A 115,343-nucleotide genomic window follows, 5' to 3' on the forward strand; every position below is an offset into this window, starting at 1 on the left:
AACAAGCGCAAGGACAAGCGAATAATGCAGTCCGATAATCAAGTACCATATATAAATAAATACAAAATCGAAGAGCAGCACAATCATCTGTCCCTGTATGTATCCGCTCAACGTTGCATCCATATCGGTCAAAATTTCACGCGCTTTTTCTTGATGCTCGTCAGGAATAAATTTCATCAATCCCCGGAACATTCGGTCGCTGTCTTTTAAAAAGTAAAACAAAATAAATGGTATGGTCGCAATGATCAATACCGTGCCCGTAATCGATTGAATAATCGTTAATACATTATTACCAATTGAAGTCGCAATGGTGGATAATGAACGAGAAAACCGGTTGGCAAAATCAAGGTATGGAATTTGATCTAAGTGCAATTTAAAAAATGTATCGCTCTTCTGAAAGTTTACCAGTTGTTCACTCAGTTGCTGGACCAATGCCGGCATACTTGTTATCAATGACAAAAATTGATTATATAAGAGCGGTCCAAAATAGAGAACAAGAAGTGTAATCAATCCAATACCGGCTAAATAAATGATTAGGATGGCGATAACTTTCGGTATTTTTAGACGAACCAATCCACGTACAAGTGGACGGAGCAGATAATAAAGAAGTCCCGAAATAATCAGCGGTGTAGCAAGTGAAGTAAACAGCACCCCTAACGGTTGTAAAATAAAGGTTAACTTTGAACCAACCATTAAGATTACTAGAGTGATCAGAACCCATACGGCAAAACGAAAGTATTTTGAGTTTGGCATTAAAATTCCCCTATCTTCTCTTCCAAAAAATATAGATGCTACGCTCACATTGTACCCTACTTTTCACATTATTATCCAATATAAATCGATTTCATAGGGATAATTACTTTGATGCGGGGTTTCCCATTAACCTGCTCCGTTTCCTTTATGCTGGCATTCACCGCGGCACAGACCATGACACATCCCGTCGCTGATCCCCCAGGAGTCTTGCACCTCGTACTTGGTTCATCATTTATACCTGTAAGAGGGTGTCTCAAAGTCCGTTTCAACTTTGAGACACCCTCTTGATTGATTAATCTTAAGTTTCTCATAAAACGAGTTTAAAAGGCGCTTGCAAATTTGCTTTTACCGTTGCAAGGAATGCTGCTGCTGGCGCACCGTCAACGGCACGGTGGTCAAAGGTGAGGCTGAGCGGCATGACCCTGCGCTTTTGCAGTTCATCATCAACATAGACCGGCTGCTGAGTGATCGTTCCGACTCCGAGAATCCCTACTTCCGGAGGATTAATCACCGGAGTAAAGAAACCGACACCGTAAGTGCCCAACGAAGTTATCGTAAAGGTTGAACCGCTCAACTGGAGTTGATTCAATTCGCTGCCGCGTGCAGCCTTACTTGCTTTTCTAATCTCTCGTGAAATCGTACTCAATGATTTTTGATCAGCCCCATGAATCACCGGAACGACAAGACCTTCATCGAGTGCAACCGCAATACCAAGATGTACATGATCAAAGGTTGTAATCGTATCGCCTTCATAGAGACTATTCATGTATTTGTGTTCAAGCAACGCATTGATCGCTGCTTTTGCAATAAAATCGGTGATCGTTAACCGTACCTCATCATTGATTGGATAAGCTTCTCGCGCTTTCTTTTGGAAAGCAATCAAATCAGTGACATCAACAGTGGCCTGTAAGGTGAGCTGCGCGGTCTGTTGAAGACTATTAAACATCCGATCCGAAATGACTTTCCTCATACCCGTCACTTTTTTGGCTGTCCCTGCGGATTGCGCTGCCGGTGGTGTCGGGGTATTTACTGGGGCAGCCTCCGTTTGTACACCAGGTTCTTGTTCTTTCTTAATTTGAGCCGCTGCAACATCCGCTTTTGTGATTCTTCCCATCGGGCCAGTGCCTTGAACGGTTGCCAAATCAACCCCTGCTGATTTCGCTAATCGACGGGCAGCTGGCGATACGCGCAGCCGCGGTTCTGTTGCGCCATCCGGCACTTGTGGGGACGGCACAGGGGTTGCGACAGCTGGAACGTCCTTTTCTTGTTCAGCAGGCTGAGGCGCGTTTGCTTGACTTGTTTGAACGGTTTCGCCCGGGGCACCAATATAGCCCACAGGATGTCCGATAGGTACAATATCATCCGCCTCGGCCTCAATATCAATGAGCACACCGTCTTCGGGTGCTTCAAGATCTTTTTCAATTTTATCTGAACTAATTGAAACGACAGGCTCTCCTTTTTTGACTGAATCGCCTTTTTGTTTCAGCCATTCAACCACTGTTCCTTCTTCCATACCCATGCCCATTTTAGGCATGATGATTTCTACCGCCATTTTCACTCGCTCCTTTCAGATGAAAGTCAGGATATGTGACACTTTTGCAGCACATGCTCCCAATCCTATCGTTCGAAAATTTTACAAAGCTGAGAATACATGTTCACCGACCATTTCTCGGAATGCTTCGATGATCTTCTCAGGTGTCGGCATATACAGCTTTTCGAGTGGTGGCGAAAATGGAACCGGAGCATGAGGCGCGGTTACCCGTTTAATCGGTGCATCCAGATAATCGAATGCTTTGTCACCAACAATTGCCGCGATATCGGTAGCCGCACTGCAGCGCGGATAGGCTTCATCGACAATAATTAGACGGCCCGTCTTCTGCACCGATTTAATAATGGTGTCTTCATCAAGCGGAGACAACGTTCTTGGATCAATCACTTCCGTTTCAAAACCTTTTTTCGCCAATTGATCGGCTGCCTTCAAGGCGGTATAAACCTGCTTTCCAAGTCCGACAATGGTTAAATCCTTACCGGAACGTTTGATTTCCGCCTTTCCAAATGGAAGGGTATAGAAGCCTTCGCCAACTTCTCCTTTCATTCCATAAAGTGTTTTATCTTCAAAAACAATAACCGGATCATCATCAAAAATCGCACTGAGGAGCAGGCCTTTCATGTCGTAAGGGTTTGAAGGGATCACAACTTTCAACCCCGGAATATGAGTGAAAAGTGCATAAAGGCTTTGTGAGTGCTGCGCTGCAGCGTTGAATCCAGCGCCGTCGATTGTTCGGATCGTCAGCGGAACCTTTGCTTTGCCGCCAAACATGTAGTGGAACTTGGCTGCCTGATTCATCACTTCATCCAAACAGCTACCGATAAAGTCGTTAAACATTAATTCCGAAATCGGACGCAAACCGGTTACCGCAGCCGAAACGGCAGCACCCATATAACCGGATTCAGCAATCGGTGTATCGATCACACGGTCACGACCAAATTCTTCAACAATTCCCTTTGTTACACCAAAAACGCCGCCCCAGGCCCCTTCATCCTGAAGATGATCAACCTCGGCTCCGCCGGCAACGTCTTCACCAATCAAGACAACGCTTTCATCTTTTCGCATCGCAAAGCGAATCGCATCATTAATTGCATCTGAATAACTCATCTTTACTGCCATTGCAAGCACCTCCAGATTGATCCAATTAGATTAGTATGAGACATAAACATCGGTGGTCACTTCGTGATCATCAGGAAACGGACTTTCTTCACTGAATTTTATCGCGTGTTCCACCGCTTTTTTTACGGAGTTATCGATCGTTTTTATCTCTCCCTCAGTCAACAGATCATTTTCCTTTGCAAAGGTTTGAAATCGAACAATGGCATCATCTTCAGTCATCGCTTTTTTTTGCTGGTCGGCATCTTTATACGTTTGCGTATCGCCTTCGAAATGTCCGAAATCGCGATAGGTCATGCATTCAAGAATTGTCGGCCCTTCCCCATTACGTGCACGTTCCACTGCTTTGCCTGCGGCTTCATATACAGCCGACAAATCTTTTCCATCCACAGTTTCGCCCGCAATTCGATAGACGTTCGCAAAGTCCGAAATCCGTTCCGCTGCTGCCGCATAGTCGAAGGTCGACGCCTCTCCAAACCCGTTATTTTCACAAACGAAGAGTACTGGAAGCTTCCAAATAGCAGCCATATTCACAGCCTCATGGAATGTACCGTGATTGCTGGCGCCATCACCAAAAAAGCACACCGCAACATTCTTCGTTTTTTTCACTTTAGCAGTAAGTCCAGCACCAATCGCTAAAGGCAGTCCGGCACCAACAATGCCGTTTGCCCCAAGCATTCCTTTAGAAACGTCGGCAATGTGCATGGAACCGCCTTTCCCTTTGCACAGACCTGTCGATCGTCCATAGATTTCTGCCATCATTCCATCTAAGTCACAGCCTTTTGCAATACAATGCCCGTGACCGCGGTGTGTGCTTGTAATACTGTCGCTATCCGTTAGATGCGCACACACGCCGACCGCTACCGCTTCTTCGCCGGCGTACAAATGAACGAAACCAGGAATTTCACCTTTCGCAAAAATATCATGTACTGCTGTTTCAAATTGACGGATCTCTTGCATTTTCGTATAAATCCATTTCGCCTTTTCAACGGTCATGTCTTTTGCGGATGCCTCAGTTTGCATTCTGACTCCTCCCGTCATATAGCACTTACAGCAATGATGTAAGCGTTTTCTTACTATATAATCATACTCTATTTTTGCTTCCGATGCAAAATATTTATATGCGACTGCTTGCCGCTTTTTCACTTCATTCGTAAAAAAGGGCCGCACACCTTTTCGAAAACTGCAGGAACGCATTGATATACCTTTGAGCCAATCCCCATATACCACGGAAGATTTAATGTCCGTTTATTTTTGCCTACAGCATGCAAAATACGTTCGGCTGTGTGGCGCGGATCAAGCATGAATCGGTCGACGCGCTTCCGATAATTACCCGTTGGATCCGCATTGTTCATGAACGGTGTACGGATTGGTCCAGGATTTACAACCGTTACATGAACACCCGCTTCTTCAAGTTCCATACGTACGCCGTTCGCAAAACCGATCACGGCGTGCTTCGTTGCACCATAAACAACAGACTTCGGTGTCGTTATAATCCCCGCCTGAGAAGCAATCATAACGATGGAGCCGCATTTTTGCGCTTCCATCGCTTGAGCAGCCTCATGTGTGCAATAAATAAGCCCGCGTACATTGACTGCAATCATTTGATCAATTTCCTCCGTATTCATTTCAGTAAGCGGCTGAAAATAGCCGACGCCCGCACAATTGATCAGCAGATCGATGCGCTTAAATTTTTCCATGATTGCCTGAAACGTTAAATGAACCTGTTTTGCATCAGTAATGTCTAATGATTCATAAACCGCACGGCCGCCTGATTGTTCGATTTTATCTTTTAAGGTTTTCAATTTTGCTGTGCTGCGGGCAAGCATAATGATATGCGCACCATTGGCGGCACACAGAATGGACAGTTCCCTGCCAAGTCCGCTGGATGCCCCGGTGATGACAACCATTTTATTCGTTAATTTCATAAAGTTCCACCTCAGAGTAAGTACGCATTGTACCGTTTTACCATTTCTATTATTATAGAGAGTTTATAACAATGCAAAACAATTTAGCAATGAGCAGTGTCCGAAAAAGAAATCTTCTGATTTGGACAGATCCAAGGCAGACTTTTTAATCGTGACAAAATTGTAGCTTATGTAAGGGCTTTCAAAAATAATGGAATATTTTTAATATTTTGTTGTAACATTTACTGACACCGTATGTTATAATTACTACATCATAAAGAAGGGGGCATTCATTTAATGAAAGCAACAGATGCAATTACATTTAGTTTGGATTCATTATGGGTAATGGTTGCAGCAATCTTAGTTCTCCTTATGCAAGCTGGTTTTGCATTTCTTGAAGCAGGATCACTGCAAAGCAAAAATGCGGGCCATATTACCGGTAAGCAAATTATTACGCTTGCACTTTCTTCAATTGTTTATTGGGCGGTTGGTTACGGCATCGCTTTCGGTGATGGTAATGCATTCATTGGAACTTCTAAATTTTTCTTAAGCGGTGTTCCAAGCGGCTATGATTCTATTTTCTTCTTGTTCCAACTCGCATTTGCCGCTGTATCTCTTGCGATTGCATGGGGCGGCTTTGCAGAACGTGCAAAACTGGCTGTTTACTTTGTCTTTGGCACAGTCTTTGTTGCCATTATTTATCCAGTCGTCGGACACTGGGTATGGGGCGGCGGCTGGTTGAGCACGCTCGGCATGCAGGATTTTGCTGGATCAACAGTCGTTCACCTTCAAGGTGCGACTGCTGCGCTAATCGGTACACTTCTCCTTGGACCGAGAATCGGAAAATTTGTTGATGGAAAAGCAAAAACAATCCCGGCTCACAACATTCCTTTTGTTTTCCTTGGTACATTCATCCTTTGGATCGGCTGGTTTGGATTTAATGCCGGAAGCACGGTATCCACGGGTGTCGCAACTTCTGGATACGGTCAGTTCTTCGGCTATGTTGCTTTAACAACGAACTTGGCAGCAGCAGCCGGTGCACTTGGTGCTTTGTTTGCAGCAATGATCCTATCGAAGAAAGCAGATATCGGTGCAATGTGTAACGGCGTGCTTGCAGCGCTCGTAGCGATCACTGCTTCCTGTGCGTTCGTTGAACCATGGGCAGCAATCGTAATCGGAGCTGTTGCCGGTGCCTTTACTTACTGGACTTCAATCTTCCTTGAAAGCAAAGGACTCGATGATCCGATTTACGCATTCTCTGTTCATGGTATTTCGGGTGTTATCGGTACACTTTCTACCGGATTCTTTGCAGCACCGAAGCTTGTTGAACTGGCCGGAGTCGGCAAACCGGGTCTCTTCTACGGCGGCGGTCTCTATCAATTAGGCGTTCAAGCACTTGGTGTAATCGCAGCATTCGCTTTCGTAGCTGTCGCTTCCTTGATTGTGCTCTCAATCATCAAAGCAACCATCGGTCTTCGTGTATCCGCGGAAGCTGAAAAAGCGGGTCTTGATATCAGCGAACACGGTGCTTACGGCTATGGCGAAACTGAAGGAAAATAACTAAAAATACTTAATAAATTATTAGATACACAAAAAAAGATTCCCTTATGTGGGAATCTTTTTTTGTGTATCATCAATTGAAAGCTAAGGTTCGGCGATTATTTCCGATCCTAATCTCGTTCTATTGATTAAGATCGTTGCTGATAAGGCAACTCAAAAGTCCAGAAATCATGCGCTAAATAGGTCTGCTTAAAAACAGATTTAGCTTCTTTTAATAGTGCATGCTGTTCTTTTTTCTGGTATCTGGAACTTAAATGAGCCAAAATCAGCTGCTTCACCTCAGCTTTTTGCGCCATTTCCGCTGCTTGAATTGATGTTGAATGATGATAATCATGCGCCAAACGAGCACTTTGACCATTAAAGGTTGCTTCATGAACGAGCACATCCGCATGTTCGGCGAGATTAAGTGCAGCTTGACATGGCCGCGTATCGCCTAAAACCACCACATGGCGTCCCTTCTTTTTTTTGCCGATAAAAGGAGCGGTCTCTAGTGTTCGTCCATCAGGCAAGATCACTTGACTCTGTTCCTTAATTTTTTTGTAGATAGGACCCGGTCGAATACCAAGATCCATCAACTTATCAACAAGCAGTTCTCCAGGTTGGTCCTTCTCGGTAATCCTGTAACCAAGACTTTGAATCCCATGATCCAGTTCACATGCATGAACAATGAAATGTTCATTTTCATAAACCTTTCCCTTTGACTCAATCTCGTGAATCGCCAAGGGATAATGCAGATGTGTCCCTGAAACCTGAAGCGAAGTCTCAACAAAAGCTTTTAATCCCTTTGGTCCAATAAGTTCCAATGGATGTTCAGCACCTTGAAACGACCGGCTGCCTAGTATGCCTGGAAGGCCAAATAAATGATCTCCATGCAGATGCGTTACAAAAACAGCCGTTAATTTCGTTAATTTCACTGCCGTGTAGAGAATTTGCCGTTGCGTTCCCTCACCACAATCAAAGAGCCAGAGGTCACCATCGTATTCCGGGAAACTGAGTGCCATAGAAGTTACGTTTCTTTCCTTCGCCGGCATTCCCGCTCCGGTGCCTAAAAAAGTAAATTTCATTCTATCCATCCTTTGTCACGCGAACCTTCTTTATGTAGAGATCAACAACCGGAATCCGGAGACTCGGAACGTTTTTTATTCAGAAGACGTGTAGCAGGAAGCAGCGTATTTTCACCAAATTGATCATTGATTCGATCAATTAAGTCAACCAGCTCCTCGGTCTGAATGTCATTCTGATAAGAAAAAAGATCGAGCTGTTTTGTTGATTCACTAATCGCTTGAAACGATGCGAGCGTGATCCCAAGAAGCCGCACAGCCTCACCGCTCCAGTTGGCTTGGAAGACAGAAAAAGCCAGATTCAAGATCTCCTGCCTAGAACGCAAAGGCTGCATGGTGGACTTGTGCCGCGTAATTGTCTTCCAATCATGATAACGGATCATGACAACCAATTCGTAGCTTGCCACATGCTCCCGTTTTAATTTCATCTCAAGCTTGCCCGCTAATTGCTGCATTGTCTCATAAATCATTTTAAGATCAACGGTGTCATGAGATAAAGTCATTGAATGACCAATACTTTTATAACGGTCCCATGAATCCGGGTCAACCGGACGCACGTCCCATCCATTTGCAAAGTCATGCAGACGCCTGCCGTTTATTCCATATTTTCTTTCAATAGCATCAGGATTTCTTGCAGCCAGATCGCCGATCGTCTTGATTCCCGCTAAACTGAATTTCTCTTCAGTCTTTGGACCAACGCCATGCATTTTTCCAATAGGCAACGGCCATAGCGTTTGTGGGAGATCACGCTTACGTATCACGGTGATCCCCATTGGCTTTTTCCGATTAGATGCCATTTTTGCAAGAAATTTATTGGGGGCAATCCCTATGCTGCATGGCAAATGAAGTTCCTCTCGAATGCGGCTCTGGATCTCATTTGCCAAGTTCAGAGGATGCCTGCGATGAATCCAGTGGCTGACGTCAAGATACCCTTCATCAATGGAGGCTTTCTCTACAAGGTTCGTATAGTCTTTCAACATTGTAAATAGTTGCTCCGATGTCCTTCTATAGAGCGAGAAATCAGGATGACGAACAATGAGCTGCGGGCATTTTTGCTTCGCTTCGCGAACCGTCATGGTCGTTCGCACACCCATTTTTCTTGCTTCGTAACTGCTGGTTACGACGATCCCGTGCCGTTCCTCCGCTTTTCCGGCAATCGCCAACGGCTTGCCTCTCAATTCAGGATGATTTGCAATTTCCACTGATGCATAGAAGCTGTTCATATCAACATGAAAAATGACTCGTGCATTCGCCATCATCATTCTCCGTCCTTAGATATGATTTACCCTTCGTTCGTTGCCTGATCGATCAACGCAAGAACTAACTCACCTGTTTTCACAAGTTCTTCAATTGCAATTTTTTCCTTAACCGTATGAATTTCTTCATAGCCAACACCAAGGTTTACGGTTGGAAGTCCCTGACCGGAAATAACATTTGCATCACTGCCACCGCCGCTCTGAAGCAGTCTCGGCGTTCTTCCGATTGCATTGATTGCTCTTGTTGCGAGTTGAACAACACGGTCCTCACGGCCAAATCGGTAGCCCGGATACATGTATTCAGTATGCACGTCTGCCTTCCCGCCGTATTCGTTTGCAGCATCTTCAAAAGCGCGAGTCATGATCTCCGCTTGTTTTTCCATTTTTGACTGATTTAGTGAACGCGTTTCTGCGAGGACTTTTACATAATCACAGACAATATTAGTGGCTTGTCCACCTTCAAAACGACCAATGTTTGCAGTCGTTTCTCGGTCGATACGCCCGAGCGGCATGCGTGCAATCGCTTTTGCAGCAATGGAAATAGCCGAGATTCCTTTTTCAGGTTCAATGCCGGCATGTGCCGTCTTTCCATAGACTTCTGCCAACAGCTTCGTCTGAAAAGGAGCGGCGACAACAATATCGCCAACAGGTCCGTCACTGTCTAAAGCAAAACCATACTGCGCATGGACGAGCGATCGATCAAGCGCTTTTGCCCCGCGTAACCCGGACTCCTCGCCGACTGTAATAATGATTTGAACCTCGGCGTGATCTTTTTGATTTTCTTTAATGACTTGAATCGCTTCCAGAATCGCGGATACTCCTGCTTTATCGTCTGAACCAAGAATTGTCGTTCCATCAGAAGCAATGAACCCGTCTGCAATGACGGGCTTAATCCCTTTTCCGGGAACAACCGTATCCATATGTGTACTCAGTGCGATCGGTGTTCCTTTTATCGTACCGGGGAGTGTCGCGATTAAGTTGCTGGCACCATGTCCGGTTTTCTGTTGTGCCTGGTCTTCTTTTACATCTAAGCCCAAAGCCAACAATTTGTTTTTAAGGACTTTAAAAATCTGTCCTTCATTTCCTGTTTCCGAATCGACTTGAACGAGTTCACAAAAATTAGTAACCAAACGTTCTTGATTGATCAATCCATTCACCCACCTAGAAAACTTTTAAGAACCGATACGAGGTGCATCGGTTCGATCTCAATAGCCACTCTTATCATACCATACCTTTTTTAACCAAACGCGTTTAACTATTGAAAGCTTGGCGGATTATCTACTATAATAGTTAGGAAAAAGCAATGAAGGGAATTTAGGACATGCATAAGAAACTGTTTAAATTTATTGTTTACCTGATGATTGCTGCACTTGTACTTTCCTCAATATCCGCCTTCATTATTGCGATTGTCAGCAATTAAGCTTTATCCACTCTTATTGAGCAGTATTGTAAAACGCGTCCCCTTCTGATATTCACTTTGTACATGAATTTCTCCGTGATGCACATCGATAATTTTTTTCACAATGGACAAACCAAGTCCATTGCCTTCTTGACGCTTTGTCCGCGAGCGGTCCGCTTTATAGAATCGTTCAAATAAATGAACGAAATCTTCTTTTTTAATCCCAATCCCTGTGTCGGATAGACAGAACATAATTCGCCCATCGCGAATGCTCAATTCTACCTGTAGCTTCCCATGTTCCGGTGTAAATTTAATACTGTTGTGGATTAAGTTCATCCATACCTGGTTCATTAAATCAATATCCGCATCAATCGTAATCGGATCGAGCTCGATAGTCATATCTAGTGCTTTCTTTGTCCACTGCGGCTCAAGCGCAAGCAGGCAAGAACGAATTTGACGATCCAGTCGGTAGTTGGATAAACGAATCGGATGTTTAGTGTTTTCAAGTGCCGTTAATTTCATTAAGTTATCACTTAACTTCGATAAGCGATCCGCCTCTTTTTGAATGATATTTAAATAGTGCATCCGCTTATTCTCTGGCAAGCGATCATTCTCTAATGCACGGGCGAATCCTTTAATTGACGTCAACGGCGATTGAATTTCGTGAGAGACGTTTGAAATAAACTCCTGGCGCACTCGCTCCAATTGGCCAAGTTCCTTCGCCATATAATGCACGCTGTCAACCAACTGTACAAATGGATTATGCCGGCTTTTCTGATCCGTCGGCAGAGGAATGTCGAGATTGATTTCAAAATTTCCCTTTGCCATCTGCCTTATCGCTTGAATGATCGTTTGAAAGTAGCTGATTCGTTTCGGCTTCATATATTTTCCGACCTGAGCCATCACAAAAGCAAAAAGGGCCAATCCAAGCAATGCACTTGCAACATGCAAAAGGATTGGGTGAATGGCAACCCTAAGCCAAGAAAAAAACAGTTCAAGCAAGAAGTAAAACAAAACCCAGTAGACAACGATCGAAAGTAATAAAAGAATTGCCAGACTGTGTACCTTCAGTTTCGATGAGCATTGATTTTTCATTTACTTTCTTCCAATCGATAGCCCAAACCGCGGACTGTTTTAATTTCGAACCCGCTGGAAGCTGTACTGAATCGCTCGCGAAGTCGCTTAACATGCACATCAACCGTACGTTCATCGCCTTCATAATCGTAGCCCCAAATATTCTCGATCAAGTCATCACGGGTGAATGTGCGTCCGGGCGAACCGGCGAGCATAAAGAGAAGCTCGAATTCCTTTAAAGGGATCATAATGGATGCATCACCTTTGAAAATCGTGTAGGATTTTCGGTCTAAGATCAGACGCCCGACTTCAACGGTTTGCGATACGGAAACCTGATACCGTTTCAATAATGCTTTGACACGCATGACAAGTTCGATTGGTTCAAACGGTTTTACGAGATAATCATCTGCCCCCAGTTCAAAACCTTTCACTTTCTGCATTGTCTCTCCCTTTGCTGTCAGCATTAGAATCGGAATCTGCCATCGTTTGCGAACGCGCCTGCAAAACGTCCAGCCATCCATCTCCGGCATCATAATATCTAAGATGATCAAGCCCGCATTTTCCTGCTCAAGACGTTCAAGTCCCTGTTCTCCGTTTTCTGCTTCAATGCATGAAAAGTCCTCATTTTCAAGGAACACCGTGACAAGTTCACGGATATGAGGATCATCATCAACGACCAGAATTTTTTTCAAGGTCAACTGCAACTCCTTTACAACAACGATGTTCTTATTTTGAAACAAGACTATGAACAGAACATGAATCTGAACGATTCAGGGGTGCGTTTCATCCAAATCCGTCAAATCTTCGCAACAAAACGAGAAAATTTCGTTTTTATCTGCATGATCCGTGCACGGAACCCCCTTTTAATATGTTGAAAAAATCGCGGCTTGAGTTCCATAATGACAAGGCTGGCCAACACAAGAACGGCACCGACGTATTCATGGAATGACATATGCTCACCGTCTGCAAGAAACGCAAAGAAAACAGCAAAGATCGGTTCCAGCGTGAAAATAAGTCCCGCATGAAGCGATGTTGTATATCTTTGTGCAGCCGCCTGAAGCAAATAGCCTGCTGCACTGCAAAGCAGTCCAAGACCAAGTACAGAAATCCATACCGATGCAGAATCCGGCAAATGCGGCCGCTCAAAAGCAGCAGAAAAGACAAATGCGACCGCCGCTACAAACCCCATCTGATACATACTAAAAGGAATAATCTTTACGCGATGAATGATTCGACCGGTAATTTCGATATAAATTGCATTTAACAGCGCAGCGATGATCAGGAACAGCGAACCTGCATTTAAGCCAATTGAAGCGGCGCCGGTCAGCACATAAATCCCTAAAAGCGCGATCAGTGTACCACATAGAGCGCGTATTCCCGGAAGCTTTTTCACAATGCATGCATGAACAAGCGGTACAAAAACAACGGTCAAACTGACAAGAAAACCCGCTTTTGATGTAGAAACAGTTTTCATTCCATACATAATAAAGCTAAATACCCCGAGTAAAAGCACACTCTGGATCATGCTGAACAACACGGTCACCCAATCGATTTTTCCCAACATGCGAAAAAATAGAATGGCGGTCACTACAAATGCTACAAGAAAACGAAGTGCGATCAGATTAAATACCGCTAAACTTTCCATTCCTATTTTCATAAAAATATAGGAAGAACCCCAAAACATCGTCACAAGTACCAGAATAAGATCTGCTTTATGCTGACTCATCGCCCATCCCTCAACCGTCACATTTATTTATAAATTTAGTATACAAAGCATATTGTCATTAATAAACCTGAATTATTCATAGCCTAATTTGCTAACTGGCCAAAACGCTTTCCCCACAAGGAGATAACCCTTTTCGTTTTTTCACCGATTAGGTGAAAAAAGTTAATGAAAAAGGAACCATTCCTTTGTATGATAATAGGTGACTAAACCAAAAACATACAAGGAGGTTCCTCATATGCTCAGTGTAGAGGAAAAGTCGTGTCAATTCAACAGGAAGATCAAAATCAATTTTACCGGTGGCGAACTTTCTTCCGACAGCGGTCATCTGATTTTTAAAGAATTTGATGAAAAACTCGGTTTCTCAAAAACGCTGACTCACCATCTGGTGCTGAACGATTCGCGCAAAAGTCCGGATTATTCCAATGAGCAACTTTTGCGCCAGAAGATCTATCAGCTGCTGGCTGGTTATTCTGAAGATGATGCAGCGGATTCATTGATTCACGATCCCGTGTTCACTCAGGTTGTTGAATCACCAACACTTGCGTCACAGCCGACACTCTCCCGTTTTTATGATCGCTTTGATCCTAATGCTCTGGATCAGCTTGGCATGGCCAACCAAAAATTACTCGACAAAGTTCACCGCTATCGCAAGAATCCAGCACTGATCCTTGACTTGGATTCCACCCATGTTGATACGTATGGAAAGCAAGAATCCTCGGACTATAACGCGCATTACGGTACGATCGGCTTCCATCCCTTGGTGGCGTTTGATGGGGCAACGGGTGATTTTTTGAAAGCGAAACTGCGTCCTGGAAATCGCTATACATCGCATGGCGTTGTGGACTTTGTCCGGCCGATTCTCGAACACTACAACGAGCACTTTCCAGAAACCACGCCGCTCGTTCGCGCTGACAGCGGTTTTGCCACACCGGACCTCTACGAGGCGTGCGAAACAGAATCCGTCTACTACGTGATTCGGCTGAAGACCAACGCCGTGCTTCAACGGATGGCCGAAGAACTTCACCCGAATGATTCACCAACCGGTAAAACTCAGTGTTACTATGAAGAATTTGATTATCAGGCGAAGTCCTGGGGTAAGCCAAGACGGGTTGCCGTTCAATCCATTCGCCCGGCCAATGAACTTTTCTTTACGCATACCTTTATCGTGACCAATCTGGTTGAATGCTTCTCCCCGAAACAGGTCTTTCAGACTTATCAGAAACGAGGGACGATGGAAAACTACATCAAGGAAGCCAAATCCGGATTCAGTCTGGATCAACTGTCTAGTCACAAATTCGAAATTAACGAAGTCCGATTGATGCTCAGTCTGCTCGCCTACAATTTAACGAACTGGATGCGGACGATGGCATTCCCAAAAAGACAGAAGGCCATGCGAATCGAAACCATCCGAACGCGGATCGTCAAAGTGGCCAGTAAGCTCGTCCGGTCAGGACGATCCCTTTATTTCAAGCTGTCTTCCAGTTTTGTCTATCAGGCATTCTTCTGGAACGTGCTCAACCGGATTCAACAACTTCACATCGAGTAACAAAAAAACACTCAGCTCAAAATTCAAAACGGGTTCATCAGATCAACGGGGGAAGTCTGTCTCAAAATGGCCTTCTTTTACGTGAATGTTCAGAAATTGATCTTCAAGGTCATTTTTCCATTCAAAAAATCAAGTGAAATCAGGTTGGCTGCATCCTGGTGAGCAAAATCCCGAAAAAACGGCAAGCGGTGAATAATTCAGGATAAAATGAATGTTTATAATATTCATCATTAATTTATTTCATTAGGTTGGGGTTGCGATGAGTCTGATTAAATATCAAATCTTTTCTACGGTCATGATGTTAAAAAGTTTTACGAAAGCTGCAGGTCAGCTTGGGTTGACTCAATCGGCGGTAAGTCATGCTGTATCCAGTTTGGAACATGACCTAGGCTTTGCACTCATCAACAGAGATCGATCAGGAATAACCGTAACTCGGGAAGGTCGCATTCTTCTGCCCTCAATCAATGCTGTACTGCAAATGGATAAAAATGTCCATCAAGAAGCTTCAGCGATTTTAGGCATAAAAAAGGGAGTTGTGACGGTTGGCGTCTTTAACAGCATCTCCCGCCATCTGCTTCCGAAAATCATTCACGAAATGGATCAACGTTATCCACTTGTCCAAGTTCGTCTGTACGAAGGTAATTATGAAACAATCGAGCAGCGGTTGACACGCGGTGAATTGGATTGCGGTTTTGTTAATAAACTTGAAATAAAATCATTCCAGATTACTTCGTTGAAGAAAGACCGTATCCTTTGTATCGTCTCACCGCAGAGTAAACTTTATCATCAAAAAACCGTTTCTTTTGACCAATTGAGAAAACAGCCATTTATTATGCCCGCCTTTGGAGGAAACCATGAAGTAAAACAGCTTTTGGCGGCACACCACTGTAAGCCCGAGATCCGCTTTGAACTTATGGAAGAAAATGCGATCCTCGCCATGGTCCGCAATCATCTCGGAATTAGTATATTACCTGAATTGGTGCTTCCTGATCACATTGCACCGCTTAAAGCCATTCCATTCTCTGAAGAAAGCTTTCGTACGATCGGTCTTGCAACGCGAATTCCTCCTTCACCGGCTGCTAAATGTTTTGCTGAGATAACCAAGGAATTAATCACTAAGCTTTCCTAAGGAAAGAACAGCAACACGAAATCGAAAGGATCGGAGTACTGCTCATGACCCAATTACAAGCATACAGAAAAGAAATCGATGCCATTGATGAACAGCTCATCCGCCTGTTCAACAAGCGAATGGACATCGCTCGTTCGATCGCATTATTCAAATTGAAAAACGATCATAAAATTCTAGATGGAAAGCGCGAGCAAGACATCATTAGAAAAGCACGTGACCAAAGCGCACGTGCAGAACTTAAGCCTTATCAAGAATCCCTTTTCAAACATCTCGTAGCCCTCAGCCGGGATTATCAGAAACTGCTGATTAATAAGAGCAAATGAAAAGCAACCTCCATTTCGATGAGTCGAGACGGAGGTTGCTTTTATCTTCTCAGATTCGCTTGAATCATTAATATATCGGTGTGTTCTCAGGATTAACATTTTCAAGCAGTTCTTTGATTCGCGCAAGAAAACGCCCCGTAATCAATCCATCGAGTACACGATGATCGATGGAGATACAGAGATTGACCATATCCCGAATTGCAATCATGTTATTAACCACTACAGGCCGTTTGACAATCGATTCGATTGACAGAATAGCAGCTTGAGGATGGTTGATAATCGGCTGTGATTGAATTGAACCAAATGAGCCGGTGTTGTTTACTGTAAACGTTCCTCCTTGCATATCATCGGGCGACATCCGATTTTCGCGAACACGAGCGGCAAGGTCGTCGACGGCAAAGGCAAGTCCTTTGATGCTCCGTTCATCCGCATTCTTAATGACCGGAACATAGAGCGCATCTTCTGAAGCAACGGCGAGTGATAGATTAACTGCTCGCTTTTCAATGATTTTATCGCCGGCCCAAGTACTGTTCATGCGCGGAAATTCTTTCAAGGCGGCGACAATCGCTTTCATAAAAAAGGGAAGATAGGTTAATTTATGACCTTCTTTTTTCAAAAATGCATTTTTTACTTGGTTCCGATAGTTCACTAAATTGGTCACGTCAACTTCAATCATTGTCCATGCATGAGGAATTTCATGTTTGCTGCGCAGCATGTTAGCAGCGATCGCGCGACGTACTCCAGTCAACGGGATAACACGATCACCCGCTTCACTCTTTATGGCAGCATGTTTTGCTTCAGGTGCCGCCGCTTGTCCGGCGACAGCGCCTGAGTAACACACGGCACCGGCGGACGCAGCTGGTTGCATGCTTGCAGCCGGCTTTGAATTTCCAGAAGCTTGTGCAGGTTCAGCCGCCAGAAAACGCACGACATCCTTCCTTGTAATCCGCCCGTCTCTTCCACTGCCGGGAATCTGCTCAAGTTCAAGGTCATGTTCTTGAGCAAGACGTAATACGGCCGGCGAATAGCGTTTTTTCATTGACTGCTTCGTTTTTTGACTCGACTCAGCTGCCGCTGGAGTTGGCTCGGTCTCACCTGTCGCTTCGTTATCGGCAACTTCAATCGTACATATCGGCTCGCCAACAGGCAAGGTATCGCCTTCGTTCACATGCATTTTTATAATCTTCCCTTCGAAACTCGAAGGTATTTCTGCGTTCACTTTATCGGTTGTTACTTCAGCAATCGGATCGTATTTTTTCACGGTGTCGCCTGCTGAAACCAGCCATTGACTGATCGTTCCTTCAGTCACACTTTCTCCTAATTGCGGCATCGTCATTTGCTTTTCACTCATCATACTGCCCCCTTCCTTTAAAATTCGGCTAGGTCTTGGATTGCGTGTTCAATTTGTTCTGGTTTCACCATAAATGCCTTTTCCAGCGGGCCGGCATAAGGCATTGCCGGCGCATCCGGTGCCGCAACACGTTTGATCGGCGCATCCAGATCAAAAAGACAGTTCTCGGCAATAATCGCTGCGACTTCGCTCATCACGCTGCCTTCTTTCGTGTCTTCTGTAACTAGCAAAATTTTTCCCGTTTTTTGTGCTGCGCTGATTATCGATTCTTTATCAAGTGGATAAATCGTTCTCAAGTCAAGCACATGAGTTGAAATGCCCTGCTCCGCAAGCTGTTCCGCCGCATTGAGGACATGGTGAACCATTAGTCCATAGGTAATTACGGTTACATCGGTACCCTCGCGTTTAACGTCGGCTTTTCCAAGCGGAACAACATAGTCGGTTTCCGGAACTTCGCCTTTCAATAGTCGATACGCACGCTTATGTTCAAAGAAGAGAACCGGATCATTGTCACGTATCGAAGCTTTTAACAGTCCTTTTGCGTCATATGGCGTTGAAGGAATAACAATTTTCAATCCAGGGACATTAGCAAAGATCGCTTCCATCGATTGAGAATGGTAGAGTCCCCCATGAACGCCTCCGCCAAACGGAGCGCGAATCGTTAATGGAACCGACCAGTCATTATTCGAGCGGTAGCGCATTTTCGCCGCTTCAGAGATAATCTGATTAGCCGCTGGAAGCATAAAGTCTGAGAATTGCATTTCAGCTACCGGACGCAACCCATATAGAGAAGCGCCAATGCCGACACCTGCGATTGCAGACTCAGCAAGTGGTGTATCCATCACGCGAAGCTCGCCGTATTTTTCATATAATCCCTTTGTCGCTTGAAAGACGCCCCCGCGTTTGCCGACATCTTCGCCTAATACAAAGACGTTTTCGTCCCGAGCCATTTCTTCATCTAAAGCCATGGTGATTGCTTCAATATATGAGCGTACTGACATTCGTTCATCCCCCTTAATTCTTTTCCTCATAAACATAATGAAGAACAGAATCGGGCTCAGCGAATGGTGCTTTTTCTGCATCATTAGTCGCCGCATCAATTTCTTTGCGAATCCGTTCTTCCATTGCTCTTTCGCCATCCTCGGTCAAAACATGAACAGCGCGCAGGTATTCGGCAAACGTCAGGACACCGTCATGTTTTTTCGCTTCATTGACTTCCTCTTTGGTTCGATAGGTCATATCATTATCGTCACTCGTGTGCGGCATTAACCGGTAACCATTCGCTTCAAGAAGTGTTGGGCCTTCGCCGCGATGTGCTCGATCAGCTGCTTTCTTAACCGCAGCATAAGCAGCAAGAGGATCGTTGCCGTCGAAAGACTCCCCATACATCCCGTAGCCAATTGCACGATCTGATATATGTGCACAGGCTACTTGATTTTTTAAAGAAACCGAAATCGCATAATGGTTGTTTTCACACATGAAGATAACAGGAAGTTTGTGAACAGCTGCAAAATTTGCTGCTTCATGAAAATCGCCCTGGTTTGACGAGCCTTCGCCAAAAGTAACAAAGCTGACAATATCGTCACCTTTGATTTTTGCTGCAAGTGCGATTCCGACAGCATGTGGATTTTGCGTCGTAACCGGTGATGAATGACTAAGCATGCGCAGCTTTCGATAACCGAAGTGGCCCGGCATCTGTCTTCCGCCTGAATTCGGATCTTCTGCTTTTGCAAAATTATTCAGCATCATTTCCCTTATCGTCATGCCCCATGCAAAAACAAAACCATAGTCGCGGTAATAGGGCGCAACATAATCTTTATCGCGATTTAAGCCAAATGCAGCGCCGACTTGTGCTGCTTCCTGACCTTGACATGACACAACAAAGGGGATTTTACCCGCGCGATTGAGCAACCAAAGTCGCTCATCAACCCTTCTCGCCTTCAGCATATTCTCATACATTGACAGAACATCTTGATCAGTCAAACCCAGCGCTTTGTGACGGTTAGCCACTTGAACAGTCTGATTAATTTTTTGAATCATAGATGAATCGCCCTCCCATCGGCCGCCAATGCAGCTTCACCGATAATTTCAGATAGTGTTGGATGCGGATGAATGACTTCTGACAGTTCCCACGGCGTCGCGTCGAGCAGCTTTGCAGCTGCTGCCTCGCCGATCAAATCGGTTGCATGCGGTCCATATAGGTGGATACCAAGCACGTCATTGGTTGATTTATCTGCAATCACTTTTGCAAAGCCTTCAGAGTCGCCATACACGAGTGCCTTGCCGATTGCCCCAAACGGAACCTTTCCTACTTTCACGAGATGATCTTTTTTAGCCTGCGCTTCTGTTAAACCAATGGATGCGATTTCCGGATGCGTGTAGATGCAGCGGGGAACCCGTTCCGGCTGCAGCGGTTCAACAGGCAAACCTGCAATATGTTCCACCGCATGGATTCCCTCATGTGAGGCAACATGTGCCAGCTGCAATCCACCGGTTATATCGCCAATTGCATAAATATGCGTTTCCTTGGTTTGACCGAAAGCATTTGTTTTGATATAACCGTGATCTGTTTCGATTGATGTATTGGCAAGGCCAATGTCCTCGGTATTCGGCATCCGCCCAACCGATACAAGTATTTTCTCTGCAGAAAAAGTTTCTGTTCGACCATCAACTTCTGCACTGATCGAAAGCTGGTTTTCTTTTTGCAAGGTTTCCGGAAGCAGCTTTGCCGAGGTGACCATTTGAATGCCGCGTTTTTTAAAACTGCGCGCAAGCGATAGCGATAACGTTCGATCCTCGCTTGGGATGATGCGGTCACTATACTCCAAAATGGTCACTTTCGAACCGAAATCCGCCAGCATCGATGCCCATTCCACGCCGATCACACCACCGCCGACAATGACGATTGAGGCGGGCACCTCTTGTAATTGCAATGCTTCATCGGAGGTCAGGACATGTTCTCCATCAACCGCTAAACCGTTTAAAGAACGAGGTCTTGACCCAGTTGCTAGGATCACATTTTTAGAAGTCAGGATCTCATTTTCACGACCATCGGCAAATTCAACCGATATTGAACCGGGTATCGGTGAGAAGATTGATGGACCAAGGAGACGTCCGAAACCGTTGATCATGTCAATTTTTCCTTTTTTCATTAATTGCTGAATGCCATGATGCAATTGGTTCACAATCGCTTGCTTTCGTTCCTGAATTTTGTTGAAACGGAGTGCAACTTGAGCAACTTCAATTCCGAAGTCTTGACTCTTTTTTATTTCACTAAAAACTTCTGCGCTTCGAAGCAGTGCTTTCGTCGGGATACATCCTTTATGAAGACATGTCCCCCCTAGCGAGTCTTTCTCAACGATAGCCGTCTTTAGCCCGAGTTGGCTGGCGCGAATGGCTGCTACATAGCCACCTGTTCCACCACCTAATAGGACCAGGTCATAATTTTTGACCATAAAAAAGTCACTCCTTATCGTTCGTGCATGGCTTATTTACGTTTTGGGTGCAGAAAGGTTTCATACCGAAGAAAAAAATCATTTGGTCAGCGCAAAGCCGCTGCGATTCTTTCCATATTTTTTTCGATTAGTTGCCGTGTATCCATAAACGCTGTAATCCGTGCTGCATCACTTTAGTCATGTGATCTTCTTCTCTTATCGTACCCTATTCATAACCGATAGGCAAAGCGCATGTATCGGTTTGCTCCAACAATCCGCTAAACGATTGCGGCGTTTTGCGTTTTCTTCATGATTATACGAAGGAGGCAGATTTCTCAGCACGCTCTTCATATAAGCAATCCTTATCTTCGGGAAACCATAAGAAATGTTTTTTTGAATAATCAATGACATCGGCCGTTGAAAAACGTACAATTAAGAATTGAGGAAGTCATTTTCCAGATGATTCGAATCAGAATCACTGTTATCTCTTAATGCGTAAGCCAATGCGATGACCTAACCCTACTTTTCGGAGTGAATAATTTGGAACAATTTAACTGGATCTTCACGATTACTTGGCAGGAAGCACTTATCTCATTAGCCATATTTCTGATTTTCTTCATAGCAAGAAAACTGTTTTCTAAATTTTTTCTAAAGCTGATCGCCCGGCTATCTAAATTAAGTAAAACCCAGATGGACGATGCGATTGCTGAGGCCTTTTACAAGCCGGTTACGTTTATCCTACTCTTTGCAGGCATCTATTTTGCGCTTCTCTATTTACCGCTTCCGCATACATGGAAGTCAATCGTTTCATTGATTTTTAAATCGTTGACTGTATTTTCAATGGGTTGGGGATTCTATATCTTCTCTGGTGCAATTGGAATTTTCTTTAATCGAATGGGCAATCGCTATGAGCTGCAATTCAATACAATCGTGATTCCATTTCTTTCTAAAATCGTGAAATTTATCATCGCAGTCTTTACCATTTCGATAATCTTAGAACAGTGGAATTTTCACGTCACCGGATTGATTACCGGGCTGGGCATTGGCGGACTAGCAGTGGCAATGGCAGCAAAGGATACTTTAAGCAACCTGTTTGGTGGCCTGGTGATTATTACCGATGCCCCCTTTACAATCGGTGACATCATTCAGATGGGGTCAATTCAAGGCGTTGTTGAAGACATTAACTTTCGCTCCACACGCATTCGAACGACTGATCTTGCACTGGTAACGGTCCCCAACTCAACGCTTGCCAACTCGCCCATCACAAATATATCGAGGATGGACAGACGACGAATTTATTTCAATCTATCCTTGGATGTTGAGACAACAAATGAACAGATCAAACGGAGCCTTGGCCGCATCCGGCAAACACTAGCAGCAGATACTGAAGTCTATCCTGATAAAAAATATGTTTATCTGGATAAAATTACTTCAAGCAGTAAAAACTTGATGATTGATTTTTTCATCAAAACCACGGATCTTGAGGAATGGTTAAAAGCAAAAGAACACTATAATTATGTTGTTCTCGATATTCTTCAAAAAGAACAGGTTAAATTAGCTGCAACGCGCTCGGTCATAGTTACAACAAATGACGATGGAAAAAATATCGAGGACAATCAGGCCGCGGCCACGGAAGAACGCTCACCGTCTCGTGACTCATTATAGGTTTGTAGATGAAGGGTGTCTCAAAAGTCTGTTGACGATGGGACACCCTTTAAAAAACGTACGTTTTAGGATTAAGCACGAGAGTTCGAGACTCATTCAATGGTGTTTGTTGACCGCTTACTGCTTGGTCAGGATTGAATTTGAATTTTTTGCGAGCATGATCATCCCTGTGCAAATCAGCAGCCCAGCAACTGGAAGACCCGTCCCATATAAGATCAAACAGTTAAGGCTCCCGGCAACTAGAAACAGTAGCCCGCAAACCACAGCAAACCCTTTTCTTATGAATAGATACAACCCGATTCCAGCCATGGCTGCACTGATTCCTCCGGCCATGAATGCATGACTTCCAAAGGCGAGCAAGCTGCTTAACGCCCCGGATGCAGAGAGCGGATCATGCTTGATAAACTGAGTCACACGCATTGAAGGCGTCCATAAAGCCGCGAGAACTGTAAGGCCTCCAAAAAGTGTATATTGCCATCGCAAAAGCCCAGTTATGCCATGTTTTTGGGACACTTAGGACATAAACGAGGGACATGTGTGCCATGCGAGGGACAGGCAGAGCTAAAAATGCAGAGGGATCATCCGTAGATGATGCCTCTGCGACCCATTTTTCTTATTCTTTTAATCCGTGTCTTTCTCTCATGGACACTTCTCCATCAATTAAGATGGTGTATGAATCGTGAATGATACGATCGAGAATGGCATCGGCGAGGGTTGCCTGGCCAATATTTTCATACCATCCTTGTGCATCAAATTGAGAACAGAAAATCGTTGAGGACACTTGATGTCGAGTCTCGATAATTTCCAGTAAATCACGTGCTTCGTTTTCTCTCAATGGGGTGAGTAGCCATTCATCCAGGATAAGAAGATCGACTTTGCGATATAACTTCATGACTTTTTGGAAAATCCCTTCTCCTCTGGCAACGGCTAGCTCATCGAGTAAATCAGGCAGACGAGTATATTTCACTGTATAAAACTGTCGACAGGCCGCCATGCCAAAAGCACAAGAGAGATAGGATTTTCCGTTCCCAGAAGCCCCTTGAATGATCAAGTTATGCTTGTCCTGAATGTATTGTCCGGAGGCTAATCGTAGAATCTGAGTTTTGTCCAGTTTGCGATCAGGATGATATTCAATGTCTTCAATACAGGCTTGATTATATCGAAATCCTGCCTTCTTAATCAGGCGATCCAGTTTGTTGTTCTTTCTTCGATCCCACTCACGATCCACTAAGAGACTGAATCGATCTTCGAATGATAAATCATTGTATTGGCTATCGCGTAATTGCTCGCTATATTGTTCAGCCATAGCGGTCAATCTCATATCATATAATTTTGATAAGGTATTTTCGCTCGTCATTTTTCTTTCCTCCCATAGTAGGCTGCACCTCTAACGAAACCGTGAGTATCGCTTTGATTTGTATTTGATTTTGGTGGATTGATAGAGTCTAGTTGTTGTTTATCCTGACCTGTTTTTAAAATGGTCTTAATACTGTTCAGATTGGGTCTTGGCGAATAGTCTAAGGCACGTCCACATGCCCGTTCGAGGCGTTCTACAGAGTATTTATCTGCTAGTTTTGTGAGTGATGAACATGATTTAAGTGCCTGTTTTTCTACTTTGTATGAAGCGAGAATCGCTTTTACAGTAATGAGTGTATGAACCCCGACTTCCTTAGCCCAGGACATAAAATAATCTCGGTTCATCGATAAATAATCCTTATGTTTATCGGGCATATGCTCGGGATTGGTAGATAGCTGACCTTTCTTCCCATAAAGTCTGATATGCGAAGCAACGCGGAAGTGATTAAAATAGATTTCGATCATGTTTCGGGTCACTCGAACATCCACCTGGTGTTTCATGTATTCATAGGGAACGGAATAGTACATTTTTTCTACAGATATGTGATAATCAAAGGGTACGGTAGCTTTTTTCCATGTCGCTAATTCGTATGAGGAAGCAGGTAAAGGGAGAAGGGCAAACTTCTCCTCCTCCGCAAAAGCGGATTGCCTGCTTCCATCTTTTTTCTGAAAGGGCTTCTCATTATATTCCGTTAATTTCTCTCTTATCGCTTGATTCAGCTCGGAAATCGAAAAGTATTGACCGTTTCTCAGGGAGGCAATAATCCAAGTTGATATGATTCGAACACCCCCTTCTACATTGGGTTTGTCCTTCGGGTGGCGAACCCTGGCAGGAACAATCGCTGTTTGATAATGCTCAGCCATTTCCTGATACGAGCGATTGATCACCGGGTCTGTTGAGGATGATCGTTCAACACCAGTCTTTAAATTGTCAGGAATAATCATTCGGGGAACCCCACCGAAAAACTGCAGGGCATGGATATGAGCGGTTATCCAGCTTGGTGTATCCATGGATAGAAATGCCTCGACGTAAGCATATTGACTACAAGGTAACACAGATATGAAGACGTAAGCAGGAATGGTCTGTCCGGTGATAGAATCCTGAATTGAAGCAGTTTGACCTGCCCAATCCACTTCCATTGCTTCACCAGGCTTTCTTTTAATTCTCATGGTTGCTTTGGTCTTTATCACATAGCTGTTGTAAAAACGACAGAATTGCCGATAACTGTAAGGGATCTCCTTGTTTTGTCTACACGTTTCTACATATTCATGCCAAAGCAATGACAGGGTCACTCCGCTTCGAGCCATTTCCTGGTGGAGATAGCTACAATCCGGTGGACGTCTCATCTCAGATCGATGCTTTTCAGGAAAAAGAATATTCTGGAGTTCAGGATTATCCATGTCCTTATCCAGTGGCCATGAGACTCCTTTCTCTCCAGCCCGCCTCAGGACATTGCCAATGGTATTCTTCGAACATCCGCAGCTCGAAGCAATATGCCGATGGCTAAATCCCTGAGCATGAAGCCGCAAAATTTCACGGTATTTGATCATTAAAAAAACCTCCTGTAATGGATTTACACCACTAGGTGCAAGCTCATTATACAGGAGGTGTCCCTCACATGTCCTAACTGTCCCAATTTGATGTCTTTACTGTCCCAAAAACTTGGCACAGCTGTCCCTATTCAATGGCAATATACAAAAAGCGATTGAATCAATGCTGACAGTACAGATAAAGAAGCGATGATACACGCTGCAACGTGACGATTCATGGTGAACACTCCTTAATCAATCTCTAACAAGAAACTTGTCTGCTCAATCATATGCTTAATGCTCCGCCTTGATTCCCAATCTGTTTTCGATTTTCCAGTCTTGCTGATTGTAAAAAGCAGGTTGATCCTTATTGATGATCCCCCTGCTTTACGCTTCGCTTATTTGCGTTTCATCGATACATTGCCCAATCAGAACAACCATTTTGGTTAGCTGTTTCTGTAACGCCCGGGATTTTCACGAGCATTTTCCTCAGCCAGCTGTATCTCTTCCAATAATCTCTGATGCAGAACCTGTGCTTCTTCTCCTTCAAGCACAAGTAATAATTCTTTTTTATGGATTGAAGAAAGATAGGCCATCGTTTGTGGAAGACTTTTTATTGGGAAGGTTGAGCCGCTTTCGGAAAAATAAGCACGGCAACGACTTTTTTTTAACACCTCAAATAATCGGATAATCCGCCGTAAATTGATACCTCCAGGTGAAGTGAGCGGTATTTTGATCGATGCGAATTTCTTTGCCATGTTTTCAAATCACCTCTTGCTCTATTTCTTAGACACCTTCGGCTATCTTTATTATAGAGCATCTCGCCATGCATGCAAAAGTTGACACCGTGAGAAAAACCGGGCAAAATACGCCCGGTTTTTAATCTCCAGCCATGTGTGATCGGTTCGTGTCTTTTCGGTGCTGAATCGTCGCTTCGGTTGCTCGCTTGCCGCGGGCGCACCGCGAGCCTCCTCTTATCGTCATCCATCGAAAATCTTAGGGTGATACCGAGGCAGTCTCGTCACTGCCCTTCCCATGCTGCAGCTGATACATCGTGAAATACAGCCCGCCTTTTTGCAGCAACTCTTGATGTTTTCCGCGTTCAACAATTTCTCCACGGTGCAGCACGAGGATCTGATCCGCATCCTGTATGGTCGACAGACGATGCGCAATTGCAATCGTTGTACGTCCCTTGCGCATTTTTGCCAGTGCGGTTTGAATCGCTTCCTCTGTTTCAGTATCGACGCTGGCTGTTGCTTCATCCAAAACAAGTACTTTGGGATTCAGTGCCATCGTTCTTGCAAAAGAAAGAAGCTGTCTTTGTCCGCTTGAGAACGTTGAACCGCGTTCGCCGACAGGTTCTTGGTATTGACCAGGCAGTTTCTTAATGAAGCGGTCAGCTTGAACAAATTCTGCCGCAGCTTGTACTTGGTCATCCGTAATCTCATGGTGGCTCAAACGGATATTGTCGGTTACATCGCCAACAAACATAAATGAATCTTGAAGCACCAGCCCAATCCGTTTGCGCAGTTCTTCATCAGAGAACGCAGTGAGCGGTTGACCATCAATAAAAATACCCCCGTGATGAATTGGATAAAACCGCATTAACAGGTTAATGATCGAACTCTTTCCACTCCCCGTATGCCCGACAAGCGCTACCGTTTCTCCAGGATTTGCGGTAAAGCTAATGTGCTTCAATACATCTGTTTTCCCATCATAGGAAAAGGTTACGTCACGGAATTCGATACGGCCATCGGATACTTCAGGATTTGTATCACTCTCTTGAACCGGAGCCAGACGTTGATCATCAAGCAAACCAAAGACGCGTTCAGCCGAAACCATTGCCTGTTGAAAAATGGTCAATTGCTGCATGATCTGATTAATTGGGTCAAAAAAACGATCAAGATAATTGATGAACGCATACAGAACACCGATTTTTACCACGTTATCAAACGACTGAACACCAAAGTAACTGAGAATCATGATTAAGCCAATTATATAAACGGAGTAAACGGCCGGCCTCAGCATCAAACTGTTTAGTCGAACACTTTTCAAGAGCGCTTTTTTATGATCATTGTTTATCTCACCAAATTCATTACGCAGCCTTTTTTGCTGCCGCATCGCTTGAATCATTGCCATGCCCTGAAGCGACTCATTCAGCTTTGCATTGAGCTGACTCAGTTTCACACGTGTCACACGGTAAACCTTGGAGCTTAGCGTACGGTACGCCCACATTAACAGGAGAAGAAAAGGCATCAGAATGAAACAGATTAACGCCAAGCGTACATCAAGGAAGAACATTCCGGCAAAGATACCGATCATCATAATCGTGCTGTTCACAATCGTCGACAATACGGTCACGTATAAATCCTTTATTGTTTCCGTATCATTGGTGAGACGTGAGACAAGACTGCCACCTGGAGTCTGATCAAAGAAACGGAGGCCCAGATGCTGCACTTTTGCAAACACTTGGACACGCATCATTTGAATAATATTCAAGGCAATCTTTTGAAAAGAAATGACTTGAATATAATGAAACGTTGCCGATACGGCATAAATCCCAACGAATGAAATGCCTAATAAGACAAGCGCTTCTGTTGGAAAGCGGCGCGGTGTTAAATAATCGTCGATAAAGATTTTCATGATAATCGGTCCGAGTACATCAGCACCTGTTGCAATAATTAATGCGAGAAACGCTGCCGCCACTTTCCACTTAAAGTACTTAAGATAGGACAGAAGCCGTTTCATCACGCCGCGTCCGGAAATTTTTGTATGTGTTTCCTCATTCATCCTTTCTCTCCCCCCTTCGAAACTAAGCTTTCGAGTTGCTGATGGGCGTACATCTCTGCATACCAGCCATTCTTTTTGATAAGCGCCTCATGGGTCCCGTGTTCGATAATCTTGCCTTCATCAAGAACGACAATTTGATCGGCATGTTCGACTGCACTCAAGCGGTGTGCTGAAATCAATGTCGTTTTATTGATACGTTCATGTTTCAGTGCATGAAGAATTGATACCTCAGTACGTGCATCAACCGCAGATAGAGAATCATCAAAGATTAGAATTTCCGGATCGGCAAGCAATGCCCGAGCGATCGAAATTCGCTGCTTTTGTCCTCCGGAAAGCGTAACACCGCGTTCACCAACAATGGTTTCATATCCTTCCTTAAAATGAAGAATATCTTCATGAATACTTGCCAGTTTAGCGACACGCTCAATCGCTTCGCGTGATGCATCCGGTTTTGCAAACGCGATATTTTCTGCGATTGTTGCTGAAAACAAAATATGATCCTGCGGAACATAGCCGATTGCGCTGCGCAATGCGTCCAGCTTTACAGAACGAATTGGCATCGCCCCGATGCTGATTTGACCGTCGATAACATCGAATTCACGGAGCAGCAGCCTCAGCATCGTTGTTTTTCCAGCACCAGTTTTCCCTACAATCCCCAACGTCTGCCCCTGTTCTACGGTGATGTGAATATCGGAGAGTACCTTCGCCTGATTGCCCGGGTAAGAATATTCCTTAATAGCATAAGCAATGGCGCCGCTCGGTACGTCTTCTGATGCACCTTTTTGATCCGTGATCTCCGGCTTTATCGCCAGGAGCTTATGGATTCGATCATAGGACGCGCTCCCGCGTTCAACAATATTAAACAAGAAGCCGAAAGCAAGCATCGGCCAGACCAATTGACCTAGATACAGGGTAAAGCTGGTCAAACTGCCAAGGGTCATCGAACCTTGCATGACAAACACCGAGCCGAAAATCAATGCAAGAAAATAACAGAAAGCGACAATAAACGTAATCGTTGGATCGAACAAAGAATCGACTTTAGCAACAGCAATATTTTTATCAACCACATCACGAGACGCCTTGCGAAATAACTGAATTTGCGCCTCTTCTTCACCGAATGCTTTAATCACCCGGACGCCCGACACGTTTTCTTGAACTTTATCATTGAGGTCGGAAAACGCTGCCTGCGCTTTACCAAATCGCTGATGCAGTAAATTTCCATAATGCATCGTCAAGATAACCATAATCGGCATCGGCAACAATGTAATGAGTGTTAGCTTCCAATTGATCAGAACCGACATGGTTACAATGACCATACCACCCATGGTGATTGAATCGATTAAGGTCAGAATTCCTTCGCCTGCTGCATTTTGAACAGCATTGATGTCATTGGTTGCATGGGCCATTAAATCGCCAATACGCCGTTTTTGAAAGAAATTTGGCGAAAGCTTCGTAAAGTGCTTATACAAGCTGTTCCTCAATTGATTCGCAAGGATGATTGAAGAACCAAAGATCCATTGGCGCCAAATATAACCGCAAGCATAATAGATAATACCAATAATGATAAGAAACAAGATCCAACTGATTAGCGTCGTTGGGGTTAAACTTCTTGTTCGGATGTCGTCAACCAAGACGCCGACAACATAAGGCGGGATCATTGAAAGAAAACTGGAAAGCATAAGAAAAATAATTCCGAAACCGTATTTCATGCGTTCTTGCTTGAAAAACCACCATAAATCAAAAAATATGTGCACACCGTCAACCTCCTTGTCAAACCAACCGTTTCGTGAGCAATTCGCACAAAAAAAGCCACAGGAGAATTAAAATTCTTTCTCCCATGGCTTTATCGAGACAGCAAAGCGCTTTAATCTGCCGTTTTGGTCTTCATTCGTGCCGAGGGAAAGAGTTGAACGTCAAAACATCAGGATAATTCATTCCATGAAGTCCTTTAATCATTAAATGTCTATTCATGACGTTCCCCTCCTTCTCGTTTAAAAAATGAATGATTATATTATATAATTAATTAAAATTGAAGTAAATAGCGAGTTGAATGAATTTTAAACAAATAAAAATAAAGCGCAAATTTTGCTGCTCATGTACGAAAACATAAAAGGAGAAGAACATCATCGTTCTTCTCCTTTTATGTTTTAATTTATGTTAATTTCTTTACGATTTGACTTTTTAGTTTCTTTTTTCGGGAGTGTGATGCCGAGCACGCCATCGCTAAACTCAGCTTTAATCGCGTCTTCATTAACATCATCAAACCTAAACCGCCTCGTATAAGAACCTGTAGCACGTTCTTTACGAATGAAGCTACCGTCCTCTGCTTTTTCATCTGACCGCTGCTCACGTGACGCGTCGACGGTGAGTATGCCTTGACTAAAACCAATATGGATGTTCTCTTTGTTGAATCCCGGAAGATCCATTTTCACATCATAAGCGTCAGGACGTTCCTGAACGTCCGCTGCAAATGGTTGAAGACTGTTATTCCGAGAGAAGTTATGCCCCCATTCATCAAACCAGGAAGGTAAAAAGTCAAAGAATCCGTCATGATCTTTTCTTGTTGGGTATAATGTTGCCATGATCAATTCCTCCTTAATTGTTTCAAAGTTCTCTTGATCTCAAAACGATTCTTTTGTCTCATTTGATGCATCTTTCGATCACATCGCTTACCGCCCCTTTGCGTACGGGTTGAATCTAAGCACCGGGGATTAGAACATGATCACGTTCAACCCTTACAGCTTTATTATAGCATTTGGTCAATAAAGGTCAACTATAAATTTGATCTTCACTGACCTTTTATTCCACTGAAATTATACGCGTCGTCCGTTATAATAATACATATTGATGGGAGCCAAAGCGGTGAGACTCCTGCAGGAACAGCGACCAGATTCGCAGTCGCCCGCGGAAAGAGAGGCTATGAAGCGGAAATCAACAGACTCATTTTACAAAGCATAACAGGAAAGGAATTAAATCTATGTCTAAAGCTTTAGTACTGGCTGAAAAACCTAGTGTAGGAAGAGAAATTGCTCGTGTACTGGGCTGTAAAAAAAAAGAACGGCATTATATCGAAGGCGATCGTTATCTCGTTACTTGGGCACTAGGTCATCTTATTGAATTAAAAATGCCGGAAGAATATGATCAAAAATACAAAACATGGCGCATTGAAGACCTGCCGATTATACCCAATAAAATGGAAACGCGGCCGATCAAACAAACCCGCGCTCAGTTCCAGGCAATCAGCAAATTGGCCAAGCGCAAGGATCTGGACAGCTTGATCATCGCAACGGATGCCGGAAGAGAAGGCGAGCTCGTCGCCCGCTGGATTATTAAGACGATTCGCTGGCACAAGCCGATCAAAAGGCTTTGGATCTCGTCCCAAACTGATAAAGCGATTCAAGATGGCTTTCAACACCTGAAACCCGCCAAAGATTACGACCAGCTTTATCAATCGGCTGTTTGCAGATCTGAAGCCGACTGGCTGATCGGCCTGAATGTTTCTCGTGCCCTAACCGTCAAATATAATGATTCCTTGTCGGCAGGTCGTGTTCAAACACCTACGCTGTCTATGCTCCTTGAACGCGAAAATGCGATCCGCACGTTTAAGCCCAAGCCTTATTGGGTACTTGGCGTTGATGTTGGTGGATATACAGCGACGTGGCAATGTGCAGATCAAAATCGCATCTTATCAAAGGAGCATGTAGATAAGCTAAAAGCTAAAATTTCCGGACATCCCGCCATTGTCCGACGAGTAACGGTTAAAAACAAACATGAGCGCCAGCCGCTCCCGTATGACTTAACCGAATTGCAGCGTGACGCAAACCGTAAGTTTGGCTTTTCAGCCAAAAAAACATTGAATGTTCTGCAGAACCTTTACGAACACCATAAGATCGTGACCTATCCAAGAACAGATTCTCGCTATTTGACTCCCGATATTGCTTCAACAATGCCTGAGCGCTTAAAAGCTGTCTCATCGATGTATGGAGGCGAAATACGTTCGATTCTGCATAAACAAAAAGGAAAAGCCCTTGCTAAATTTGTATATAATGAATCAAAGGTCAGCGATCATCATGCATTGATCCCTACAGAACAGCCCGTATTTATTAGTGATCTGTCGGACGATGAACGCCGTCTCTTCGACTTAGTTGTACGTCGCTTCCTTGCACTGTTTTATCCGCAGTATCAGTATCGCAGCATCCATGCCGAACTTGATATCAACGGTGAGTCGTTCATATTAAACGTCTCTGAACAGACCGATCTTGGATTTAAGCAGCTGAACGCTCCATCAGAGGCGCCACAGCCACAAGCGAAGCTGCGCTTAACCCAAGCACAGCAACTGCAGGTTCGTCACATTCGCGTTGAAGATAAAATGACAGAGCCCCCGGCAAGATTTTCAGAAGCCGATCTCTTAACAAAAATGGAAAAGTATGGACTGGGCACACCTGCGACACGCGCCGATATTATCGAAAAGCTGCTTCAGGCTGAATCCGTTCAACGAATGAATGGACGACTTTGTCCTACAGCAAAAGGAAAACAATTGATTGATCTCGTTAATAACGATCTAAAGTCGGCAGCACTGACTGCAGAATGGGAACACCAGCTGGAGCACATCGCTAAGGGCAAGGGAAATCCACAGCATTTCATGACAAAAATACGTAAAAAAACGCAACAACTCATTAATGAAGTGAAAGATAGCGAAAAAACATATAAAATTCAAAATTTAACGGGTTCAAAATGTCCTGAATGCGGCTCATTAATGAAAGAGGTTCACGACCGCGATGGGGCACGCATTCTTGTATGTATTAACCGCGAGTGCGGTTATCGCAAGCGCAAGGACCCCAAGCTTTCAAACAAACGCTGTCCAACATGTCATAAACGAATGGAAATGCATCACGGTAAAGCTGGTCTCTATTTTCAATGTCGCTCATGTGGAATCATTGTAAAGGCAGACGAGTTGAAGCAAAAGGCAAACAAAAAAGAAACGCGGCGCCTGCTCCATCAAATGAACAAAGAAAGCGAACCGATCGGAAATCGTTTGGCCGATGCATTAAAAGCTGCAATGAAAGAGAAAAACGAGTAAGAAAAAAGCCGAAAGGCTTTTTTTCTTACTCGTTTAAAAGGCATCCGAGCACATTCCTGCACTCGATTCTTTCTCTCACATGTTAATTTAACAGGCGCATCTTGCACCATGATTTTTTCAGATCAGGAATATACGAGGATACAATTTCGGCCATAACCTGATAGCCTTTTGCGGTAGGATGTAGTCCATCCTCGTTAATTAAATCACTAAAGCTTCCTTTTTTCTTGAACGCAGAGCGAACATCAATCAGTTTTACTCCCGATTTATCACAAAAATCCTTAAGTGCGCGGTTGTACATTCCATGCCAATGCTCGATTCCGCCGCACAATCCGATCCAATGACCGATTGAATGGCTGTAGTGCTTCATCAATGTCGCGTAGTATCGCGCAGGATCTAACGGTAATAGGCTCAGCACAACCGGCAGCGCACCGGACTCTGATATCCGTTGAATCATCACGGAAAGATTCGAAAGATAGCGTTCTAGCGGCACAATCGGTACATGTTCCGAATCCGGAAGCTTCGCCACTTGATCCCAATGAAAATTACAATCGTTCCCGCCGATATTAATGAGCACAAGATCCGGGTGTTCATCGAGCACATCAGCGTCCAGCCTCTTGATCAAAAGGTCGGAGTTATCGTTAAATACACCCTTATTCACAACTTCATCTTCTTCGCCTAAAGAGCGTTGCAGAAGTGCAGGGTAATTATTACGAATGATTTTAAAACGACCACGTATAAACGTAATTCCACGCGTCACACTGTCACCAAAACAAATCAATTTCATGACTGCTACCCTCCTTGCGGCTGGCTTCCCTGTATTCCAGTCTTCTATTATTGCCTACATAGTAACAAATAGAAAGGAGAATGAACAGTTCTATTGAGAAATAATTTACTTTTTTGAAAGAAATATCCGTTTGCCTGTTTTTTGGGGAACCATTTCCTTAATTTTTTGTACAAGTTGATAGATCACTTCTGCAAGCACCAGCCCCATTGCAATGGCTCCAGATAAAACAAATACTTTTTCTGCAAAATAAATCGCAATATCGTAATTATTATCAACGGCACGACTCATGACCGAATAAGACAGTCCCCCCGGAACCAAGGGGATAATCCCCGATACACTATATAGGGTAACCGGATTCTTCCAAAGCCGAGCAGCAACCTGACTCATCATTGCGATCACCAATGAAGCTGCAAAAGTCGCGAGCAAATCACTGCCTGTATTTTGGAACAGAAAAAAGTAGATCAGCCAACCGATCATTCCGATCAATCCACCATGCAGAAGCGGTTTAAAGGGAATATTAAAAATGATTCCGAAGGCACAAGTGGCAAGATAACTGGCAATCGACTGGACACAAATCACTGTAAACAGTTGCACGCAAGTCACCTCAATTAAAGACAAGCGCTGCAGTTACACCTATGCCAATTGCAAAGGCAGTAAGTCCTGCTTCCGCACTTTTCGATAGTCCGGCGACTAAATCGCCAGCCATAATATCTTTCACAGCATTCGCAATCGGCACCCCTGGAACAAGTGGCATCACTGCGCCAATAATAATCTTGTCAATCTGAAACCCGAAACCTGTCTTGATACTGACGAGAGCGATCCCGCCAATGATCACTGAAGACATAAATTCTGAAAAGAACTTCGCCTTCGATAGCTTGTGAAAATAAATCATACCGGCTTGGCCAGCCCCGCCGGCAATAAATGCAGGCAGCACATCATGCCATTGTCCTAAGAACATCAGTAAAAAGCTGCTGCTGGCAACGGCTGCTGCGAAAATCTGCAACGGCACTGAGTAGGCGACAGTCGATCGATTTACACGCGATAATTCACGATGAAGTGTTCTTAAATTGATTTCGCCTTGAGCGACCTGCCTTGATAAGGTATTGACTTCAGTCACCTTACGCAAATTCGTAGCACGATCTCTTATGCGGACAAGCTGAGTAACATCGTGATTCTCAATTGAGAAAATAATTCCTGTTGGCGTGACGAAACTTTGTGCTTCGTGAACCGCGAAGCTGTTTGCTATACGGTTCATCGTATCTTCCACACGAAATGTTTCAGCTCCATTTTGCAATAAAATCTTTCCTGCCAACACACACACCGTTGCAACTTCATGTAAAAAAACTTCTCTGCTGTTCATCATTTGATGATCGTTTAAGAAACCATCCATAGTCTCGACTTCTCTCTCTATATTTTTGAGTATGCCCATTATAATATGAGCCTTAACGGTTAACAAGACTTTCACATTGTTTTAAAGGATGATAAATGTAAAAGAGCTAAAAGCATGGTATAATGATTGATGAAAAAATCACTGATTCGTCATTCTATGCCGCTTGACGCGAGTGATTTGAGTAAAATGGCTTCATCACGTCGATACTTTATATGCATGCTTGATGGCAATGATTGGTGACCCCATCTTCATTCGTTGCGCCTCGCTGTATGGCTTATCGATTGTTAAAATTTGAGAGGAGTGTTTTCCACTAATGATCAAACTCGTATTGATCAGGCACGGACAAAGTGCTTGGAACCTTGAAAACCGTTTTACCGGTTGGACAGATGTTGATTTAACAGAAAAAGGCGAACAAGAAGCAACTGAAGCAGGAGAAATTCTGAAGAAAAATGGCTACACATTTGACCAAGCATATACTTCCGTACTTACAAGAGCAAACCACACGTTATGGAATGTACTTCATGCATTGAATTTAACTTGGATTCCTGTTGAACATTCTTGGCGCTTGAACGAACGTCATTACGGCGCACTTCAGGGTCTGAACAAAGCTAAAACAGCTGAAAAGTACGGCGCAGATCAGGTACATATCTGGAGACGTTCTGCCGACGTTAAGCCGCCGGCACTTGAAAAAGATGACGAACGTTTTGTTGCACAGTTAAACGATCCTCGCTATGCGGATCTTTCTGAAGCAGAACAACCACTGACTGAAGATCTTCTGGATACGGTTGACCGTGTACTCGTTTACTGGAATAAAGAAATTGCTCCACAAATCGAAGCAGGCAAAAAAATCATCATTGCCGCTCACGGCAACTCGCTGCGTGCACTTGTGAAACACCTTGACAATGTTGATGCCGATACGATTGTCGGCTTGAACATCCCTACAGGCACTCCACTGGTTTACGAATTGGATGATAATCTCAAACCGCTCAATCGCTATTACCTGACTGCTGATGGACCGAGCGATAAAGAAGTTCTGCCGTCTGCAGAAACAAAATAACGATCGCTTGCTTCGCACCCCGAACTGGTTCGGGGTGTTTTTTCATTCGTAAAATAAAAAAATCCCCTGATAAGAATCAGGGGAAAATCGGGATGTCGGTAAACGAAAGATACAAATTTCACCGTGATGGGCTTCCGGTGAATGTACCGCCGCCTATCCCAAAAATAACTGGGTAACCATGCAAGGTGCAAAGTATTATGATGGGCATTAATCGCTCATAACAATGATATTGTAAACCCTTTCTTATAAAATGTAAAGGCTATCATTTCTTTTTCAGGATAATTTGTTTAAAGGCTACGGTGCCCGCTCTGAGGCAAGAAATCCACCTTCAATACGGTGTACCCTGCTTTGGCAACAGCACCGCATAGCAACGACTCAGGCAATGGTCTTTTCATACGTACTAGAGCTTCTTTCTGATCCAAACGAACCGTGGCACACACACCTTCTATGGAACACAATCCATTTTCGATCTTCCGCGCACAATTTTGACAGGTCATCCCATCAATGTGCAACAGCGATCTGTATGGATAGTCTCTGCACTTATCGCCCTTTATTTTAACCTTCTTCAACCGCTGGATGTCATTGCCGCAACAACCGTTGCGCTGCCTTTTCCACGCACTTCGACAAGCAAACAAAACGAAAACGAATAATAAGGCACTAATAATGACCGTCGCCAATCCGCCCAGATCCTTTCTTTATTGATTCTTCTTACTCCTTTTCCCTATCGGCGAATCATTCCTCTTAGCTCAGATCGTTTCAATTTTTGAATTTGAACCGGCTTGCATTGATTTAATGCTGCGTTCCGGCGCAAATCTTTAATGGGACAGTTGCCGCTTAATCCACAATCCGTACACGATCCTTTGCTCTTTATTGCATGGCGAATGGCCAGAGCAAATAATACAAGTAATAAAATAAAAACGATTAAGGTTTGACTATTCATAAATGCCGCTTCCTTTCATCGTGATTTAGCGCGTTGTCCAGGGGTTCATCACTTGCCGTCTAACTCATTTAAGCACCGGCATGCTGCCCTCTGTCCAAAATCATTTTATTCGCTGCAGGGACCGGCCGTACGAGCAAATAAATGGCAATACCAATAATGACCAGCGCGAGCACAGCGCCAAAACCAAAGGAATGACCCAGGAATAGGACACTGCCAAGCTGATAGGTGACAAAGCCGAGCGCATAGCCAAGCAGCACCTGATAACCCAGTGCGATCATCGTCCATTTTATCCCGCCCATTTCTCTGCTTGTTGCACCAATTGCCGCAAAACACGGCGGATTGAAGAGGTTGAACAGCATAAATGAGAGCGCACTGACGCCTGTAAACATCGAACCGATTCCAGCAATAACTGCTCGTGTATTTTCTTCGTCTGCTACTCCGTTCAGCACTGCGAGGGTACCAATCGCATTTTCTTTGGCAACTAGAGCACTTATCGTTGCGACAGTCCCCTTCCAAGAACCGAATCCAAGCGGGGCGAATACCCAGCTAATTGTATTGCCGAGTCCGGCTAGAATACTATGATCCACATCTTCAACCATTCGCAAATTCCAACCAAATGAGGAAAGGAACCAAATTAATCCGCAGGCAATAAAGATGATCGTACCGGCCTTAACAATAAAATGTTTGCTGCGTTCCCACATATGAATCAAAACACCTTTTAGCGACGGTAAATGATAGGCAGGCAATTCCATGACAAAAGGTGCCGGTTCTCCGGCAAACATTTTGGTCTTTTTCAAAATGATTCCGGAAAAGGCAATCATGGCGATACCCAATAGATACATCGTTGGTGCAACCCATGAGGAATGATGGAAGAACGTCGCGACAAACATGGTTATAATTACCATTTTAGCTCCACAAGGGATAAACGTAGTCAGCATAATCGTCATTCTGCGATCATGATCGTTTTCAATTGTTCTTGTAGCCATGATTCCAGGTACGCCGCATCCTGAACTGATTAAAATAGGGATAAACGACTTTCCAGATAAGCCAAAGCGGCGGAACAGCCGATCCATGATGAAGGCAACTCGCGCCATATACCCGGAATCCTCCAAAAGAGAAAGAAAGAAAAACAGAATCATCATTTGCGGGACAAAGCCCAACACCGTCCCTACTCCGCCGATAATTCCATCAACAATTAGACCGTTCAGCCAGTCAGCCGTCCCAATAGAATTCAGCAGATGCGTTGCACCCTCAGTCACCCATGTACCAAACAAAGTATCGTTTGTCCAATCGGTGACAATTGATCCAAGCGTAGTCACCGAAACATAATAAACAAACCAAATCATTGCGATAAATATAGGGAGTGAAAGGAAACGATTGGTAACAACCCGGTCAATTCGGTCTGAAATAGTCAGCTTTTTTTCGAACCTATGTACTGAATGACGCACAATTTGTTCAATATATTCATAACGCTCGTTCGTTATGATGGATTCACCGTCGTCTTCCATACGGTCTTCAACTTCTCTTATTGTCGTTTCCACATTTTCCAACCTATCGTCAGGTAACGGATGAGCAGCGAGTACTTTTTCGTCGCGTTCAAAATATTTAATGGCGTACCAGCGCAGTCGAGTCGGATCAACTTGTTTACTAATCGATGCAGAGATCGTTTCAAGCGTATCTTCAACAGGCTTGCTAAAGATCGGTTTAGGCACAAGCACCTTCCCTTTTTTAGCAAGTTCAATCGCTTTAAATGCCGCTTCTTTGGAGCCGACGCCTTTAACCGCAGACGTTTGAACAACTGGACAGCCGAACGCTTTCTCGAGTTGCTGAACATTGATTCGATCGCCATTCTTTTTCACAACATCCATCATATTAATGGCAAGCACGACCGGAATACCCAGTTCAATGATCTGGGTGGTCAGATACAGATTACGTTCTAAATTGGTTCCATCGATAAGATTAATGATCGCGTCCGGATGGTCATTGAGCAGATAATTTCGACTAACCACCTCTTCAAGCGTATAGGGAGACAGAGAATAAATGCCCGGTAAATCAGTGATTACAATATCTTTGCGCCCTTTTAATTTTCCCTCTTTTTTTTCGACCGTTACCCCTGGCCAGTTGCCGACATACTGACTGCTGCCGGTGAGATCATTAAACAGCGTTGTTTTTCCACAATTGGGATTCCCGGCTAAAGCAATTTTCAACATCAATTCAAATGCCTCCTTTAGATGCTTCATAAGATTGAGCAGACCAATATGTCCGCAGCTCAGACAAGCTCAATGCTTTCTGCTTCCACTTTACGAATGGACAGTTCATATCCGCGCACATTAATTTCGACAGGATCGCCCAGCGGAGCAATTTTTCGAATAAATAATTGCGTTCCTTTGGTGATCCCCATGTCCATGATCCGTCGACGTAGCGCTCCTTTTCCATGCACCCGTGCAACAACGACGGTCTCACCCGGTTTTGCTTCTTTTAATGTTTTCATGATCAATGCCTCCAATTTTCTATCAAGCAGTCATCACACGTCTTGCCATGACCCTGCTCACCGCAAGACGTGTTCCTTTCAAAGAAACAATGACATTTCCATCTGTCTCTGTGATTACAGTGACTTCAGCATTTTCGACAAATCCAAGATTTATCAGGAAACGACGTGTTTCATCTTTGCCGCAAACACATTTCACCCGAACGCTTTCGCCTTTGTGAATAAGACTCAATGGAACTGCATGGGTACATCTCGGTTGTGAAATGGGTTGATGACAATTCAATCCATCAAATGCACGCGAACTATTCTGATCCAAAATCAATCACTTCCTCATCAAATGGGGTTCATCCATTACTAAAGGTTATTAAATAAAAACGAAAATCGAGAAATACCTATGTTCACTGAATTCGCAAAATCTTGATAATGATAATTGTTATCAATTAAATAGTAATGGATGAAAAGCGTGATAACAATCAATAGTCGTGAACAATTTTTGACGATTCTTTATCTCCTATCCTTATCTTTCTTTTTTTCGACGCATTATAAACTTTTTTCCCAAATTCAAACAAAATAATAGAAATAATTCAAGAAAGTGTGACATACATATTTACAAATATGACCAATAAACCTATCATTTTCTTAGGAGGCATATCTATGTCGGGAAACAGAAATTCGATTGATTTAAATTTTAAAAAAATGATCGATCAAATCGCGGATGCAATTCTCGTCCTTAGTGATGAGACCATTGTCTATTCAAATCGATCTGCTAATCAAATACTCTCGTTTGACGAACGAACACCGCTGAGCGGCATATCCATTGGTATGTTTGTGAACCCCGAGGATATGCCTTTGCTGCGCGATGCGCTCACCAAGATCACTACCTGTCAATCAGAGAAGCATTCGCTTCAGCTAACCATCCATTCCAGTAATAATTTTAAACTCCCTGCGCTCATTAATGTTCAGCTTCTTCAAGCGTGTGACTCCTTAGTCCAGCTGTCAATTCATGACATCAGTGCCCGCAAAGCTGCAGAAGAGAGCATGATTCAATCAGAAAAACTATCGGTGATCGGTGAATTGTCGGCAGGGATCATCCATGAGATTCGAAATCCGCTAACTTCAATTAAAGGATTTTTGCAATTAATGCAAACGAGCGAAAAACTCAATAAAGACTACTTAGAAATAATTATGCGTGAAATTGAACAAATAGAAAAGATTACAACTGAATTACTCTATTTCACCAAACCGAAAAGCGATCGCTTTACAAAGATTAATCTGACAACCATAGCACAGGAAAGTGTGCGCTTATTTGAAACGCAAACACTGAAACGAAACATTAAAATGTGTTTGGAAGCAGATAATGCCGACGACGGACACTGCTTGTATGGCGATAAAACGCAGTTGAAACAAGTATTCGTCAACCTGATCAAAAATGCTCTTGAAGCAACACCCAAAGGCGGAACGATTTCAATACTGCTTTCTTCAACAGCAAATACCGAGGAGATCTCGATTCAGGATACAGGCTCCGGCATACCTGAGCCATTAATTCATAACCTTGGCAGATCGTTTTTCACAACAAAAGCAACAGGAACCGGTCTTGGCTTGATGGTGACCTATACCATCGTAAAAAATCATAATGGCTCTGTCCACGTTCAAAGCGAAGAAAATAAGGGAACAACCTTTCAACTAAGTTTTCCTAAATGGAAACAACAAGACGATTGATTCATCATTCCGGGACATGTTCCTTCAAAACAAGGAAGACTCTCAAACCTGTATCTGCATGCCTCGCTTCTCTTAGCAGCTAAACAATAGGGTAAAAGATGGATACGGACCGGACGTGGTGTGAGACTCTTGAAGAATCGTACACTGTTGATTCGAGAAACCGTCATTCACCATACATTGGATGTCTTCTTGAGACCCCCCCTCACAAAAAATGTCCCAACTCATAAAATGAGTTGGGACATTTGCGTTCACCGTTTTCATTTAGCTTTTGTATTGAGCAATAATTCCCTGCTCTTCATCCAATTCTAAACGCAACGATCCATATGGATCCACGTGCCTTTCAGTATCCAGCCAAAAGCGCAACGCTTCAATAATATTTGATTCAACAAGGATCTGCTTTCGAGCACCGACATATGCCTCAGCAGAAAAACCATAATCATCATCATAAAGAAGCTCAACTTGAATCGATTCTGGGGTCCTATCCTTTTTATTTGCTAAATAAAGGCATAGACTATTTACGATGTCCTGCTCAGAGATTGTCATCGTGTCCATCGGTTTGAATCCTCAGATCGTTTCTTTCTAAAACTTGTAATAATGTAACGAAATAAAGCGATGATCACAAGAATTGCAATTAAATTAATTAAAAATCCTGCCATCATGCCAAATCCGCCCATGTGTGAAAGAAGACTGCCAAATAAAAATCCAGACAAACCGCCGAAAATCATCCCGCGCATAAAACCGCCGCCCGTGAAACTTCTTGCCGAAGTTCCTGTTTTAGCCTTCTGCGTCCGGTTGCTTTTAAAGAATGAAGTCGTTCCGCTGCCGCGGTTTGAATTAAAGCTTTTTACTCCAGAACGGTATCCTTTTGCGCTCACTTGCTGATCATGACTTTGGAAAACCAGATCACCAGCCGGGCTAAAAATCAAAGCCAAAGCTAAAAAGGCAGCCATAAGTTTTTTCATCAGTAAGAACCATCCTCCTATTTGCATATCATCTGCTGATAATACTAATACGTTTTCTCTTGAAAAAGGTTTCACAATTAAAGCTATAGAGGCAATCGTTACCTCTCTATCATAACACCGGCATGCAGGATAAAAAAACATTTTAATTCGGCTATTGATCAGCCGCTATGTGTAAAATGTTTCTCGGGGGATAAATTTGATGTGGGCGTAAGAGGATGCGATGGCATGCAGTTCTTTCTTTATTTCTTTTTAGTCCAATTTTGACTGGACGAAAAGGAGAAGGCTCCTTATTCTAAATGTATACCGACCAAGGTGAATACATCAGGAATAGAGGCCTTCTCTCAATGGATAGTATAAAAGATTTATTAGAAATTTGGAAGAACCAAACGAGCCTTTTGGCGTTTGAGGAAGAGGCAACCGCCTATATGTACCAATTTATGAGGCGCAGTGTTGAACAGGTATTTTCTTTGCTTGATCAAGCAATCACTCGGGAGAAACAAGCTGAGGGATGGAAAGTAGACAGCCATAAAGATCAACGTATTCTCCAATTTTTATTTGGACCTGTGACGCTGTATCATACGCGTATGATTAACCCGGAGGGTCATGCCTGTTATCCGTTGGATAACCTTCTGAGGTTGAGAAAGCACATGCGGTATTCGCCAAATGTTGAGTATGAAACAGCAACTTTAGCCAGCCGTATGACTTGTCGGGAGGTCGTGAAGACTTTAGCAACGTGGACTCAGGTTCAAATGAGTCACACTACCGTCATGCGCTGCGTTCGAGCCGTCGGCGAAGCTCAAGAAAAGCAGGATCAGGAGCTTGTCATCCAAGCAGAGAATGGAGAATTAGATGGAAAAAGGCAGCCGAATTTTCTCTTTGCGGAGGCTGATGGAACCTTTGTCCGGGGATTGAAAAAGCGCCAACATATTGAAATCAAGCATTTCATTTTATATGAGGGTTGGGTGAAGAATGGAAAACGGCGGCTCCTGAAAGAGCCTTACGCGGTCATGACAAGCAAGGGACTGGATACTTTTTGGGAACAGGTTGGAGCCGCAGTCGAACAGCGCTATCGCTTATGGCAGACACAAGTTGTCGCTAATAGTGACGGAGGAGTAGGCTATGACGAAGCTCATTTTAAAGATGCTTTTTGTGGGTCACACAAACGTATTTGGGTTCAACTTGATGCGTTTCATGTTGCCCAATCCCTTATTCGTTCACTACACGGTGATAAGGCATGGATCACCCGTATACAACAGGCGATTCAGAGAAAAGACCGTACAGAGGTCATCCTGTTACTGGATACGTATGAAAGTAATTTAGACGAGGATGAGCGTATTAAGCAAGTCGAAAAGGTAAAGCAATATCTGATAGGACACTGGGATCGTCTGTTTGACTGGCGAGAAATTATGGCGAAAGAAACGCTTCCCGAAAATGCGGGGAGATTGGGTGCTATGGAATCCAATCAACGGCATTTGACGTTCCGCATGAAAAAGCGTGGCATGCACTGGGGTGAGTCGGAAGAAGGCATGGTTAAGGTTATTCAAGGTATACGTAACGGGACGTTAAAAGCGGCGTATCTTTCTTCGTTCATTCCGACCAAACGCGACGAACGAATCATAAAAAAAATGATACGAATTGCATCCTTGTTGAAGGAACCTACGGTTCCGTCTATTGGTGCCCATCGCGGTCGAATTGGAACCAACGCGTCCTCTTCGAGTGCAGTAGGCAAACTGAACAAAGTGCTTACGTTTGCCTAAAAAATATGATTTTATACCTAAGGTGTACAAATTTAGAATTAAGAAGCTCTTTCCCAATAAAGAGTTCCGAGAAAAGCTTGACACATACGATCAGCCGTTCATTCTTGACTTCCCATCAAAGTCTGAATATAATTAATACAAATTAATGATACTGTGCGTTGACAGGGACTAGTAAATAATTGAAGGTGTGCTAGAGAACAGCATCCATCGGCTGGAAGATGCTCCGCTCCGTTCTTATTGAACCTGCCCTTGAGCTATTCGGACAAAAACCGAATCGTTTTCTTCACGTTACGAAGCGATTAAGTGAATACGCGTTCGTCGTATTAACAAAGGTGGTACCGCGGGCAAAGCCTCTCCCCGTCCTTTTTTAAGGATTGGGAGAGGCTTTTTCATTGAAAGGAAAGGATTAGATCATGAAAACAAAACGAGTGGTTATAAAAATCGGAAGCAGCTCGCTGACGAATATTCATGGACAGTTGGATTCTGAAAAGCTTGAGGATCATGTTGCCGCAATCGCGAGGCTTGCTTCAAGTGGCTATCAAATCGTCCTCGTATCATCCGGTGCAATCGCAGCTGGATACTCCGGTCTTGGTTATCCGGCTCGTCCGGTAACCATTGCCGGCAAACAAGCTGCTGCGGCTGTTGGACAGGTCATGCTGCTCAATCACTATACACGAGCTTTTCATAAATACGGAATCACCATTGCCCAGCTCTTACTCGCCAGACAGGACTTTGAACGACGTGAACAGATGAGTCATGCCTATTCTGCATTGTCCGAACTTTTGAAGCGATCAGTGATCCCAATCATTAACGAAAATGATTCTGTTTCTCTAGAAGAGCTGACGTTTGGTGATAACGATATGTTGTCTGCACTCGTCAGCGGCTTGATTCATGCCGATTTTCTTGCCATTCTTACTGATGTTAACGGGCTTTATGATAAGAATCCAAACGAATATGACGATGCGGTCCGCTATCACTATCTTGATCAACTTCCCGACCATCTGCTGAACGAAACAAGCGCTGCTTCTGGCTCTAAGGTAGGCACAGGCGGTATGAAATCAAAATTATCTGCTGCTCGTACCGCTCTGTCGCTCGGTGTCCGTACCTTCATTGGCACAGGAAAAGGGACGGGCAAACTCGTCGCGATTATAAAAGGCGAAGGCGATGGAACCTATATCGGTTCAAGAGAGTTAAAACCTTCGCTCAAGGTGTCAAAACAGTGGATTGCGCTTCATTCACCGGTATCTGGAAAAATAGAAATTGACGACGGTGCCGTTCGCGCATTAATGGAAAAGGGTAAAAGTTTATTGCCCGCCGGCATACGGAAAATCAATGGTCATTTTCATGCCGGAGAAGTGATTCAAATTGTGGACCGAAAAAACCATGTACTGGGTAAAGGTCAAGTGAATTACTCGTCCGAACAGCTTGAGGAAATCAAACGAATGAACAGTACGCATGCTATGGATTTAATTGACGGTGGACACGCTGAGGTCGTTCATCGCGACAATTGGGTACCGTGGACCGCAACACTTCGTCCTGAAAAAAAGAAGGGAGCACGAACCAATGGCCTTAGTAAAGAAAAATGAATTAATCGAAAAAGCAAAATCAGCGCGCACCGCATCACAGTTCCTTTCCGTGCAATCAAGTGCTGAAAAAGATCAAGCATTGCATGCCATCGCCGTTCAGCTGCATACAGACAGAAACATCATCATTGAAGCAAACCGCTTGGATCAGGAACGCGCAAAACAAAATCAAATGACCCCCTCCCTGCTTGACCGGCTCATGCTCAACGAAGCTCGTATTGATGCGATGGCAGCAGCAGTTGAAACCCTTGCCAAACTCCCAGATCCGATCGGTGATACGCTTGACCAATGGGACCGGCCCAACGGACTGCATATCCAAAAAATTCGAGTACCGATTGGCGTCATTGGTATGGTCTATGAAGCACGGCCAAACGTAACGATTGATGCCGCTTGCCTTTGTCTCAAAACAGGAAATGCCGTTTATCTCCGTGGCAGTGCGTCAGCACTCGAAACGAATAAAGCGCTTGTTTCAACCATTAAGCGAGCACTTCGGCAAACAAACATCCCTGAGGAAGCGGTTCAATTGCTGGAGGATACACGTCATGAGACCGCCAATCAGTTCTTTCGTTTAAACGGTATGATTGATGTACTGATTCCACGCGGCAGCAGTCGCTTGATACAGACGGTAATCAAACAGGCAAGCATCCCTGTCATCGAAACCGGAGCCGGGAATTGCCATGTATATATCGATGAATCCGCAAATCCTGAAATGGCAACCCGCATTGTTTTAAATGCGAAGACTCAGCGGCCTTCCGTATGCAATGCTATTGAAACCGTCATTGTTTCCAGAAAATGGTTCGATCAATTTGGCGACTCCTTAATCGATGCGCTTCTAACAGCCGGTGTTTCCTGCCACATTGACCCAAGTGCCGCCGATAAATTTCCTCAATTACCAACTGCTTCTGAGGAAGATTGGGCAACTGAATATCTAGATAAAATTATTGCAGTCAAACTCGTTGATACGCTTCAAGAAGCCATTGATCATATTAACCGCTACGGTACGAAGCATTCTGAATCAATTATCAGCGAAGATCCTGCACATGTTGCGGCTTTTTTCAAAGCTGTAGACGCCTCGACGTTATATCATAACGCATCAACACGCTTCACCGATGGCGAACAATTTGGGTTTGGTGCAGAAATCGGCATCAGCACACAAAAATTGCATGCACGTGGCCCAATGGGATTAAATGCATTGACCAGTATTAAATACCTCATCGAAGGAAACGGACAAATCCGTGAATGATCTCCATAAAAAATAAGCAAAAGCAAAAAAAACGAGGGTGTCTCAAAAGTCAATTGACTTTTGAGACACCCTTAAAAAACGTCTATTTTGAGATTAAGCGCGAAGATGCGAGACTCCTGTGGAGCGTTCCCGTTGATCGCGAACCAAAGGAGGCCTCGTAGGCTTTACAGGATCAGCCGAGGATGCTCCTGAATCGCCCGCGGTCGCGCTCTCTGTTGATGCGAGCAATCGGCGCGCAGTATAAATCCAACACCCTTTTGAAACTGCCCCGTTTTTCATTATTAAGCGCAGTCTATTTAAATGCTGCCGATGCGAAAGAGAATCAACGATCAGAAACGACCAAATAGGCAACTTTGACCGGACCATGTACGCCGACAACCAATCTCATTTCAATATCAGCACTGTTACTTGGTCCAGAAATGAAATTAATATACGAGGAAATCGTTTCTCCTTTTTGTACACGCTCTTCAACTCGCTGCATCGCTTGCGTCATTCGTGGAACAATACTGCTTCTCGGAACAATTACGATTGATGTCACAGGAAGCAAGCTGACGCTTCTCGCTTTGTCTTTATCATTAAACAAACCTGCTGTTGCGGATTCAGCCAACATTACATCGCAAATTGATAATCCGATATTAGCATGTGCCGCCTTTTCAATAGTCTTATGCCCTTCTTTATAATCCCAAACAGCAACATTGTTCTTTTTCAAAATCTCGTCTAAACCAAATGCATGAAAGCGCAAATCATTAGTGGCGATAATCGATCCCCCGCCATAGTCGGCAATTAATTGATCCAATTGAACACCAAGTTGTTCTGAATTTGTCTCAAATAGTTTTGTATGAATCGGCGCGCAAGCTTCTTTCATCATCGCCAGCAATTGATCTTCCGAGTAATTTTGATAAACCTTATTTTGAGGCGTGTACTTCCAGATTGGTTTATCTGGCACTTCACCCGGTATCCGATTCAATTTACCGGCAATTTTTTCTAGAAATGCATCGCGGTTTTCTATAGTACCTTTCATAGTGATTCACCTGTTCCTTTATCTTGAATCGCTGTGCCTTGCTGTTTATGATTCTTAAACCATTTTCTGAAGTTGTCCTTGCTCGGTGCCGGAAGATCCCTGCCATGGGTCCATGGCTTCAATGGGCCCGGTCCTTTGGTTATCGATCCATGGTGGACAAGCGGTTTAAGCATGATTGGAGCAGATTTTACGCCAACCTTGAAAAGCGCAGGAGAAGAAGCGCCAATGCCAAATCCTTTCATCGCAACCTTTTCCATAACTGGCGGATGACCGCCGCCTTCAACATACTTCTGACGGTGGCGAATCAGCAGCTTATGCAGTGGAATTTTAACCGGACATGCTTCCGTACAAGCTGCGCAGAGACTTGATGCATAAGGCAATTTTCCGTATTGTTCATACCCCCCTAAGATCGGAGATAATACCGCTCCAATCGGTCCTGGGTAAATCGAACCATACGCATGTCCGCCGATATGGCGGTATACTGGACAAACATTAATGCATGCCGCGCAGCGAATACAGTGCAATGCAGACTGAAATTCTGTTCCCAATGCATTAGAACGTCCTGCATCGACAATCACTAGATGATAATCTTTAGGACTGTCTACCGCCTCTTGATTCCCATCCGGTGTAATATCCGTAACATAAGTCGTTAACTTCTGGCCAACTGAACTTCTGCAAAGTAGTGAGACAACGACGTCCAGTTCTTTCCATGAGGGAACAAGTCGTTCCATACCCATGACTGTTATTTGAGTTTCCGGAAATGTGGTGACCATATTTGCATTTCCTTCATTGGTTACAAGGCAAACACTTCCGCTGTCAGCAATGGCAAAATTACATCCGGTAATGCCAACGTCAGCCTCTAAGAATTTCTTACGCAGTGTCTTCCGAGCAAAGCCAGCCAGCTCCTTCGCATCATCGCTGCCTTCATAGCCAAGCTTCTTAAATGCATCACGAATTTGCTGACGGTTCTTATGCACTGAAGGGACAACAATATGTGAAGGCTGATCATGATCTACCTGAAGAATAAATTCTGCCAAGTCTGTTTCAAGGACTTCGCATCCTTCGTCCTCCAATGCTTCATTTAGACTGATTTCCTCAGTAACCATTGACTTAGCTTTCACGACATGCTTGGCATTTTTTTCTTTACATACCTTTTTAATATAATTACGTGCTTCTTCTGCAGTTTCCGCAAAATAAACATGTCCGCCCCGCGCAGCAAAGTTATCACTTAATTGTTTTAAATAGTAATCCAGATTGTTTAGCGTATGGGATCTGATTTCTTCACCAGCACTGCGCCAATCTTCCCAATCCCCTAGTGCTTTATCGCCTACCGTAGCACTAATCTTTCGGCCTCGCAGTCCATCCTGGGCAGAGGAGACGGCATTAACCATAAATGAGTCATGAATCGCCTCATCAACACCTTCAAAGAATGGTAGATTTCCGACTTTCATCGGCATCTCGCTCATCTCCTTTGCCTTGATGACTGTTTAAAATTTGTGCAATATGTAACACTTTAATCGGTCTGCCTAAGCGTTTCATTCTTCCTCCAATATTCATCAAACAGCTGGCATCTGCACCAACAAGTACATCTGCTTTTGTTTCCTCAATATGACGGATCTTTTCATCAACCATTTGTTCAGAGATCGGAAACATTTTTACAGAAAATGTACCGCCAAATCCGCAGCAATCATAATTATTTGGTAACGGTACTAACTCAAGCCCTTTTACGTGTTTCAGAAGCGTATAATGCGACTCGCGTTCGCCTAATAAACGTGTCATATGGCAGGAGGTGTGGAGTGTAACACGCGCATGATACTCAGCACCTACATCAACAACACCAAGAACACGCACAATGAACTGTGTGAATTCATAGGTTTTTGCAGCAACTTGTTTTGCACGTGCTTCCCATTCCGGCTCATCAGCAAAAAAGTTAGGATATTCATGGAACATCGTTGCACAGGATCCTGATGGGCATACAATGTAATCAGAATGCTCGAAAGCCTCAATCATCTGTTTCGCGGGTCCTTTTGTATCCTTTGCATAGCCGCTATTATACGCCGGCTGACCACAGCAGATCTGTCCTTCTGGAACATCCACTTCGCAACCTAATCGTTCAAGTATTTCGGTTACATCTTTTAAGACATCGACGTAGAAAAGTTCACCCAAACACGTCGTAAAAAGAGAAACTCTCAATCAACTCAACTTCTTTCCTTGGCATGTGACTTCTCATACAAACTTATTCATATGCAAGTTTTTTCATCGTAATGATTGTCACAAAATCATCACTCTTCACTCACATTTTATACATATTATTATAAAGTTCAAGTCAATTATAATAATTATTATTACTAATTTATTATAATTTGCATTCATTTTTTCTATCCCGCTGCTTTAACTAATCACATTCACATGGCACGTTGCAGGTTCTCTAGCAAGCACTTAAGAAAAACTAAGCTGTGCTTGGTCCTTTATCTTCAGCCATGTGTGATGGGATTCGTGTCTTTTCAGTGCTGAATCGTCGCTTCGGTTACTCGCTTGCCGCGGGCGCACCGCGAGCCTCCTCAAACAGACAGGAGAATCTGCGGGCTCTCGGCACGCTGGTCCCGCAGGCGCCAAAGTACCTCTGCTTTGATTCATAGGCAAGACACGGGTCTATTGGTTTGAAGATGGGGCAAGATCTTATACTTTCTTTTCCTGCAAAAAAACACGCGTCTCTCAATTTCTGAGAAACGCGTGTTTCGCTTTGCCTGGCAGTGACCTACTCTCACAGGGGGACAGCCCCCAATTACCATCGGCACAGAAGAGCTTAACGACCGTGTTCGGGATGGGAACGGGTGTGACCTCTTCGCTATAACCGCCAGACTTAAACCGGCTCTCACGAGCCTTCAAAACCGGTAACGAAAACTTCAAAGTCATTCATCCAATTGTTTGTTTTGGGTTAAGTCCTCGACCGATTAGTATCTGTCCGCTTCACACGTCACCGTGCTTCCACTCCAGACCTATCAACCTCATCATCTCTAAGGGGTCTTACTGATTAAAATCATGGGAAATCTCATCTTGAAGGGGGCTTCATGCTTAGATGCTTTCAGCACTTATCCCGTCCACACATAGCTACCCAGCGTATGCTCCTGGCGGAACAACTGGTACACCAGCGGTGTGTCCATCCCGGTCCTCTCGTACTAAGGACAGCTCTTCTCAAATTTCCTACGCCCGCGACGGATAGGGACCGAACTGTCTCACGACGTTCTGAACCCAGCTCGCGTACCGCTTTAATGGGCGAACAGCCCAACCCTTGGGACCTACTTCAGCCCCAGGATGCGATGAGCCGACATCGAGGTGCCAAACCTCCCCGTCGATGTGAACTCTTGGGGGAGATAAGCCTGTTATCCCCAGGGTAGCTTTTATCCGTTGAGCGATGGCCCTTCCATGCGGTGCCACCGGATCACTAAGCCCGACTTTCGTCCCTGCTCGACTTGTAGGTCTCGCAGTCAAGCTCCCTTGTGCCTTTACACTCTGCGAATGATTTCCAACCATTCTGAGGGAACCTTTGGGCGCCTCCGTTACCTTTTAGGAGGCGACCGCCCCAGTCAAACTGCCCGCCTGACACTGTCTCCGAACCGGATCACGGTTCAGGGTTAGAATGTCGATATCGTCAGGGCAGTATCCCACCGATGCCTCCACCGAACCTAGCGGTCCGGCTTCCAAGGCTCCTGCCTATCCTGTACAAACGATACCCACATCCAATATCAAGCTGCAGTAAAGCTCCATGGGGTCTTTCCGTCCTGTCGCGGGTAACCTGCATCTTCACAGGTACTATAATTTCACCGGGTCTCTCGTTGAGACAGTATCCAAATCGTTACACCTTTCGTGCGGGTCGGAACTTACCCGACAAGGAATTTCGCTACCTTAGGACCGTTATAGTTACGGCCGCCGTTTACTGGGGCTTCAATTCAAAGCTTCTCCCCGAAGGGATAACCTCTCCTTTTAACCTTCCAGCACCGGGCAGGTGTCAGCCCCTATACATCACCTTACGGTTTAGCAGAAACCTGTGTTTTTGGTAAACAGTCGCTTGGATCTTTTCACTGCGGCTCTCCGGACCCGAAGGTCCTTCGAGCACCCCTTCTCCCTAAGTTACGGGGTGATTTTGCCGAGTTCCTTAACGAGAGTTCTCCCGAGCGTCTTAGAATTCTCTTCTTGCCCACCTGTGTCGGTTTGGGTACGGGCACCGTTTCACTCGCTAGAGGCTTTTCTTGGCAGTGTAGGATCAGGCGCTTCGGTACTTAAGTTCCCTCCTCATCACCGCTTGGCCACAAGCAGCGGGATTTGCCTCGCTGCAAGCCTCACGGCTTGAACGCACGCTTCCATCCGTGCGCTCGCCTTACCTTCCTGCGTCCCCCCATCACTCAAACGTGAAACGCTGGTACAGGAATATCAACCTGTTGTCCATCGCCTACGCCTTTCGGCCTCGGCTTAGGCCCCGACTAACCCTGAGCGGACGAACCTTCCTCAGGAACCCTTAGGCTTTCGACGGAGAAGATTCTCACTTCTCTTTTCGTTACTCATACCGGCATTCTCACTTCCAAACGCTCCAACATGCCTCACGGCACATCTTCAATGCCCTTGGAACGCTCCCCTACCATGACCTGACGGTCATCCGCGACTTCGGTGCTGTGCTTAGCCCCGTTACATTTTCGGCGCGACGCCACTCGACCAGTGAGCTATTACGCACTCTTTAAATGGTGGCTGCTTCTGAGCCAACATCCTGGTTGTCTGGGCAACGTCACATCCTTTCCCACTTAGCACAAACTTAGGGACCTTAGTCGGCGGTCTGGGCTGTTTCCCTTTCGACGACGGATCTTATCACTCGCCGTCTGACTCCCGGACGTAAGGGCTTGGCATTCGGAGTTTGACTGAACTCGGTAATCCTGTGGGGACCCCTTATTCAATCAGTGCTCTACCTCCAAGTCTCACTCATCCGAGGCTAGCCCTAAAGCTATTTCGGGGAGAACCAGCTATCTCCGTGTTCGATTGGCATTTCACCCCTACCCACACCTCATCCCCGCATTTTTCAACATGCGTGGGTTCGGGCCTCCATTCAGTGTTACCTGAACTTCACCCTGGACATGGGTAGATCACACGGTTTCGGGTCGACAACCCTAAACTCATTCGCCCTATTCAGACTCGCTTTCGCTGCGGCTCCGCCTCTTCAGCTTAACCTTGCTTAGAATCGTCACTCGCCGGTCCATTCTACAAAAGGTACGCTGTCACCCCCGAAGGGGGCTCCAACTACTTGTAAGCACACGGTTTCAGGATCTCTTTCACTCCCCTTCCGGGGTGCTTTTCACCTTTCCCTCACGGTACTGGTTCACTATCGGTCACTGGGGAGTATTTAGCCTTGGGAGACGGTCCTCCCGGATTCCGACGGGGTTTCTCGTGTCCCGCCGTACTCAGGATCCACTCCGGAGTGTACGTTCCGTCGGCTACAGGGCGTTTGCCTTCTCTGGCCGACCCTTCCAGGTCGTTCGCCTGAAACGTACATTTGTAACTCCATGCGGAGTGTCCTACAACCCCAAAGGGCAAGCCCTTTGGTTTGGGCTGTTTCCCTTTCGCTCGCCACTACTCAGGAAATCGCATTTGCTTTCTCTTCCTCCGGGTACTGAGATGTTTCAGTTCCCCGGGTCTGCCTTACTCTGCCTATGGATTCAGCAGAGCATGCTATCCGTTCAGGATAGCGGGTTCCCCCATTCGGAAATCTTCGGATCAAAGCTTACTTACAGCTCCCCGAAGCGTATCGGCGTTCGTTCCGTCCTTCATCGGCTCCCAGTGCCAAGGCATCCACCGTGCGCTCTTTATAACTTAACCACTGCATGCGCGATGAGCGGCGAATCTCTTCGTCAGCTTGTTCCCTGTGATCCTCATGTAATTAAGGAACTTCTGCTAAAAACGTGTACGTCCTGTACACAACGCAGAAGTCACCACTTCCTGTGGAAGTTACATTCCGGTTCTCGGAAACGACGCTTCCTCGATCTTCTTGCTCCTAGCACATGCCATTTATGATTCGTCGCTTGATCGAAAGATCAATTGAATAATCATTTTGGATGTTTCTTGACTTTGTTGCTTGTTTTCGTTATCCAGTTTTCAAGGTTCATGGCTGCCTTTCGGCTCGCCGGTGAAGGAATGCTTCCTTCAAAACCAAACAAAAGACCAAGCGTTCGCTATTGATCGTTTCCTTAGAAAGGAGGTGATCCAGCCGCACCTTCCGATACGGCTACCTTGTTACGACTTCACCCCAATCATTTGTCCCACCTTCGGCGGCTGGGTCCATAAAGGTTCCCACACCGACTTCGGGTGTTACAAACTCTCGTGGTGTGACGGGCGGTGTGTACAAGGCCCGGGAACGGATTCACCGCGGCATGCTGATCCGCGATTACTAGCAATTCCGGCTTCATGCAGGCGAGTTGCAGCCTGCAATCCGAACTGGGGGCGGCTTTATGGGATTCGCTTGACCTTGCGGTTTCGCTGCCCTTTGTACCGCCCATTGTAGCACGTGTGTAGCCCAGATCATAAGGGGCATGATGATTTGACGTCATCCCCACCTTCCTCCGGTTTGTCACCGGCAGTCACCTTAGAGTGCCCAACTTAATGCTGGCAACTAAGATCAAGGGTTGCGCTCGTTGCGGGACTTAACCCAACATCTCACGACACGAGCTGACGACAACCATGCACCACCTGTCACTCTGTCCCCCGAAGGGGAACGGCCTATCTCTAGACTTGTCAGAGGATGTCAAGACCTGGTAAGGTTCTTCGCGTTGCTTCGAATTAAACCACATGCTCCACTGCTTGTGCGGGCCCCCGTCAATTCCTTTGAGTTTCAACCTTGCGGTCGTACTCCCCAGGCGGAATGCTTAATGTGTTAACTTCAGCACTAAGGGGTTGGACCCCCCTAACACCTAGCATTCATCGTTTACGGCATGGACTACCAGGGTATCTAATCCTGTTTGCTCCCCATGCTTTCGCACCTCAGCGTCAGTAACAGACCAGAGAGCCGCCTTCGCCACTGGTATTCCTCCACATCTCTACGCATTTCACCGCTACACGTGGAATTCTACTCTCCTCTTCTGCACTCAAGCTCCCCAGTTTCCAATGACCTTTTGCGGTTGAGCCGCAAGATTTCACATCAGACTTAAGAAGCCGCCTGCGCGCGCTTTACGCCCAATAATTCCGGACAACGCTTGCCACCTACGTATTACCGCGGCTGCTGGCACGTAGTTAGCCGTGGCTTTCTGGCCGGATACCGTCACAGCACCAGCATTTCCTCTGGCACTCGTTCTTCTCCGGCAACAGAGCTTTACGATCCGAAAACCTTCTTCGCTCACGCGGCGTTGCTCCATCAGACTTTCGTCCATTGTGGAAGATTCCCTACTGCTGCCTCCCGTAGGAGTTTGGGCCGTGTCTCAGTCCCAATGTGGCCGATCACCCTCTCAGGTCGGCTATGCATCGCGGTCTTGGTGGGCCGTTACCCCGCCAACTAACTAATGCACCGCGGGCCCATCTGTAAGTGATGGCCGAAACCATCTTTCAACCTCGCACCATGCGGTGCGAGGGATTATCCGGTATTAGCTCCGGTTTCCCGAAGTTATCCCCGTCTTACAGGCAGGTTGCCCACGTGTTACTCACCCATCCGCCGCTCACGTCCAGGAGCAAGCTCCCTTCTGTGCGCTCGACTTGCATGTATTAGGCACGCCGCCAGCGTTCGTCCTGAGCCAGGATCAAACTCTCCAAAAAGTTTATTGTTTACTTACTATTGTACTTCTTGTCGTACTCCCAAGGAAAGGAACTTCTGCTAAGGGCGTGCACGTCCTGTGCACAACGCAGAAGTCACCACATCCTGTGGAAGCTATGATCCATAGCAAATTGAATTGATTATGGGGTTTAAAAACCCTTTATTCACGCTTGGCTTTTGTTTAGTTTTCAAGGAACATTCTTGGTCGCCAAAAACGACAACTTAAACAGTTTAACAAACTATCAATAAAGTGTCAAGACTTTTTTTCACTAGAATCACTCACAAGTAATTCTAGTCGTTTTACCATTAACTCGTTAACAAAAAGCATTCATCAATGGAGCAACTTTATTAATATACCAGTATGGACAAATAGTGTCAACTGTTTTATTAATTCACATGATATTCTTTCAACAGCATCCGCGTTTTGGCTACCCAAGTCCTTGCCGCGTAAGATAGATAATGATTTCTTTCCCAGATCATGGACAGTCGCCAGTTCAATTCAGAGTTTTCAATCGGAAGCGTTACTATAGCGTCTATTTCTTTTTCAGCTTTTTTCAAGATACTTTCCGGCAGCAAGGCCACTCCAAATTTCTCAGAAACCATTTTCACCATAAACTCCCATTGAGAACTCTCAAAAACAATATGCGGTTGATAGCCCGCCTTCTCGCAGCAAGCAATAATCATACCATGTAATGAAAATTCTTCTGGAAACAAGATGAAATGTTCATTTCGAAGATCGAATAAATTCACATGTGTCTTTTTCGCAAGCGGGCTCGACTTATGAGCAACAAGCCGCAGCTTATCTTCAAAAAACACAAAGGAATGAAACAATTCATCATTGAATTCACCAACCGTTACGCCGACTTCCAACAATCCTTCAGCAACCGAATCAGCCACCTTTTTTGCACCGTACTCCGCAATATTAAGATCGATACCTGGATACTCATTACGAAATTGGCTAAGTATATTAGGAAAAAATTTAAATCCAATCATCGGTGGCAAACCAATGGTTAATTTTCCTCTTTTTGCATGCGTTAAGTTACCGAGTTCATCGGAAAGATGAGCAAACGACTGAACAATTTTCTGTGATTGTTCAAAAACAATTCGTCCAGCATCCGTTAATTCGATTTCTTTTCCCGTTCGATCAAGCAATACCATCCCTAACTCATCTTCTATGTCTCTCACCATCTTACTTATTGTTGGCTGCGTGACATACAGATGATGTGCTGCCTTGGTAAAGCTCTTTCGCACAGCCACTTCAATAAAATAGTGTAGATGTTTAATGTCCACCTTCATCCCCCCAGCTCTTCAAATCATCTCTATAAGTTAAAGGAATACATGTATTCCCGAAATCTATTGTACCTGCAAATTTGTATTTTGTATAATTAATTGTGATGTTCGTCATAGACGACTGTTAATTAAATAAGGAAGTGTTATTAATTTGTCAAAAGCGTTGCGAATAATTACGCAGGTTCTTTTCTTGTATCTGTTTGCATTACTTGGGAACTTTCTCGTTAAGCAGCTGCACTTACCCATTTCAGGAAGTATCCTCGGGTTGTTCATCGTCCTGGGACTCCTCCATTTTAAAGTGTTAAAGCTTTCAATGGTTGAATTGGGTGCAAGTTTTCTGACCTCTGAAATGCTGCTCTTTTTTATCCCATCCGCAGTTGCAATCATCCAGTACAAAACAGAGATCTTGCAGCACGGTTCCCAGTTTTTAATTGTTATTTTATTGAGTACTGTTACAGTTATGGCCGTTACTGGTCTTGTCGCCCAATTTGCACTACGCAGGCTGGCAAATAAAAAAGGAGAGATTGGCCAATGATTGCATTTATTTGCATCCTGCTTACTATTGCCGTTTATGTTTTATCGAAATGCGTGTACAAAAGAATGAGGTTCGCTCTATTGTCACCACTTCTCATCGCACCCTGCATTCTCTCACTGATGTTGGTTGGAGTTCATATCGATTATTCGGATTATGACAAAGGAGGCCGCTGGCTGAGCAATCTTTTACAGCCTGCGGTAGTCGGCTTTGCTGTCCCCCTGTATAAATTTCGCAAGGTGATGAAGAAATACGCAAAAATCATTGCGATCAGCATGTCTACCGGCGTATTTATAGCAATCCTCAGCTCAGGTGTGTTCAGCCACATCGTTCATTTAAATGATAGCTACTTGCTGAGCTTACTGCCACGATCGATTACCACGCCGATCGCAATGGCTGTATCTGTCGATATTGGCGGCATGCCGACAATGACAGCAATTTTCGTTATTGTAACAGGTATTACCGGCTTAATTCTGGGACCCGCAATTATCCGTTCAATGCATATTCAAGAAAAATTAGCCAAAGGACTTTTATTGGGCATGGGCGCGCATGGAGCGGGCACATCAAAAGCGCTTGAATTTGGCAGCGAAGAAGGTGCAGCAGCAAGTCTTGCCATGGTATTGGCGGCTATCATCACTCTGGTGTTTGCCCCAATATTAACACCACTCATTCTCTTATAAATTTACTATAAGCGAAAGTAAGGTCTCCGATAAATCTTCGGGGACCTTTTGTCTCAATCAATCCTTTAGTCATGGGGAGATTCCGATAGCGCATTGACTAAGCGAACTTATTTCTCAGCGTGAGTACTCCTTATCCGCTTAATGTGCTATGATTTGCGTAGCATCTTCGGAAAGGCAGGTGACCGCAATCCTTGATCTTTGTATTTATTTATTAAATGACCCCACGTTTCCTACTCTGCTTATCATTTTTGAGTTGTCCCTTTGCCTAAGCAGGCAGGCATTTGCCCAGCAGTATGCTTCGTTCAAAAATGATTTTAGCGATCAGACTGTTCGGTCACACCTCCATGCGAAACCGGAACGGCTCAATCGTGCTCAGTGGCAACATCAATTGATTAGCTGCTTAGTGCGATCAATCATGCGACGAGATGCTGCGTCAACTGATTCAGAGAGTGATTGCTCACTCTTAGCTCATTAACCGATACACCAACAGCTAGGAGGAAACGCGAAATGAAAATGCTCATTGAACCTTTCACAATCATGATCCAAGGTACAGCATCGCTTTTTAATCATAATTACGGTATGGCGATTATTATTTTGACACTGTTGATTCGCTTTTTGCTTGCGCCGCTCATGGTTCGACAGTCCGTTCGGCAATTTGATACGAAACAAAAGATGGACAAACTAAAGCCTGAGTTGAGTCAAATTCAGAAAAGAATGGCCGATGCTGCAAGCCCTGAAGAAAAACAAAAACTTCAGATGGAAATGATGGCGCTCTACAAAAAGCATGGCATCAACCCTCTGTCTGCAGTAGGGTGCTTGCCTATACTCATTCAAATGCCAATCTTGATGGGCTTTTACTACGCAATCCGCAGTTCGAAGGAGATTGCCGCACATCACTTCCTGTGGTTTAGCTTAGGACATACAGATCTCACACTGACGATCATTGCCGGCATTGTCTATTTTGTTCAATTTAAGGTCAGTCAAAAACTGCTTATTCCAGCAGCCGGCTCTGAGACGCCAAACAATTCAATGCAGTGGATCGGATTAATTTCGCCGATTATGATTGTATTCGCTTCACTGTCCACATCTGCTGCTCTACCTTTATATTGGGTTGTAGGCGGGGTGTTTCTAATCGTGCAAACATGCATTACTTCGGCATTACTGCATCAGCGGATGAAAAATGCATCAGTGGTGCAGCAATCCTAAAAGCGACTTGTCCTTTTCATCAATCACATAACAAAAAGCGGTGGATTTGAGAAATCTCAAATCCACCGCTTTTTATGATTCCAAACAATTAGTTTTCTTTGCCGATACCTTGAGCTGAGATTACATTGCTGATTGCAGCTGCTGCTTCATCAGCGTCTGAACCTTCAGTTACAACCTTAAATTCAGCACCTTGCATAATGCCAAGAGCCATGACACCCATGATACTCTTCAAATTTGCTTTCTTGCCGTTATATTCGATATTAATGTTCGATTCGAATTTGCTTGCTTCGCTTACAAGCACAGTAGCCGGACGTGCATGGATACCTGTTTCATCAGTGACAACATACGTTTTTTCCATTTTCTACTCGCTCCATTCATTTGCATAAAATTTAAGTTTCTGCAGAATTTCACAGGAGTGAACTCTGCTCTATCTTCAAAGAACCGTTTTCATCTTAAGAGACGACAAGATCCTTCAAATAGCTTATTTATATTTTAGCATTCATTTCCGCAGATGTCATGACCTAACATTGAAAAAAATGAAAAGTCTTTGATCCACATGGATTATTTCTTCGTCATTCCCAACAATATTCCGCCAACAATGATCAAAGCGCAGCCGATGAAAAGCATCACCATTTGATGTTTCGACTTTTTCTCACCTAGAATAAAAATTCCGCCAAGCGTCGACAGCACCGTCCCGATTTGTGACATAGAGAAACTAATCGCGACACCTTCCATTTTTGTTGCAATCAATAACGCAAGATTGCCACCTGCCCACATCAACCCGGAAAGGGTGTTAAAGAATGTGTGCCGGTCATACAAGGACTTAACCTGTTTCCCAGACAATAAAAGAGCACCGATGAGCATGCCAATAGACTGGGGAAGCACCGCCGACCAGCCATTAATATCGAAAATTCTCAAGATGACCAGATAAGACATATAACCTAGTGTCGACACAATAAGCAGAAAAATTCCCTGAATCAGTGAATTATTGTTCGACTCTTTCGCGTTCTGCTCTCTTGATGTAAACAATACACCAATAATAATACATACAACCGCACTGATGCCCAGAACCATTCGCAGAGCCGTATTCCATTCATGAAACAGAAAAATACCAAACAACGCAGCACCTGCAAGCTGCATCCCGGTGGAAAGCGGCATTGTCTTCGAAACGCCAAGCAGCTTCATTGCAGCGAATTGATGGAACTGTCCAACTGCCCAGCACAATCCGGAGATCAAACTGATCACAAAAATTGCAGCATTGATCTCTGGGCTGAAAAACAGAAACACCATCATTGAAAAACAAAACGCACCGATTGTCATCCCAAATACCTGGTGATGCGGCGTTCCGCCCACCTTCGCGCTAACTAATGGAAGTGTTCCCCACAAGAGCGCCGGGATAAGTGCAATCAACAAACCAGTCAAATCTTCAACACCTTCCAAAGCTACACCATCATCAGTAAATAAGCATGAAACAAACTTTTTACTTTTATGTTTGCACCAATTGACTTTATGTATGACATAAAAATGAAAACGGTTAGCAGTTTTTTAGACAAGATAAACTATATCATATAATTGCTTTTTCGTGGCAATTTTTTCGAAATGGCTTTCCAAAAATAGTATTGAATAAAAAATATATTTCATTCCACCGATTTAACAAAAATCATCAGTATGATGTCATATATAACTCGTGACATACGGTGCAGACAACAATCATTCAGAACCATAAAAATGTGGTCACGGTTTTAGAATTCCCTTAGAAAATCATCCAGCTTTCCGACCAAGACTCATCTGGTTCCTTAAAGACGTCGGCTATTTGATCAAACTTACCCAATTAGTCTTTCCCATCTTGACCTCCAATTCACTCTGCGTTTTACGCGAAAATTTTTCGAGAAATATATAAAAAAAAGAAGCTTTCTCATTTCGATAACGCTTGTTATTTTCACAACAACTTTAAAATGGAAATTTAATCCTCCGAACTGATAACTGTAGCGTTCAGTTCACACATCATATTAGGAGGCTTTATCAATGATTCGCAAAATGTACATTATTCAGTATCTCGATCAATCCACCGCATGGTTTGTGCGCGCAACCGTGGAAATTCAAGCGGCGCATTCAAAATATCAGAAAGGGGACATTATCAAAGTTAATCATCAAAATTACCTTGTCATTGAGGATTTTGGACGTTTAAGGGTTAAGCGCTTTGATAATGAAATAAACCCATTCATTCCATTTACTGATCAAATTCCAAATAAATAAGAAAAAAAAGCCGGTCATTGACCGGCTTTTAAATATCTTTGATAATATTTTCTTTGTTACTAGACCACATCGTCTACCGTTGTAAACTTTGAATTTGCATTGTCCGATCACCTTTAACATCTCTGTGATGAGTTCCTCGTATTCATAAGCAGCGTCTTCATCATCAAGGCGCTTCATTCAAAATGATATATCTTGTCCTGTCATTCTTAATCAGAAATATATGTTCACTAGATCTGCGCTTTAATCCACGATAACAGTTCTTATTTCCCTTTCCGCAGTACAAAGTATCACCGGTACTCTTTTCTTGATGTAGATATACTTAGTACACACAAATCCTCTCCCAATCTTTATATCAGGAAGAATGATTTTGTCAAAGGTCATTATAAAATTGAAATTTTATTATATGTTTTATAATCCTGAATTATTCATAGCCTAATTTGCTAACTGGCCAAAACGCTTTCCCCACAAGGAGATAACCCTTTTCGTTTTTTCACCGATTAGGTGAAAAAAGTTAATGAAAAAGGAACCATTCCTTTGTATGATAATAGGTGACTAAACCAAAAACATACAAGGAGGTTCCTCATATGCTCAGTGTAGAGGAAAAGTCGTGTCAATTCAACAGGAAGATCAAAATCAATTTTACCGGTGGCGAACTTTCTTCCGAAAGCGGTCATCTGATTTTTAAAGAATTTGATGAAAAACTCGGTTTCTCAAAAACGCTGACTCACCATCTGGTGCTGAACGATTCGCGCAAAAGTCCGGATTATTCCAATGAGCAACTTTTGCGCCAGAAGATCTATCAGCTGCTGGCTGGTTATTCTGAAGATGATGCAGCGGATTCATTGATTCACGATCCCGTGTTCACTCAGGTTGTTGAATCACCAACACTTGCGTCACAGCCGACACTCTCCCGTTTTTATGATCGCTTTGATCCTAATGCTCTGGATCAGCTTGGCATGGCCAACCAAAAATTACTCGACAAAGTTCACCGCTATCGCAAGAATCCAGCACTGATCCTTGACTTGGATTCCACCCATGTTGATACGTATGGAAAGCAAGAATCCTCGGACTATAACGCGCATTACGGTACGATCGGCTTCCATCCCTTGGTGGCGTTTGATGGGGCAACGGGTGATTTTTTGAAAGCGAAACTGCGTCCTGGAAATCGGTATACATCGCATGGCGTTGTGGACTTTGTCCGGCCGATTCTCGAACACTACAACGAGCACTTTCCAGAAACCACGCCGCTCGTTCGCGCTGACAGCGGTTTTGCCACACCGGACCTCTACGAGGCGTGCGAAACAGAATCCGTCTACTACGTGATTCGGCTGAAGACCAACGCCGTGCTTCAACGGATGGCCGAAGAACTTCACCCGAATGATTCACCAACCGGTAAAACTCAGTGTTACTATGAAGAATTTGATTATCAGGCGAAGTCCTGGGGTAAGCCAAGACGGGTTGCCGTTCAATCCATTCGCCCGGCCAATGAACTTTTCTTTACGCATACCTTTATCGTGACCAATCTGGTTGAATGCTTCTCCCCGAAACAGGTCTTTCAGACTTATCAGAAACGAGGGACGATGGAAAACTACATCAAGGAAGCCAAATCCGGATTCAGTCTGGATCAACTGTCTAGTCACAAATTCGAAATTAACGAAGTCCGATTGATGCTCAGTCTGCTCGCCTACAATTTAACGAACTGGATGCGGACGATGGCATTCCCAAAAAGACAGAAGGCCATGCGAATCGAAACCATCCGAACGCGGATCGTCAAAGTGGCCAGTAAGCTCGTCCGGTCAGGACGATCCCTTTATTTCAAGCTGTCTTCCAGTTTTGTCTATCAGGCATTCTTCTGGAACGTGCTCAACCGGATTCAACAACTTCACATCGAGTAACAAAAAAACACTCAGCTCAAAATTCAAAACGGGTTCATCAGATCAACGGGGGAAGTCTGTCTCAAAATGGCCTTCTTTTACGTGAATGTTCAGAAATTGATCTTCAAGGTCATTTTTCCATTCAAAAAATCAAGTGAAATCAGGTTGGCTGCATCCTGGTGAGCAAAATCCCGAAAAAACGGCAAGCGGTGAATAATTCAGGATAATATATGTATTAAACACTGATCTTTTAGCTTTGTAAGTGTTTGATTGTAGGAGCATCGTCATCTAAATTTGTTAAGTTGTTATTCTTCCACTTCGTTAGAATTGTTTTGTAAACGTTCTTATGTTTCAGCATCATTTTGTCGATAGAAACCGCAGACGGCAACCAGTCAATTCTCTTTTTAGTTATCTCGGTCTTATTGCTGCGATTAGTAAAGATGCTTTCAGTTTATCCACTTAATACATTCCCCTTTTCTTATACATTGTATATCAAATGGAATTTTTTGCAAAAAGAAATCATTTCCAATTTCCGTCTAACTATTGATTAAGAAAATCTTCTTAATTAATCTTGTTAAATCAGACTTTTTACTTTTTAAAAATATTGTTTCTCCATCCTTACCAACAAGGATATGATCCAGCAAATCTATCCCGATTGACAATAAATAAGAAAATTTTCTAATAGAATTCAAATTTTGTTACTTTCATGATTCGACCTCTCAGCCCAAAATAAAAAGTCCCAATGAACTAAAAAATTCATCGGCACTTTTGAAAGAGTTTATTGGTTTTAAATCCATGTTTGCTGGCTTATTCGTCCAACATCCACTATTTTACAATCCCTAAAAATCCCTTTATATCACAAAATCCGCATTGATTCTTCGGCGCGATTCTCGATTCGGAGCTTGTCGGCGACCATGGCGATGAACTCTGAATTTGTTGGTTTTGCTTTTGACATGGATACTGTGTAGCCGAACAGCTGCGAGATGGATTCAACGTTTCCTCTGCTCCAAGCAACTTCGATCGCATGGCGGATCGCACGTTCGACGCGGCTGGGCGTCGTTTTGTATTTTTTGGCGATATCCGGATACAGGACCTTGGTAATCGAACCGAGCAATTCAATATCATGATAGACCATCGAGATGGCTTCCCGCAGATACATATACCCTTTGATGTGTGCAGGCACGCCAATCTCATGAATAATATCAGTGATACTTGCGTTTAAGTCGTGATTTTTTTCCAATGTTGTCTGCTTCTTCAGTGTATGTGAGGTAAACACAGGATTTGCCGCTTTTTTCCCGGCGACCTGACGAATATGATTCGCTAAGTTAGGCATATCAAAAGGCTTTAGAATAAAATAAGAAGCGCCAAGTTCTACAGCTTTTTTCGTCACATCCTCTTGCCCGAAAGCAGTCAGCATAATAATTCCGGGTTTGGGTAGTTCTGGGTTCGAATGAATTTGTTCCAACACCCCTAGCCCGTCAAGATGTGGCATAATAATATCCAATAAAAGTACATCGGGCGTCATGTTTTTCAGCATTTCTAAGCAATCTTGACCATTGCTCGCTGTACCGATTACTTCGATATCATCTTGAGACTTCAAATACTCGTTAATTAGCATAATCAGTTCTTGGTTATCGTCGGTCATGCAGACCTTTATTGTTTGCAACACAAAATCCCCCTTGTCGATGATTCTACATTAATGATTTCGACAAGAGGGTAAGGTATCCTTTTTATTCTTATTCACTTCAATCCATTTTTTTCTTCCTAATCCTTCTTTTTAACAGGTAATCCGTTTCGATTATCGTTTATTCGACAAGGATCAGCACGAACTTGTCGAATTATTTTGCACTTGTGATCAGCTTGCTATTTGTTTTTGCAAGGACGAGTGCTGCGTGTCCTGTAATCCTGCTTCATTGATCATCCATTCTATATGCACGCCATATCCGCTGGTCGGATCATTAACAAATACATGAGTGACCGCTCCAACCAGCCTGCCGTTTTGGATGATCGGACTTCCGCTCATTCCTTGTACGATTCCTCCGGTTGCTTTCAGCAGCTTTGGATCTGTAATTTTAAGAACCAAACCTTTTGTTGCAGCATGTTTTTGCGGTATTGAATTCAGGATGCGAATATCAAATGCCTCGACTTTATTGCCATTGAGAACCGTTAAGATTTGTGCCGGGCCTTCCTGCACTTGGCTTGCTGTAGCAATTGGCAGGGCTTTTTGAAGCATATCCGAACGAGTCAAATAATTTTTTTGCATCTTTCCATAAATGCCGAAGGGGGTATTTTTTGCTACCGAGCCAATACTTAGGGCATTTTCTGGAAAAAAGGCTATTTTTTCTCCAGGTTTCCCCTCCTGACCGCGATCAATTGCCTGCACAATTGATCGTACAATGCGTCCGTTTTTAACCATGATAGGCTGGCCGGTGTCACGATCGGCAATGACATGTCCCAGCGCTCCGTAGGAACCGGAAATTGGGTCGTAGAAAGTCATCGTTCCAATTCCAGAAGCAGAGTCTCGAATAAACAATCCCAGTTGGCAACGCTGATTTGCTACATCCAGGATCGGCGTTAATTTTTTCTCCATCGTTGATCTTTGACGAATCAATGTTACGTGAAGTGGCTTTTCTTGATTCATATGGGTCATAAATTTGCGCACATCATTAATTGAACCCATTTGCCGTCCATTAATTTTTGTAATCACATCACCGACTCGAATGCCGGCGGACTCACCTGGCGATGATTCCCCTTTTGAAGTCGTAACCAGATGATAGCCGACAACCAGTACGCCTTTTGTATTAAGCTGAACGCCAATGGACTGGCCGCCCGGAATCAGCCGAAGATCTTTTTTAGGCAATAGTACAGGCAGTGAAACAGAACCAGCGACTGTGTCATTTTGTTCCGCTTCTTTCCATTTATGGACCGCTTCGAGCTTTTTCTTCTTGGTTAACATAGCGATTGGCGAACCACTTGTTAATTCTGCCCGTAATTGAAAACGCTCTGCATGTATCATCTCTGTATGCTTACTCAGTTGCGAAACAAACAGGTTTGCCTTTATTCCGGTAACGAATCCGATCATTAGGAAACCGAGTAAAACCCAACCAAACACGACTCCCAGCTTATTTTTTTTGTTCATAACTCACTCTCCTCGCTCCAAAACCGCACCTTGTCGTGCAGTGCATTTATTAAAATTGCCTGAGCAGAGGAGAATTATGAGTGAAGCGATTCAGGGATTAATTCCAGTATAGGGTGACGATACCAATAGTGATTACTGTTTGATTTTTTCCGCCAATTGAATAAGTTCTTTTGCGTGTTCCCGAGCAAGATCAGTCATCAACGGACCCGAAATCATTCTGCTAATTTCTTGTACTTTTTCAGCGTCATCCAACGTTTTGACATGCGTATGGGTACGTTCATCTTTAGTCACGTATTTTTCAATAGAGATATGCTGGTCGGCCATGGCTGCAACTTGAGGGAGATGGGTAATACAAAATACTTGCGCGTTTTGAGAAAGCGAACTGATTTTCTCCGCCATGGCTTGTGCTGCTTGGCCGCTGACCCCAGTGTCCACCTCATCAAAGACAATGGTTACCGGACCAATCACTTTTCTGAACACCGTCTTCATTGCAAGCATAACTCGTGAAAGCTCGCCACCTGAGGCAACCTTTGCCAGCGGTTTGAATGGTTCACCAGGATTGGTGGTTATATAAAAGGAAACATGATCAATGCCTTCTGAACTGAATCCGGAAAATGACTCAAGATTACCATTCATCTTCACGTGAAGATCAATCAAAGCATGCTCCATACACAGATCTTTAAACTCATGATTAATGGCACGCGCCAGTTTCCCGCTTGTTTGTTTTCGCGCTCTGGATAATTGAACGGCACAGTCTCTCAATACGCCAATTTCAGCTTTCAATGCTTCATGCAGGGCATCGAAATTTTGGTCGCGTGAATTCAAGTCATCGAGTTCTTTTTTTATTTGCACATAATAAGTTAAAATTTCGTCCACATTATTTCCGTATTTCCTTTTCAAAAGCTGAATTTCATTTAAGCGTGCTTCAATTTCATTCAGCCGTTCCGGATTATATTCCATCTGCTCCAAATAATTGCGGATCGATGAGGCTTGCTCTTCAAGCAGATAGAAACAATTCGAGACAGACTCAGAAAAATGATTCAGCTCAGGGTCGAGATCGCGAATCGAGTCAAGGCCGGAAGCGGTTTGACGAAGCAGATCCAAGGCCGCATGTTCACCATCAAGTGCGCCATAGCTGGATTTAAGCGTTTGAAATACTTTTTCATAATTCAACAGCTTTCTTTTTTCCTCGAGCAGCTGTTCCTCTTCATCTTTCTGCAGATGACCGGCTTCAATATCCTTTATCTGGTAGTGAAGCAAATCGACTCGCTGTGCTACTTCTTTTTCGTCCTGATTATAGCGGCTGCATTGAGCGGCAAGCTTCGTTGCTTTTTGATATTCTTCTGTATAAGCCTGCTTCAGCTTTTCAATAGTCGACCCTCCAAATCGATCAACAAAGTCGAGATGTTTCGAAGGATCGAGAAGGCGCTGATGTTCGTGCTGCCCATGAATGTCGATCAGAAGCGTACCGAACTGCTGCAGAACGGACTGAGTCACGAGCTTGCCGTTGACACGACAGACACTTTTCCCAGTATGTGCGATATCGCGCCTGAGGATTAACTGGTCATCGGTGTGATCTAAACCTAACTGATCAAGCAATTGAATGACCCGCTCATTATTTTCGATATCAAATAACGCCTCAAGCTCAGCCTTTTTTGCACCATGCCGGACATAATCAGCTGAGCCGCGTGCCCCGCCAAGCAAGGCAATGGCATCAATAATGATTGACTTTCCCGCACCGGTTTCACCAGTAAATACAGTCAGTCCGTCTTCAAAAGACACATTCAGTTTGTCTATAATTGCAAAATTTATAATTTGAAGTTCTGTTAGCACATGGAAACACCTCTTCGATTCGAACATTCGTTCCCTTCTATTTTCCACTGTTTCCCTAAATTCGTCAATAAAAAAATAAGGAACAAACCTTTATTTCGGTTTATTCCTTATTTTCTTCTGTTTAAAATTAGTATGTGCCAAGCGAACAACATCGTCAGGCATGACTTGTAGTAAATTCTGAGCCTGATCCTTTTCCGAGCGTAAATGGGCAAGAAATTCTATATTTCCATCTCCGCCTGTAATTGGTGAAAAGTCAAGATCTAACAGCGTATACCCGCAGCCCAGTGCAAATTCCAGAATATCATTGATCACCGCCAAATGAGTTTTCGGATCGTGAACGATTCCCTTCTTTCCGACCTCATCGCGGCCGGCTTCAAATTGAGGCTTAATTAAACAGACAACCTCGCCTTTGTCCTTTAAAATGCCAATCAATGTCGGCAGAATCTTTTTCAAAGATATGAACGAAACATCAATGGACGCAAAATCAGGAGGCCCTGCTTGAAAATCATCAAGCCTGCAGTAGCGAAAATTCGTTTTCTCCATGACAATGACCCTCGGATCACTGCGCAGCTTCCAAGCAAGCTGATTGAATCCCACGTCAAGTGCATAAACTTTTGCGGCTCCGTTTTGCAATGCACAGTCGGTAAAACCGCCGGTTGACGCACCGATATCAAGCATTAACAAACCATTTAAGTTAAGATGAAAGACATCTAATGCTTTCTCGAGCTTCAAGCCGCCTCTGCCGACATAAGGCAGTGGATTTCCTTTAATCGTAAATTTAAGCGCACGGTCAACCTTGCTCCCTGGTTTATCGACACGCTGCTCATCATGATAAACCATTCCCGCCATGACCGCTCGCTGCGCTTTCTCACGCGAGTCAAATAATCCTTGTCTCACGAGGAGAACGTCGACCCTTTCTTTATCTCTCATGATGTAATAACCTTTCTAACCTGATTTCGATGCGCTTGCTCATGGATCATCTTTTTCACCCGACGAGCGATTTGCTCAGCCGTTAAGCCAAGCTCGTTTAACAGTTCCTTTACGGTGCCGTGTTCTACGAAGCGATCTTCAATCCCCATGCGTTCGATGACCAAATCATGAACACCATGATCGTGGTAATATTCGAGCACGCCTGAGCCAAAACCGCCGGCAAGCATTCCCTCTTCAACCGTTAAAATCGGCGTCTGCTGTTTCGCAATTTGGTCGAGCATTCGCCCATCCATCGGTTTAATAAAGCGTGCATTAACAATGCTTAGGCGGAATCCTTCAGATTCAAGCTGCTTTGCGGCAGCAACTGCAATCTGCAGCATTGGTCCAAAGGCGAGCACCGTTGCATCCGTTCCGTCACGAAGCACTTCCCATGAACCGATGGTCAATGCTTCAGCTTTACCTTTCATTGGGACACCAATACCATTTCCGCGCGGATAGCGAACGGCAATCGGTCCTTTATTATAGTGAATGGCTGTATAGACCATATTTCTTAATTCATTTTCATCTTTGCCCATCATCACGACAAGGTTAGGCAGGGCCCGCAGGAATCCGATATCGAAAACACCTTGATGTGTTTCTCCATCGGCACCAACGAGACCTGCACGGTCGACTGCAAGAACCACATTAAGATTCTGTCTGCACAGATCATGGACCAATTGATCATAAGCGCGCTGCATAAATGTTGAGTAGATCGACAATACGGGTTTCATATTCTGGGTTGCAAGTCCTGCAGCAAAGGTAGCGGCATGCTGTTCTGCAATGCCGACATCAAACAAGCGCTCTGGGAACTCCTTGGCAAAACCTTCGAGCTTTGAACCGACAACCATTGCCGGCGAAACAACGACGATCCGTTCATCATGACGCGCAAGTTCCTGCAATTCATCGTTGACCACTTGGCTGTACGCCGGTGCGACAGCAGCGGGCTTAATAAAGGCACCGGATTCTATTTTATAGGGGCCGGTTCCATGCCATGTACCGATCTCATCCATTTCAGCGGGCCGATACCCTTTCCCTTTTTGGGTCAGCACATGAATCAGAACCGGTCCCTTCCGCTTCTGTGCGTAGTTTAAATTATCAATCAGTGCGTTTAGATTATGACCATCGACAGGACCAAGATAAGTGATTCCCAGTTCTTCGAAAAACACACCGGAGACGAGTAAATATTTTAATCGATCTTTTAATCGTTCTGCAACGGAAGCCAGTTTTCCGCCAAATGCAGGAATCTTCTTCATCAAGTATTCAAGATCTTCTTTTGCGCGATTATATTTATTTGCCGAACGAATTCGATTCAGCATATTATGAAGAGCACCAACATTCGGCGCAATCGACATCTCATTATCATTTAAAACAATAATCATATTTCTGTTTTGGTGCCCGATATCGTTCAATGCTTCAAGTGCCATTCCGCCTGTCAGCGCCCCATCGCCGATAACTGCGACCACATCAAAGTGTTCATGCTTGAGATCGCGGGCTACAGCCATTCCCAGCGCTGCTGACAGTGACGTCGAACTGTGTCCGGTTTCCCATACATCGTGCTTGCTCTCGCTTCTCTTTGGAAATCCGCACAGCCCTTTGTATTGTCTCAGCGTGTCGAATTGACCGCCGCGTCCGGTCAGAATTTTATGCACATAGGACTGGTGACCGACATCCCAGATCAGTTTATCCGCCGGGCTATTAAAAATTTTATGCAGTGCAAGCGTCAATTCAACAACACCCAAATTGGGTGCCAGGTGTCCGCCGGTTTTGGAAAGCTTCTGAATTAAAAATGAGCGGATATCATCGGCAAGCTCAGTCATTTGATCAACGGACAGTTTCTTAAGAAACTTAGGATTCTTTATTGTCGATACATCCATGATTTATCACACGTCCCTCTTTGCCGTTTTTTTCTTCTTCCCCTTCTTTTTTTTCTTCTTATCAAGAAGCTTTAAGATGGGAATATGAAGATGATCTTCTGTGAAGTACATGACGTAGCCCACTCGATAAATAATTTTCGTTGCATTTTTAATGGCGAAGCCTTTTCCCAACGCTTTGACAAAAACAGTAAATGCTGCAACACAACTCGTCACAATCACAGAAATGATATACTCGGCAACACCACTCTTATTGTAAACGAGGAGCGCCATCAATTCTACTACAACGACTGAAGCTGCCGTACCACTGATAATTGCTGCTGCGTCACCGATTACATCGGTACAAAATGTGTTCACTCGGTCCGCATTTTTGGTAAGCCAGACCGAAAATTTCGCACCCTTCATTCCCTTAGAAGCGATGGCATGAAAAGGCGCTTCACTTGAAGCTGTGGCAGCAACACCAATAATATCGAAGAAAAGGGCGATCAGGATGATGACCATGACAACGATCGTACCGCTGAATACATTTGCATTGCTGAGCACGGCTGTCGATGCAATTGAAAAAATAGCCGCTAGCACAAATGTGATAACAGCTAATGGCAATGCCCATCTTAAAGCTTTTTTTAAATCGTTTTTCATGCGTATTTCGATCATCTTTTTATCTTGACCGAAATTCTCACATCCTTAAATAAATTATAAGATACTCATTAAAGAAAATTATGTATATGAGGTCGTTCGAAAAGTAAACATTGCGGCTTAGGTCCAGTAGGTTTTCCCGTCAAATTGCCTGTTGTCGCCAAGCAGGTAGTTTCCTATTAAAATTTGACCGATGTTGTCGCCATACATCGAACTGGAACGCCACTTAGACCGCACCATAATCCTTTTCGAACGCTGCGGTGATGCAGACAGTCTAGGAGATTTCCTCAAGCACTCTTGAAGCTTTGCTCTAGCCTCTTTTGCAGAATTGATTTCAGGAAGACGTCCCTTTTCCCACTGGCCAAGCAGGTCAAAGTTATTCGCCATCCATCCCCTCTTTCCCACTCAAGGCAGGCTACGCTGTTCGCTTTTCCTTAATTGTTCAAGTACTGACGAAACAGGTTTTCCACATAGTTATTGCACAAAGCAAACAACGTACGTGTCTCCACGGGCGCAGGGTCTTCGCCCACATGCCGTTGCGGATCGCCCTACGCCCTTTACTCCCAGCACCAGCCCAAAGCTGGGCGCCTTAAGCCGACACCAGGAACTTCATCGATGTGCCCTTTGACGGATTTTTAGCCCCGTCTTCAAGCAAAGTAGAGTGACTAGAATACTGCACCTTCATTGACAATGCAATTAAGTTTATCACAAAAGATGCAAACGCTCAAATCCATTTAACGATTTTAATGCGTTCGTTTTTCCAGGTAGCGTGCAAGATCACCAAGCAGGCCGTCTTCAAAACCTAATTCCTTTAAATTGGCAAGTGCTTGCTCAACTTCCTGTGCAAGTTTTTCTTTTGCACCGTCAACACGCAGCAAACTTACATACGTGTTTTTATTGTTGGCAAGATCGCTGCCAATCGTTTTCCCTAATGCTTGCTCGTTGCCAATCACGTCGAGAATATCGTCTCCAATCTGAAACGCCAGTCCCAAATGCTCCGAATAGCGAATGAGTGCTTCTGTTTGCACCTCGGTTGCCTCTGCAATGACGGCTGCTGCCTCGACAGGAAATCGGATCAAGGCTCCGGTCTTTCTTTTGTGAATTGACATCAGTTCTTCTAAATGTAGCACTTTCCCCTCAGCTTCAAGATCATCTTCCTGACCGCCTACCATACCCTCGGGACCTGCTGATTTTGCCAACCTACCAATTAGTGCTACTCTAACTGCTGCATCTAGGCTTTGATCATCAGCGATCATTTGAAAAGCCGCGGTCAGTAATCCGTCACCGGCGAGTATAGCAGTACCATCGCCATATACCACATGGTTTGTCGGTTGTCCGCGTCTCAATGTATCATTATCCATTGCGGGAAGGTCATCATGGATGAGTGAGTACGTATGTATCATTTCAAGTCCCAGTGCAGTCTTTAACCCAATTTTTTCATCCCTGCCAAAGGAATGAAGCGTCGCAAAAAGCAAGATCGGTCGAATACGTTTTCCGCCTGCTTTTATCGAATAAAGCATTGCATTCTTTAACTTTTGGGTGATGGATAGGTGCTTAAACAGCTTCGGGAGCTGATCGTCAAACCATTCCTTCTTCTCAGCTAAATAAGCATTCAGCGCTTCGCTCATTATTCGTCATCTCCCTGGACAGAAAAAGGGCGCGTTTCCCCATCCGGAGTTAGCAGTTGATCCATTTTCTTTTCGACAGACTCCAGCTTATCATGACAAATCTTAGATAAAGCCATACCTTCTTGAAACAGCCCAATCGCTTTCTCTAAAGGAACATCGTTTTCTTCCAATTGTTTGACAATCTGATCAAGCTGATCCATCGCATCCTCAAAAGCCGGCGCTTTCGATTGATCTTGTTCAAAAGATTCACTCATTCGTCTTCGCCTCCTCAATACCCCATACTTGGCAGTCAATTGTTCCATCGTGCAGCCTCAAATTAATCATATCACCCGGATCAACTGTACGCACCGATTTAATCAGATGATCGTCTTTATCAAACGCGAGCCCGTAGCCGCGTCCCATAATTTTAAGCGGACTCAAATGGTTCAACTGATCAATCCTTCGCTCAAAAAGTGCCTGCTTCTGGTTGAATTGAGCAGAAAAAGAACGGGTTAATTGACGTTCCCGATCATTGAGCCGCTCTTTGGCACGCGCAACAAGCTGGTTGGGCTTGCTTTGACTGAGCAGACGTTCCACCATGCCCAGCCGGTCACGCTTCCGTTGGATACCCATTTGAAACGCCCCGCGCAACCGTTCAATAAGCCGGTCACATTCTTGTTCTTTCTGCAGCACAAGCTGAGCAGGATAGCGAAAGGCATAGGATTGTTGCAGATGCTCCAGTTGCTTCTTCGCCTCGCGAATTTTGCCGCGAACGGCTTGTCCGAGTTGAGATTCTGTCTGTGCGAGTCTTCGTTGAAGGTCAATACGACTTGGAACCGCAAATTCACCAGCTGCCGTTGGCGTAGGCGCCCTTTTATCAGCAACAAAGTCGGCAATTGTAAAGTCGGTTTCATGTCCCACAGCAGAAATAACAGGTATCCGCGACTGAAAAATAGCATGAGCAACCATTTCTTCATTGAAAGCCCACAGATCTTCAATGGATCCGCCGCCGCGCCCAACAATTAGAACATCGAAGCGATTGTACCGATTGGCCTGATCAATTGCTGCAGCGATTGAGGATGCAGCTCCCGCTCCTTGAACAAGCACTGGAAAAACGGTCAAGCGTGCCGCTGGAAATCTGCGCTTAATCGTTGTAAACAAGTCACGTATGGCTGCACCTGTGGGTGAGGTTATAATCGCAATTTCATGAGCTGCTTTTGGAAGTGGCTTTTTGAGCGTCTCATCAAACATGCCCTGCGCCTGAAGTTTCTTCTTCAGTGCTTCATAAGCGAGATAAAGCCTGCCTAACCCATCCTGCTCCATTTCTCGGATATAGATCTGGTATTCACCATAAGGTTCATATAAAGCGACCGATCCTTGGACGAGCACTTTCATTCCATCTTCAGGTTCAAAGGTCAATCGGCGTGCATTTCCAGCAAACATGACGGCGCGAATCCGTGCATTTTTATCTTTAATTGTCAAATACAAATGGCCACGCGAATGCCGTTTATAATTAGAAATTTCCCCTCGCAACCAAACATTTTGAAGCTGTCCATTGGTTTCAAGAAGCTGTTTGATATAGCGCGTCAATTTGGTAACACTTACATAGCGTTCGTTTTCCATGAGCAATCAGAGTCCCTTTTCCATTTGTCTCATTGCAGCGGTCAATGTATTTTCCAATAGCATGACCCGCGTCATCGGGCCGACTCCGCCGGGCACCGGCGTAAGATAACCCGCCTTTTCCTTCACCTCATCAAATGCCACATCACCAACCAATTTTCCTCTTGCATTTCGATTCATGCCAACATCGATTACAACAGCCCCAGGTTTAATATCATCAGCATGAATCAGTGATGCTTTGCCTGCTGCAACAATCAATATATCTGCTTGCTTCGTATACAATGATAACGGTTTTGACTTAGAATGACAGACTGTGACGGTCGCATCGCGATTTAGAAAAAGCAGTGAAACCGGCTTGCCGACGATATTACTTCGACCAACGATGACGACATGCTTGCCGGCAATCGGTAAATGAATGGTTCTCAGCATCTCTAAAATTCCCGCGGGTGTACATGAAACAAACCCGGGCTGTCCCGTCACGATTCGCCCAATATTAACTGGGTGAAAGCCATCAACATCTTTTTCAGGACGGATCGCTTGAACCACTTTTTGTTCTGAAATATGACTTGGCAACGGCAATTGAACAAGAATGGCGTGAATCCTGCGATCAACATTAAGCTTGGTAATTTGATTCAGAAGTTCAGCTTCAGCAACGTCTCCCGGTAAACGAATTAATTGTGAATGAATGCCCACTTCCTGACAATCGCTTACTTTCCCCTTCACATAGGAGACGGATGCAGGATGATTACCAATAAGAAGGACAGCCAGCCCAGGTGTCGTTCCTTTTTGTTTCATTAATTCAACCTGAGCGATCATTGCTTTTCTTTTTTCTGCAGCAATTGCTTTGCCGTTTATGAGTTGTGCACTCATACTCTATCATCCTTTTCATCAGCAATTTGTTTCTATTTCTTTAGAAATGCCGGAAAGAACGCCATTAACAAATTTTCTTGTCTGTTCATCACTATAAATTTTGCAAAGTTCAACCGCTTCATTGACAGAGACCGTCAATGGAATGTCATCAAAATACATGATTTCACAAACAGCTAGACGCAGAATGGTTTTATCAATATTCCCAACACGATCAAGAGACCAGTTTTTTAAATGCTTGCTGATCAGTTGATCGATGGCTTCTTCGTGATCTAAGGTTTGATCCAGCAGCCGAGTAACAAAAGGGTCAACAGGTTCTCCTTCATCTTTTACGGCATCGATGGCCGACTTTCTGTCAATATCGCTGAGTGTCATTTGAAATAAGGCTTGCAATGCCAGCTGACGTGCTTCTCTTCGATTCATTACGTACTCCCTTTCATCTTACATTTCACATGATTCATTGTCTTGAACATTCATAAGCTGTCAACGGTTTCACATCATAACTGCTGAGGACTACACGGAAAGAAGCAAAGAGGACAACCTCCCGCCCCTTTGCTTCTTAATCGATTGCATCATTGTCATTTTCTTTATGCTCGAAACGCACACCGACAACATGAATATTGATTTCACTAACATCAAGTGCAGTCATCCGCTTAAGCTTTTGAACAATATTATCCTGCACTTTCTCGGCAACTTCGGGAATCGAAACACCATAGTTCATGATCAATTGAACATCAATCGTAATCCCTTCATCAGTCAGATCAACTTTAACACCTTTTCGATTGTTGTGACCGCCTAGTTTCTCTACCATTCCGGCAGCAAATCCTCCATACATTTCACCGACCCCGACAACTTCGATAGCGGCAAGGCTGGCGATCACTTCAATCACTTCCGGTGAAATTTCAATTCTGCCTAAATCCTCCTGATGTTCTTCAACCTCAATGGTTTGTTTTTCATTTTCAGGCATGAGCATCACACCTCCACGATTAGCTTTGCTCGTTCAACGGGTATTTTTCCAAGAATTTCGTATTAAATTGTCCACTTTGAAAAACCGGATGCTTGAGCAGACGTGTGTGAAAGGGAATCGTCGTTTTGATCCCTTCAATAACATATTCGTCAAGTGCGCGTTTCATTGTCGCAATAGCATCTTCTCTTGTTTTCCCATACGCAATGACCTTTGATACCATGGAGTCATAGTATGGAGGAATGAAATAGCCTTGATAGACAGCTGAATCGATTCGAACCCCAGGACCTCCGGGGGCAAGATAAGTCTCAACACGTCCGCAGGAAGGCATGAAATTCTTCTCTGAGTCTTCAGCATTGATCCGGCATTCTATCGCGTGTCCGGTCAACTGAATATCCTCTTGGCTGATCGAAAGCGGCTCACCGGCAGCGATACGAAGCTGTTCCTTGACCAAGTCCACACCGGTAACTTCCTCAGTAACGCCGTGTTCCACCTGGATGCGCGTGTTCATTTCCATGAAGTAAAACGATCCGTCCGGTTCATAAATGAATTCAATCGTTCCAGCACCGCGGTAACGGACAGCACGTGCGGCACGAACCGCGGCTGCACCCATTTCCCGGCGTTTCGCTTCATTGAGTGCCGGTGAGGGAGACTCTTCTAATAACTTCTGAAGGCGCCTCTGAATCGTACAGTCACGCTCGCCAAGATGAACGACGTGCCCGTGCTCGTCCGCCAGTACTTGAATCTCAACATGTCTGAAATTTTCGATATACTTCTCGATGTATACCCCGGAATTTCCGAAAGAAGTATCGGCCTCTTGCTGAGTAATAGCAATCCCGTGACGCAGTTCTTCTTCATTCTTGGCAACGCGAATCCCCTTGCCTCCGCCGCCTGCGGTCGCTTTAATAAGAACCGGGTAGCCGATATCTTTTGCAATCTTCACTCCGTCCTCAACATTGTCAATGATACCATTGGAACCTGGGACAACCGGTACGTCAGCGTCTTTCATTGTTTGCTTTGCTACGTCTTTGATCCCCATTTTACTAATGGCTTCTGATGTCGGACCGATGAATTTGATGTTGCATTCTTCACACATCTCAGCAAAATCAGCATTCTCAGAAAGGAATCCATACCCCGGATGAATCGCATCGCAGCCAGTCAATGCAGCGACACTGATCATGTTGGTATAGCTGAGGTAACTGTCCTTAGGGGCATTGGGTCCAATACAGTAGGCTTCATCAGCAAGCTGTACATGAAGCGCATCCTTATCGGCTTGAGAATAAACCGCTACCGTTGCTATGTTCAATTCTTTACAAGCGCGAATAATTCTAACCGCAATTTCTCCTCGATTGGCTATTAATACTTTTTTTATCATTTAAACTAAACTCCTTAATCTTCCTTAACCAAGAATAATGGCTGACCATACTCAACAAGCTGACCATCTTCCACAAGAACGTCAACAATCGTCCCTTTGCAATCGGCTTCTATTTCATTGAATAGTTTCATTGCTTCAACAATACAAACGACCGACTTCTTGTCTACTTTTGATCCTTTAGAAACAAACGCATCTGCGTCAGGTGAGGAGGACGAATAAAAAGTTCCAACCATCGGTGCCGTAATTTTGTGGAGGGACGGGTCAGCATCTGTATTTGCTTCCGCAGCCGCAGGTTCAGCACTTGTATTTGATTGTGGCTCAAGCTGAGCAGAAGGTGCCTGAACAGCCGTCGTCTGAGGTGCTGCCTCAACGATTGTTTTTACTTTTCCAGCAAATGCATCCGCTTTTCTTAAGGTGATTTTTCCATCTTCTGCCTCAAGTTTCAGTTCGCTTAATGAAGATGAATCCAGTTCTTTAATTAAAGTCTTAATGTCTTCAATAGTTAGCAAATCCAGCACTCCTTTATCCCGTCCGCTTTAAACTCAATTATAACATATCATCATTCACTTGTTTGATACTCATAATTCCTTCAAGCGTTGTTCGTTGGGCATTTATTTTGTTTGTCTACTCGTCCAGAAAACGATAACCCTATAGGATTACGAATCAATGGACAAAAATGTTTCGACTTGATTAAAAATACTCGGCTAGTCCCGTTCCTAACTTTCGCAGGACGCGCAACCAAGTGATTGTTTTTTCGGTTTGAATACATTGACGACGTCTGATACTTTCTTACCTTACCAAAAAAACTGCTGCGAAAAAATCGCAACAGCTTTTATTCTACCTTATTTTATCTAAAAAATCTTTAAGCGGCATTGATTTATTAAATTACTTTTGATTTAACGCGTAGGTAACACTGACAACGCGGCCGGTCCCCAAATATTCATTTGTTAATTGAATAATTTCATTGGCTTGCTTATTCGTCAATTTATCAGCGCTGACATAAACTTGAACTTGGTTGCCGCTTGTTTTGACAACACTTTTATCATAGCCTTTCGATTCGATGACGTCTTCAAGCATTGTTTCATTATTCGCAGTTGTTTTAAGATCTGACATTGCGTCGTAGGCAGCACTAATCTCTTTGGCTGTACTATTTTTTGAAGCAACAACGCTCTCATACTTGTTTTCCAAGCTCTTGCGTTCGTCATCTTTAGTCAACTCAATATTGGCGAGCTTTTCTTCAGTTGCACTGGCTGCAACTGTTTTTGCTGTCTTTGCCGTTTTTGATCCTGCGCTTGTCTGAGCCGCTTTCTCACCGGATTGCGCCGTTTGCCCATGGTTTCCTGGAGCAGAGAGCGCGTACACGGAGAGAACAACAATTAAGCTGAGCATTGTGAGTAACCAAACCGTTTGTTTTTTGATCATGTTTTTTCTCCTCCTCAGTCATTCTTCTCAAGAACCGTTACTTTGTAAGACGGTAGATCCAAAACGGTAGAAACTGCATCCATGATTGCGACTTTCGTCGATGATTGCTCGGCACCTCTGGCGACAACGATAACGCCGCGTACTGTTGGCTGCTCATTGCCGATCACAACGGGCACTTTGTTGCCATCCTGATCAATCATGACTACTTCACTATCTTCGTTGCGCTCAGTAACCTGGCGTTTGCCGCCTTTTGGATCGGTCTCACTCGTTTGATTATCCTGTACCTTTGTGTTGTTTTGATAAATCTTCTTTTCTGTAGAAGCAAAAGTCACCATAACCGAGACATCCGATACGCCGCGTATTTGTTCCAATATATTTTTTAAATTCTGATTCACATAAGACTCATACTTTTCAATCGAAGTCATCGTGCCCGTCTTTGTTCCTGCTTTAATCTCTGAGAGGTTCTTCGAATCCTTGGTGCTGAAGGCAGGTTCAGCAGTTGATGGCTCAGACCCTTTTTCGGAAAAGAAATGACTGGCAGCCAAAAGCGCCATACCGACCAGCGCTAGCGCAACCAATTTAACCAATGCGCTTTTTGTACTTTTTGCCGGTTTTCCGTCCTTATCCTTGCCCCCAAGCATCCGGCTCAGCTTTTCAATCCATCGCATCATACCTTCACTCTCCCCCTTCCATGTTTACTGAGATGAGGCGCTCATTGAGTTCCCATCGTTTCGCAAGGAAGGCTCGGACATCTTTCATCTCATTGGATTCATGTACCGACTTCTCAGTTGTCGACTGCTTATCTAGGTCGACCGATACACTTTGAACGGGTTGAATGCTCCGAATTCCGGATTCTTGACGACGATGGCTTGCTTCCGCTTTTTCAACCGTAACTTTAACGTTTCGCACCGACAGATCTTGTCCGTCCTCATGCGCAGCGGAGAGTTCCAAATGTGCAATTTGTAATCCGTATTGTTCATTCAACTCCTCCTTCACCTGATTTTTCATATGGACAACCACTTGTTCTTGAATATATGCGGCTTGTGCCTTTTCTATTTCACTTTTTTGGCGCGCGGTTTCTTTTTTTACCGGTTCGTTGTATTTCTGCGTGTTGATCCCTTGAAGCAGACTGTTCGGGTCAACATGAAACAAACGAATAACCGGATCCATCAATGCAATAATGAGTACAAGACCAATAACAAACTTAATATATTTTTGGAAAACGCCGGAAGGCATGAGCAATTCAAGTATGACCGCGAACAGAACGATGAGAACAATTTGTGAAATCCAATGAACAAGATAGCCCATCTATGCACCTCCTAGCGCACCATTAGCGACAGATTTCCAGATGCAATAATGATCGTGATGGCAAGAAAGAACATAAGCGAGACGACGGCGAGTGCTGCGAACAAATAGAAAATGCTTTTTGCCATGATGACCAGACAATCGATGACGGGACCGCCTCCCAGCGGCTGCAGTACAGCGGCTGCTAAATTATAAATAAACGCGAGCGATACGATTTTGAGCAATGGAAAAACGGTGATACAAATCAAAATAAGCAGACCGACAATTCCAATCGTATTCTTTAACAGTACCGAGGCGCCCATGACCGTATCAGCAGCCTCAGTAAACATCCTCCCGACCACCGGGATAAAGTTTCCGGTAAAAAATTTTGCGGATTTTACCATCAAACCATCGGAAATCGATGTTGCCGCCCCTTGAACTGAGATAACTCCGAGAAAAACGGCAAAAAAACCAGCCAAAGTAAAGAGGGCAACATTTTTCATTAGCTCACTGAGTCTGGTGAGTTTATAGTGATCGGACAAAGTACTGACAATGGCGAGCAAGGCAGACATTAACAGCAACGGCAAAACAAAGGAAGAAATCAGCCATCCCGATGCATTAACAAGAAAGATAACAAGCGGATGAAAAAAGGCAACGGAGGCAAGTCCTCCGGTAGCCGCAGTCAACCCCAGAACGAGAGGGAGCAGCGCAATGAGAAAATGGCTCATCGTACCAACGGTTTCGTTCGTATAATTAATCGCCAGTCGAAAACTGTTCAACATCAGAATCATAAGCACTAAGGTAACAACTAGATAAGCGACCTTAGAAACTGCCTTGTGCTCAAATGCCGACTGAATGGTTTGAAGCAGCGTTGAAAAGACGGTAAGCAGAATCAGAGTACCAAGCAGCTTGCTGCTGACAACGAGTTCATTCAAAAAGAATCGAACCGATCCGTCGATCATTTTTTTAAAAAAACTTTCTTTATCTGAATGCAGCAAATCTTTGAAGTTGGTTTCGGTTTCGGGCAGAAATCCGTTATAATCCGTAACAACTTTCTGCCAATATGCATCAATTTTATCGGTGTCAAGCTGATCAAGCTGCTGATCAGACCATTGCTGCAACTCGCCGCTGTCTTCTGCATAAGCAGGCTTGTCCGCACCAAACAAGAGTATGAGCAAGAACAGCATGAATGCCAGAAGCTGAAATCGCTTGGAATATAACCTTCGCCTCATCTCAACCTCCTCCTACTTGTGGCATTAAGTTCATCACGGTTTCAACGATGGCGGTCAAAATAGGAATAGCCATAACCAAAATGATCAATTTTCCTGCTAACTCAATTTTCCCAGCCATTGAGCTTTGTCCCGCATCTTTTGCAATTTGTGCACCAAATTCCGAGATATAAGCGATGCCGATTATTTTAAGAATGGTCGCAACGTAAACATTATTTAGATGCGCGGTTTGCGCCATATTTTTCAGCATCTCCATAACCAAACGAATTTGGTCGATCATCATGAGGAGAATAAACACACCAGCGATGAGCGAGACAACTAAAGCAAACACTGGGTTTCTCTGCTTCAAAATAAGCGTGAGAAATGTGACAGAAAGTCCCAATCCAACGATCTGAAGAATATCCATGGATCAGCCGCCTCACTACATGTAAAGGAATACTTGTTTTATTCGTTCAAACAGATCATCGATCAGCGTTGCCGCCATATAGAGAATGACGATAAACCCGATCAGTGTCACCCACTGCGCCCAATCATCTTTTCCCATCTGCTTCAAAACCGTTTGGATCATCGCTACGATAATGCCAATTCCGGCAATTTGAAATATTGTATTTACATCGAGTGACATGGGACTCCCTCCTCTCACTCCGCGCCAGATTGCTTGCTTTAAATGCCTTTTATAAGAACAGTAGAACAATAAGAATTCCCGCCAGAAAGCCCAAGCTGCGAATCATTTTTTCATTTGCTTTTTGCGACTGACGTGCCTCCTGTTCTTCACGTTCAAGATGCGCCAATGCAAGCTGAATGTGTTTCCTTTGATTTTCCGCATCCTCCGTTCCAAGTGTTGTCCCAAATTGGATCATAATCTCCTTCTCCGGCTGTTTCAGTGCCGTTCCGGGCCAATACTGTTCGATCGAATGGCTCCATGCTGTCTGTAGCGGCAAACGTTCACCGATCATCTGATCATGAAGCGTATCAAAGAAATTTGATAGCGGCAGCGGCATTTGCAAGGCAAGATCTTCTGCCATTTGATCAACGGGGATTCGTCCGTAAACGATTTCTGCTTCGATTGATTGCAGAGCCGAACGCCATTGTCTGATTTCCCTTGGACGATCCCGGTACCGCTTGGCAAGAAGCAGCCCTGTTGCAGTCGATGCAAAAACAATCAGCATTGCCCCGATTAAATGAATCACTGCCACTGCTCCTCTGTGGCAGACATCTTTCTTCCCATTCGATCAAGAATCGTCAATCGGCAACCATTTTTTTGAGCACTGTTGTGACGAGAAAGAATGACATAACGTTCAAACAGCTGTGCTTCAATCAATGGGCGAATTGATGGGCGGTGGAGAAGTTGATCAAAAGTGAATCCATGTGCACTGGCCATGACGGCAACGCCGGCGTTTAACGCTTCTAATAATGCTTTCGTGTCTTCCGCTCCGCCGATTTCATCAACAATCAGCACTTCAGGACTCATCGAACGAATCATCATCATCATCCCTTCCGCTTTTGGGCACGCATCCATCACATCTGCGCGAATGCCCAAGCGATTCTGTGGAATGCCATCGACACATCCTGCAAGTTCAGAGCGTTCATCAACAATTGCCGTCTTTCGTGACGGCAGATAACGATTCGGTATGCCTTCACTGACAAGCCGTGCCAAATCGCGCAGCATCGTTGTTTTTCCGGTTTGAGGCGCACCGATTAGCAATGTACTGAACCAGCGATTGCGCTGATAGAGATAAGGAACGAGCGGCAGTGCTGCTCCGACCTTTTGTTTGGCTAATCGAATATTAAAGAAGGTAACATCCCTTAAACGAAGGACATGTCCATTTTCTGTAATGACATGGCCGGCAAGTCCAATTCGATGACCGCCGGGGATGGTCACATAGCCGCGTCTAAGCTCCTCATCCAAGGTATAGAGCGAATACTTGGCTAATTGCTGCAACAGGTGCCTTGCCTGCTCTTTTTGGAAAATCGGCATCGCAACACCTTCTGGCGGCACCCACCGTTTGCCAGAAACAATCAATTCAAGCGGACAATCTGTGCGGCAGCGAATCTCTTCAAGCGCATTGCGATCGGTTTCAGGCATCCGAAGAATAATTTGCTGCATCGGTTCAGGTAGATAGGGGAGTATCTGTTTCAAATGAGCCACCTCGGATCTTAATGCTTCACTGCTTTTTGTTTTCTATCAAAATATATGCCCGCTTGTACACAATATGCTTGATTCGCATGAGGCTGCATGCGAACAGATGAAAAGCACACATGCCGGAATCGTTCGTCTGTGAGGACAAAAAAAGAGAGTGTCCCGTAGTCAAATTGACTACGGGACACTCTTTAAAAAACGTCCGTTTCAGGATAAGCGCGAAGATGCGCGACTCCTGCGGAGCGTTCCCGTTGATCGCAAGCCAAAGGAAACCCCACAGGATTTACAGGATCAGCCGAGGAGGCTCCTGGATCGCCCGCGGTCGCGATCAGTTGATGCGAGCAATCCGTTCAACACCCTTTTGGGACAGCTCAAAAAACAGCCTCAGAAGAGACTGTTCACAAGTATGCTGTTCATGCATGCGTTATTTAATGGGTTGATTACGCACGGGATACATAAAGACCTGAGCGCGTATCAATCACAAGCTTGTCTCCTTCATTAACGAAGAACGGTACTTGAACGACATAACCGGTCTCAAGCGTTGCCGGCTTCGAACCGCCCGAAGCCGTGTCTCCCTTAATTCCTGGTTCCGTTTCAGTAACTTCGAGAATAACGGTATTTGGCAACGCAACACCAAGCGTTTCACCTTGATACGATTGAACGTTACATTCCATGTTTTCTTTCAAGAAGTTCAGTTGTTCAGAAATTTGGCTTGCATCGAGATCCAACTGTTCGTAAGATTCCAAGTCCATAAATGTATACGTATCGCCGCTTGAATAGAGATACTGCATTTTACGGTTGTCGATCCGTGCCGGATTTACTTTTTCGCCGCCGCGGAACGTTTTTTCCTGAATGGCCCCCGTACGCAGATTTCTCAGCTTTGAACGAACAAACGCCGCACCTTTTCCAGGTTTAACATGCTGGAACTCGATAACAGAAAGAATATCGCCGTCCACTTCAATGGTCAAACCTGTTTTAAAATCGTTTACAGAAATCATAAGCTTCCTCCTTTAAGTACACCGCTGCCGCAGGCTCATCCGCGCCAGTCTTTAAAAAAATAGTAAAAACTATGTCTGTAAAACGTTCATGTCCACACTCATGAAAAAAGCATCATTTCCTATAAACGAAGGAAATAAATGCAGAAAAACGTGTTGATTAAGGTTTTTTTCAGCCTAATCTAACGAGACGCGCAGACAAATTCACTCTTGACATTTTACCACAGCATTATTGATTTGAATAGTTGCTTCCCCCCGTTTGTTCCTCAAAATCAAAAGAAATCGAGTAACCAACAAACAATCCATACAACGCAAAAAGGCAAAGTGTTGTCGATGTCGTATTCCAGCCAAGCCGAGCAGGTTCAGGTAGACCGTGTAGAAACGGCTGAAACAAGAAAAAGACAATAAACCATAATAAAAGACCAAAACTAACCGAGAACCACATTGATTTAATTCTGCTGAAAACAAATAAATAAAGCTCTGCGATTAACAGAGAGAGTAGTGACATGACCGCCACCGCAATCAGCTGTCCATAGACGGAGTCCTTCCCTGTCCAGTAAGGAAACACTGCGAAGATCAAGGACGGACCAACCTTTGAAAAATTCAGCAAATAGCATAGGAGACCGATTAACCCCCAAAACAGTCCGCCAAATAAACCGGTTATCGCTGTACGCCCGATCGACATGGCAAATAAATGCTTCGCTTTTTTATTCGTCTTTCTTCTGCGTTTAGCCATCATTTACCCCTCACAATACGAATGGTTACCATGAAGTATGCGCCTCTTTGTGGATAATCATGTATTTCTTTAAACAAATGAATACGGTCGGAAAGGAATATTGATCTAGAAAACTATGAACAGAAAGGGGTACATATCTAGAGGTTTTAAGTGAATTCGGGTAGAATAAGAATAAGTAACAAGGAAAAACAAATCATTGATGAGAAGCGGGCTGATTAGGTAATGGATAAAATTCTTCCTATATACGGTGGTCAGGCGGTCATTGAAGGTGTCATGATGGGCGGTAAGCACACAACAGTAACTGCTGTGCGCCGGAATGATCAATCCGTCACCTATTTTGAAGTACCCAAGAAAGAAATGCGTGCTCTTGCACCGTTTCGAAAAATCCCAGTGATTCGCGGCATTGCAGCCATTATTGAATCCAGTGCACTTGGCACAAAGCACCTCAATTATGCAACGGAGGTGTATGATGAAGATCCAAATGTGATGAAGAAAGAAGAACCAAAGAAGCGCTTTAATCTTGAGGCAATCATTGGCTTGACTGCACTTGGTATCCTATCGTTTTTGTTTGCAAAGTTTGTTTTCACACTTGTCCCGGCTTTTGCGGCAAGCTTATTTGAACCGCTGATATCGGGAACTGTTGCTCAGGTTCTGCTCGAAGGCTTTTTCAAGATTCTGCTTCTTGTCGGCTATGTTTATTTTGTCTCTTTGACGCCGATGATGAAAAGGCTGTTTCAGTATCACGGTGCGGAGCATAAAGTAATTAATACCTTTGAAAGTGGTGCAGATCTGACGGTGGCCAATGTAAGAAAGCATTCACGGCTTCATTATCGCTGCGGTTCAAGCTATATCCTGTTCACTGCGATCATTAGTATCATCCTTTATTTCTTTGTCCCTGCAGAACCGCTGACACTTAGACTCCTTTCCCGAATCGCGCTGATTCCCTTGGATTTGGGTCTTGCCTATGAAATTCTTCGATTAACGAATAAGGTTCGCCATATTCCTGTGCTGAAGTGGCTCGGTTACCCGGGACTTTGGGTTCAATTGCTCACAACAAAGGAGCCTGACGATAAGCAAATTGAAATTGGCATCTATGCCTTTAAAGAAATGCGACGCAAAGAAAAAGACATTGAGCAAAAACAGTCACTTGTGCGACAAGTGCTCTAATTTTAACGGAGGTGAGTGTCCGTGAAAACGTTTCTCTATTCATTAGGCTTCGTAATTATTGGAGGTCTCGGACTATTCGGCCTGCTTTCTATGTTTATGCCAAGTCAAAAGACAGTCATTCTGACTCAATTGTTCATCATTGCACTAATAATGATCATTGGTTTGTTCTTTTTCCGACGTTTGGCAGAATGGACCGGTCATGGAGATCAGACGCGTTATAAAAGAGCAGCGCGTCAGTCGCGAAAAAGAAGACAAATCGTTTCATTGCATCACAAAACGCATATGCTGCGCTCGACCTCACCCAAGTTTAAGGTGATTAAAAACAACGCTCACTCTGCTTACACACGAAACGCACACCAAGCAAAAAAACAAAGTCACTTAACGGTCATCGAAGGTCGAAAAAATAAGAAAAGAAAACGACTTTTATTTTAAACCTTAAAACATAACCAAAGAAGAGAGCGTCTCATAAGTCTTAAGACCTTGAGGCGCTCTTATTATGTGCTTAAGAAAACGTGATGATGCACGGATCCATATCGACTTCTACGACAAACTCAGCGTCCGAATGAATCTAATAGGACCACTTTTTGAGAAACTGTTCGGCGCTGCCTGCACCAATTTGAAACAAGCGTTCCCGTTCTTTTGCAGATATTTGGAAGTCCTTTGTTGTTACTTTATCAACAGGCAGACCAATAATGTTGGATTCTTTAAATTTATCGATTGCGCGTTCATCGTGAGCTTCTCGCATCGCATTAAATAATCCGCGAAAGAGTTCAACCGCATTTCTGATTTTCTTCTTCTCTAGATTCTCCGATTCCTTATCGACAATCTGCAGACCGACAAACGGACGCACAGGAAGTGCTTCGTCTCGATTGAAGATCCAAAGCGGAAAATTACTTAGAATGCCTCCATCAACGATCAGCGATTTCACCCCATCCGCATCATAGAGCGGAACCGGCTCAAAAAAGAAAGGCAAGCTGCAACTCATTCGCACTGCACGTGCTACTGAAAAATGGAGCGAATCCAGTCCATAATCTTTTAAATCATCAGGAATGACAAGCAGCCGTCCCTTGGTCACGTCTGAGACAATGATTTTCAGGCGGTCTTTAGGGAGATCTGCAAACGTCTCAATTCCTTTCTCACGAAGCAGTGTATTCATCCACTTTTCAAGATGGTTACCTGGAAATAAGCCCATCTTGAAGTAAATACGTATCCATTTAATAATTGGGAAGCGAATATGTGCCGTTGGTTCAATCAGTTTGTCAGTATCCATACTGCCCATGATTTGTTTTAATTCCTCAGCTGAATAACCTGCTGCAACAAGAGCTGCAACAATCGAACCGGCGCTCGTACCTGCTGTCCGCTTAAACTGATAACCCGCGTTTTCAAGCACGCGCAAAGCGCCTGCAAACGCAAAACCTTTAACTCCGCCGCCCGAAAAAACAATATCAATGTACACCCGCGATCCCCCCTACTACCATTAGATGACCGCACATGCAAAATGAGACCGGAAGATTTTCATCTCTCGATCTCATCAAAAATCATTCTTCTTCGTCCGCTCGTTCTTTTATTTCCAATAGCTGTCCGACACGTTTCGGATCCTCTTCGAAATATTGAACAACATCGCCGATTCGGTCAATAGAATCCCAGCTTAAGTGATGTTCAATACCCTCAACGTCTTTATAAACATTCTCTTCATGCACGCCAATCAGCTTTAAAAAATCTTCGAGAAGCTCGTGCCGATACACTAGCCGCTTCCCCATTTTCTTGCCCTTAGGCGTCAAAATAAAGCCGCGATATTTTTCATAGATAAGGTATTGATCCTTACCCAATTTCTGAACCATTTTTGTTACTGATGAAGAATGAACATCAAGTGCTTCCGCTATATCGGAAACCCTTGCATAGCCCTTATCTTGAATCAGCCAGTAAATTCTCTCAATGTAGTCTTCCATACTCGGAGTAGGCGACATCGTGTCTCCCCCTAACCACTTCATCTTTTCTTACTCATGTTACTATAACACTCCTTAAAAAACAAGAATTTGTCGGCATCTGGAAAGCGGAATCAACGTCATTCGGACTGGTTTCATGCCTTTCATAAATTGAGACAAATCGTTATAATAAAATGTGAAATGAATTAGGGGGACGACGAGTCATGGGCTGGATTATTTTAGTTGCAATGATCGCCGCATATTTCGGTTATTTTTTTATCGCCAGATTTATGCAGCGTCGCTATCTTACCACATTATCCGACGTTGATTTTCGAGCAGGCTATCGTAAAGCTCAGTTAATTGATGTCCGGGAACCGAATGAATTCAAAAATGGTCATATCCTTGGTGCGCGTAATATTCCGCTGACCCAGTTGAAGATGCGCCATACGGAAGTGCGTCATGATATGCCAATCTATTTGTATGACAGCAATGGTACACGAAGTGCACGTGCTGCTGCTGTACTAAAGAAAATGAATTATTCAAATCTCTACCAACTTGAAGGCGGCTTTAAGAAATGGAACGGTCGCGTCAAAAAAGGATAATCGAACGGCCGTTAAACCGTTGACAAAATGAAGACCCAACTCGCATCAGTATCCGGGTTGGGTCTTCGTTTTCTTTGCACAAATAATCTTGAACAGCCGTGACGCGCTAAACAGCACTTCGTTATTCTTTCACATAACGAAGTACCGGGTGGCGTGCCGCACGTGTTTCATCCAATCTGCCGATCACGGTTTGATGCGGCGCTTCTTGGACCTTTTCCGGTGCTGATTCAGCCTCCTTTGTAATCTCGATCAGATGATCAATGAATGCATCCAAAGTTTCTTTGGATTCCGTCTCCGTTGGTTCGATCATGAGTGCCTCATCAACAAGAAGCGGAAAATAAATAGTCGGCGGGTAATAGCCGAAATCGAGCAATCGTTTCGCCATATCCAAAGTACGGACACCTAACTTCTTCTGCCGACTTCCGGACAATACAAATTCATGTTTGCACAGCCGCTTAAACGGTGTTTCAAAGTAGCCGGATAACCGTTTTAACATGTAATTCGCATTTAGGACGGCATCTTTAGACACTTGCAACAGCCCCTTGCCGCCCATCGTGCGAATATAGGCGTAAGCACGGACATTGATTCCAAAATTACCATAGAAAGCCTTGACACGCCCAATTGACTGCGGTCGATCAAAGTCTAATCCGAACAATCCGTTCTCACGTTTCATAATCAACGGCTTCGGAAGAAACGGTGCCAAGTCGACTTTAACACCAACCGGACCTGACCCCGGACCTCCACCGCCGTGCGGGCCAGTGAATGTTTTATGAAGATTAAGATGAACAACGTCGTAGCCCATATCACCCGGACGCGTGACACCCATAATCGCATTCATGTTTGCACCATCGTAATAAACCTTGCCGCCTGCTTCATGAATGATCTCTGCAATGTCTTGTATCTGCGTCTCGAACAGCCCTAAAGTATTCGGATTCGTGAGCATCAGTGCTGCTGTGGTTTCATCAGCGACGCGTCTAAGATCATCCAAATCAACCAAACCATTTTCATTCGACTTAACAGTCACCGCTTCAAATCCCGCAACTGCAGCTGAAGCAGGATTCGTACCATGAGCTGTATCCGGAACAATAACTTTGGTACGTTTGAAATCACCGCGAGACTCATGATACGCGCTAATAATCATTAGTCCGGTCCATTCGCCATGCGCACCTGCAGCGGGCTGCAAGGTAACGGCATCCATTCCCGTTATTTCCTGCAGATTTTCTTGAAGACGATACAGCAGCTCAAGTGCGCCTTGCACCGTCTGTTCATCCTGATACGGATGGATTTTCGTCAACCCGTCAAGCCGCGCAACCTGTTCGTTCACCTTTGGATTATACTTCATCGTACAAGAACCAAGCGGATAGAAACCATTGTCAACCCCAAAATTTCTACGAGACAAGGCTGTATAATGGCGGACGAGTTCAAGCTCTGAAACTTCTGGAAAATGTGGTTCGTCTTGACGCAGATATGCTTCACCAACCAATTCGGTAAGCGGTTTTTCCGGAACATCAAGTTCAGGAAGACTAAACGCTACTCTTCCTTCTTTGCTGCGTTCAAAAATGAGCGGCTGATTTTGATTATCCAACTGAAATCCCTCCAAGCGCTTTAACAAATTGGTCTATCTCGTTTTTCGACCGCATTTCGGTAACTGCAACAAGCATCTTATTCGTGTAACCTTCATAGGATTTACTTAAGTCGTATCCACCAATGACGCCTTGGGCAAACAATGCACGGTTAACTTCTGAGACAGGTCGCCCACAGTCGATCACAAATTCATTGAAAAACGCCTGATTTGTAACGATCTTAATCCCATACTTTTGAAACTGCTCAGCCGCATAGTGAGCCTTTTGAATATTTTGCTTTGCCAGTTCACGAATTCCTTTCTTGCCGAAGGCCGTCATCGCTACAGAAGAAGCCAACGCATTCAAGGCCTGATTCGAGCAAATGTTGGAGGTTGCTTTCTCTCGTCGAATATGCTGTTCACGTGCTTGGAGCGTCAGCACATACCCACGCTGTCCCTTTTCATCAACAGTCTCCCCGACCAACCGACCAGGCACTTTGCGGATTAATTTTTTCGCTACTGCAAAATAGCCGCAGTGCGGGCCACCGAAGGATTCGGAAATGCCGAGCGGCTGACAGTCGCCGACAACAATATCGGCATTGAAACGGCCAGGCGGTGTCAGAAGCCCTAATGACAGCGGATTACTGGAGACGATCAGATGTGCGCGCTTCACGCGGTGTACAATTTGTTCAATTTCATTCAGCGGCTCAATTTGTCCGAAGAAATTGGGATACTGCACGATCACACATGAGGTAGCGTCATCCGTTGCAGCTTCAAGGGCTTCAAGATCTGTTGCTCCATCTTTCATCGGTACGGTGACAACATCGAGACCGCGTCCATGTGCATAGGTAGCGAGCACCTCTCGATATTCTGGATGAACGGATTCAGACACGATTACTTTCTTATTTCGCGTCACACCATTTGAAAGCAGTGCAGCTTCAGCTAAGGCTGTAGATCCGTCATACATCGATGAGTTTGCCGCCTCCATGCCGGTCAGCTCACAAATTAAGGTCTGAAACTCGAAAATTGCCTGAAGCTCTCCTTGGGAAACTTCCGCTTGATAAGGCGTATAAGCCGTGTAAAATTCTCCACGTGAGATCACACTATCTACAACAGAAGGAATATAATGGTCATAGACCCCCGCTCCAAGAAAAGACGCGTATTCAGTTGTACTTGCATTCTTTTTCGCAAGTGCAGAGAAAAAACGAATTAATTCCGGTTCGGACAATTTGGATTCAAGATTCAACTCACCCTTGAAGCGAATTTTTTCAGGAACATCGGAAAACAGGGCTTCATCGGAATGAATCCCAATGACATCAAGCATATCGTGTCGATCTTTTTCAGTTAACGGTAGGTAGCGAAACTCTGACATTTAATTTCCTCCTCAAGATCTCTTATAAAAAGGGGTTTTTACGATTTTAGCTTTTTTTCGTTTGCCGCGTACATCAACGTCAACTTCTGTACCGAGTTTCGTCCACTCACTGTTCAGCAACGCAAGGCCGAGATTCTTGCCGATTGTTGGTGCCTGCGTTCCGGTAGTAACCTCGCCGATCTCTTTGTCTCCTGCATAAACTTTATAATGGGATCGCGGAATTGCTCGATCAATCATCTCCAGACCAACAATTTTGCGCTTTAATCCTCCTGTTTTTTGTGTAATAAGCGCCTGCTTGCCAATAAAGTCAATCGGCTTATTTGTTTTCACCGCAAAACCAATTCCAGCTTCCAAAGGCGAAATTGTGGAACTCAGTTCTTGACCATAGAGAGGCAGACGCGCTTCGAAACGAAGCGTATCGCGTGCACCTAAGCCGCATGGGATAAGTCCATCGGATGCTCCTTTTTCAAGCAATGCATTCCAGATGCTGCACGCTTGGTCCCACGGGCAATAGAGTTCAAGCCCGTCTTCACCAGTATATCCCGTTCGTGAAACAAGACTGTCTACACCATTTAAAGAAACGTGTTTTGCAAATTTAAAGTGTTCTATACTTGTCAGATCATAGTCTGTAATCTTCTGTACGCTGTTCAGCGCATGAGGACCCTGCACTGCGAGCAGAGCGATTTGTTCTGATCGATTGGTTAAATTTATCGATTGAGGAGCATGTTCGGAGAGCCAATTAAAATCTTTATCAATATTTGCTGCATTAACAACCAGTTGGTAATGGTTCGTATCGAAACAGTAAATTAACAAGTCATCAACAGTACCGCCGTCTTCATAACACATCGCGGTATAAAGTGCATCGCCCGGATGCGCTTTCGCAACATCATTTGTTACCATTTCTTGAAGAAACTGTTGTGCGCCTTCGCCTTCAACACCAAACTCGCCCATATGTGACACATCAAAAATCCCTGCTGCTGTGCGTACTGCATGGTGTTCATTTTTGATTCCAGTCATTTGGACTGGCAATAGGTAGCCGCCAAAATCAATTAACTTTGCGTTCTGACTTTTATAATAATTGTAAAGCGGCGTAATTTTCAAATCCGGCATCTCGACTTTTCCTCCGCCCATTCTCAATTTTGTTAGTGTGCCTATGATCATTGAATAAACGATGGAAAGCACTGTACGCTCTAGCCGTTCGCTTGTCGCAGGACGCGGTGACTTCTGCGTTGCATACGGGACGTGCTTTCACAGGATGTGCACGCCTTTAGCGGAAGTTCCTTTACTTCGCAGAAAGTTCCTCTTCATGCCGCTAATTGTCGTACCAGCAAGACAAAATTATTGAACTTTCTTTACCTGCAAAAAAAAAAAGACAGAGGAAGACACATTGTGTCTTCCTCTGTCCCTGATACCTGAAAGTTTATCGCTCTACTTGAGTAAAAGCGGTATCCCCTTTGGTAGCCCCGTGGCACTCTCCAGAGGTGCGTCCGCTATAAGTCCTTTGGCCTGAGAGATTCACTGTACGTTTGCTCCTTCGGCGACTGCTTCATAGCAGTCTCTCCCCATAACGTCATCCGCAATTCATTCAATTAATCATCGTTTAACCCAAGTTATTATGGTACATACTAACAGTGTTATCCTAACATTTTCTCTGTGAACTTCGCAATACTTTGTTCACAAATTTTTAACATGTACAGGTGCAGGCGATGAAACCAATCATTCACTTTGACAGAAGTTGGTATGAATCATTTTTTAAACACATTGAAGAAGATGGACCCTGGGCGAAATCGGAACTATTTTCGCTGGCCTACCTTGCAGAACAGGCAAGAACCGTCCCCACATTTCACGGATTAATCGCACCAAGCAGACTGCCGCTTTTGAAGCCTCACCCTCATCAGGTTGAAACCGCCCGAATCGTTATTGAGGAGATGCATGGAAAAGCGATTCTCGCTGATGAAGTCGGTTTGGGAAAGACCATTGAAGCAGGGCTTATTATCAAGGAATATATGATCCGCGGACTGGTGAAAAAAGTGCTGATTCTTGTTCCTGCATCCTTAGTGCTTCAATGGGTTTCAGAACTGAATTCCAAGTTTTATATTCCTGCTGTACCCCAGCGGAAGACTTACGTTTGGAGTCAGTGCGACGTCGTCGTTTCTTCAATTGATACCGCAAAACGCGAACCGCATCGCGATATCGTACTTGACCAAGATTATGATTTAATCATTATAGACGAAGCACATAAGTTAAAAAATCACAAAACAAAAAACTATCAATTCGTTCAATCGCTCAAGAAAAAATTCTGTCTTTTACTCACAGCGACCCCGATACAGAATCGGCTCAGCGAGATCTTCTATCTTGTTTCGCTTCTCAAGCCTGGCTATTTAGGTGATGCTGAGAGTTTCGCCAAGAACTATAAATCCGGAAGCCATGCCGTGAGAAATGAAGAAAAACTTAAAGCACTGGTAAATCAGGTGATGGTACGTAACCGCCGCGAAGATACCGGCCTTCGCTGGCCGAAGCGAATTGTTAAAGCGTATGATATTCCTTTTTCAATGGCGGAAAAAGACTTCTACGACAGCCTTTTCGAATTAAAGGAAAGAGGGATGATTCAGCCCTTCTCACTGCTCACTCTGCAACGCGAGGCGTGCAGCAGCAGAGAAGCCGCCTTTACAACCTTAAACAAAATCTACAAAGAAACGGCACATCCAATGAATGAGCGGCTTTGGCATCATATTTTTGAAAAAATGAATGCGATTAAGCAAAATGCCAAAGCGAAGAAAACATTGGAGCTCATCCAACAAATTAATGACAAAGTTATTATCTTTACCGAATATCGAGCTACACAGCTTTTCCTGCAATGGTTTCTGAAAAAAAACGGAATTTCATCGGTGCCGTTTAATGGCGGGTTTAAGCGTAGCAAAAAAGATTGGATGAGGATGCTTTTTCAAAACAAAGTACAAGTATTGGTTGCAACGGAAGCAGGCGGTGAAGGAATCAACCTTCAATTTGCCTGCCACTTGATTAACTATGATTTGCCTTGGAATCCGATGCGGATTGAACAGCGAATTGGCCGTATTCATCGATTGGGGCAGGAAAAAGATGTTCATATATATAATCTAGCCACGCGCGGGACCGTGGAAAGCCACATATTGAACCTGCTTTACAATAAAATACATCTGTTCGAACAGGTCATCGGCGATTTGGATCGAATTCTTACACATATTGATCTTAAAGATGTCGACAAACAAGTGGCTCATATTTTTGAAGAATCCGAATCTGAGGGAGAAATTAAAGTGAAGCTGGACAATTTAAGCAGTGTCATCAACTTTGAACAAAATCATTTATCTGAAGGTGATTCTCATGCAGCAGACGGAAATTCATGACTTTCTTGTGCGTTTTTTTTCAAGCGCTGAATGTGAACTGCTCCCTGTTGCAGACGATCACGATCAATTAAAGGTCAAACTGACAAAAGCGATGGACAAACGATTGATGAACCGCCCTTTTTATTGGCACTATATTGAGCAGATCGGTGCAGAGCCGGAGACCGCTGTACTCAATTTTCGGTTCAGCGATCGTATTCAAGAAGGAGAGTTTATTCACTCCGGTTCGCCGCGATTACATCAGATACTCGATGCATCCGAAAAAATGGGGCGTTATATTCGCATGTATCAAGTCATTGCAAATAAATTGTCTCCCGCGCTGGAGCCATGGCTCTGCATAAATATGAAAGTGAGCTATCAATGTGACTTAAAGAAGGACCGTATCTGTTCTATGGGGCTGCAATTAATAAATGGAACAATGATTGAAGGCTTTCAGTCGGTACTTAACACCTTACATCTAAGTCAAAAGCTTCCGGACTATTGTTATACGCTTCGTCCGCTGATCACCATAAAAAGCGGGCTCACACGTATCGAACATTTTATCGAGTCCGAGCTGCAAAAAGAAAACTTCGATTGGGCCGATCACGCTGCCACGCGATGGGGCAAGGATTTGCAGCTGCTTGACGCTTTTTATGAACATCAGGAAGAAAAACCAGAGCGTTATGTTCAGGAGAAGCAAGCACTAAAAGAACAATATCAACCGCAAATAGAAGTCACATTGATCAATGCCGGGCTTTTTTTTCTTCAATCAGCCGCCTTCCTGCCAGACTTAATTAAAGACCGTTAATCATCTGAAACACCGGCAGCAGTATAGAAAGAAACAGAAGGAGAATTAATCCGCCAATGACGACTAAAAGTGTCGGCTGACACAGGGACAGCAGCCATTTAGAACGCTGCTCCATCCGATCCATCAACCGTATGCTGTAGCGATGCAGTGCGTCGCCAAGTGTTTCCTGAAAGGCTGCCTGTTCGATCATCATCGGTAATTCAGGCAAATAGTAAGAAACATCGGCAAGGATACTGCTTAATGTATGCCCTTGAGTCAATGCCTCTTTCAAGCGATTGGCCTCTCTTTTCAAAAAAATTGAAGTTCTATTTTCAGACAGTATATGAATGGCTTCTTTCATGCTTAACCCTGACCGTAGAAGACTGCTGAGCTGAAAAGAAAGCTGATGGGTGTAATACAACTGAATGAATGGTGACAGAACGGGAAGACGAGCAGCAAACTGTAACCGCACCAAGAGGTCAATCCGGCGGCTCAAAACGTAGCTGATGACGAGTAGAAGAAGGAATAACGCACCGAACACAAGAAGTTCCGTTAAATGATTGGCCAAGGATAACATCGTTTTTGTGATTGCCGGAAGCTCCAAGGACATGGACCGATAGAGCTGAATAAAGTTCGGGAGAAGAAATTTTCCAATGACATACAATACTAATCCAAACATCCACACGAGAAAAAGCGGATAACGCATGACTCGTCGCAGCGACTGCACATACTTTTCTTTGCGCTGCATCGCCTTTCCATTCTCCAATAGTGCCTTAGATAACTGACCGCTTCGCTCCGCAAAATAGATGGCGCTTGCTACCTCCTCCGGAAATCGGTGCGCGCGAAGCAACTCATGCAACCTTTTTCCGGATCGCAATTGATGCTGCAAATGCGTCCGAAACGCGCGTTCATAGCGATGCCCAATCGGTGCGCGCAGTGACGCATTGAGTGAGTATCCATAATTCAACGATTCGCCAAGATTGATTAGCAATTGTGCCTGCTGCTTCCTAGTCAAATTTTTCTGAAAGAACATCCTCGGCACCCCTCCTCGCCGCATCTCTCGCAATCCAGCCGGACTCGATTCCTTCTTCTAAATAATCTTCAATTGTCTTGTAAGATAGCGAAGCCGTGCGCGACTGCCTTCCGGATAAATAATCATGCAGCGGCATTCCTGCTAAAATTTCGAATAACCCGGTTCGTTTTGGGTGATGTCGATGGGGACATTCAGGATTGCATACTTGCCCGCAGTTCGGGCATTGAATGGTGACAAGCCGTTCTGCAATTACTGCAACCAATGTTTCTTTCAAGTCAAACCGAGCAATCCCCAATTCGGCCATTCGCTGCAGCGTTGTCACGGCATTTGATGCATGGACGGTCGACAGAACAAGATGACCGCTTAATGCTGCACGAATCGCAATTCTTGCTGTCTCTTCATCACGAATTTCACCAATCATCAGAATATCCGGACTGTGCTATCCATTTGAGAATATTTGTTCCCATTTGTATCCCCTTCGATTTCCCCTATCTAATAATTTTAATGCATTAATCATTTACGTGTATTTTTTATGATTTTTAAAAAGTGTGGTCAAAATGTGGTCATGGCGTTTGCATATTCCGCTAACTGCATCATATCTATATGGCATGGAGGTGATGTGATGGCGAAGCGAGGATTAAATACCACGTTTGATGAAGGAATTTACTCTGCTTTTAAAAGCAAGTGCGAATCGAATGGCTTGGGAATGAATGAAGTTCTGCAATTATTTATGGTTGAGTACATTAACGGAAATTATGAAGTGGAAAAGAAAATGTCATTGAAGAAAATGTAAAAGGCAACCCGATCCCCTGGCAGAGATTCCGGATTGCCTAGCCGTCAGCGCAAGGGCCAACGTAAGTATTATAACCGATCAGAGACCATCTGACCAATAAACCTATCGGCCCGCTGACCCAAAAACCCTGACTTTAGCTTTTGTTTCGCGCGCGTACGCACGAACAGGGTAGAGAGAGGAGCGGTTTTTTATTTTGAAAAAACACGATATCAAGTTTGCTGTAACCATTGACGACAAACGAAAATTGATGCTGATGGCTTACGATGCTAATCTATCGCTTACGCAATTTTGCTCAAAGCTTGTCCGAGAAGAACTCGTTCGATATCGCATGTACTCGAAAATAGCTTACCCAACCAACGGTGTGCTTATACATGTCAAACTGGAAGATGATTATTTTAAGATGGTGCAAACATTGGCTGTGCAGTGGCTCCTGCCCTATCGTCAAGTCGTGCATCGGCTTGTTGCCAATTATTTAAAAGAGCCAAATCCAATTGACGCAATGGTAATTTCTTATACGGATTTATAAAAACTGTGGTCCAACGTACCACAAAATCGGAGGAATCAGCATGAATAGCTTGTCTTATATAGATTTAGGGTATGGATGGACAAAAGGAATCAGCAGTGGAAAACAATTTTTTGAACCTTCCGTGGTCGGAGACGCACGGCAGCTAATGGAAGAACAGCAGCGCGACGGAGACATGATCTACCACGACGATGAGCAGTCACTATTCGTTGGCGGCCTCGCACTGCGGCAAAGTAAGATTCGATATAACAGCACCGGAGAAAATAAAGCGGAGACATGGACAACAGCTGTCATTCTCAAAACGGCACTTGCTAGCTTGTCCCCAACCGGGCCAGTGAACTTAATTACTGGCCTACCTGTGGACTATTATTTGAAACAAAAAGCATCGATGGCACAGCTGATTGATGGAATTAACACAGCCGGATCCTACCAAGTGGAATTTTTCGGCCGCCGTCAACCGGTCCGCGCTAATCCCCTGATTGCCAATTACAAAATAGTTCCGCAGCCGTTTGGCAGCGCTATGGACTATCTCTTAGATGAGCGTGGCAATGTTGCTAAAATGGATGAAGCAAAGAAATCCATACTCGTGATTGATGTCGGCTATCACACGCTTGATCTGCTCGAACTGGACGGCATGGAGATCGGCAAAAATAGCCGGTCACCGCACGGATTAGGCGTAGATACCGCCTATAACCTCCTACATGGCTATCTCGTTGATATGATCGGCCACGCTCCGGAACGTTTTGAAATGGATCGCTACGTGCTGTCTGGAGAATATGCCGGTTATGACATTCGCCCGCTCGTTAAACAAGCGTTTCAGGCGCTCGCACAGCAAATATTATTGGAGATTGACAGCTTATCAAGCTACTATGATATGTATCTTTTAACCGGTGGCTGTGCGCCGACAATCAAGGAATTTATCAATCTTCCAAACTTGGTTTTGCTCAAAGGCTCGCAGTTTGGTAATGTCCGAGGGTATGGCAAAATTGGGGCGCGGTTATGGTCGAAGTGATTCGTGTCCGGTTAAGAAAACAGAAAGATGATGATTTGCGTACAGCGTTTGAGGAATTAACCGATGATCGAAGCGATTTGATCCGTGCGGCGCTAAGAGCATATTTATTTGAGCAGCCAGAACGACCGAAACTCGAAACCAAGCCTGTCCCAAAACTGGAAAAGAAAGAAAAGCCGGATGAGGCAGTGATCGGAGGTCTTGATGATCTTTTAGGTAATTTTTAATGAAACAGCAAAATCACCAGTTTATAATCGCTTACAGTGTGTCAAATCGATAATGATTGACCATTGTAAGCTTTATTTTCACTAAAATCTATATTTGCTAATTACCCAAATATCGGTTAAAATTTATTTGAATATTTAGTTATATTTTCTTTGTTTTCCCCCACTATTTCCACGTGTTTCTTCCTATCTAATAATCGAGGTGATCAAATGAATCCACAAAAAATTGCAGAAGCCATTTACGTTGTCAACTGTCACGCTAAAACTGCCACTCAGCCGCAGCAGCTATACACTTTAAAAAGAGTAGCGCTCAATAAGCTAATCCGTGAAGGTTCCGCGCAAGTAATTGGGTTACATCGTTATTCTTCAAAGCCGCGTTCTCGTCCGCCTCATTGTGTTTTAATTCGTTGTAACAACTATTATTTTCATAAAATCCCCTCAAGACACGAGCTACATCATCTCAAGCCAATTATAGGTACCCCAGATCATCGCAACCCTAAAGTGAGACTTTCATTATCCAAAGCAAAAATAATTATATCCAACTATATCGGCAAAGATCACGCCGAACGCACCCTTTGTATCGCAAAGATGCGCTCCACCAAGAATTTCCGGACTTGGTGACGTGAAAAACAATACGCCTGGATATGCTGTTCGGACACGGAAATAATGCGGATTCTTCGCTTAGTGAATTTACCTGTTCTATCTTGATAACCGTGACAACGATGATACATGATAACTTGAGACAAAACATTCTTTCTTTTTAAATTGTATAGTTCTTTTGTTTGTAGTAGTAATTATTAATTTAAGTGATAAAATAAACTTAAGAATTTTATTGTCAAGGAGGAACAAACAATGAATGATCAATTTGGCAAATTATTTGTCAAGTGCCGTGAATCAGGAAATGAAATTGCAGTCCTCCCTTACAATGAAACAGATAAGTATTACGAAATAATTAAAACAGCGCGTTCTAATGGATTTAAACAGGTAATTGTTAATTCTGAAATAATGATTAATTTGCTATACACCATATTGGGAAATCGTGGAATTATTTTAAAAATTAATATGTCTGACAATACAGATGATGAAATAAAGGATAATATTAAATCAATTATCCGAAGCATCAAAAAGGATAAATTAAACTTTGTTAAGTTAAAAGATGAATTGGAATGGGCAACTGAAAGTGGTTCTATTGATATAAATAGTATAGAGATATTTATTACAAATATTAAAGCTCAAATATATTCAAATGGAATTTTATTCAGTCAGAATAATGAAACGATATTTAATATAATAAAAGCTACTTTGGAAGAGTATTTTAATGAATAGTCGTAAAAAAATACTAAAACAAGAATTATTAAAAACATGTAGAAATTTTTCTATACTGCTTATTAGTCTAATCTTAATTCATTATGGCTGGTCCATTTCTTTTATATTGGGTTGGAATAGTACAGATAAAGAATCATGGAGTTTGGATATAGGCGCGTTCAACTTAATTCTAAGTGCTATTTTTTCATTAATATATTTTTTTTATAGATTATGTAAACTCCACATAGTCATAAATATTATTAACAAAAAGGAAAATTCTAACTCTATTACTCTTGTGAACCAAAAAAATGATCAAATATGCGTTAAGATACAAATTATTGGTCGACGAAAAAAATTGGCCCCAATAATAATTTATTTCCCAGATTGGTTAGATGTTCAAGTAAAAAGACAATCTTATATCGAATTTTACCAAGATGAAAATAAATGTATGATTGATTTAGAGCAATTGATTACTAAACAGAAAAACATCAACCAAACAAGATTAATAACTTTAGACATCATTAATAATACTGATGATGAGAACGCTGAACTAATTGAAGCGCAATGTAGAATGAACTGGTTTCAAAAACTTTTTCAGATTGAATTCGACAATTGCGGGATTAATATTAAAAACAAATAAAAAGAGGGTAAAAAATCATGGCCTTGTCAAGATGGACAGATAATCAGGGTAATACCATGGATGAAATTATTAATAATATGTTAGACTTCAGAAATTGGTACGAATATGAAAATGATCCAATAACTGGTGAACAACTAAATGTTAACATTGATAAAAAATTTAGTGAGAATCGCACTATGGAACTGAACGGTCACACAATGACTTTTAATTATATTGAATATGATTTCGAAAAAGTTCGTCCGGGTGAAGAAAGAAATGAAATGCGTTCTTCAAGAATTTTTTCTTTATCAGGCTTCATTCTTGTATATTCAGATGGAGAAAAAACTCAATACATTACAAATCGTTCCAACAACACAAGTACTTTGACGATTCTTCGAAAACTAAATAATTATAAAAAAAAGTTGGAAATAACAGCTAATCCGCTTTCAATAACAGATGACATGTTTACATGGATGATTTATAAAGTATTGAACAGTCGTGAAGAATCATTTGATGATGAATCACATTTGACACTGGATAGAATCATCGGCTTTAAAGGTGCTACTACCGATAAACTTGCAGAAATAAAGGGAACGGGTAATCGGGTCATGAACCTTCTTAGCACCTTGGCATTTTTATTTGAAAATGAATCAGTATCATACATTTCTACTAGAATAAACTATGATCATGAGACAATTGAACTCGCGATGAGTTTGAGTGGAAGTATAGATATAGATCTCGATAGTTATGTTGGCAACTATCTGTTCGATTCTGATTATGAAAGATTTTCAAAAGTTATTTTAGAGACATTTCTTGAAGTCATTCCGAAAATAATTGCTACATATTACACAGAAAAAGAGAATAATGATTGGTCAGTAGAGTTAAAAAACAACTTTTTTGTTGAAATCGGAACAACAATACAAGAAACAATCAACGAAAAGCTGCAACTCAATAATTCATGAATATTGCTTGGAATTTTCAATATTCCTATATGTACGTATCCCGGCATAGCCGGGTCTTTTATTATGTACACCCGGTCGTCCGGGTGGTAAATCATTATGTTATTTCTGCTCCTGCGCTTCTGTCTGTGCTTTCTCTGCTTCCTGCGCTGCCTGCTGCTCAGTCGTCTGTTCCTGTGCGACAGTAGTCTGCGTGTCCGCCGCCTTAACCTCAGCTTTCTCTGCTTCCTCGACCTTTTCTTTAACCTCTTTAACTGCCGCCGGGAGCAAGGCGTGCAGGTCGGTAACTGCAGCTTCAATGTATTTCTTAATGGTTGCCGCATCCAGCTTAATGTGCAGCTTAGCTGCAAAGGCAACCAGTGCATCAGCCGCAAATTGGTACTTCTCTGCTCCGAGACCAGATCCGTTATAGATGCTCTCTGCTGCTTTGACAAACGTAACCGCATGCGACTTGATCAGCACGTCTGCCGCAAAATTGATACCATATTTAACGGCCACGCCAATGACTGCTGTGATAATAGCCAAAATGGCTGTGTCAAGATAATTAGAGATGTCCAAAATAATCGCTCCTTTTCTGCAGATAATCATCTGATTTTCGTACGATATGTCTGCAGATTAATATTTGATTTTTTGTCCAGGATAGATGAGATCGGATTTGAGTTTGCTTAGTGATTTCAGGTGAGCGACAGTTGTTTTCTTCGCCTTCGCGATTTCCCAAAGCGTATCTCCGTGCCGAACCGTATATGATCGGCTTGAAGCCTTTTTGGCTGCCAGTTTCTTAGTCACGGCCGTAGAAAGAGCGGATGCTGTTTTCGGTCCGTAGATGCCATCCGCATTAAGTCCGTGAACCAGCTGGAACCTCTGAACCGCATTCTTGGTCCGTGGACCGTAAACGCCATCGACACCGTGGTTTTTTGCCGATTTCTGCGGATAGAAATGAACGGATGCCAGTTTCTGTTGCATCGTCTTTACAGCTGATCCACGTGCCCCGAGCTTGAGAACACTTATCTTTGTGGACGACTTTGTGGCAGGTTTTTTAACTGCATCTTGAGCCTTCTTGCTGACCTTTTTCCCAGCTTTGATATTTGCCAGCAGTGCAATATTTTGTGCAGCGGTACCGTGATAGTCGCTTGTCTTGGTCACAATGCCATAAGTAACCGCAAGTTTTGCACGATTAGTAAAGCTTTTGTCGATTTTTTTTGACGAAAGATAGTTTACGAGACTGACCGGACCAATCTTGCCGACTTTGCTAGACACTGCGCCTGTGTACTTCCCGGCATAATCAATATTAACGTCGATTGGACCATAACCGGCAAACGGACGTTGCGAGCTGCTCCACTGGTGAGAGCCTCGGTTATTGCCCGGATCAAGTACTGTCTTGCCATCGGATGCGTATCGTGCGAGCCACGGTTGCGAGTTGTTTAGCTTGCCCGCGTCCAAACGGCCCTCGTAATAAGACTTTCCAGTGTAGAGATCTGTCCGATCGTATCCAAGCCTGTGCAGTTCAGCGATAAAGGCATTAGCTAAGCTGGTCAACACTGATTTGCTTTTGGACAGATTTGTTGCTTCGAGGTCCAACACAACATATCCATCCTTATTCTTATCAAACCCATCCGCCTGAAGGTTTTTATCAAACCACCGTGCTTCCGCCTGCGCTTCGCTGATACTTGTCATCCGCCCAAAATGGTAAGCTGATACACGCAGTCCAGCCGCGCGAGCATTAGCGATATTAACTGCAGCTGCTTTGTCTCGGACATTTGTCCCCTCAGAGACTTTAATTACAACGCCATCGATTTTGCCTGCTTTTGCTGTTTGATACATCGATAAAGGCAACCCTGATTCCGACTGATGGTGGGACACATCGATAAAATCAATTCTTCCTGTCTCCGCTTGGATTGGCTGGCAAAAAGAAAACGCCAGTGCTAATGTCAGCACCAGCGTGATCACATATCTGATTTTCTTCACTGTTTCTTCTCTCCCTTCTTATTTTCTCCCCGAAGCTGCGTAAACGCCTCGGAAATCTTCTGGGGCAAAGGAACGCCCATATGCCCCAGGTTCTCCGTAAAACTTATGCCCTCTGTACCGATCAAGAACATCAACATTGCATTGCGCATAAACGTTCCGGATCCGGACGCCATGTCGAGCATGTGCGCGACAACCACGGCCATAATCATTCCGGATTTTTTCATGATTCCACGCCAAGCCACATATGAAGAAACGGTACGCATGTAGTACGCTGCCATGACCCCGCTGATGTAGTCGGTCCCCATCATGACGCCAAAAGCAATGATGAGATTATCTAATCCGCCCAACAAAAAAGCAGCTGCCGAATAGGCGCCGCCAAGTAATGCTGTCCATAATGTATCTGTATTGTGTTGCATCAAAAGACTCCCTTCATGGGGCATCACCTCCCCCTTTTATACAAAATAAAAAGACCGTTATCGGTCTGAAAATGGATCATCTCCTTTTGTGGAATATGTTGCCAATCAAAAAAGACAAAATAAAAAGGCCCCGGAGGGTCCTGAAATGTAAAACTAATAATTACTTGTTGTCGCTCTTAACAGTGCTGTTAGAATTAAATCCCCACCCCTCAGCCTTTGCCTTACTCATTAACGTTTCAGCAACAAAGATATTGGGGATTCTCGCTTGACCCATTGCTGGTTGAAGCGACCCATCAGGCCTTCGCCAAATAAACCTGTATCCATTTTCGCTTGTCCCATCACTATAATGATAAGTACACCATTGAAAACACAAGACCCACGATTTTCCTTTCAAAGCATCATCATAAATAACTTCTTCGAGAACTTCCACATCTGCTTTAAGTGACATGTTTTCACCCTCCTAACCATCTATTTCTATAATATACACGGCTTGGAGTTTATTTACACGTAGATTAAACATGTTGCGCAGTAGCGTCCTACTTAGTAATAGAACTCCAAGTTTATTATCGGAGCATTTGGCCACTCATCATCGGGATATATCGTCAACTTGTCGCCATTATTAATACCTTCAATAGTGGTATCATAGACATATTTGTCACCATTTTTTATTTCCATTGTACATGCTCTTGGGTCGCTTCTAATAAATCCGAACTGATAGACGTATCCATCTTTTCTAACTTCAACTGGTAATTGCAACATTTTAATAATAATCGTATTGCCCAAAGCACTCATATCCCTTCTTGTTTTATACCTATAATATAAGACAAGTTAAGAAATTGCGCTGTTTTATCAGCATCTTCCCATGCTTCTAATAACTCAGTAAATATTTTAATAACTTCATCCTTATTCATTGCATTCATTCCGCGTTATCTATTTTTATGTTGTTTAACAAAAGCATAAAACCGCTTTTTACTAACTTTTGTAAAGTTATTCATTCTCTTCACCCTCATCAAATAGAAACCTAAAATTATGCGGTTTGACCCTCTTCCAAAACGTCTATTGCGTTTTCAAAACCCGGCTGTGTTTTAATAAACTCATACCCTTGTTTAAAATTATTTTTAGCATCATCGTTAATATCTGGAACATATTGAAACGATAATTTGTCGATAACATTTTGTTTCTGATCATTATCATAAACATTGACATAAATTGTTATCATCTGCTTATAACCTTGAAGACTTTCTATTTCAAAATAGGCATCATTAAATGTTAATTGTTTACCATAGACCTCTTTTGAATACAGCTTCTTGAGAGCCATTGCTAACCCCTCCTATTTAAATTTTTAATATTATTCGAGTTTATACGCCACACCAATACCATGCTGCTGGAACAGATTGCGTGAAAAATATGCTAAAGCCAGGTGGCAATAAAACTGATCGCAAACTGCCTAAATTTCTAGAATTTCCAGATTCGTCCGCAATGCGCAATTCGCCGGTAAATTCTGTTCCAACTCCAGTAGTAACTAGATAAACAATCACACTATATGGGTAATTATTTTTAACTTGTACATTCAAATCAGGAATTGTTGGTGTAGATAAACTAAATCCTCCTCTTGCCTGCCCTATTTTAGTTCCAGTATATCTACCTACATATACTTGGCTATGGGCATTATAAAGCAAGTCAACATCGTTTGATGAGTTTGCGTTTACCCGGTCAATAATCATTTCTGCTTTATCATCATCGAAATGAATAAACGCGTTTGTGGATCCTCTGCCATATATTGATTCATACGCTATGTTTCTTATTAACAATGTCGCCCTAAGCTTACTAGTGCTTGTAGCTCCTACGCGTATTAATTGGATGTTTTCTGTTGTATTGTCTGGAGTTCCGAAGCCAAAAAAGTGTATATTGCCAATAGTAAATTTGTCTCCAGGCATACCTACGAGCAGACCATTTGATACTGCGCTACCACCATTCAACTGTACATCGTCAACCACAAGATGGTTAGATGCGAGTATAGCATTGTAGCGTCCTCCAGTAGCACCAAATGCGCCAACCTCAATGTGGTTAACCCAGCATATATTTCCGAGCGCGCCATTGTTAAAGTTCAGACCGTTTCCGTCTTGACACTGCACTCCGCTAATGTTCTTGTCATTTATGACACCAACGTTATCCAATCCCCCACACATAAGGCCTTGGAGGTTTACGGCATCAGCATTGTGGGTCTGCACCGCGTCCTGTCTAAAATCCAGGTTACGAATAATAACGGTTTGATTGTCCCCATATCCAGTTTTATATGGAGCTATAAAGACACCGTTCGGGTCTGTCCCTGCAATGATTGTCCCACCATTGCCACCAAAAGCTAGGTCTTGATAACATCGACCTATACCATCTATGATTAAATGTGCACCATCTGGGACACTATATCTTGTACCAAAGTTTAACTTTCCCGTGCATATTAGTACCTTTCCGGTCGGACCCATAAATATTCCGCCAACACACTTGTACTGAAACCTCGGCAGTGAATTAATTGCTTGAGCGAATACCACTTCATCATTGACACCCGTACATACGAAGTTGGCAGTTTTTTTTTCACGGTCGCTTGACGTAGCTGTAGCGATAATGACGGTTGCACCACTACCTAAATTCGCCTTTTCCGCCAACTGCGCAGCATTGTTTTGGTTAATTTTCGCCTGAGCTGCTTCCGTTTTCCCAATTTCCCCAAGCACCATATCTCTTGCAACTGGATATGTTTGGCCGTCTCTGCCGGTGCGCATGTCGACTACTTCGGACGGCTGCTCTACACCGTTGATGAGGTTATCAACTCGTGTCTTCTGCTCTTGCATGTCTGATCCAATATCGCCAAAGATCTTGTTTAATAGATTTCGAAAAGCTCTCGTTGTCAAAACACCGATGTTTTCATATGGCCACTTCATTATGACCCGCTCCCTTCCTCATATGCCTCTGTGCTCAACGTTCCATCATCGCCAACAATCAAAATAAACTTGCTTCCGTTTTGGGAAACAAGTATCCTGTCTTGCTTATCATCAATCTGTTCTACTTTTTCTTTGTCATAATCCGTATAATCGTTGGTAGATAGCCCTTTGCCTTCGACTTTATCTACCTTATCGTCAAGTGCGATCTGCTGAATGTAACTAATGGGTTTATCCATGTCTGCTGTATTATTGACTTGGTCAAGTCCTACATCTGATTTATTAAGCAGCACATCACCGGTTTTACCAGATACACTGTTGACTGGTACATCTGGTATGTCTCCGGGAGTAGCCGCTCCGATATCAGCAGCAGTCAACTGGACGATTCCTGTTTTGCTATTAACACTCTTAACCGCTTGTCCATCTGTTATTGCTGCATTCAGCCCAACAACAGCCTGAGCATGTGTCTGAGGGTATATGGAATTACCTTGTTCGTCATTAATTTGTCTAATCTCAGTCATTGATCTCACCCACCTTTTCACCAATTCGGATTGAGGTGTTATTTAATGTATTGGCAATGAGCAGCGTTTGAGCAACCGTTTTGTCCAGTGTCGCAAACGAAGCTGCATTCGCAGATAATCCAGCCAACACATCCTCGGCTTTCCTTTGTAGCACACCGAACGTGTACGATGGTGATTTACCTGTATTGTAATCGTCAACTTCGGAGACCCTTAATTCTAAATCTATCCCGAAAGGATCAAGCGTTACCCAGCAATAATCGCCCTTGCGTACGTCCTGCACGCCTAAGCTTTCAAGCTGCAGTGCCGTTAAAGTAATTGTAATTGGTATGGAATCCGTCAGCTGTGCTTTGATATAGGCTAGCAAGTTATCATATTGCGTGAACCGCTCGTCTCTTACTGGCGCCGCATGCCTAATTCCATAAGTCTGAGCCAATGGGCTTGTGTATTCAGCTGTGGTCACATAGCTTCCATCCTCATTCTGTTTACCATAGCCACGAATGTACGTACACAGGCTTGTTGTATCGATCTGCATCTGTGGATCTTGTGCATTCATGAGATAGCGGAATTGATTATCGGTATGCCTGGACAATTCTTTCGCAATCGTAAACATCTTGCCGTTTATCTCATACTCGCAGCCGAATTTTTCAATCGCACTTTGAAATAAAGCAGATGAATTGTCATCGCCGAAATTCTCGACTTCAACCGAATTATCCAGCCCATCCATATTGATCTGCACACTATATACCGTTCCGGCTAAAGCAAAATCGCACAATTGTTGCAATGAATACGTTCCGGTTAGCTGATCGTAGATGTGCATGCTGATCAAATCTTCATAAAAGCGATGCTCAGCAGTAAAGGTTTTAATCGTTCGGCGACCTTTGGTATTCTGTGTGAGGTTCTTAATCACGTACTCATCATCGCCATACAGAACATAATTCTCATTCATGAGCAGCACGAAGCCATATTGACTTCTTTCCGTCTGCCGTGCCGTCACATCAAGCGTTTTTTGACCGTTTGTGATGTTCTTCCGCGTGATTTCGGCATCAAGGATCATTTCTTCTTGTCCAGTTATGAGTGATCGTACAAAAGCATCCATCGAATCACCTCACAAATAAAGCCAGCGAAACCCGAAGCTGATTATAAATGCTCCGCTCGTTCCGCTGACTTTTATATCATTCCATCCTGGTGCGAGACGGATGAATTTCCGATTACTCTTAGATAAGGCTGATGTTCCATTCAGTAGGACACGAGGACCGTTTAAATCAATTTCATCCCCTGCTCCTGTTGCTTGATTGAACGTAAATGAATCGCCTGTTGTCTGATTTGTTATCGCCAATCCGTTTGATGCGCCAATAAACTTAATCAGTAACTCGTGAAATCGTGGATCGACAGTCTCATCTCCGCCGTTGTAAATACGAAAGCTGTTTTGCGACCAAACATATTGCAGATCATCTTCTAGCGTGATGCCTGCGCCGACCGACTGCCATTTTTCGGAGTCGAAATCGACTGGATCACTGTCAGTGCGTCCTACACTTTCCCAAAACGGCAAATCACTAATGAAGTCGATGCCGAATGTGCCCATCTTAATCAATCTTGTAATCGAGAACTTACTGTCATACTTGACCTTGAGCCGTTTACCCAGTTCGTTATCACGTATTAGATAAAAGGCTTCTCTCGAGTCTAGTGCTCGAAATAACTCATCACGCATGAGTGGATAATCAGGAAAATCTTCACCTTCCATTTGGCAATCAGCATGCAGTGTTCGCCCGTCAAGCGTCGTTCCCATATCAATAAAACCGGAGCGCCCTTCTATCGTTTCGCGATGATGAACCGGAGACGGTGAATCATCAACAATTCCCTTCACGAGAATTCCGTTTGCCCGCATATCATAGACCATTCCATCCATACGTACCAGTTTGAAATTATCGGTTGAAGGTAAATTAATCATCAAGATCGCTTCCCTTCGCGATAAAGTTGAGCAGCTGCTTTCTGAGCGATATTTTTAGAGAATTGATCTTCATCGGTCTCATACTCAAAGTAGTTATCTCCGGTGACATAAACATTAACCTCTTGATTACCGGCTGCTTGAGCAACTTGTTTTTGACTACCAAGATTGATACCATACGTGCTCAACACTTGAGCCATTAAATCGAGCGTTCGGTTCTTGTTTTCAACCGGCAAGATAACTTCTGCTTTATTCCCTTCTGAAATCTCAGCCAGAGTGTGCATAAAGTTCCAGCCGCCGTTTGCGTAACCGTGACCTTTCCCAAGTGCTGACAGCGAAGATCCATAACGATGCTTCGCATAGTTCAAAGCTGCAAGCAGGTTGTCAAAACCATTAAAAATGTTGCCATGCCCTGGAAACTTGTAAGCATTAAAAGTTGCTGAAATGGTCTGCATCAAACCTTTGGCCAGATCTCCTTTAATCGTATTGATATCGGTATATCCATGTTGCACGGCCTTTGGATTGCCGCCTGACTCAGTCTGCATTTGGCGAAGAACTTTGTTGACCATTGAGCCGCTTGTGCTTAATCCGTTCATTGCTAGCGCCCGAATGACTGATGTGCGCCAACGTTCAACTCCGGAACCCGGTGGATCTGCTGATGAACCAAAATCTTTCAGCTTATCCGTTATTCCTTTGAACATATTTTTCGGCAGCTGAACGGACAGCCCGTGAATTGCTGGCCAGTCAGATAACCTCTTCTGAAAATCTCCCAAACCAACCTTATCAGAAATCCAGCTAACTAGTTTCTTAGGAGCCGAGAAAACCATGTCAGATGCCCAGGACACTCCGCTTTTAATTTTGTCCCAGAGTCCCGAGAAGAAATCTCCAACACCCGACGCATAGCCTTTAATGCCAAGAGCACTCAGCAGGTCAACTGATTTTTTGTGGGGCAGAATTGATGTTCCTTTTGGCAGAAAACGCATTTCAGGACCTTTTTGCCCAACCGCGTAAACACCATGACCTGGCGTATGCGCAAGTTCAAATCCTTGCTCACCTGTGAGAGCAATCTCGTCCTTCTGCGTACCCTTTGTACCTTTAGCATAGCCAGCCGGTTTCCACGTAGGGATCTTCAAGCTCTTTAACCCGATTTTCGAGAACATCTTGTTAAAAAATCCGGAAACGCCATTCATAACATGAGCAAAGCTTCCGGTGAATTTATTCCATTTACTAAGAACCTTACCGGTTTCCCAGTCTACTTGATCACGATGCCCATGGGCTTGTTTCTTGGCTTGGTCAACGACCTTCTCATGCATATCTTTTGCATGTCCAATCGTTTTATCCTTCTGTTTCTTGGCAGAACTAATCGTTTTGTCACGCTGATCAGCCGCCGCCTTAACTACGGCATCATGCTGTTTTTTTGAGATGTTATGCAGCGCATAATACTGTTGATCCGCCCATTTTTTGGCTGAGTTGTATTGGCTATTCGCGTGTTTTTTTACCTTTTCATACTGGTCTTTAGCGTTATCAACTGTTTTGTCCCGCTGCTTCTTAGAATTTCTAACAACAGCTGCCGCCTGATCTGCAGTCAAACTGCTTGCATGATCTTTCAGTTTACCGAGAATGATCTCTTGTTGTTTTGCACTTTTGGACATCGACTCAGCGGCATAGGTATTCATCTTTGACTGTAGCTTATTGATCTTATCCTGCTCATCAGCTGTAATTGATCGGTGATTCTTAGCTGCGTCTTTATAGATGTCCTCAATCTGATTTTCGATCTTTTGGACAGCTGTCTCTTTCTGCTTCGTCCCTGCTTCGGCATCTTTTTTAATCTGATCGTATTCTTTCTTATTTGCCTTTCGCAGAGCAGATAAAGCATTTTCGGACTGTTTATCCATTCGCTCGAAATGACCAATGATCTGATCAGCCATATCCTTATACGGCTTAACTAGACCGGCAACATCCTGCTTACCGACTATCTTTCCAGTGATTACCAATTCTTCAAGTTTCTTTTGTGCCTGATCCGACAGTTTGACATAGCCATTAAGAGCAGTCTGCGTAGCCTTATCCACGCTCTTTCCCCAGTCAATGGTTGTTTTAATCATTGGTTGAAAGAAATCTTTAACTTTGTTTACCGCACCAACAAAACCATTTTTTAAAGACGATGTTGTCCGGTCAACCCAATCATGGAATGGCTTGATGTTCTTATAAGCAAGATAAAAAGCGGTCGCCAGAGTGGTGATCGCAAGAATTGTCCAACCGATCGGCCCGCCGAGTATTTCTAGAATAGTAGCCGTCCCACCGAGTCCACCTGCTAACCCTTCTGCTGCCGCTCCACCAGTAAGTGCCACTCTCGCAAACGATAGAATGCCTTTACCGACATTAATGATTTCGGGCAAAAGGTTCATCACAATTCCGGATACAACGCCCCACTTGCCGCCAAACAGCATCAATCCAGCACTCGCCAAACCGAGAACACCGTGTAGAGCCTTAACTTTTCCACTTGTTTTTCCGACACTTCCCCCTGCTGTATCCATTGCGGCTCCTGCTGCAGCTGCGCTAGCGCCCAATGTTTTGGCTGCTGCTGAACTAGCTGAAGCACCCGAACGAAACTTAGACATCAAAACAATGAATGACTGCATCCCTCGAAAAGCACTACCGATACCAAGAGCAACCAAACCAAATACGGATACTAATGCCATTAAAGCAACGGCAGTTGCTCCGCTTACGGCAATCACGTGCTGGATCGGTTCTGGCAAACAGTTAAACCAATCTACCGCTTTCTGTATCGCTTCAGTGATGAATTTAAGCGCCGGAAGAAGTGCTTCGCCTAATGTGATCGCTGCCGTGTTTGCGGAACCTCGCAACTGTTCAACTGTACCGTTAAAGTTATCAAGTTTCTGTTTCGCGACATCCGCAGCCTTGATCTTGTCCATGCTCGTTGCCATCTGGTCAATGCCTTCCGCTCCGGCACGATACAAAATATTGCCAGCACGTATCGCATCACTGCCAAACATGGTTTCGAGTGCTTGTGAGCGCTGTGCGTCTGTCAGGTTCTTAATGGATTCATGTAGGATATCCGCAATATCTGCCAAGCCTTTAAAATGACCATGTGCATCAATAAACTGATTGCTTCCATCTTTGGTGACGATACCCAATTCCCGAAACTGTGCAACCTGGGCCTTGGTTTGTGGTTGCAGGTTTTGAAGCATGGTTTTTAGAGATGTGCCAGCATCGGAACCTTTAAGTCCATACTGGCTAAATTCAGCGAGTGCAGTAACCGTATCTTTAAACGACCATCCAACGCCGGACGCAACAGCAGAAACCTGTGACAATCCGATTTTTAATTCACCGACATCGGATGCGCTGGCATTCGCCGCCCCAGCAAGAATATTCGCCGCCTGCGCGACTGATAAATTATCCTTCCGAAATGCATTAAGCGCGGTCGCGGCAATCTCTGCGGCATCCTTC

112 protein-coding genes, 3 rRNA genes, 1 riboswitch and 1 other annotated feature (2 of these 117 only partly in view) are annotated in these 115,343 nt (G+C 43.9%); of the genes, 30 read left to right on the forward strand and 85 right to left on the reverse strand.

Annotated features, from left to right (window positions below; all coding sequences use genetic code 11):
- The 5 genes from K7399_RS05850 to K7399_RS05870 all read right to left on the reverse strand — a co-directional run.
- On the reverse strand, nt 1–753 hold the 5' portion of the coding sequence (locus tag K7399_RS05850; RefSeq protein ID WP_028976263.1) for an AI-2E family transporter. It extends 324 nt beyond the left edge of the window; only the first 753 of its 1,077 coding nucleotides appear in the window; it begins with the start codon at nt 751–753; its stop codon lies off the left edge, out of view.
- 307 nt (nt 754–1,060) lie between these two features.
- On the reverse strand, nt 1,061–2,305 hold the full coding sequence (locus K7399_RS05855) for a dihydrolipoamide acetyltransferase family protein (RefSeq protein ID WP_028976262.1): 1,245 nt from the start codon (nt 2,303–2,305) through the stop codon (nt 1,061–1,063).
- An 81-nt stretch (nt 2,306–2,386) separates the two neighbouring features.
- Nucleotides 2,387–3,421, reverse strand: a complete 1,035-nt coding sequence (locus K7399_RS05860; RefSeq protein WP_028976261.1) for an alpha-ketoacid dehydrogenase subunit beta — start codon at nt 3,419–3,421, stop codon at nt 2,387–2,389.
- 30 nt (nt 3,422–3,451) lie between these two features.
- Nucleotides 3,452–4,441: a thiamine pyrophosphate-dependent dehydrogenase E1 component subunit alpha gene (locus K7399_RS05865; protein ID WP_028976260.1), complete on the reverse strand. Its 990-nt coding sequence runs from the start codon at nt 4,439–4,441 to the stop codon at nt 3,452–3,454.
- Nucleotides 4,442–4,560: 119 nt separating this feature from the next.
- Nucleotides 4,561–5,346, reverse strand: coding sequence for an SDR family NAD(P)-dependent oxidoreductase (locus tag K7399_RS05870; protein WP_028976259.1), 786 nt, complete (start codon nt 5,344–5,346; stop codon nt 4,561–4,563).
- Nucleotides 5,347–5,622: 276 nt separating this feature from the next.
- On the opposite strand from K7399_RS05870, the gene K7399_RS05875 reads away from it, so the two are divergent.
- Nucleotides 5,623–6,885 (forward strand): ammonium transporter, encoded by a 1,263-nt coding sequence (locus K7399_RS05875; RefSeq protein WP_028976258.1) that lies wholly within the window; start codon nt 5,623–5,625, stop codon nt 6,883–6,885.
- A gap of 128 nt (nt 6,886–7,013) precedes the next feature.
- Here the strand turns inward: K7399_RS05875 and rnz are convergent, their stop codons facing one another.
- From rnz to K7399_RS05890, 3 genes are read right to left on the reverse strand one after another with little or no spacing between them, the layout of a single operon-like run.
- A complete protein-coding gene (gene rnz, locus K7399_RS05880) occupies nt 7,014–7,949 on the reverse strand; it encodes a ribonuclease Z (RefSeq protein ID WP_028976257.1) in 936 nt (311 codons plus the stop codon).
- 41 nt (nt 7,950–7,990) lie between these two features.
- A complete protein-coding gene (locus tag K7399_RS05885; protein WP_223362499.1) occupies nt 7,991–9,208 on the reverse strand; it encodes a DNA polymerase IV in 1,218 nt (405 codons plus the stop codon).
- Nucleotides 9,209–9,228: 20 nt separating this feature from the next.
- Nucleotides 9,229–10,350: a M20/M25/M40 family metallo-hydrolase gene (locus K7399_RS05890; protein ID WP_028976256.1), complete on the reverse strand. Its 1,122-nt coding sequence runs from the start codon at nt 10,348–10,350 to the stop codon at nt 9,229–9,231.
- 173 nt (nt 10,351–10,523) lie between these two features.
- Between K7399_RS05890 and prli42 the strand changes: the two genes are divergently transcribed.
- Nucleotides 10,524–10,622, forward strand: coding sequence for a stressosome-associated protein Prli42 (gene prli42 / locus K7399_RS05895; RefSeq protein WP_152080501.1), 99 nt, complete (start codon nt 10,524–10,526; stop codon nt 10,620–10,622).
- 3 nt (nt 10,623–10,625) lie between these two features.
- Here prli42 and K7399_RS05900 read toward each other — a convergent pair whose 3' ends face one another.
- The 3 genes from K7399_RS05900 to K7399_RS05910 form a co-directional block, all read right to left on the reverse strand.
- Complete coding sequence (locus tag K7399_RS05900) at nt 10,626–11,696, reverse strand: sensor histidine kinase (RefSeq protein ID WP_051575333.1); 1,071 nt, start codon at nt 11,694–11,696, stop codon at nt 10,626–10,628.
- Nucleotides 11,693–12,367, reverse strand: a complete 675-nt coding sequence (locus K7399_RS05905) for a response regulator transcription factor (protein ID WP_010026391.1) — start codon at nt 12,365–12,367, stop codon at nt 11,693–11,695. The genes K7399_RS05900 and K7399_RS05905 overlap by 4 nt, the downstream gene beginning before the upstream one ends.
- Nucleotides 12,368–12,471: 104 nt before the next feature.
- Complete coding sequence (locus K7399_RS05910) at nt 12,472–13,401, reverse strand: DMT family transporter (RefSeq protein WP_037562999.1); 930 nt, start codon at nt 13,399–13,401, stop codon at nt 12,472–12,474.
- 235 nt (nt 13,402–13,636) lie between these two features.
- On the opposite strand from K7399_RS05910, the gene K7399_RS05915 reads away from it, so the two are divergent.
- The 3 genes from K7399_RS05915 (at nt 13,637) to K7399_RS05925 (ending at nt 16,399) form a co-directional block, all read left to right on the forward strand.
- Complete coding sequence (locus K7399_RS05915) at nt 13,637–14,947, forward strand: IS1380 family transposase (RefSeq protein WP_028977669.1); 1,311 nt, start codon at nt 13,637–13,639, stop codon at nt 14,945–14,947.
- A 259-nt stretch (nt 14,948–15,206) separates the two neighbouring features.
- Entirely contained in the window at nt 15,207–16,076 is an 870-nt protein-coding gene (locus K7399_RS05920) for a LysR family transcriptional regulator (protein WP_028977536.1), read from the forward strand.
- A gap of 44 nt (nt 16,077–16,120) precedes the next feature.
- The gene (locus K7399_RS05925; RefSeq protein WP_028977537.1) at nt 16,121–16,399 is read left to right on the forward strand and encodes a chorismate mutase; all 279 of its coding nucleotides are present in this window, start codon (nt 16,121–16,123) and stop codon (nt 16,397–16,399) included.
- A gap of 67 nt (nt 16,400–16,466) precedes the next feature.
- Here K7399_RS05925 and K7399_RS05930 read toward each other — a convergent pair whose 3' ends face one another.
- From K7399_RS05930 to lpdA, 4 genes are read right to left on the reverse strand one after another with little or no spacing between them, the layout of a single operon-like run.
- Nucleotides 16,467–17,750, reverse strand: a complete 1,284-nt coding sequence (locus tag K7399_RS05930; protein ID WP_028977538.1) for a dihydrolipoamide acetyltransferase family protein — start codon at nt 17,748–17,750, stop codon at nt 16,467–16,469.
- A 17-nt stretch (nt 17,751–17,767) separates the two neighbouring features.
- Nucleotides 17,768–18,751, reverse strand: a complete 984-nt coding sequence (locus K7399_RS05935) for an alpha-ketoacid dehydrogenase subunit beta (RefSeq protein WP_028977539.1) — start codon at nt 18,749–18,751, stop codon at nt 17,768–17,770.
- 13 nt (nt 18,752–18,764) lie between these two features.
- On the reverse strand, nt 18,765–19,790 hold the full coding sequence (locus K7399_RS05940; protein ID WP_051575332.1) for a thiamine pyrophosphate-dependent dehydrogenase E1 component subunit alpha: 1,026 nt from the start codon (nt 19,788–19,790) through the stop codon (nt 18,765–18,767).
- On the reverse strand, nt 19,787–21,205 hold the full coding sequence (gene lpdA, locus K7399_RS05945; protein WP_028977541.1) for a dihydrolipoyl dehydrogenase: 1,419 nt from the start codon (nt 21,203–21,205) through the stop codon (nt 19,787–19,789). Before lpdA ends, K7399_RS05940 begins: the two co-directional genes overlap by 4 nt.
- A 510-nt stretch (nt 21,206–21,715) precedes the next feature.
- Between lpdA and K7399_RS05950 the strand changes: the two genes are divergently transcribed.
- On the forward strand, nt 21,716–22,849 hold the full coding sequence (locus tag K7399_RS05950) for a mechanosensitive ion channel family protein (RefSeq protein WP_415640306.1): 1,134 nt from the start codon (nt 21,716–21,718) through the stop codon (nt 22,847–22,849).
- 117 nt (nt 22,850–22,966) lie between these two features.
- Here K7399_RS05950 and K7399_RS05955 read toward each other — a convergent pair whose 3' ends face one another.
- The 7 genes from K7399_RS05955 to K7399_RS05985 form a co-directional block, all read right to left on the reverse strand.
- Nucleotides 22,967–23,269 (reverse strand): hypothetical protein, encoded by a 303-nt coding sequence (locus K7399_RS05955; protein WP_028977542.1) that lies wholly within the window; start codon nt 23,267–23,269, stop codon nt 22,967–22,969.
- 193 nt (nt 23,270–23,462) lie between these two features.
- The gene (gene istB, locus K7399_RS05960; RefSeq protein WP_028977444.1) at nt 23,463–24,206 is read right to left on the reverse strand and encodes an IS21-like element helper ATPase IstB; all 744 of its coding nucleotides are present in this window, start codon (nt 24,204–24,206) and stop codon (nt 23,463–23,465) included.
- Entirely contained in the window at nt 24,203–25,756 is a 1,554-nt protein-coding gene (gene istA, locus K7399_RS05965) for an IS21 family transposase (RefSeq protein WP_028977443.1), read from the reverse strand. Before istA ends, istB begins: the two co-directional genes overlap by 4 nt.
- Before the next feature lie 425 nt (nt 25,757–26,181).
- A complete protein-coding gene (locus K7399_RS05970; protein WP_028977375.1) occupies nt 26,182–26,493 on the reverse strand; it encodes a hypothetical protein in 312 nt (103 codons plus the stop codon).
- Nucleotides 26,494–26,731: 238 nt separating this feature from the next.
- The gene (locus K7399_RS05975; protein ID WP_028977376.1) at nt 26,732–28,525 is read right to left on the reverse strand and encodes an ABC transporter ATP-binding protein; all 1,794 of its coding nucleotides are present in this window, start codon (nt 28,523–28,525) and stop codon (nt 26,732–26,734) included.
- Nucleotides 28,522–30,279 carry an ABC transporter transmembrane domain-containing protein gene (locus K7399_RS05980; RefSeq protein WP_028977377.1) on the reverse strand — a complete coding sequence of 586 codons (1,758 nt, stop codon included), beginning with the start codon at nt 30,277–30,279 and terminating at the stop codon, nt 28,522–28,524. The genes K7399_RS05975 and K7399_RS05980 overlap by 4 nt, the downstream gene beginning before the upstream one ends.
- 393 nt (nt 30,280–30,672) lie before the next feature.
- The gene (locus tag K7399_RS05985; protein WP_028977378.1) at nt 30,673–31,107 is read right to left on the reverse strand and encodes an Hsp20/alpha crystallin family protein; all 435 of its coding nucleotides are present in this window, start codon (nt 31,105–31,107) and stop codon (nt 30,673–30,675) included.
- A gap of 395 nt (nt 31,108–31,502) precedes the next feature.
- Here K7399_RS05985 and K7399_RS05990 point away from each other — a divergent pair, with 395 nt between their 5' ends.
- Nucleotides 31,503–33,605 (forward strand): DNA topoisomerase III, encoded by a 2,103-nt coding sequence (locus tag K7399_RS05990; protein WP_028977379.1) that lies wholly within the window; start codon nt 31,503–31,505, stop codon nt 33,603–33,605.
- Between the two features lie 82 nt (nt 33,606–33,687).
- Here K7399_RS05990 and K7399_RS05995 read toward each other — a convergent pair whose 3' ends face one another.
- The 3 genes from K7399_RS05995 to K7399_RS06005 all read right to left on the reverse strand — a co-directional run bounded on the left by K7399_RS05995 (nt 33,688) and on the right by K7399_RS06005 (nt 35,779).
- Nucleotides 33,688–34,389 (reverse strand): SGNH/GDSL hydrolase family protein, encoded by a 702-nt coding sequence (locus tag K7399_RS05995; RefSeq protein WP_028977380.1) that lies wholly within the window; start codon nt 34,387–34,389, stop codon nt 33,688–33,690.
- Between the two features lie 105 nt (nt 34,390–34,494).
- Nucleotides 34,495–34,983, reverse strand: a complete 489-nt coding sequence (locus K7399_RS06000) for a threonine/serine exporter family protein (protein WP_028977381.1) — start codon at nt 34,981–34,983, stop codon at nt 34,495–34,497.
- 10 nt (nt 34,984–34,993) lie between these two features.
- Nucleotides 34,994–35,779 (reverse strand): threonine/serine exporter family protein, encoded by a 786-nt coding sequence (locus K7399_RS06005; protein ID WP_051575340.1) that lies wholly within the window; start codon nt 35,777–35,779, stop codon nt 34,994–34,996.
- Nucleotides 35,780–36,092: 313 nt separating this feature from the next.
- Here K7399_RS06005 and gpmA point away from each other — a divergent pair, with 313 nt between their 5' ends.
- The gene (gene gpmA, locus K7399_RS06010) at nt 36,093–36,836 is read left to right on the forward strand and encodes a 2,3-diphosphoglycerate-dependent phosphoglycerate mutase (protein WP_028977383.1); all 744 of its coding nucleotides are present in this window, start codon (nt 36,093–36,095) and stop codon (nt 36,834–36,836) included.
- A gap of 287 nt (nt 36,837–37,123) precedes the next feature.
- On the opposite strand, the gene K7399_RS16285 is transcribed toward gpmA, so the two are convergent.
- The 5 genes from K7399_RS16285 to K7399_RS06035 form a co-directional block, all read right to left on the reverse strand.
- Nucleotides 37,124–37,513, reverse strand: coding sequence for a heavy-metal-associated domain-containing protein (locus K7399_RS16285; protein WP_028977384.1), 390 nt, complete (start codon nt 37,511–37,513; stop codon nt 37,124–37,126).
- 44 nt (nt 37,514–37,557) lie between these two features.
- On the reverse strand, nt 37,558–37,776 hold the full coding sequence (locus tag K7399_RS06020) for a hypothetical protein (RefSeq protein WP_037563551.1): 219 nt from the start codon (nt 37,774–37,776) through the stop codon (nt 37,558–37,560).
- Nucleotides 37,777–37,844: 68 nt separating this feature from the next.
- Nucleotides 37,845–39,986 (reverse strand): ferrous iron transport protein B, encoded by a 2,142-nt coding sequence (feoB, locus tag K7399_RS06025; RefSeq protein WP_223362586.1) that lies wholly within the window; start codon nt 39,984–39,986, stop codon nt 37,845–37,847.
- A 59-nt stretch (nt 39,987–40,045) separates the two neighbouring features.
- Nucleotides 40,046–40,267, reverse strand: a complete 222-nt coding sequence (locus tag K7399_RS06030) for a FeoA family protein (protein ID WP_028977386.1) — start codon at nt 40,265–40,267, stop codon at nt 40,046–40,048.
- Nucleotides 40,268–40,289: 22 nt separating this feature from the next.
- Complete coding sequence (locus K7399_RS06035) at nt 40,290–40,580, reverse strand: FeoA family protein (protein ID WP_197021235.1); 291 nt, start codon at nt 40,578–40,580, stop codon at nt 40,290–40,292.
- A 338-nt stretch (nt 40,581–40,918) separates the two neighbouring features.
- On the opposite strand from K7399_RS06035, the gene K7399_RS06040 reads away from it, so the two are divergent.
- Nucleotides 40,919–41,983 carry an ATP-binding protein gene (locus tag K7399_RS06040; protein WP_028977388.1) on the forward strand — a complete coding sequence of 355 codons (1,065 nt, stop codon included), beginning with the start codon at nt 40,919–40,921 and terminating at the stop codon, nt 41,981–41,983.
- 261 nt (nt 41,984–42,244) lie between these two features.
- Here the strand turns inward: K7399_RS06040 and K7399_RS06045 are convergent, their stop codons facing one another.
- The gene (locus tag K7399_RS06045; RefSeq protein ID WP_028977389.1) at nt 42,245–42,535 is read right to left on the reverse strand and encodes a YxcD family protein; all 291 of its coding nucleotides are present in this window, start codon (nt 42,533–42,535) and stop codon (nt 42,245–42,247) included.
- The gene (locus tag K7399_RS06050) at nt 42,523–43,086 is read right to left on the reverse strand and encodes a hypothetical protein (RefSeq protein WP_223362500.1); all 564 of its coding nucleotides are present in this window, start codon (nt 43,084–43,086) and stop codon (nt 42,523–42,525) included. The genes K7399_RS06045 and K7399_RS06050 overlap by 13 nt, the downstream gene beginning before the upstream one ends.
- A 203-nt stretch (nt 43,087–43,289) precedes the next feature.
- On the opposite strand from K7399_RS06050, the gene K7399_RS06055 reads away from it, so the two are divergent.
- The 3 genes from K7399_RS06055 to K7399_RS06065 all read left to right on the forward strand — a co-directional run bounded on the left by K7399_RS06055 (nt 43,290) and on the right by K7399_RS06065 (nt 47,528).
- Entirely contained in the window at nt 43,290–44,702 is a 1,413-nt protein-coding gene (locus tag K7399_RS06055) for an ISLre2 family transposase (protein ID WP_164875473.1), read from the forward strand.
- 149 nt (nt 44,703–44,851) lie between these two features.
- Nucleotides 44,852–45,070 (forward strand) — a binding site (T-box leader).
- A gap of 45 nt (nt 45,071–45,115) precedes the next feature.
- Nucleotides 45,116–46,288, forward strand: coding sequence for a glutamate 5-kinase (proB, locus tag K7399_RS06060; protein WP_028977097.1), 1,173 nt, complete (start codon nt 45,116–45,118; stop codon nt 46,286–46,288).
- A complete protein-coding gene (locus K7399_RS06065; protein ID WP_028977096.1) occupies nt 46,266–47,528 on the forward strand; it encodes a glutamate-5-semialdehyde dehydrogenase in 1,263 nt (420 codons plus the stop codon). Before proB ends, K7399_RS06065 begins: the two co-directional genes overlap by 23 nt.
- 322 nt (nt 47,529–47,850) lie before the next feature.
- Here K7399_RS06065 and K7399_RS06070 read toward each other — a convergent pair whose 3' ends face one another.
- From K7399_RS06070 to K7399_RS06100, 7 genes are all read right to left on the reverse strand, one after another.
- The gene (locus K7399_RS06070) at nt 47,851–48,549 is read right to left on the reverse strand and encodes a LutC/YkgG family protein (protein WP_028977095.1); all 699 of its coding nucleotides are present in this window, start codon (nt 48,547–48,549) and stop codon (nt 47,851–47,853) included.
- Nucleotides 48,546–50,006: a LutB/LldF family L-lactate oxidation iron-sulfur protein gene (locus K7399_RS06075; RefSeq protein WP_028977094.1), complete on the reverse strand. Its 1,461-nt coding sequence runs from the start codon at nt 50,004–50,006 to the stop codon at nt 48,546–48,548. The genes K7399_RS06070 and K7399_RS06075 overlap by 4 nt, the downstream gene beginning before the upstream one ends.
- Nucleotides 49,972–50,742, reverse strand: a complete 771-nt coding sequence (locus K7399_RS06080) for a (Fe-S)-binding protein (protein WP_028977093.1) — start codon at nt 50,740–50,742, stop codon at nt 49,972–49,974. The genes K7399_RS06075 and K7399_RS06080 overlap by 35 nt, the downstream gene beginning before the upstream one ends.
- Nucleotides 50,743–51,294: 552 nt before the next feature.
- Nucleotides 51,295–51,411 (reverse strand): 5S ribosomal RNA (gene rrf, locus K7399_RS06085).
- A gap of 72 nt (nt 51,412–51,483) precedes the next feature.
- Nucleotides 51,484–54,411, reverse strand: a 23S ribosomal RNA gene (locus K7399_RS06090).
- A gap of 372 nt (nt 54,412–54,783) precedes the next feature.
- Nucleotides 54,784–56,334: ribosomal RNA gene (locus K7399_RS06095) — 16S ribosomal RNA — on the reverse strand.
- Together the 16S, 23S and 5S rRNA genes form the textbook arrangement of a ribosomal RNA operon.
- Before the next feature lie 385 nt (nt 56,335–56,719).
- The gene (locus tag K7399_RS06100) at nt 56,720–57,622 is read right to left on the reverse strand and encodes a LysR family transcriptional regulator (protein WP_028977726.1); all 903 of its coding nucleotides are present in this window, start codon (nt 57,620–57,622) and stop codon (nt 56,720–56,722) included.
- A gap of 151 nt (nt 57,623–57,773) precedes the next feature.
- On the opposite strand from K7399_RS06100, the gene K7399_RS06105 reads away from it, so the two are divergent.
- From K7399_RS06105 to yidC, 3 genes are all read left to right on the forward strand, one after another.
- Nucleotides 57,774–58,157 (forward strand): CidA/LrgA family protein, encoded by a 384-nt coding sequence (locus tag K7399_RS06105; protein WP_028977725.1) that lies wholly within the window; start codon nt 57,774–57,776, stop codon nt 58,155–58,157.
- Complete coding sequence (locus K7399_RS06110; protein ID WP_028977724.1) at nt 58,154–58,834, forward strand: LrgB family protein; 681 nt, start codon at nt 58,154–58,156, stop codon at nt 58,832–58,834. The genes K7399_RS06105 and K7399_RS06110 overlap by 4 nt, the downstream gene beginning before the upstream one ends.
- A 507-nt stretch (nt 58,835–59,341) precedes the next feature.
- Nucleotides 59,342–60,040: a membrane protein insertase YidC gene (gene yidC / locus K7399_RS06115; protein ID WP_028977723.1), complete on the forward strand. Its 699-nt coding sequence runs from the start codon at nt 59,342–59,344 to the stop codon at nt 60,038–60,040.
- A gap of 88 nt (nt 60,041–60,128) precedes the next feature.
- On the opposite strand, the gene K7399_RS06120 is transcribed toward yidC, so the two are convergent.
- A complete protein-coding gene (locus K7399_RS06120; protein WP_028977722.1) occupies nt 60,129–60,398 on the reverse strand; it encodes a phosphocarrier protein HPr in 270 nt (89 codons plus the stop codon).
- Between the two features lie 203 nt (nt 60,399–60,601).
- On the reverse strand, nt 60,602–61,480 hold the full coding sequence (locus tag K7399_RS06125) for a GRP family sugar transporter (RefSeq protein ID WP_176557860.1): 879 nt from the start codon (nt 61,478–61,480) through the stop codon (nt 60,602–60,604).
- Between the two features lie 585 nt (nt 61,481–62,065).
- Here K7399_RS06125 and K7399_RS06130 point away from each other — a divergent pair.
- Nucleotides 62,066–62,296, forward strand: coding sequence for a hypothetical protein (locus K7399_RS06130; RefSeq protein WP_028977720.1), 231 nt, complete (start codon nt 62,066–62,068; stop codon nt 62,294–62,296).
- 584 nt (nt 62,297–62,880) lie between these two features.
- Nucleotides 62,881–64,191, forward strand: a complete 1,311-nt coding sequence (locus tag K7399_RS06135; RefSeq protein WP_223362449.1) for an IS1380 family transposase — start codon at nt 62,881–62,883, stop codon at nt 64,189–64,191.
- 229 nt (nt 64,192–64,420) lie between these two features.
- On the opposite strand, the gene K7399_RS16290 is transcribed toward K7399_RS06135, so the two are convergent.
- The 26 genes from K7399_RS16290 to K7399_RS06265 form a co-directional block, all read right to left on the reverse strand.
- Nucleotides 64,421–64,612: a DUF6241 domain-containing protein gene (locus tag K7399_RS16290; protein WP_223362587.1), complete on the reverse strand. Its 192-nt coding sequence runs from the start codon at nt 64,610–64,612 to the stop codon at nt 64,421–64,423.
- Nucleotides 64,613–65,026: 414 nt separating this feature from the next.
- Nucleotides 65,027–65,815 (reverse strand): sporulation transcription factor Spo0A, encoded by a 789-nt coding sequence (spo0A, locus tag K7399_RS06145; RefSeq protein ID WP_172969042.1) that lies wholly within the window; start codon nt 65,813–65,815, stop codon nt 65,027–65,029.
- Nucleotides 65,816–66,025: 210 nt separating this feature from the next.
- The gene (gene spoIVB, locus K7399_RS06150) at nt 66,026–67,309 is read right to left on the reverse strand and encodes a SpoIVB peptidase (RefSeq protein ID WP_028976395.1); all 1,284 of its coding nucleotides are present in this window, start codon (nt 67,307–67,309) and stop codon (nt 66,026–66,028) included.
- Between the two features lie 132 nt (nt 67,310–67,441).
- Complete coding sequence (recN, locus tag K7399_RS06155) at nt 67,442–69,142, reverse strand: DNA repair protein RecN (protein ID WP_028976396.1); 1,701 nt, start codon at nt 69,140–69,142, stop codon at nt 67,442–67,444.
- Between the two features lie 90 nt (nt 69,143–69,232).
- Entirely contained in the window at nt 69,233–70,072 is an 840-nt protein-coding gene (locus tag K7399_RS06160; RefSeq protein WP_028976397.1) for a TlyA family RNA methyltransferase, read from the reverse strand.
- Nucleotides 70,069–71,985 (reverse strand): 1-deoxy-D-xylulose-5-phosphate synthase, encoded by a 1,917-nt coding sequence (gene dxs / locus K7399_RS06165; RefSeq protein WP_028976398.1) that lies wholly within the window; start codon nt 71,983–71,985, stop codon nt 70,069–70,071. The genes K7399_RS06160 and dxs overlap by 4 nt, the downstream gene beginning before the upstream one ends.
- A gap of 6 nt (nt 71,986–71,991) precedes the next feature.
- Nucleotides 71,992–72,621, reverse strand: a complete 630-nt coding sequence (locus K7399_RS06170; protein ID WP_028976399.1) for a hypothetical protein — start codon at nt 72,619–72,621, stop codon at nt 71,992–71,994.
- 117 nt (nt 72,622–72,738) lie between these two features.
- On the reverse strand, nt 72,739–73,005 hold the full coding sequence (locus K7399_RS06175; protein WP_028976400.1) for a hypothetical protein: 267 nt from the start codon (nt 73,003–73,005) through the stop codon (nt 72,739–72,741).
- A gap of 356 nt (nt 73,006–73,361) precedes the next feature.
- Complete coding sequence (locus K7399_RS06180; protein ID WP_028976401.1) at nt 73,362–74,246, reverse strand: polyprenyl synthetase family protein; 885 nt, start codon at nt 74,244–74,246, stop codon at nt 73,362–73,364.
- Nucleotides 74,246–74,500: an exodeoxyribonuclease VII small subunit gene (gene xseB, locus K7399_RS06185; protein ID WP_028976402.1), complete on the reverse strand. Its 255-nt coding sequence runs from the start codon at nt 74,498–74,500 to the stop codon at nt 74,246–74,248. The genes K7399_RS06180 and xseB overlap by 1 nt, the downstream gene beginning before the upstream one ends.
- Nucleotides 74,493–75,848 (reverse strand): exodeoxyribonuclease VII large subunit, encoded by a 1,356-nt coding sequence (gene xseA, locus K7399_RS06190; RefSeq protein WP_028976403.1) that lies wholly within the window; start codon nt 75,846–75,848, stop codon nt 74,493–74,495. The genes xseB and xseA overlap by 8 nt, the downstream gene beginning before the upstream one ends.
- Nucleotides 75,849–75,854: 6 nt before the next feature.
- Nucleotides 75,855–76,715, reverse strand: a complete 861-nt coding sequence (folD, locus tag K7399_RS06195; protein WP_028976404.1) for a bifunctional methylenetetrahydrofolate dehydrogenase/methenyltetrahydrofolate cyclohydrolase FolD — start codon at nt 76,713–76,715, stop codon at nt 75,855–75,857.
- An 18-nt stretch (nt 76,716–76,733) separates the two neighbouring features.
- Nucleotides 76,734–77,135, reverse strand: coding sequence for a transcription antitermination factor NusB (gene nusB / locus K7399_RS06200; RefSeq protein ID WP_028976405.1), 402 nt, complete (start codon nt 77,133–77,135; stop codon nt 76,734–76,736).
- A gap of 136 nt (nt 77,136–77,271) precedes the next feature.
- Nucleotides 77,272–77,679, reverse strand: a complete 408-nt coding sequence (locus K7399_RS06205) for an Asp23/Gls24 family envelope stress response protein (protein ID WP_028976406.1) — start codon at nt 77,677–77,679, stop codon at nt 77,272–77,274.
- Nucleotides 77,680–77,698: 19 nt separating this feature from the next.
- On the reverse strand, nt 77,699–79,051 hold the full coding sequence (gene accC / locus K7399_RS06210; RefSeq protein ID WP_028976407.1) for an acetyl-CoA carboxylase biotin carboxylase subunit: 1,353 nt from the start codon (nt 79,049–79,051) through the stop codon (nt 77,699–77,701).
- A gap of 14 nt (nt 79,052–79,065) precedes the next feature.
- Nucleotides 79,066–79,560, reverse strand: a complete 495-nt coding sequence (gene accB / locus K7399_RS06215; protein WP_028976408.1) for an acetyl-CoA carboxylase biotin carboxyl carrier protein — start codon at nt 79,558–79,560, stop codon at nt 79,066–79,068.
- Nucleotides 79,561–79,936: 376 nt separating this feature from the next.
- Complete coding sequence (locus tag K7399_RS06220) at nt 79,937–80,473, reverse strand: SpoIIIAH-like family protein (protein WP_028976409.1); 537 nt, start codon at nt 80,471–80,473, stop codon at nt 79,937–79,939.
- A gap of 14 nt (nt 80,474–80,487) precedes the next feature.
- On the reverse strand, nt 80,488–81,144 hold the full coding sequence (gene spoIIIAG, locus K7399_RS06225) for a stage III sporulation protein AG (RefSeq protein ID WP_028976410.1): 657 nt from the start codon (nt 81,142–81,144) through the stop codon (nt 80,488–80,490).
- A 4-nt stretch (nt 81,145–81,148) separates the two neighbouring features.
- Nucleotides 81,149–81,781 (reverse strand): stage III sporulation protein AF, encoded by a 633-nt coding sequence (gene spoIIIAF, locus K7399_RS06230; RefSeq protein ID WP_028976411.1) that lies wholly within the window; start codon nt 81,779–81,781, stop codon nt 81,149–81,151.
- 11 nt (nt 81,782–81,792) lie between these two features.
- A complete protein-coding gene (gene spoIIIAE, locus K7399_RS06235; protein WP_028976412.1) occupies nt 81,793–82,989 on the reverse strand; it encodes a stage III sporulation protein AE in 1,197 nt (398 codons plus the stop codon).
- Nucleotide 82,990: 1 nt separating this feature from the next.
- Nucleotides 82,991–83,392 (reverse strand): stage III sporulation protein AD, encoded by a 402-nt coding sequence (spoIIIAD, locus tag K7399_RS06240; RefSeq protein ID WP_028976413.1) that lies wholly within the window; start codon nt 83,390–83,392, stop codon nt 82,991–82,993.
- 15 nt (nt 83,393–83,407) lie between these two features.
- Complete coding sequence (spoIIIAC, locus tag K7399_RS06245; RefSeq protein WP_010023437.1) at nt 83,408–83,611, reverse strand: stage III sporulation protein AC; 204 nt, start codon at nt 83,609–83,611, stop codon at nt 83,408–83,410.
- Between the two features lie 49 nt (nt 83,612–83,660).
- The gene (spoIIIAB, locus tag K7399_RS06250) at nt 83,661–84,176 is read right to left on the reverse strand and encodes a stage III sporulation protein SpoIIIAB (protein WP_028976414.1); all 516 of its coding nucleotides are present in this window, start codon (nt 84,174–84,176) and stop codon (nt 83,661–83,663) included.
- Complete coding sequence (spoIIIAA, locus tag K7399_RS06255) at nt 84,173–85,126, reverse strand: stage III sporulation protein AA (protein ID WP_028976415.1); 954 nt, start codon at nt 85,124–85,126, stop codon at nt 84,173–84,175. Before spoIIIAA ends, spoIIIAB begins: the two co-directional genes overlap by 4 nt.
- 440 nt (nt 85,127–85,566) lie before the next feature.
- A complete protein-coding gene (gene efp, locus K7399_RS06260; RefSeq protein ID WP_028976416.1) occupies nt 85,567–86,124 on the reverse strand; it encodes an elongation factor P in 558 nt (185 codons plus the stop codon).
- 226 nt (nt 86,125–86,350) lie between these two features.
- Nucleotides 86,351–86,860 carry a YqhR family membrane protein gene (locus K7399_RS06265; protein WP_081791727.1) on the reverse strand — a complete coding sequence of 170 codons (510 nt, stop codon included), beginning with the start codon at nt 86,858–86,860 and terminating at the stop codon, nt 86,351–86,353.
- A gap of 219 nt (nt 86,861–87,079) precedes the next feature.
- On the opposite strand from K7399_RS06265, the gene K7399_RS06270 reads away from it, so the two are divergent.
- On the forward strand, nt 87,080–88,024 hold the full coding sequence (locus tag K7399_RS06270) for a DUF1385 domain-containing protein (protein ID WP_028976418.1): 945 nt from the start codon (nt 87,080–87,082) through the stop codon (nt 88,022–88,024).
- A 21-nt stretch (nt 88,025–88,045) separates the two neighbouring features.
- Entirely contained in the window at nt 88,046–88,456 is a 411-nt protein-coding gene (locus K7399_RS06275) for a hypothetical protein (RefSeq protein ID WP_028976419.1), read from the forward strand.
- 136 nt (nt 88,457–88,592) lie between these two features.
- Here the strand turns inward: K7399_RS06275 and K7399_RS06280 are convergent, their stop codons facing one another.
- A complete protein-coding gene (locus K7399_RS06280; RefSeq protein ID WP_028976420.1) occupies nt 88,593–89,480 on the reverse strand; it encodes a patatin-like phospholipase family protein in 888 nt (295 codons plus the stop codon).
- Between the two features lie 82 nt (nt 89,481–89,562).
- Nucleotides 89,563–89,991: a transcriptional regulator MntR gene (gene mntR / locus K7399_RS06285; protein ID WP_028976421.1), complete on the reverse strand. Its 429-nt coding sequence runs from the start codon at nt 89,989–89,991 to the stop codon at nt 89,563–89,565.
- A gap of 182 nt (nt 89,992–90,173) precedes the next feature.
- Here mntR and K7399_RS06290 point away from each other — a divergent pair, with 182 nt between their 5' ends.
- Complete coding sequence (locus K7399_RS06290; RefSeq protein WP_010027739.1) at nt 90,174–90,551, forward strand: rhodanese-like domain-containing protein; 378 nt, start codon at nt 90,174–90,176, stop codon at nt 90,549–90,551.
- A 121-nt stretch (nt 90,552–90,672) separates the two neighbouring features.
- Here K7399_RS06290 and gcvPB read toward each other — a convergent pair whose 3' ends face one another.
- From gcvPB to gcvT, 3 genes are read right to left on the reverse strand one after another with little or no spacing between them, the layout of a single operon-like run.
- Complete coding sequence (gene gcvPB / locus K7399_RS06295) at nt 90,673–92,136, reverse strand: aminomethyl-transferring glycine dehydrogenase subunit GcvPB (protein WP_028976422.1); 1,464 nt, start codon at nt 92,134–92,136, stop codon at nt 90,673–90,675.
- The gene (gene gcvPA / locus K7399_RS06300; protein ID WP_028976423.1) at nt 92,129–93,484 is read right to left on the reverse strand and encodes an aminomethyl-transferring glycine dehydrogenase subunit GcvPA; all 1,356 of its coding nucleotides are present in this window, start codon (nt 93,482–93,484) and stop codon (nt 92,129–92,131) included. Before gcvPA ends, gcvPB begins: the two co-directional genes overlap by 8 nt.
- Before the next feature lie 12 nt (nt 93,485–93,496).
- Complete coding sequence (gene gcvT / locus K7399_RS06305) at nt 93,497–94,594, reverse strand: glycine cleavage system aminomethyltransferase GcvT (protein ID WP_028976424.1); 1,098 nt, start codon at nt 94,592–94,594, stop codon at nt 93,497–93,499.
- A gap of 374 nt (nt 94,595–94,968) precedes the next feature.
- A riboswitch (glycine riboswitch) is annotated at nt 94,969–95,058 on the reverse strand.
- Nucleotides 95,059–95,190: 132 nt separating this feature from the next.
- Between gcvT and K7399_RS06310 the strand changes: the two genes are divergently transcribed.
- On the forward strand, nt 95,191–96,867 hold the full coding sequence (locus K7399_RS06310; RefSeq protein WP_028976425.1) for a DEAD/DEAH box helicase: 1,677 nt from the start codon (nt 95,191–95,193) through the stop codon (nt 96,865–96,867).
- A complete protein-coding gene (locus K7399_RS06315) occupies nt 96,845–97,651 on the forward strand; it encodes a YqhG family protein (RefSeq protein WP_028976426.1) in 807 nt (268 codons plus the stop codon). The genes K7399_RS06310 and K7399_RS06315 overlap by 23 nt, the downstream gene beginning before the upstream one ends.
- Here the strand turns inward: K7399_RS06315 and comGB are convergent.
- Together comGB and K7399_RS06325 are read right to left on the reverse strand one after the other, a co-directional pair.
- Nucleotides 97,638–98,663: a competence type IV pilus assembly protein ComGB gene (gene comGB / locus K7399_RS06320; RefSeq protein ID WP_028976427.1), complete on the reverse strand. Its 1,026-nt coding sequence runs from the start codon at nt 98,661–98,663 to the stop codon at nt 97,638–97,640. The two genes, K7399_RS06315 and comGB, sit on opposite strands and share 14 nt — an antisense overlap.
- Nucleotides 98,638–99,090: an ATPase, T2SS/T4P/T4SS family gene (locus tag K7399_RS06325; protein ID WP_328286230.1), complete on the reverse strand. Its 453-nt coding sequence runs from the start codon at nt 99,088–99,090 to the stop codon at nt 98,638–98,640. The genes comGB and K7399_RS06325 overlap by 26 nt, the downstream gene beginning before the upstream one ends.
- A gap of 195 nt (nt 99,091–99,285) precedes the next feature.
- Between K7399_RS06325 and K7399_RS06330 the strand changes: the two genes are divergently transcribed.
- From K7399_RS06330 to K7399_RS06365, 8 genes are all read left to right on the forward strand, one after another.
- Nucleotides 99,286–99,456: a hypothetical protein gene (locus K7399_RS06330; protein WP_160168698.1), complete on the forward strand. Its 171-nt coding sequence runs from the start codon at nt 99,286–99,288 to the stop codon at nt 99,454–99,456.
- Between the two features lie 193 nt (nt 99,457–99,649).
- Complete coding sequence (locus K7399_RS06335; protein ID WP_223362502.1) at nt 99,650–99,982, forward strand: hypothetical protein; 333 nt, start codon at nt 99,650–99,652, stop codon at nt 99,980–99,982.
- Nucleotides 99,983–100,022: 40 nt separating this feature from the next.
- Nucleotides 100,023–100,991, forward strand: a complete 969-nt coding sequence (locus K7399_RS06340; protein ID WP_028976429.1) for a ParM/StbA family protein — start codon at nt 100,023–100,025, stop codon at nt 100,989–100,991.
- Entirely contained in the window at nt 100,979–101,215 is a 237-nt protein-coding gene (locus K7399_RS06345; protein ID WP_028976430.1) for a hypothetical protein, read from the forward strand. The genes K7399_RS06340 and K7399_RS06345 overlap by 13 nt, the downstream gene beginning before the upstream one ends.
- Before the next feature lie 207 nt (nt 101,216–101,422).
- Complete coding sequence (locus K7399_RS06350; RefSeq protein WP_081791729.1) at nt 101,423–101,833, forward strand: YkyB family protein; 411 nt, start codon at nt 101,423–101,425, stop codon at nt 101,831–101,833.
- Between the two features lie 231 nt (nt 101,834–102,064).
- Complete coding sequence (locus tag K7399_RS06355) at nt 102,065–102,538, forward strand: hypothetical protein (protein WP_223362503.1); 474 nt, start codon at nt 102,065–102,067, stop codon at nt 102,536–102,538.
- Nucleotides 102,531–103,157, forward strand: coding sequence for a hypothetical protein (locus K7399_RS06360; RefSeq protein WP_223362504.1), 627 nt, complete (start codon nt 102,531–102,533; stop codon nt 103,155–103,157). The genes K7399_RS06355 and K7399_RS06360 overlap by 8 nt, the downstream gene beginning before the upstream one ends.
- 17 nt (nt 103,158–103,174) lie before the next feature.
- Nucleotides 103,175–104,098, forward strand: a complete 924-nt coding sequence (locus K7399_RS06365) for a hypothetical protein (protein WP_223362505.1) — start codon at nt 103,175–103,177, stop codon at nt 104,096–104,098.
- Nucleotides 104,099–104,197: 99 nt separating this feature from the next.
- On the opposite strand, the gene K7399_RS06370 is transcribed toward K7399_RS06365, so the two are convergent.
- From K7399_RS06370 to K7399_RS06415, 11 genes are all read right to left on the reverse strand, one after another.
- Nucleotides 104,198–104,653 carry a phage holin, LLH family gene (locus K7399_RS06370; RefSeq protein ID WP_223362506.1) on the reverse strand — a complete coding sequence of 152 codons (456 nt, stop codon included), beginning with the start codon at nt 104,651–104,653 and terminating at the stop codon, nt 104,198–104,200.
- Nucleotides 104,654–104,710: 57 nt separating this feature from the next.
- The gene (locus K7399_RS06375) at nt 104,711–106,060 is read right to left on the reverse strand and encodes a GH25 family lysozyme (protein WP_223362507.1); all 1,350 of its coding nucleotides are present in this window, start codon (nt 106,058–106,060) and stop codon (nt 104,711–104,713) included.
- Entirely contained in the window at nt 106,057–106,476 is a 420-nt protein-coding gene (locus K7399_RS06380; protein ID WP_223362508.1) for a phage holin family protein, read from the reverse strand. Before K7399_RS06380 ends, K7399_RS06375 begins: the two co-directional genes overlap by 4 nt.
- Before the next feature lie 160 nt (nt 106,477–106,636).
- Complete coding sequence (locus tag K7399_RS06385; protein ID WP_223362509.1) at nt 106,637–106,924, reverse strand: hypothetical protein; 288 nt, start codon at nt 106,922–106,924, stop codon at nt 106,637–106,639.
- 340 nt (nt 106,925–107,264) lie between these two features.
- Nucleotides 107,265–107,387 (reverse strand): hypothetical protein, encoded by a 123-nt coding sequence (locus K7399_RS16135; RefSeq protein ID WP_263282758.1) that lies wholly within the window; start codon nt 107,385–107,387, stop codon nt 107,265–107,267.
- 116 nt (nt 107,388–107,503) lie between these two features.
- Nucleotides 107,504–107,794 (reverse strand): hypothetical protein, encoded by a 291-nt coding sequence (locus K7399_RS06390; RefSeq protein WP_223362510.1) that lies wholly within the window; start codon nt 107,792–107,794, stop codon nt 107,504–107,506.
- 40 nt (nt 107,795–107,834) lie between these two features.
- Nucleotides 107,835–109,412 carry a hypothetical protein gene (locus K7399_RS06395; RefSeq protein WP_223362511.1) on the reverse strand — a complete coding sequence of 526 codons (1,578 nt, stop codon included), beginning with the start codon at nt 109,410–109,412 and terminating at the stop codon, nt 107,835–107,837.
- On the reverse strand, nt 109,412–109,930 hold the full coding sequence (locus K7399_RS06400) for a hypothetical protein (protein ID WP_223362512.1): 519 nt from the start codon (nt 109,928–109,930) through the stop codon (nt 109,412–109,414). Before K7399_RS06400 ends, K7399_RS06395 begins: the two co-directional genes overlap by 1 nt.
- Entirely contained in the window at nt 109,923–111,026 is a 1,104-nt protein-coding gene (locus K7399_RS06405) for a phage tail protein (protein WP_223362513.1), read from the reverse strand. The genes K7399_RS06400 and K7399_RS06405 overlap by 8 nt, the downstream gene beginning before the upstream one ends.
- A 9-nt stretch (nt 111,027–111,035) precedes the next feature.
- Nucleotides 111,036–111,878 (reverse strand): phage tail family protein, encoded by an 843-nt coding sequence (locus K7399_RS06410; protein ID WP_223362514.1) that lies wholly within the window; start codon nt 111,876–111,878, stop codon nt 111,036–111,038.
- A protein-coding gene (locus K7399_RS06415) for a phage tail tape measure protein (protein ID WP_223362515.1) crosses the window boundary here: on the reverse strand, nt 111,878–115,343 show its 3' portion. The gene runs 1,184 nt beyond the window's last position; only the last 3,466 of its 4,650 coding nucleotides appear in the window; its start codon lies beyond the right edge, outside the window; the stop codon is at nt 111,878–111,880. The genes K7399_RS06410 and K7399_RS06415 overlap by 1 nt, the downstream gene beginning before the upstream one ends.

This window comes from Sporolactobacillus terrae, assembly GCF_019930545.1.
GTDB lineage: Bacteria > Bacillota > Bacilli > Bacillales > Sporolactobacillaceae > Sporolactobacillus > Sporolactobacillus terrae.

Excerpts from the sequence above, each read along its gene's own strand:
- K7399_RS05855 (WP_028976262.1), bottom strand. The coding sequence starts at position 2,305 with ATGGCGGTAGAAATCATCATGCCTAAAATGGGCATGGGTATGGAAGAA.
- K7399_RS05860 (WP_028976261.1), bottom strand. The coding sequence starts at position 3,421 with ATGGCAGTAAAGATGAGTTATTCAGATGCAATTAATGATGCGATTCGC.
- K7399_RS05865 (WP_028976260.1), bottom strand. The coding sequence starts at position 4,441 with ATGCAAACTGAGGCATCCGCAAAAGACATGACCGTTGAAAAGGCGAAA.
- K7399_RS05870 (WP_028976259.1), bottom strand. The coding sequence starts at position 5,346 with ATGAAATTAACGAATAAAATGGTTGTCATCACCGGGGCATCCAGCGGA.
- K7399_RS05875 (WP_028976258.1), top strand. The coding sequence starts at position 5,623 with ATGAAAGCAACAGATGCAATTACATTTAGTTTGGATTCATTATGGGTA.
- rnz (WP_028976257.1), bottom strand. The coding sequence starts at position 7,949 with ATGAAATTTACTTTTTTAGGCACCGGAGCGGGAATGCCGGCGAAGGAA.
- K7399_RS05885 (WP_223362499.1), bottom strand. The coding sequence starts at position 9,208 with ATGATGATGGCGAATGCACGAGTCATTTTTCATGTTGATATGAACAGC.
- prli42 (WP_152080501.1), top strand. The coding sequence starts at position 10,524 with ATGCATAAGAAACTGTTTAAATTTATTGTTTACCTGATGATTGCTGCA.
- K7399_RS05900 (WP_051575333.1), bottom strand. The coding sequence starts at position 11,696 with ATGAAAAATCAATGCTCATCGAAACTGAAGGTACACAGTCTGGCAATT.
- K7399_RS05910 (WP_037562999.1), bottom strand. The coding sequence starts at position 13,401 with ATGAGTCAGCATAAAGCAGATCTTATTCTGGTACTTGTGACGATGTTT.
- K7399_RS05915 (WP_028977669.1), top strand. The coding sequence starts at position 13,637 with ATGCTCAGTGTAGAGGAAAAGTCGTGTCAATTCAACAGGAAGATCAAA.
- K7399_RS05920 (WP_028977536.1), top strand. The coding sequence starts at position 15,207 with ATGAGTCTGATTAAATATCAAATCTTTTCTACGGTCATGATGTTAAAA.
- K7399_RS05925 (WP_028977537.1), top strand. The coding sequence starts at position 16,121 with ATGACCCAATTACAAGCATACAGAAAAGAAATCGATGCCATTGATGAA.
- K7399_RS05930 (WP_028977538.1), bottom strand. The coding sequence starts at position 17,750 with ATGAGTGAAAAGCAAATGACGATGCCGCAATTAGGAGAAAGTGTGACT.
- K7399_RS05935 (WP_028977539.1), bottom strand. The coding sequence starts at position 18,751 with ATGTCAGTACGCTCATATATTGAAGCAATCACCATGGCTTTAGATGAA.
- K7399_RS05940 (WP_051575332.1), bottom strand. The coding sequence starts at position 19,790 with ATGATTCAAAAAATTAATCAGACTGTTCAAGTGGCTAACCGTCACAAA.
- lpdA (WP_028977541.1), bottom strand. The coding sequence starts at position 21,205 with ATGGTCAAAAATTATGACCTGGTCCTATTAGGTGGTGGAACAGGTGGC.
- K7399_RS05955 (WP_028977542.1), bottom strand. The coding sequence starts at position 23,269 with ATGCGTGTGACTCAGTTTATCAAGCATGATCCGCTCTCTGCATCCGGG.
- istB (WP_028977444.1), bottom strand. The coding sequence starts at position 24,206 with ATGACGAGCGAAAATACCTTATCAAAATTATATGATATGAGATTGACC.
- istA (WP_028977443.1), bottom strand. The coding sequence starts at position 25,756 with ATGATCAAATACCGTGAAATTTTGCGGCTTCATGCTCAGGGATTTAGC.
- K7399_RS05970 (WP_028977375.1), bottom strand. The coding sequence starts at position 26,493 with ATGGCAAAGAAATTCGCATCGATCAAAATACCGCTCACTTCACCTGGA.
- K7399_RS05975 (WP_028977376.1), bottom strand. The coding sequence starts at position 28,525 with ATGAATGAGGAAACACATACAAAAATTTCCGGACGCGGCGTGATGAAA.
- K7399_RS05985 (WP_028977378.1), bottom strand. The coding sequence starts at position 31,107 with ATGGCAACATTATACCCAACAAGAAAAGATCATGACGGATTCTTTGAC.
- K7399_RS05990 (WP_028977379.1), top strand. The coding sequence starts at position 31,503 with ATGTCTAAAGCTTTAGTACTGGCTGAAAAACCTAGTGTAGGAAGAGAA.
- K7399_RS05995 (WP_028977380.1), bottom strand. The coding sequence starts at position 34,389 with ATGAAATTGATTTGTTTTGGTGACAGTGTGACGCGTGGAATTACGTTT.
- K7399_RS06005 (WP_051575340.1), bottom strand. The coding sequence starts at position 35,779 with ATGGATGGTTTCTTAAACGATCATCAAATGATGAACAGCAGAGAAGTT.
- gpmA (WP_028977383.1), top strand. The coding sequence starts at position 36,093 with ATGATCAAACTCGTATTGATCAGGCACGGACAAAGTGCTTGGAACCTT.
- K7399_RS06020 (WP_037563551.1), bottom strand. The coding sequence starts at position 37,776 with ATGAATAGTCAAACCTTAATCGTTTTTATTTTATTACTTGTATTATTT.
- feoB (WP_223362586.1), bottom strand. The coding sequence starts at position 39,986 with ATGTTGAAAATTGCTTTAGCCGGGAATCCCAATTGTGGAAAAACAACG.
- K7399_RS06030 (WP_028977386.1), bottom strand. The coding sequence starts at position 40,267 with ATGAAAACATTAAAAGAAGCAAAACCGGGTGAGACCGTCGTTGTTGCA.
- K7399_RS06040 (WP_028977388.1), top strand. The coding sequence starts at position 40,919 with ATGTCGGGAAACAGAAATTCGATTGATTTAAATTTTAAAAAAATGATC.
- K7399_RS06045 (WP_028977389.1), bottom strand. The coding sequence starts at position 42,535 with ATGGACACGATGACAATCTCTGAGCAGGACATCGTAAATAGTCTATGC.
- K7399_RS06050 (WP_223362500.1), bottom strand. The coding sequence starts at position 43,086 with ATGTTTTTTTATCCTGCATGCCGGTGTTATGATAGAGAGGTAACGATT.
- K7399_RS06055 (WP_164875473.1), top strand. The coding sequence starts at position 43,290 with ATGGATAGTATAAAAGATTTATTAGAAATTTGGAAGAACCAAACGAGC.
- proB (WP_028977097.1), top strand. The coding sequence starts at position 45,116 with ATGAAAACAAAACGAGTGGTTATAAAAATCGGAAGCAGCTCGCTGACG.
- K7399_RS06065 (WP_028977096.1), top strand. The coding sequence starts at position 46,266 with ATGGCCTTAGTAAAGAAAAATGAATTAATCGAAAAAGCAAAATCAGCG.
- K7399_RS06070 (WP_028977095.1), bottom strand. The coding sequence starts at position 48,549 with ATGAAAGGTACTATAGAAAACCGCGATGCATTTCTAGAAAAAATTGCC.
- K7399_RS06075 (WP_028977094.1), bottom strand. The coding sequence starts at position 50,006 with ATGCCGATGAAAGTCGGAAATCTACCATTCTTTGAAGGTGTTGATGAG.
- K7399_RS06110 (WP_028977724.1), top strand. The coding sequence starts at position 58,154 with ATGATTGCATTTATTTGCATCCTGCTTACTATTGCCGTTTATGTTTTA.
- yidC (WP_028977723.1), top strand. The coding sequence starts at position 59,342 with ATGAAAATGCTCATTGAACCTTTCACAATCATGATCCAAGGTACAGCA.
- K7399_RS06120 (WP_028977722.1), bottom strand. The coding sequence starts at position 60,398 with ATGGAAAAAACGTATGTTGTCACTGATGAAACAGGTATCCATGCACGT.
- K7399_RS06130 (WP_028977720.1), top strand. The coding sequence starts at position 62,066 with ATGATTCGCAAAATGTACATTATTCAGTATCTCGATCAATCCACCGCA.
- K7399_RS06135 (WP_223362449.1), top strand. The coding sequence starts at position 62,881 with ATGCTCAGTGTAGAGGAAAAGTCGTGTCAATTCAACAGGAAGATCAAA.
- spo0A (WP_172969042.1), bottom strand. The coding sequence starts at position 65,815 with ATGACCGACGATAACCAAGAACTGATTATGCTAATTAACGAGTATTTG.
- spoIVB (WP_028976395.1), bottom strand. The coding sequence starts at position 67,309 with ATGAACAAAAAAAATAAGCTGGGAGTCGTGTTTGGTTGGGTTTTACTC.
- K7399_RS06160 (WP_028976397.1), bottom strand. The coding sequence starts at position 70,072 with ATGAGAGATAAAGAAAGGGTCGACGTTCTCCTCGTGAGACAAGGATTA.
- dxs (WP_028976398.1), bottom strand. The coding sequence starts at position 71,985 with ATGGATGTATCGACAATAAAGAATCCTAAGTTTCTTAAGAAACTGTCC.
- K7399_RS06170 (WP_028976399.1), bottom strand. The coding sequence starts at position 72,621 with ATGAAAAACGATTTAAAAAAAGCTTTAAGATGGGCATTGCCATTAGCT.
- K7399_RS06175 (WP_028976400.1), bottom strand. The coding sequence starts at position 73,005 with ATGGCGAATAACTTTGACCTGCTTGGCCAGTGGGAAAAGGGACGTCTT.
- K7399_RS06180 (WP_028976401.1), bottom strand. The coding sequence starts at position 74,246 with ATGAGCGAAGCGCTGAATGCTTATTTAGCTGAGAAGAAGGAATGGTTT.
- xseB (WP_028976402.1), bottom strand. The coding sequence starts at position 74,500 with ATGAGTGAATCTTTTGAACAAGATCAATCGAAAGCGCCGGCTTTTGAG.
- xseA (WP_028976403.1), bottom strand. The coding sequence starts at position 75,848 with ATGGAAAACGAACGCTATGTAAGTGTTACCAAATTGACGCGCTATATC.
- folD (WP_028976404.1), bottom strand. The coding sequence starts at position 76,715 with ATGAGTGCACAACTCATAAACGGCAAAGCAATTGCTGCAGAAAAAAGA.
- nusB (WP_028976405.1), bottom strand. The coding sequence starts at position 77,135 with ATGAATCGAAGAGAAGCACGTCAGCTGGCATTGCAAGCCTTATTTCAA.
- K7399_RS06205 (WP_028976406.1), bottom strand. The coding sequence starts at position 77,679 with ATGCCTGAAAATGAAAAACAAACCATTGAGGTTGAAGAACATCAGGAG.
- accC (WP_028976407.1), bottom strand. The coding sequence starts at position 79,051 with ATGATAAAAAAAGTATTAATAGCCAATCGAGGAGAAATTGCGGTTAGA.
- K7399_RS06220 (WP_028976409.1), bottom strand. The coding sequence starts at position 80,473 with ATGATCAAAAAACAAACGGTTTGGTTACTCACAATGCTCAGCTTAATT.
- spoIIIAG (WP_028976410.1), bottom strand. The coding sequence starts at position 81,144 with ATGATGCGATGGATTGAAAAGCTGAGCCGGATGCTTGGGGGCAAGGAT.
- spoIIIAF (WP_028976411.1), bottom strand. The coding sequence starts at position 81,781 with ATGGGCTATCTTGTTCATTGGATTTCACAAATTGTTCTCATCGTTCTG.
- spoIIIAE (WP_028976412.1), bottom strand. The coding sequence starts at position 82,989 with ATGAGGCGAAGGTTATATTCCAAGCGATTTCAGCTTCTGGCATTCATG.
- spoIIIAD (WP_028976413.1), bottom strand. The coding sequence starts at position 83,392 with ATGGATATTCTTCAGATCGTTGGATTGGGACTTTCTGTCACATTTCTC.
- spoIIIAC (WP_010023437.1), bottom strand. The coding sequence starts at position 83,611 with ATGTCACTCGATGTAAATACAATATTTCAAATTGCCGGAATTGGCATT.
- efp (WP_028976416.1), bottom strand. The coding sequence starts at position 86,124 with ATGATTTCTGTAAACGATTTTAAAACAGGTTTGACCATTGAAGTGGAC.
- K7399_RS06265 (WP_081791727.1), bottom strand. The coding sequence starts at position 86,860 with ATGATGGCTAAACGCAGAAGAAAGACGAATAAAAAAGCGAAGCATTTA.
- K7399_RS06270 (WP_028976418.1), top strand. The coding sequence starts at position 87,080 with ATGGATAAAATTCTTCCTATATACGGTGGTCAGGCGGTCATTGAAGGT.
- mntR (WP_028976421.1), bottom strand. The coding sequence starts at position 89,991 with ATGTCGCCTACTCCGAGTATGGAAGACTACATTGAGAGAATTTACTGG.
- K7399_RS06290 (WP_010027739.1), top strand. The coding sequence starts at position 90,174 with ATGGGCTGGATTATTTTAGTTGCAATGATCGCCGCATATTTCGGTTAT.
- gcvPA (WP_028976423.1), bottom strand. The coding sequence starts at position 93,484 with ATGTCAGAGTTTCGCTACCTACCGTTAACTGAAAAAGATCGACACGAT.
- gcvT (WP_028976424.1), bottom strand. The coding sequence starts at position 94,594 with ATGCCGGATTTGAAAATTACGCCGCTTTACAATTATTATAAAAGTCAG.
- K7399_RS06310 (WP_028976425.1), top strand. The coding sequence starts at position 95,191 with ATGAAACCAATCATTCACTTTGACAGAAGTTGGTATGAATCATTTTTT.
- K7399_RS06315 (WP_028976426.1), top strand. The coding sequence starts at position 96,845 with ATGCAGCAGACGGAAATTCATGACTTTCTTGTGCGTTTTTTTTCAAGC.
- comGB (WP_028976427.1), bottom strand. The coding sequence starts at position 98,663 with ATGTTCTTTCAGAAAAATTTGACTAGGAAGCAGCAGGCACAATTGCTA.
- K7399_RS06330 (WP_160168698.1), top strand. The coding sequence starts at position 99,286 with ATGGCGAAGCGAGGATTAAATACCACGTTTGATGAAGGAATTTACTCT.
- K7399_RS06340 (WP_028976429.1), top strand. The coding sequence starts at position 100,023 with ATGAATAGCTTGTCTTATATAGATTTAGGGTATGGATGGACAAAAGGA.
- K7399_RS06345 (WP_028976430.1), top strand. The coding sequence starts at position 100,979 with ATGGTCGAAGTGATTCGTGTCCGGTTAAGAAAACAGAAAGATGATGAT.
- K7399_RS06350 (WP_081791729.1), top strand. The coding sequence starts at position 101,423 with ATGAATCCACAAAAAATTGCAGAAGCCATTTACGTTGTCAACTGTCAC.
- K7399_RS06355 (WP_223362503.1), top strand. The coding sequence starts at position 102,065 with ATGAATGATCAATTTGGCAAATTATTTGTCAAGTGCCGTGAATCAGGA.
- K7399_RS06360 (WP_223362504.1), top strand. The coding sequence starts at position 102,531 with ATGAATAGTCGTAAAAAAATACTAAAACAAGAATTATTAAAAACATGT.
- K7399_RS06365 (WP_223362505.1), top strand. The coding sequence starts at position 103,175 with ATGGCCTTGTCAAGATGGACAGATAATCAGGGTAATACCATGGATGAA.
- K7399_RS06380 (WP_223362508.1), bottom strand. The coding sequence starts at position 106,476 with ATGCAACACAATACAGATACATTATGGACAGCATTACTTGGCGGCGCC.
- K7399_RS06385 (WP_223362509.1), bottom strand. The coding sequence starts at position 106,924 with ATGTCACTTAAAGCAGATGTGGAAGTTCTCGAAGAAGTTATTTATGAT.
- K7399_RS16135 (WP_263282758.1), bottom strand. The coding sequence starts at position 107,387 with ATGAATAAGGATGAAGTTATTAAAATATTTACTGAGTTATTAGAAGCA.
- K7399_RS06390 (WP_223362510.1), bottom strand. The coding sequence starts at position 107,794 with ATGGCTCTCAAGAAGCTGTATTCAAAAGAGGTCTATGGTAAACAATTA.
- K7399_RS06395 (WP_223362511.1), bottom strand. The coding sequence starts at position 109,412 with ATGAAGTGGCCATATGAAAACATCGGTGTTTTGACAACGAGAGCTTTT.
- K7399_RS06400 (WP_223362512.1), bottom strand. The coding sequence starts at position 109,930 with ATGACTGAGATTAGACAAATTAATGACGAACAAGGTAATTCCATATAC.
- K7399_RS06405 (WP_223362513.1), bottom strand. The coding sequence starts at position 111,026 with ATGGATGCTTTTGTACGATCACTCATAACTGGACAAGAAGAAATGATC.
- K7399_RS06410 (WP_223362514.1), bottom strand. The coding sequence starts at position 111,878 with ATGATTAATTTACCTTCAACCGATAATTTCAAACTGGTACGTATGGAT.